The 113,869-nt window shown below is 64.6% G+C and carries 102 protein-coding genes, 3 pseudogenes and 1 riboswitch (2 of these 106 only partly in view); of the genes and pseudogenes, 59 read left to right on the forward strand and 46 right to left on the reverse strand.

The window, feature by feature from the left end:
- Positions 1 to 1,075, reverse strand: the 5' portion of a protein-coding gene (locus tag LDO54_RS21540) for an MFS transporter (RefSeq protein WP_224012687.1). It extends 278 nt beyond the left edge of the window; only the first 1,075 of its 1,353 coding nucleotides appear in the window; the start codon lies at positions 1,073 to 1,075; its stop codon lies beyond the left edge, outside the window.
- A gap of 288 nt (positions 1,076 to 1,363) precedes the next feature.
- Between LDO54_RS21540 and LDO54_RS21545 the strand changes: the two genes are divergently transcribed.
- The gene (locus LDO54_RS21545) at positions 1,364 to 1,801 is read left to right on the forward strand and encodes a PRC-barrel domain-containing protein (protein WP_436975652.1); all 438 of its coding nucleotides are present in this window, start codon (positions 1,364 to 1,366) and stop codon (positions 1,799 to 1,801) included.
- Positions 1,802 to 1,955: 154 nt separating this feature from the next.
- Here LDO54_RS21545 and LDO54_RS21550 read toward each other — a convergent pair whose 3' ends face one another.
- On the reverse strand, positions 1,956 to 2,900 hold the full coding sequence (locus LDO54_RS21550) for a LysR substrate-binding domain-containing protein (protein ID WP_224012689.1): 945 nt from the start codon (positions 2,898 to 2,900) through the stop codon (positions 1,956 to 1,958).
- A 153-nt stretch (positions 2,901 to 3,053) separates the two neighbouring features.
- On the opposite strand from LDO54_RS21550, the gene LDO54_RS21555 reads away from it, so the two are divergent.
- The 6 genes from LDO54_RS21555 to LDO54_RS21580 all read left to right on the forward strand — a co-directional run bounded on the left by LDO54_RS21555 (position 3,054) and on the right by LDO54_RS21580 (position 9,438).
- On the forward strand, positions 3,054 to 3,899 hold the full coding sequence (locus LDO54_RS21555; RefSeq protein ID WP_224012690.1) for an FAS1-like dehydratase domain-containing protein: 846 nt from the start codon (positions 3,054 to 3,056) through the stop codon (positions 3,897 to 3,899).
- Positions 3,900 to 3,950: 51 nt separating this feature from the next.
- Positions 3,951 to 5,114 carry an acyl-CoA dehydrogenase family protein gene (locus tag LDO54_RS21560; RefSeq protein WP_224012691.1) on the forward strand — a complete coding sequence of 388 codons (1,164 nt, stop codon included), beginning with the start codon at positions 3,951 to 3,953 and terminating at the stop codon, positions 5,112 to 5,114.
- A gap of 15 nt (positions 5,115 to 5,129) precedes the next feature.
- On the forward strand, positions 5,130 to 6,308 hold the full coding sequence (locus tag LDO54_RS21565) for a CaiB/BaiF CoA transferase family protein (RefSeq protein WP_224012692.1): 1,179 nt from the start codon (positions 5,130 to 5,132) through the stop codon (positions 6,306 to 6,308).
- A gap of 112 nt (positions 6,309 to 6,420) precedes the next feature.
- Positions 6,421 to 7,821 (forward strand): MFS transporter, encoded by a 1,401-nt coding sequence (locus LDO54_RS21570; protein ID WP_224012693.1) that lies wholly within the window; start codon positions 6,421 to 6,423, stop codon positions 7,819 to 7,821.
- 145 nt (positions 7,822 to 7,966) lie between these two features.
- Positions 7,967 to 8,131 carry a hypothetical protein gene (locus LDO54_RS21575; RefSeq protein ID WP_224012694.1) on the forward strand — a complete coding sequence of 55 codons (165 nt, stop codon included), beginning with the start codon at positions 7,967 to 7,969 and terminating at the stop codon, positions 8,129 to 8,131.
- Between the two features lie 341 nt (positions 8,132 to 8,472).
- Entirely contained in the window at positions 8,473 to 9,438 is a 966-nt protein-coding gene (locus LDO54_RS21580; RefSeq protein ID WP_224012695.1) for a LysR family transcriptional regulator, read from the forward strand.
- A gap of 193 nt (positions 9,439 to 9,631) precedes the next feature.
- On the opposite strand, the gene LDO54_RS21585 is transcribed toward LDO54_RS21580, so the two are convergent.
- Positions 9,632 to 10,924, reverse strand: a complete 1,293-nt coding sequence (locus LDO54_RS21585) for an NAD(P)/FAD-dependent oxidoreductase (protein WP_224012696.1) — start codon at positions 10,922 to 10,924, stop codon at positions 9,632 to 9,634.
- A 196-nt stretch (positions 10,925 to 11,120) separates the two neighbouring features.
- On the opposite strand from LDO54_RS21585, the gene LDO54_RS21590 reads away from it, so the two are divergent.
- Together LDO54_RS21590 and LDO54_RS21595 are read left to right on the forward strand one after the other, a co-directional pair.
- Positions 11,121 to 11,780, forward strand: a complete 660-nt coding sequence (locus LDO54_RS21590; protein WP_224012697.1) for a TetR/AcrR family transcriptional regulator — start codon at positions 11,121 to 11,123, stop codon at positions 11,778 to 11,780.
- A gap of 252 nt (positions 11,781 to 12,032) precedes the next feature.
- Positions 12,033 to 12,521, forward strand: a complete 489-nt coding sequence (locus tag LDO54_RS21595; protein ID WP_224012698.1) for a hypothetical protein — start codon at positions 12,033 to 12,035, stop codon at positions 12,519 to 12,521.
- 55 nt (positions 12,522 to 12,576) lie between these two features.
- On the opposite strand, the gene LDO54_RS21600 is transcribed toward LDO54_RS21595, so the two are convergent.
- The 5 genes from LDO54_RS21600 to LDO54_RS21620 form a co-directional block, all read right to left on the reverse strand.
- Positions 12,577 to 13,314: a GGDEF domain-containing protein gene (locus tag LDO54_RS21600; RefSeq protein WP_224012699.1), complete on the reverse strand. Its 738-nt coding sequence runs from the start codon at positions 13,312 to 13,314 to the stop codon at positions 12,577 to 12,579.
- A gap of 11 nt (positions 13,315 to 13,325) precedes the next feature.
- Positions 13,326 to 13,712 (reverse strand): DUF1987 domain-containing protein, encoded by a 387-nt coding sequence (locus LDO54_RS21605; RefSeq protein ID WP_224012700.1) that lies wholly within the window; start codon positions 13,710 to 13,712, stop codon positions 13,326 to 13,328.
- A gap of 17 nt (positions 13,713 to 13,729) precedes the next feature.
- The gene (locus tag LDO54_RS21610; RefSeq protein ID WP_224012701.1) at positions 13,730 to 14,293 is read right to left on the reverse strand and encodes a SiaB family protein kinase; all 564 of its coding nucleotides are present in this window, start codon (positions 14,291 to 14,293) and stop codon (positions 13,730 to 13,732) included.
- A gap of 14 nt (positions 14,294 to 14,307) precedes the next feature.
- Positions 14,308 to 15,423, reverse strand: a complete 1,116-nt coding sequence (locus LDO54_RS21615; protein ID WP_436975653.1) for a SpoIIE family protein phosphatase — start codon at positions 15,421 to 15,423, stop codon at positions 14,308 to 14,310.
- 512 nt (positions 15,424 to 15,935) lie between these two features.
- Positions 15,936 to 16,976, reverse strand: a complete 1,041-nt coding sequence (locus tag LDO54_RS21620; protein ID WP_224012703.1) for a GGDEF domain-containing protein — start codon at positions 16,974 to 16,976, stop codon at positions 15,936 to 15,938.
- Between the two features lie 297 nt (positions 16,977 to 17,273).
- On the opposite strand from LDO54_RS21620, the gene LDO54_RS21625 reads away from it, so the two are divergent.
- The gene (locus LDO54_RS21625) at positions 17,274 to 18,854 is read left to right on the forward strand and encodes a tetratricopeptide repeat protein (RefSeq protein WP_224012704.1); all 1,581 of its coding nucleotides are present in this window, start codon (positions 17,274 to 17,276) and stop codon (positions 18,852 to 18,854) included.
- A gap of 22 nt (positions 18,855 to 18,876) precedes the next feature.
- Here LDO54_RS21625 and LDO54_RS21630 read toward each other — a convergent pair whose 3' ends face one another.
- Together LDO54_RS21630 and LDO54_RS21635 are read right to left on the reverse strand one after the other, a co-directional pair.
- The gene (locus LDO54_RS21630) at positions 18,877 to 19,284 is read right to left on the reverse strand and encodes a DUF2000 domain-containing protein (RefSeq protein ID WP_224012705.1); all 408 of its coding nucleotides are present in this window, start codon (positions 19,282 to 19,284) and stop codon (positions 18,877 to 18,879) included.
- A 49-nt stretch (positions 19,285 to 19,333) separates the two neighbouring features.
- On the reverse strand, positions 19,334 to 20,212 hold the full coding sequence (locus tag LDO54_RS21635) for an AraC family transcriptional regulator (RefSeq protein WP_224012706.1): 879 nt from the start codon (positions 20,210 to 20,212) through the stop codon (positions 19,334 to 19,336).
- 199 nt (positions 20,213 to 20,411) lie between these two features.
- Here LDO54_RS21635 and zwf point away from each other — a divergent pair, with 199 nt between their 5' ends.
- Positions 20,412 to 22,067 (forward strand): glucose-6-phosphate dehydrogenase, encoded by a 1,656-nt coding sequence (gene zwf / locus LDO54_RS21640; RefSeq protein WP_224012707.1) that lies wholly within the window; start codon positions 20,412 to 20,414, stop codon positions 22,065 to 22,067.
- Positions 22,068 to 22,215: 148 nt separating this feature from the next.
- Positions 22,216 to 23,013 (forward strand): ROK family protein, encoded by a 798-nt coding sequence (locus tag LDO54_RS21645; RefSeq protein WP_224012708.1) that lies wholly within the window; start codon positions 22,216 to 22,218, stop codon positions 23,011 to 23,013.
- Positions 23,014 to 23,031: 18 nt separating this feature from the next.
- On the opposite strand, the gene LDO54_RS21650 is transcribed toward LDO54_RS21645, so the two are convergent.
- Together LDO54_RS21650 and LDO54_RS21655 are read right to left on the reverse strand one after the other, a co-directional pair.
- Positions 23,032 to 23,673 (reverse strand): DUF1109 domain-containing protein, encoded by a 642-nt coding sequence (locus tag LDO54_RS21650; protein WP_224012709.1) that lies wholly within the window; start codon positions 23,671 to 23,673, stop codon positions 23,032 to 23,034.
- Positions 23,670 to 24,215, reverse strand: coding sequence for a sigma-70 family RNA polymerase sigma factor (locus LDO54_RS21655; protein ID WP_224012993.1), 546 nt, complete (start codon positions 24,213 to 24,215; stop codon positions 23,670 to 23,672). Before LDO54_RS21655 ends, LDO54_RS21650 begins: the two co-directional genes overlap by 4 nt.
- Before the next feature lie 423 nt (positions 24,216 to 24,638).
- Between LDO54_RS21655 and LDO54_RS21660 the strand changes: the two genes are divergently transcribed.
- The 7 genes from LDO54_RS21660 to LDO54_RS21690 all read left to right on the forward strand — a co-directional run bounded on the left by LDO54_RS21660 (position 24,639) and on the right by LDO54_RS21690 (position 30,847).
- Positions 24,639 to 25,298, forward strand: coding sequence for a cytochrome b/b6 domain-containing protein (locus tag LDO54_RS21660; protein WP_224012710.1), 660 nt, complete (start codon positions 24,639 to 24,641; stop codon positions 25,296 to 25,298).
- A gap of 51 nt (positions 25,299 to 25,349) precedes the next feature.
- The gene (locus LDO54_RS21665) at positions 25,350 to 26,135 is read left to right on the forward strand and encodes a molybdopterin-dependent oxidoreductase (protein WP_224012711.1); all 786 of its coding nucleotides are present in this window, start codon (positions 25,350 to 25,352) and stop codon (positions 26,133 to 26,135) included.
- Between the two features lie 64 nt (positions 26,136 to 26,199).
- Positions 26,200 to 26,475: a pentapeptide MXKDX repeat protein gene (locus LDO54_RS21670; protein WP_224012712.1), complete on the forward strand. Its 276-nt coding sequence runs from the start codon at positions 26,200 to 26,202 to the stop codon at positions 26,473 to 26,475.
- 244 nt (positions 26,476 to 26,719) lie between these two features.
- A complete protein-coding gene (locus LDO54_RS21675; RefSeq protein ID WP_224012713.1) occupies positions 26,720 to 27,814 on the forward strand; it encodes an LLM class flavin-dependent oxidoreductase in 1,095 nt (364 codons plus the stop codon).
- Positions 27,815 to 27,834: 20 nt separating this feature from the next.
- Positions 27,835 to 28,647, forward strand: a complete 813-nt coding sequence (locus LDO54_RS21680) for a class II aldolase/adducin family protein (protein WP_224012714.1) — start codon at positions 27,835 to 27,837, stop codon at positions 28,645 to 28,647.
- The gene (locus LDO54_RS21685) at positions 28,647 to 29,243 is read left to right on the forward strand and encodes a cysteine dioxygenase (RefSeq protein ID WP_224012715.1); all 597 of its coding nucleotides are present in this window, start codon (positions 28,647 to 28,649) and stop codon (positions 29,241 to 29,243) included. Before LDO54_RS21680 ends, LDO54_RS21685 begins: the two co-directional genes overlap by 1 nt.
- Positions 29,240 to 30,847, forward strand: coding sequence for a rhodanese-related sulfurtransferase (locus LDO54_RS21690; RefSeq protein ID WP_224012716.1), 1,608 nt, complete (start codon positions 29,240 to 29,242; stop codon positions 30,845 to 30,847). Before LDO54_RS21685 ends, LDO54_RS21690 begins: the two co-directional genes overlap by 4 nt.
- 87 nt (positions 30,848 to 30,934) lie before the next feature.
- Here the strand turns inward: LDO54_RS21690 and LDO54_RS21695 are convergent, their stop codons facing one another.
- A complete protein-coding gene (locus LDO54_RS21695) occupies positions 30,935 to 31,846 on the reverse strand; it encodes a LysR family transcriptional regulator (protein WP_224012717.1) in 912 nt (303 codons plus the stop codon).
- A gap of 176 nt (positions 31,847 to 32,022) precedes the next feature.
- On the opposite strand from LDO54_RS21695, the gene LDO54_RS21700 reads away from it, so the two are divergent.
- Positions 32,023 to 32,994 carry an ABC transporter substrate-binding protein gene (locus LDO54_RS21700; protein ID WP_224012718.1) on the forward strand — a complete coding sequence of 324 codons (972 nt, stop codon included), beginning with the start codon at positions 32,023 to 32,025 and terminating at the stop codon, positions 32,992 to 32,994.
- A gap of 231 nt (positions 32,995 to 33,225) precedes the next feature.
- Positions 33,226 to 34,311, forward strand: coding sequence for a porin (locus LDO54_RS21705; protein WP_224012719.1), 1,086 nt, complete (start codon positions 33,226 to 33,228; stop codon positions 34,309 to 34,311).
- A 138-nt stretch (positions 34,312 to 34,449) separates the two neighbouring features.
- On the opposite strand, the gene LDO54_RS21710 is transcribed toward LDO54_RS21705, so the two are convergent.
- Both LDO54_RS21710 and LDO54_RS21715 read right to left on the reverse strand, forming a co-directional pair.
- On the reverse strand, positions 34,450 to 36,015 hold the full coding sequence (locus LDO54_RS21710; RefSeq protein ID WP_224012720.1) for an amino acid permease: 1,566 nt from the start codon (positions 36,013 to 36,015) through the stop codon (positions 34,450 to 34,452).
- Positions 36,016 to 36,602: 587 nt separating this feature from the next.
- The gene (locus LDO54_RS21715; protein ID WP_224012721.1) at positions 36,603 to 37,838 is read right to left on the reverse strand and encodes a hypothetical protein; all 1,236 of its coding nucleotides are present in this window, start codon (positions 37,836 to 37,838) and stop codon (positions 36,603 to 36,605) included.
- Positions 37,839 to 38,078: 240 nt separating this feature from the next.
- Here LDO54_RS21715 and LDO54_RS21720 point away from each other — a divergent pair, with 240 nt between their 5' ends.
- Both LDO54_RS21720 and LDO54_RS21725 read left to right on the forward strand, forming a co-directional pair.
- Entirely contained in the window at positions 38,079 to 38,567 is a 489-nt protein-coding gene (locus LDO54_RS21720) for a cupin domain-containing protein (RefSeq protein ID WP_224012722.1), read from the forward strand.
- Positions 38,568 to 38,703: 136 nt separating this feature from the next.
- Entirely contained in the window at positions 38,704 to 39,135 is a 432-nt protein-coding gene (locus tag LDO54_RS21725) for a MarR family winged helix-turn-helix transcriptional regulator (protein ID WP_224012723.1), read from the forward strand.
- Here the strand turns inward: LDO54_RS21725 and LDO54_RS21730 are convergent, their stop codons facing one another.
- Complete coding sequence (locus LDO54_RS21730) at positions 39,136 to 39,939, reverse strand: enoyl-CoA hydratase (RefSeq protein ID WP_224012724.1); 804 nt, start codon at positions 39,937 to 39,939, stop codon at positions 39,136 to 39,138. It abuts the gene before it with no gap.
- Positions 39,940 to 40,158: 219 nt separating this feature from the next.
- On the opposite strand from LDO54_RS21730, the pseudogene LDO54_RS39280 reads away from it, so the two are divergent.
- Positions 40,159 to 41,336, forward strand: a pseudogene (locus tag LDO54_RS39280) (GNAT family N-acetyltransferase).
- Positions 41,337 to 41,538: 202 nt separating this feature from the next.
- Positions 41,539 to 42,393, forward strand: a complete 855-nt coding sequence (locus tag LDO54_RS21745; RefSeq protein WP_224012727.1) for an alpha/beta fold hydrolase — start codon at positions 41,539 to 41,541, stop codon at positions 42,391 to 42,393.
- 51 nt (positions 42,394 to 42,444) lie between these two features.
- On the opposite strand, the gene LDO54_RS21750 is transcribed toward LDO54_RS21745, so the two are convergent.
- The 5 genes from LDO54_RS21750 to LDO54_RS21770 form a co-directional block, all read right to left on the reverse strand.
- Positions 42,445 to 43,500, reverse strand: a complete 1,056-nt coding sequence (locus LDO54_RS21750) for an ABC transporter substrate-binding protein (RefSeq protein WP_224012728.1) — start codon at positions 43,498 to 43,500, stop codon at positions 42,445 to 42,447.
- Between the two features lie 50 nt (positions 43,501 to 43,550).
- A complete protein-coding gene (locus LDO54_RS21755) occupies positions 43,551 to 44,414 on the reverse strand; it encodes an ABC transporter ATP-binding protein (protein ID WP_224012729.1) in 864 nt (287 codons plus the stop codon).
- Positions 44,408 to 45,436 carry an ABC transporter permease gene (locus LDO54_RS21760; RefSeq protein WP_224012730.1) on the reverse strand — a complete coding sequence of 343 codons (1,029 nt, stop codon included), beginning with the start codon at positions 45,434 to 45,436 and terminating at the stop codon, positions 44,408 to 44,410. Before LDO54_RS21760 ends, LDO54_RS21755 begins: the two co-directional genes overlap by 7 nt.
- 25 nt (positions 45,437 to 45,461) lie before the next feature.
- Positions 45,462 to 46,472 carry an ABC transporter substrate-binding protein gene (locus LDO54_RS21765; RefSeq protein WP_224012731.1) on the reverse strand — a complete coding sequence of 337 codons (1,011 nt, stop codon included), beginning with the start codon at positions 46,470 to 46,472 and terminating at the stop codon, positions 45,462 to 45,464.
- A 158-nt stretch (positions 46,473 to 46,630) separates the two neighbouring features.
- On the reverse strand, positions 46,631 to 47,056 hold the full coding sequence (locus tag LDO54_RS21770) for a VOC family protein (RefSeq protein ID WP_224012732.1): 426 nt from the start codon (positions 47,054 to 47,056) through the stop codon (positions 46,631 to 46,633).
- Positions 47,057 to 47,169: 113 nt separating this feature from the next.
- Between LDO54_RS21770 and LDO54_RS21775 the strand changes: the two genes are divergently transcribed.
- The gene (locus LDO54_RS21775; RefSeq protein WP_224012733.1) at positions 47,170 to 48,045 is read left to right on the forward strand and encodes a LysR family transcriptional regulator; all 876 of its coding nucleotides are present in this window, start codon (positions 47,170 to 47,172) and stop codon (positions 48,043 to 48,045) included.
- Between the two features lie 103 nt (positions 48,046 to 48,148).
- Here the strand turns inward: LDO54_RS21775 and LDO54_RS21780 are convergent, their stop codons facing one another.
- Both LDO54_RS21780 and LDO54_RS21785 read right to left on the reverse strand, forming a co-directional pair.
- The gene (locus tag LDO54_RS21780; protein ID WP_224012734.1) at positions 48,149 to 50,260 is read right to left on the reverse strand and encodes a phosphocholine-specific phospholipase C; all 2,112 of its coding nucleotides are present in this window, start codon (positions 50,258 to 50,260) and stop codon (positions 48,149 to 48,151) included.
- Positions 50,261 to 50,352: 92 nt separating this feature from the next.
- On the reverse strand, positions 50,353 to 50,835 hold the full coding sequence (locus tag LDO54_RS21785; protein WP_224012735.1) for a hypothetical protein: 483 nt from the start codon (positions 50,833 to 50,835) through the stop codon (positions 50,353 to 50,355).
- Positions 50,836 to 51,107: 272 nt separating this feature from the next.
- Between LDO54_RS21785 and LDO54_RS21790 the strand changes: the two genes are divergently transcribed.
- The 3 genes from LDO54_RS21790 (at position 51,108) to LDO54_RS21800 (ending at position 54,274) form a co-directional block, all read left to right on the forward strand.
- Positions 51,108 to 52,367: a DUF2252 family protein gene (locus LDO54_RS21790; RefSeq protein WP_436975640.1), complete on the forward strand. Its 1,260-nt coding sequence runs from the start codon at positions 51,108 to 51,110 to the stop codon at positions 52,365 to 52,367.
- A 145-nt stretch (positions 52,368 to 52,512) separates the two neighbouring features.
- Entirely contained in the window at positions 52,513 to 53,586 is a 1,074-nt protein-coding gene (gene zapE / locus LDO54_RS21795; protein ID WP_224012736.1) for a cell division protein ZapE, read from the forward strand.
- 97 nt (positions 53,587 to 53,683) lie between these two features.
- A complete protein-coding gene (locus LDO54_RS21800; RefSeq protein WP_224012737.1) occupies positions 53,684 to 54,274 on the forward strand; it encodes a flavin reductase family protein in 591 nt (196 codons plus the stop codon).
- 3,034 nt (positions 54,275 to 57,308) lie between these two features.
- On the opposite strand, the gene LDO54_RS21805 is transcribed toward LDO54_RS21800, so the two are convergent.
- Both LDO54_RS21805 and LDO54_RS21810 read right to left on the reverse strand, forming a co-directional pair.
- Positions 57,309 to 58,301 carry a ParB/RepB/Spo0J family partition protein gene (locus LDO54_RS21805; RefSeq protein ID WP_224012738.1) on the reverse strand — a complete coding sequence of 331 codons (993 nt, stop codon included), beginning with the start codon at positions 58,299 to 58,301 and terminating at the stop codon, positions 57,309 to 57,311.
- Positions 58,298 to 59,506, reverse strand: coding sequence for an AAA family ATPase (locus LDO54_RS21810; protein ID WP_065061489.1), 1,209 nt, complete (start codon positions 59,504 to 59,506; stop codon positions 58,298 to 58,300). Before LDO54_RS21810 ends, LDO54_RS21805 begins: the two co-directional genes overlap by 4 nt.
- 1,359 nt (positions 59,507 to 60,865) lie before the next feature.
- Here LDO54_RS21810 and LDO54_RS21815 point away from each other — a divergent pair.
- On the forward strand, positions 60,866 to 62,257 hold the full coding sequence (locus LDO54_RS21815; RefSeq protein ID WP_224012739.1) for a replication initiation protein: 1,392 nt from the start codon (positions 60,866 to 60,868) through the stop codon (positions 62,255 to 62,257).
- A 278-nt stretch (positions 62,258 to 62,535) separates the two neighbouring features.
- Here LDO54_RS21815 and LDO54_RS21820 read toward each other — a convergent pair whose 3' ends face one another.
- The 3 genes from LDO54_RS21820 to LDO54_RS21830 all read right to left on the reverse strand — a co-directional run bounded on the left by LDO54_RS21820 (position 62,536) and on the right by LDO54_RS21830 (position 64,500).
- Complete coding sequence (locus LDO54_RS21820; protein ID WP_224012740.1) at positions 62,536 to 63,018, reverse strand: SET domain-containing protein; 483 nt, start codon at positions 63,016 to 63,018, stop codon at positions 62,536 to 62,538.
- A gap of 191 nt (positions 63,019 to 63,209) precedes the next feature.
- On the reverse strand, positions 63,210 to 63,602 hold the full coding sequence (locus LDO54_RS21825) for a YybH family protein (protein WP_224012741.1): 393 nt from the start codon (positions 63,600 to 63,602) through the stop codon (positions 63,210 to 63,212).
- Between the two features lies 1 nt (position 63,603).
- On the reverse strand, positions 63,604 to 64,500 hold the full coding sequence (locus tag LDO54_RS21830) for a helix-turn-helix domain-containing protein (protein ID WP_224012742.1): 897 nt from the start codon (positions 64,498 to 64,500) through the stop codon (positions 63,604 to 63,606).
- 149 nt (positions 64,501 to 64,649) lie between these two features.
- Here LDO54_RS21830 and LDO54_RS21835 point away from each other — a divergent pair, with 149 nt between their 5' ends.
- The 7 genes and pseudogenes from LDO54_RS21835 (at position 64,650) to LDO54_RS21865 (ending at position 71,930) form a co-directional block, all read left to right on the forward strand.
- Positions 64,650 to 65,489, forward strand: coding sequence for an SDR family NAD(P)-dependent oxidoreductase (locus LDO54_RS21835; RefSeq protein ID WP_224012743.1), 840 nt, complete (start codon positions 64,650 to 64,652; stop codon positions 65,487 to 65,489).
- Between the two features lie 34 nt (positions 65,490 to 65,523).
- Positions 65,524 to 67,279: pseudogene (locus LDO54_RS21840) on the forward strand (FAD-dependent oxidoreductase).
- 23 nt (positions 67,280 to 67,302) lie between these two features.
- On the forward strand, positions 67,303 to 67,638 hold the full coding sequence (locus LDO54_RS21845; RefSeq protein WP_224012744.1) for an NIPSNAP family protein: 336 nt from the start codon (positions 67,303 to 67,305) through the stop codon (positions 67,636 to 67,638).
- 383 nt (positions 67,639 to 68,021) lie between these two features.
- The gene (locus tag LDO54_RS21850; RefSeq protein ID WP_224012745.1) at positions 68,022 to 68,570 is read left to right on the forward strand and encodes an acyloxyacyl hydrolase; all 549 of its coding nucleotides are present in this window, start codon (positions 68,022 to 68,024) and stop codon (positions 68,568 to 68,570) included.
- 419 nt (positions 68,571 to 68,989) lie between these two features.
- A complete protein-coding gene (locus tag LDO54_RS21855; protein ID WP_224012746.1) occupies positions 68,990 to 69,811 on the forward strand; it encodes an acetoacetate decarboxylase in 822 nt (273 codons plus the stop codon).
- A gap of 46 nt (positions 69,812 to 69,857) precedes the next feature.
- A complete protein-coding gene (locus tag LDO54_RS21860) occupies positions 69,858 to 70,640 on the forward strand; it encodes a 3-hydroxybutyrate dehydrogenase (protein WP_224012747.1) in 783 nt (260 codons plus the stop codon).
- Positions 70,641 to 70,658: 18 nt separating this feature from the next.
- Positions 70,659 to 71,930 (forward strand): DUF3734 domain-containing protein, encoded by a 1,272-nt coding sequence (locus LDO54_RS21865; protein WP_224012748.1) that lies wholly within the window; start codon positions 70,659 to 70,661, stop codon positions 71,928 to 71,930.
- Positions 71,931 to 71,958: 28 nt separating this feature from the next.
- On the opposite strand, the gene LDO54_RS21870 is transcribed toward LDO54_RS21865, so the two are convergent.
- The gene (locus LDO54_RS21870; protein ID WP_224012749.1) at positions 71,959 to 73,218 is read right to left on the reverse strand and encodes a mechanosensitive ion channel family protein; all 1,260 of its coding nucleotides are present in this window, start codon (positions 73,216 to 73,218) and stop codon (positions 71,959 to 71,961) included.
- Positions 73,219 to 73,390: 172 nt separating this feature from the next.
- Here LDO54_RS21870 and LDO54_RS21875 point away from each other — a divergent pair, with 172 nt between their 5' ends.
- Positions 73,391 to 73,573 (forward strand): hypothetical protein, encoded by a 183-nt coding sequence (locus LDO54_RS21875; RefSeq protein ID WP_224012750.1) that lies wholly within the window; start codon positions 73,391 to 73,393, stop codon positions 73,571 to 73,573.
- A 49-nt stretch (positions 73,574 to 73,622) separates the two neighbouring features.
- Here the strand turns inward: LDO54_RS21875 and LDO54_RS21880 are convergent, their stop codons facing one another.
- Positions 73,623 to 74,492, reverse strand: a complete 870-nt coding sequence (locus tag LDO54_RS21880; RefSeq protein WP_224012751.1) for a crotonase/enoyl-CoA hydratase family protein — start codon at positions 74,490 to 74,492, stop codon at positions 73,623 to 73,625.
- Positions 74,489 to 75,340 (reverse strand): crotonase/enoyl-CoA hydratase family protein, encoded by an 852-nt coding sequence (locus LDO54_RS21885; protein WP_224012752.1) that lies wholly within the window; start codon positions 75,338 to 75,340, stop codon positions 74,489 to 74,491. Before LDO54_RS21885 ends, LDO54_RS21880 begins: the two co-directional genes overlap by 4 nt.
- A 426-nt stretch (positions 75,341 to 75,766) precedes the next feature.
- Here LDO54_RS21885 and LDO54_RS21890 point away from each other — a divergent pair, with 426 nt between their 5' ends.
- The 5 genes from LDO54_RS21890 to LDO54_RS21910 all read left to right on the forward strand — a co-directional run bounded on the left by LDO54_RS21890 (position 75,767) and on the right by LDO54_RS21910 (position 81,259).
- The gene (locus tag LDO54_RS21890) at positions 75,767 to 76,729 is read left to right on the forward strand and encodes a cyclase family protein (RefSeq protein ID WP_224012753.1); all 963 of its coding nucleotides are present in this window, start codon (positions 75,767 to 75,769) and stop codon (positions 76,727 to 76,729) included.
- 122 nt (positions 76,730 to 76,851) lie between these two features.
- A complete protein-coding gene (locus tag LDO54_RS21895; RefSeq protein WP_224012754.1) occupies positions 76,852 to 78,555 on the forward strand; it encodes a class I adenylate-forming enzyme family protein in 1,704 nt (567 codons plus the stop codon).
- Positions 78,556 to 78,697: 142 nt separating this feature from the next.
- Positions 78,698 to 79,447, forward strand: a complete 750-nt coding sequence (locus tag LDO54_RS21900; protein WP_224012755.1) for an electron transfer flavoprotein subunit beta/FixA family protein — start codon at positions 78,698 to 78,700, stop codon at positions 79,445 to 79,447.
- Between the two features lie 14 nt (positions 79,448 to 79,461).
- On the forward strand, positions 79,462 to 80,394 hold the full coding sequence (locus tag LDO54_RS21905) for an electron transfer flavoprotein subunit alpha/FixB family protein (protein ID WP_224012756.1): 933 nt from the start codon (positions 79,462 to 79,464) through the stop codon (positions 80,392 to 80,394).
- Positions 80,384 to 81,259: an HpcH/HpaI aldolase/citrate lyase family protein gene (locus LDO54_RS21910; RefSeq protein WP_224012757.1), complete on the forward strand. Its 876-nt coding sequence runs from the start codon at positions 80,384 to 80,386 to the stop codon at positions 81,257 to 81,259. The genes LDO54_RS21905 and LDO54_RS21910 overlap by 11 nt, the downstream gene beginning before the upstream one ends.
- A 269-nt stretch (positions 81,260 to 81,528) precedes the next feature.
- Here LDO54_RS21910 and LDO54_RS21915 read toward each other — a convergent pair whose 3' ends face one another.
- Entirely contained in the window at positions 81,529 to 83,040 is a 1,512-nt protein-coding gene (locus LDO54_RS21915; RefSeq protein ID WP_224012758.1) for a CoA-acylating methylmalonate-semialdehyde dehydrogenase, read from the reverse strand.
- Between the two features lie 197 nt (positions 83,041 to 83,237).
- Between LDO54_RS21915 and LDO54_RS21920 the strand changes: the two genes are divergently transcribed.
- The 4 genes from LDO54_RS21920 (at position 83,238) to LDO54_RS21935 (ending at position 88,012) form a co-directional block, all read left to right on the forward strand.
- Positions 83,238 to 84,179, forward strand: coding sequence for a LysR family transcriptional regulator (locus tag LDO54_RS21920; protein ID WP_224012759.1), 942 nt, complete (start codon positions 83,238 to 83,240; stop codon positions 84,177 to 84,179).
- Between the two features lie 93 nt (positions 84,180 to 84,272).
- A riboswitch (cobalamin riboswitch) is annotated at positions 84,273 to 84,479 on the forward strand.
- 91 nt (positions 84,480 to 84,570) lie between these two features.
- On the forward strand, positions 84,571 to 86,532 hold the full coding sequence (locus tag LDO54_RS21925; RefSeq protein WP_224012760.1) for a TonB-dependent receptor domain-containing protein: 1,962 nt from the start codon (positions 84,571 to 84,573) through the stop codon (positions 86,530 to 86,532).
- A 191-nt stretch (positions 86,533 to 86,723) separates the two neighbouring features.
- On the forward strand, positions 86,724 to 87,128 hold the full coding sequence (locus LDO54_RS21930; RefSeq protein WP_224012761.1) for a DUF4148 domain-containing protein: 405 nt from the start codon (positions 86,724 to 86,726) through the stop codon (positions 87,126 to 87,128).
- An 86-nt stretch (positions 87,129 to 87,214) separates the two neighbouring features.
- Positions 87,215 to 88,012 carry an alpha/beta fold hydrolase gene (locus tag LDO54_RS21935; protein WP_224012762.1) on the forward strand — a complete coding sequence of 266 codons (798 nt, stop codon included), beginning with the start codon at positions 87,215 to 87,217 and terminating at the stop codon, positions 88,010 to 88,012.
- Positions 88,013 to 88,081: 69 nt separating this feature from the next.
- Here the strand turns inward: LDO54_RS21935 and LDO54_RS21940 are convergent, their stop codons facing one another.
- Positions 88,082 to 88,801, reverse strand: a complete 720-nt coding sequence (locus LDO54_RS21940) for a YceH family protein (RefSeq protein WP_224012763.1) — start codon at positions 88,799 to 88,801, stop codon at positions 88,082 to 88,084.
- Between the two features lie 131 nt (positions 88,802 to 88,932).
- Positions 88,933 to 89,985, reverse strand: coding sequence for a histone deacetylase family protein (locus LDO54_RS21945; RefSeq protein WP_224012764.1), 1,053 nt, complete (start codon positions 89,983 to 89,985; stop codon positions 88,933 to 88,935).
- 271 nt (positions 89,986 to 90,256) lie between these two features.
- Here LDO54_RS21945 and LDO54_RS21950 point away from each other — a divergent pair, with 271 nt between their 5' ends.
- Positions 90,257 to 91,666 carry a purine-cytosine permease family protein gene (locus LDO54_RS21950; RefSeq protein WP_224012765.1) on the forward strand — a complete coding sequence of 470 codons (1,410 nt, stop codon included), beginning with the start codon at positions 90,257 to 90,259 and terminating at the stop codon, positions 91,664 to 91,666.
- 48 nt (positions 91,667 to 91,714) lie between these two features.
- Entirely contained in the window at positions 91,715 to 93,127 is a 1,413-nt protein-coding gene (locus LDO54_RS21955; protein WP_224012766.1) for an aspartate aminotransferase family protein, read from the forward strand.
- Between the two features lie 54 nt (positions 93,128 to 93,181).
- On the opposite strand, the gene LDO54_RS21960 is transcribed toward LDO54_RS21955, so the two are convergent.
- Positions 93,182 to 94,105 carry a LysR family transcriptional regulator gene (locus LDO54_RS21960; protein ID WP_224012767.1) on the reverse strand — a complete coding sequence of 308 codons (924 nt, stop codon included), beginning with the start codon at positions 94,103 to 94,105 and terminating at the stop codon, positions 93,182 to 93,184.
- Positions 94,106 to 94,343: 238 nt separating this feature from the next.
- Here LDO54_RS21960 and LDO54_RS21965 point away from each other — a divergent pair, with 238 nt between their 5' ends.
- The 7 genes from LDO54_RS21965 to LDO54_RS21995 all read left to right on the forward strand — a co-directional run bounded on the left by LDO54_RS21965 (position 94,344) and on the right by LDO54_RS21995 (position 103,037).
- Positions 94,344 to 95,015, forward strand: coding sequence for a DUF1028 domain-containing protein (locus LDO54_RS21965; protein WP_224012768.1), 672 nt, complete (start codon positions 94,344 to 94,346; stop codon positions 95,013 to 95,015).
- A gap of 48 nt (positions 95,016 to 95,063) precedes the next feature.
- On the forward strand, positions 95,064 to 96,578 hold the full coding sequence (locus LDO54_RS21970; RefSeq protein ID WP_224012769.1) for an aldehyde dehydrogenase: 1,515 nt from the start codon (positions 95,064 to 95,066) through the stop codon (positions 96,576 to 96,578).
- 17 nt (positions 96,579 to 96,595) lie between these two features.
- Positions 96,596 to 98,245, forward strand: a complete 1,650-nt coding sequence (locus LDO54_RS21975; RefSeq protein WP_224012770.1) for a GMC family oxidoreductase — start codon at positions 96,596 to 96,598, stop codon at positions 98,243 to 98,245.
- 189 nt (positions 98,246 to 98,434) lie between these two features.
- Complete coding sequence (locus tag LDO54_RS21980; protein WP_224012771.1) at positions 98,435 to 98,857, forward strand: RidA family protein; 423 nt, start codon at positions 98,435 to 98,437, stop codon at positions 98,855 to 98,857.
- Positions 98,858 to 98,941: 84 nt separating this feature from the next.
- Complete coding sequence (gene argE, locus LDO54_RS21985) at positions 98,942 to 100,135, forward strand: acetylornithine deacetylase (RefSeq protein ID WP_224012772.1); 1,194 nt, start codon at positions 98,942 to 98,944, stop codon at positions 100,133 to 100,135.
- A gap of 119 nt (positions 100,136 to 100,254) precedes the next feature.
- Complete coding sequence (locus tag LDO54_RS21990; RefSeq protein WP_224012773.1) at positions 100,255 to 101,658, forward strand: purine-cytosine permease family protein; 1,404 nt, start codon at positions 100,255 to 100,257, stop codon at positions 101,656 to 101,658.
- 29 nt (positions 101,659 to 101,687) lie between these two features.
- Positions 101,688 to 103,037: a flavin-containing monooxygenase gene (locus LDO54_RS21995; RefSeq protein ID WP_224012774.1), complete on the forward strand. Its 1,350-nt coding sequence runs from the start codon at positions 101,688 to 101,690 to the stop codon at positions 103,035 to 103,037.
- A 66-nt stretch (positions 103,038 to 103,103) separates the two neighbouring features.
- Here the strand turns inward: LDO54_RS21995 and LDO54_RS22000 are convergent, their stop codons facing one another.
- The 5 genes from LDO54_RS22000 to frmR all read right to left on the reverse strand — a co-directional run bounded on the left by LDO54_RS22000 (position 103,104) and on the right by frmR (position 106,107).
- Positions 103,104 to 103,598: a lytic transglycosylase domain-containing protein gene (locus tag LDO54_RS22000; RefSeq protein ID WP_224012775.1), complete on the reverse strand. Its 495-nt coding sequence runs from the start codon at positions 103,596 to 103,598 to the stop codon at positions 103,104 to 103,106.
- A 22-nt stretch (positions 103,599 to 103,620) separates the two neighbouring features.
- Positions 103,621 to 103,965, reverse strand: a complete 345-nt coding sequence (locus LDO54_RS22005; protein WP_224012776.1) for a hypothetical protein — start codon at positions 103,963 to 103,965, stop codon at positions 103,621 to 103,623.
- Between the two features lie 4 nt (positions 103,966 to 103,969).
- A complete protein-coding gene (locus LDO54_RS22010; RefSeq protein ID WP_224012777.1) occupies positions 103,970 to 104,347 on the reverse strand; it encodes a hypothetical protein in 378 nt (125 codons plus the stop codon).
- 295 nt (positions 104,348 to 104,642) lie between these two features.
- The gene (locus LDO54_RS22015) at positions 104,643 to 105,752 is read right to left on the reverse strand and encodes an S-(hydroxymethyl)glutathione dehydrogenase/class III alcohol dehydrogenase (RefSeq protein WP_224012778.1); all 1,110 of its coding nucleotides are present in this window, start codon (positions 105,750 to 105,752) and stop codon (positions 104,643 to 104,645) included.
- Positions 105,753 to 105,831: 79 nt separating this feature from the next.
- Positions 105,832 to 106,107: a formaldehyde-responsive transcriptional repressor FrmR gene (gene frmR / locus LDO54_RS22020; RefSeq protein WP_065058649.1), complete on the reverse strand. Its 276-nt coding sequence runs from the start codon at positions 106,105 to 106,107 to the stop codon at positions 105,832 to 105,834.
- Positions 106,108 to 106,379: 272 nt separating this feature from the next.
- Here frmR and LDO54_RS22025 point away from each other — a divergent pair.
- Positions 106,380 to 106,541 (forward strand): annotated as a pseudogene (locus LDO54_RS22025) (type VI secretion system Vgr family protein); the annotation flags it as partial.
- Positions 106,542 to 106,682: 141 nt separating this feature from the next.
- Here LDO54_RS22025 and LDO54_RS22030 read toward each other — a convergent pair.
- Positions 106,683 to 107,276: a molybdopterin-dependent oxidoreductase gene (locus tag LDO54_RS22030; RefSeq protein ID WP_224012779.1), complete on the reverse strand. Its 594-nt coding sequence runs from the start codon at positions 107,274 to 107,276 to the stop codon at positions 106,683 to 106,685.
- 81 nt (positions 107,277 to 107,357) lie between these two features.
- Positions 107,358 to 107,801 (reverse strand): hypothetical protein, encoded by a 444-nt coding sequence (locus LDO54_RS22035; protein ID WP_224012780.1) that lies wholly within the window; start codon positions 107,799 to 107,801, stop codon positions 107,358 to 107,360.
- A 268-nt stretch (positions 107,802 to 108,069) separates the two neighbouring features.
- On the opposite strand from LDO54_RS22035, the gene LDO54_RS22040 reads away from it, so the two are divergent.
- A complete protein-coding gene (locus LDO54_RS22040) occupies positions 108,070 to 108,582 on the forward strand; it encodes a cytochrome P460 family protein (RefSeq protein ID WP_224012781.1) in 513 nt (170 codons plus the stop codon).
- A gap of 54 nt (positions 108,583 to 108,636) precedes the next feature.
- Here LDO54_RS22040 and LDO54_RS22045 read toward each other — a convergent pair whose 3' ends face one another.
- Positions 108,637 to 109,842 carry a cytochrome P450 gene (locus LDO54_RS22045; RefSeq protein WP_224012782.1) on the reverse strand — a complete coding sequence of 402 codons (1,206 nt, stop codon included), beginning with the start codon at positions 109,840 to 109,842 and terminating at the stop codon, positions 108,637 to 108,639.
- A gap of 133 nt (positions 109,843 to 109,975) precedes the next feature.
- A complete protein-coding gene (locus LDO54_RS22050; protein WP_224012783.1) occupies positions 109,976 to 110,893 on the reverse strand; it encodes a LysR family transcriptional regulator in 918 nt (305 codons plus the stop codon).
- A 224-nt stretch (positions 110,894 to 111,117) separates the two neighbouring features.
- Between LDO54_RS22050 and LDO54_RS22055 the strand changes: the two genes are divergently transcribed.
- The gene (locus LDO54_RS22055; protein ID WP_224012784.1) at positions 111,118 to 111,900 is read left to right on the forward strand and encodes a response regulator; all 783 of its coding nucleotides are present in this window, start codon (positions 111,118 to 111,120) and stop codon (positions 111,898 to 111,900) included.
- A gap of 49 nt (positions 111,901 to 111,949) precedes the next feature.
- Here the strand turns inward: LDO54_RS22055 and LDO54_RS22060 are convergent, their stop codons facing one another.
- Both LDO54_RS22060 and LDO54_RS22065 read right to left on the reverse strand, forming a co-directional pair.
- A complete protein-coding gene (locus LDO54_RS22060) occupies positions 111,950 to 112,918 on the reverse strand; it encodes a quinone oxidoreductase family protein (protein WP_224012785.1) in 969 nt (322 codons plus the stop codon).
- A gap of 203 nt (positions 112,919 to 113,121) precedes the next feature.
- On the reverse strand, positions 113,122 to 113,869 hold the 3' portion of the coding sequence (locus LDO54_RS22065) for a response regulator (RefSeq protein ID WP_224012786.1). Its footprint extends 68 nt past the window's final position; the window shows 748 of its 816 coding nt (coding positions 69-816); its start codon lies off the right edge, out of view — the gene reads right to left on this strand; the stop codon is at positions 113,122 to 113,124.

Below are 113,869 nucleotides of genomic sequence, written 5' to 3' on the forward strand. Positions count from 1 at the left end.
AGATCACCGGCAGACAGCCGAAGATGCCGAAGCCCGCGACCGAAAGGGCGAGCATCTTGAGCACCGGGTTGTCGAGTCCCGCCGCCGCCGCGATGCCGGCCGCCGCCACCGTGAGCGCGAACGCCACGTGCTTCTTGCGTTCCAGACGGCGGTCCGAATGACGGCCCCAGAACACCATCGAAATCACGCCGACGATATAGGGCAGCGAAGTCACGAAACCGGTTTGCACATTCGTGAGCCCGAACCCCTTGACGATCTGCGGCAGAAAGAAGCTCAGGCCGTAATTCGTGGCGTTCGCACCGAAATAAATCAGCGCCACCGCCAGCACGCGCGGATTGATCAGCGCCTCCATCACGCTGAACGTATGCACCGCTTCGCGATGCTTGCGCTCCTGCGCCTGACGCGCGACCAGCCATTCGCGCTCGTCGTCGGCGAGCCAGGTCGCTTGCGCGGGCTTGTCGGTGAGATAGAGCAGCACGACGAACGCGAGCACGAGCGCGGGCGCCGCCTCGATCAGATAGACCCATTGCCAGCCCGCGAGTCCGCCCATGCCGTCCATCGAGAGCAGCGAACCCGACACCGGGCCGCCGATCACCGTGGAAAGCGGTATCGCCGCCATGAAATAACCCACCACGCGCGCGCGGTATTTGGCGGGGAACCAGAGCGTCAGCAAGAAGATGATGCCGGGGAAAAAGCCCGCCTCGGCAATGCCTAACAGAATGCGCAGCGTATAGAACACGTGCGCGTTCGACATGCCGCTCCACTTCGCGATATGCGGAATGAACGCCATCGCGCCCGCCAGCAAGCCCCACGTAAACATGATGCGGGCAATCCAGCGCCGCGCGCCGAAGCGTTCGAGCAGCAAATTCGACGGCACTTCGAAAAAGAAATACGCAATAAAGAAAATGCCCGCGCCAAAGCCAAATGCGCTCGCCGATAAATCGAGCGCCTTGTTCATTTGCAGCGCAGCAAAACCCACATTCACGCGATCCAGATAGGCGATGAAATAGCAGACGATCAGGAAGGGCACGAGGCGTGCCGTCACGCGGGTCATCGTGCGCGTTTCGAGGTCCATCGGTTGTCTCCTTCGAGGCTGGCGTCTCGCTCCGCCGCACCTGCGCCGGCAACGGGCCAGTCCGTATCATGTGGTTACAGACTAGGCGCTCAACCGCCGATGCGAAAGGCGCGTTTCGATAAAACGCCGCATCGTCCGCTTGAGCAGCGATCGATTCAGCCTTTCTGCCGCATTGCAGCTTAAGCGCAGCCTTTTTTCATTCCAGCTAACATGGCCGTTCGATTTTTATATCGGGCGGCATCGCCGCGAACTCAACCAGATTCAGGAGCACCAGAAATGTCTTTCCGCATGACGATGTTGGCGGCCGCAGTCGTGGCCGCGAGTGTGGCCAGTGCAGGCGCGCAAGCCCAGGTCGCCGGCGCGCAGCCGCTGAGCGTGACGGTCGAGCAATCGCAGGCGCTGCTCGAAGGCTGGAGCGTGAAGAAAAGCGTGCTCGGCAAGGCCGTCTATAACGACGACAACGTCAAGGTGGGCACCGTGCGCGACCTGATCGTCGCGCCGGACGGTTCGGTGTCGGCGGCCATCGTGTCGGCGGGCGGCTTCCTCGGCGTGGCCGCGCACGACGTGGCCGTGCCCATCGCTTCGCTCGAAGTGCGCAAGGGCAATCTCTATCTGCCGGGCGCGACCAAGGAAGCGATCAAGGCCACGCCGGCGTTCCAGTACGCGAAGATCGAATCGCCGCCGAAGCCCAAGCGCATCGACAGCAAGCAGGAACAGCAGCAGTAAGCCGCACGGCGCGGGCGGCACAGTGCCGCTCGTGCGTCCACGCGTCAGCGCGCTTTGGCCGCTGGCGCGCGGTCGCGAAAACATACGCTTTACCTTTGGCTTACGGGCCGCGCGTGTTTTCCCGCGTATTCAGCCGCGTATTCAGCCGCGCGTTTTAGCCGCCCTGCGCGATCTCCCTCAGTTCGATCCCTTCCCACGTGCCGCGCGCGCACAATTCCTCGATCGTTTCGCAAATCGTGCGACGCACCGCCAGCGACGCCGAACTCACCGGCAAGGCATTCGGCCAGCAGATGCTCGCGGGCCGCCGGATCACCGGATCGACGATGCGGCGCATTCTGGGCCGGTCGGCGCTCGCCCGCAGCGCCAGCGCCGATGCAGGCAGGATCGTGCACGCCGCGCCCGACTGCGCGAGCGACAGCAGAATCGGCAGCGAATCCACATCGGCGATGATATTGAGCGGCACCTGCTCGCGCGCGAACGTGCGCTCCAGCAGCAGACGCAGGCCGTTCGCCACGCCAGGCGCGACCATCGGTACGTCGGCGAGCGAGGCGAGCGTGATGCTGCGCGTGCGCGCCGACACGCCGCGCGGCTCGCCTAGCAGATATAACTCCTCGTCGAGCACCGGCAGCGCGGAAATGCCGGGCGTGGCCGAGTCGCGAAACAGAATCGCGAGGTCGAGACGCCCGTTCGCGAGCAGTTCGTTCAGATAGCCGCTCATGCTCTCGAAGAATTGCAGGCGGATGCCGGGATAACGCTCGCGCACGCGCTCGAACACTGGCATCGCGAGCACCGAGGTCATGGTCGTCGGAAAGCCGATGGCGACCGTGCCCGATTCCGCGCCCACGCCGTCGCGCACTTCCTGGCGCAACTGCTCCATCTGATGCAGCACGAGCCGCGCGTGGCGGTAGAGCGCCTGGCCGGCGGCCGTGGGCTTGACGCCCTGCGGGCTGCGCACGAGCAGCGGCACGCCGAGATCGTCCTCGAGCTTCGCGATCTGCTGGCTCAGCGAAGGCTGCGCCACAAAGAGCTTTTCGGCGGCCTTGCCCAGACTGCCGTAATCGACGATGTGCACGAAATAGCGAAGCTGACGAACGTCCATGAGGTGCTGCCCTTCCTGCCGGTTCAAGCGAGGGTCATAGGATACCCTTATGACCGGCACATTCAATCGGTATTTCCGCCGCGCAAGACATTCGCCTACAGTCGCCTCATTCCTATTGAAAAAGCGCCGGACGCACCGGCGCTGGAGACGGCGATGCACGCATGCCAAACCGATCGGCTCGAACAGCCGACGCAGAACGTCACAGATTTCCTCTCCCCCGCTCCCGCCGCCGCGCTGGCCGCCACGCTCGATTGCCGCACCACGCCGCGTGCGGGCGACGCGCTGCCGCCCATCTGGCACTGGCTTTACTTCTGGTCCGCCGCGCCGCAAGCCGAACTGGGCAGCGACGGGCATCCGCAAAAAGGCGGCTTCCTGCCCGATCTCGGCCTGCCGCGCCGCATGGCTGCGGGCGGCCGCATGACCTTTCATGCGCCGCTCAAGATCGGCGTGCAGGCCGAACGTGTTTCGCGCGTGTTGAACGTCGAGCATAAGGAAGGCCGCAGCGGGCGTCTTGCGTTCGTGACCGTCGAGCATGCGATCGAAGTCGATGGCGTGACGGCGATTCGCGAAGAACAAGACATCGTCTATCGCGAACCGGCCGAGCCTGGCCAGCCGCAGCCGAAGCCCACCGCCGCGCCCGCGAACGCCGACTTCACCCGCGAGATCACGCCCAGCGAAACGCTGCTGTTCCGCTATTCGGCGCTGACCTTCAACGGCCATCGCATTCATTACGACCGCGATTACGCGCGCGGCGTCGAGGGCTATCCCGATCTGGTCGTGCACGGTCCGCTGATCGCCACGCTGCTGCTCGACCTCGTGGCGCGCAGCGTGCCCGGCGCCGTCGTGCGCGAATACGCATGGAAAGCGGTCAGGCCGACGTTCCTCGGCCATACGTTTCGCGTCTGCGGCCGCCGCGCCGAAGACGGCCAATCCATCGAGTTGTGGGCGCAGGACCACGAAGGCGCGCTAACAATGTCGGCGCGCGCCGTGCTCGCCTGATTCAGCCACGCAAACTCATCCCTTCCACCGAGATTCACCGAGATCCAAGACATGAACGACGCCACGCCCGATCAATTCCAGGACATTCGTGAAGCCGTCCGCGATCTGTGCAGCCAGTTTCCGAACGAGTACCACCGCAAGATCGACGAGGCGCGCGGCTATCCCGAAGCCTTCGTCGACGCGCTGACGAAAGCCGGCTGGCTCGCCGCGCTGATTCCGCAGGAGTACGGCGGCTCGGGCCTCGGCCTCACCGAAGCCTCGGTGATCATGGAAGAAATCAACCGCAGCGGCGGCAACTCGGGCGCGTGCCACGGCCAGATGTACAACATGGGCACGCTGCTGCGCCACGGCTCCGAAGAACAGAAGCGCAAGTATCTGCCGAAGATCGCCAATGGCGAACTGCGCCTGCAATCGATGGGCGTGACCGAGCCCACCACCGGCACCGACACCACGAAGATCAAGACCACGGCCGTGCGCAAGGGCGACCGCTACGTGATCAACGGCCAGAAGGTGTGGATCTCGCGCGTGCAGCACTCCGACCTGATGATCCTGCTCGCGCGCACCACGCCGCTTTCGGACGTGAAGAAGAAAAGCGAAGGCATGTCGATCTATATCGTCGATCTGCGCGAAGCCATCGGCAAGGGTTTGACCGTGCAGCCGATTCTCAACATGGTCAATCACGAGACCAACGAACTGTTCTTCGACAACCTCGAAATTCCGGCGGAAAACCTCATCGGCGAGGAAGGCCAAGGCTTCAAGTACATTCTCGACGGCCTGAACGCCGAGCGCACGCTGATCGCAGCCGAATGTATCGGCGACGGCTACTGGTTCATCGACAAGGTGTCGCAATACGTTAAGGATCGCCAGGTATTCGGCCGTCCGATCGGACAGAACCAGGGCGTGCAGTTCCCGATCGCGCGCGCGTTCATCAACGTGGAAGCCGCGAACCTGATGCGCTTCGAGGCCGCCCGCCGCTTCGACGCTCACCAACCCTGCGGCGCGCAGGCCAACATGGCGAAGCTGCTGGCCGCCGACGCCTCGTGGGAAGCCGCCAACGCCTGCCTGCAATTCCACGGCGGCTTCGGTTTCGCGTGCGAATACGACGTCGAGCGCAAGTTCCGCGAAACGCGTCTGTATCAGGTCGCGCCGATTTCGACGAACCTGATTCTCTCCTACGTCGCCGAACATATTCTCGGCCTGCCGCGTTCGTTCTAACCGGAGAGCCGAATCATGCGCCCTCTCGAAGGCATCAAGGTCGTCACGTTCGAGCACGCGATCGCCGCGCCGTTCTGCACGCGCCAGCTCGCGGATCTGGGCGCGCGCGTCATCAAGGTGGAGCGTCCCGGCGTGGGCGACTTCGCGCGCGGCTACGACGAGCGCGTACACGGTCTCGCCTCGCATTTCGTCTGGACCAACCGCTCGAAGGAAAGCCTCACGCTCGACGTGAAGCGCGACGAAGCGCTGGAGATCGTGCACACGCTGCTCGTCGACGCCGACGTGTTCGTGCAGAACCTCGCGCCCGGCGCGACGCAGCGGCTCGGTCTCGGTTACGAGGCGCTGCGCGAGCGCTATCCGCGCCTGATCGTCTGCGATATCTCGGGTTATGGCGGCGACGGTCCGTATCGCGACAAGAAGGCTTACGACCTGCTGATCCAGAGCGAGTCGGGCTTTCTGTCGATCACCGGCACGCCCGACGAACCCGCGAAAGCGGGCTGCTCGATCGCCGATATCGCTGCGGGCATGTACGCGTATTCGAATATCCTCGCGGCGCTGATCGAGCGGGGCAAGACCGGACGCGGACGCCATATCGACGTGTCGATGCTCGAAAGCATGGTCGAGTGGATGGGCTATCCGCTCTACTACGCGATCGACGGCCAGACGCCGCCGCAACGCAACGGCGCGGCACACGCGACGATCTATCCGTATGGTCCGTTCAAGGCCGGCGACGGCAAGTCGGTGATGCTCGGTCTGCAAAACGAGCGCGAATGGAAGGCGTTTTGCGACGTCGTGCTCCAGCAGCCCGAACTCGCCACCGATGAGCGCTTCGTCTCGAACAGCCGCCGCGTCGAGCATCGCGCGGCGCTCGGCGCGCTGATCGAAGCGGCCTTCGCGAGCCTCAGCGCGCGCGACGTGGTCGAGCGCCTCGAAGCCGCGAAGATCGCCAACGCGCACATCAACGACATGCAGGCCGTGTGGGAGCACGCGCAACTCGCCGCGCGCGAGCGCTGGACGCAGGTGCAGACGCCCGGCGGCACAGTGCCCGCGCTGCTGCCGCCCGGCGTCACGCTCGCGGACGCGCCGCGCATGGACGCCGTGCCCGCGCTCGGCGAGCACACCGACGCGATCCTGAACGAACTCGGCTACGACGCGACGCAGATTCGCGCGCTGCACGACACCGGCGCGGTCTGACGAACACAGACGACCCGCGCCAACCATTGAACGCCGCAGCAATAAGCGGCGCATGGCAGCAAGCCCCCGTGGCCCTTCGGCCCGGGGGCCGCATCACAATCGGAGACATCACATGCACCACGCGGTCAATGCCGCCGGACGCCTCGACCGGCTACCCGTTTCACGCTTTCACTGGAAGATACTCGGCCTCATCGCGGGCGGCGCGTTCCTCGACGCCTTCGACATCTATCTCGCCAACGGCGCGATGGCGTCGATGGTCAAGGACGGCTTCACCGACATGCGTCACGGCGCGCTGTTCGTCTCGTCGACGTTCATGGGCATGATGGTCGGCGCGTTCATCGCGGGCTGGCTCGGCGACCGGCTCGGGCGGCGCTATTCGTATCAGGTCAATCTCGCGGTGTTCGGGCTCGCTTCGATTGCCGCGTGCTTCGCGCCCAATATCGAATGGCTGATCGTGCTGCGCTTCATCATGGGCCTCGGCCTCGGCGCGGAGCTCGTGGTGGCCGCGGGCACGCTCGCGGAATTCGTGCCGCCCGCCACGCGCGGCAAGTGGGTCTCGCTGCTCGCGGTCATCACCAATAGCGGGTTGTTCGCGGCGCTCGCGGCGGGCTACTGGGTGATTCCGCATCTCGGCTGGCGCTATATGTTCGCGCTCGCGGGCGTGGGCGCGCTGGTCGTGTGGTTCCTGCGCCATCGCATGCCGGAGTCGCCGCGCTGGCTCGAATCGGTCGGCCGCTTCGAGGAAGCCGAAGCCACGCTCGCCGAAATCGAACAGGAAGTGCGCGCGCAAGTGGGCGAGCTGCCGCCCGTGCAACGCGCCGTCGATCTGCACAAGGGCAGCGTGCCGCTCAGCGCGCTGTTCGCCAAGGGCATGCGCGGCCGCATGCTGGTGGCGGCGCTCACGGCCATCGGCGTGAACGTGGGGCTGTACGGTTTCATCGCGTGGCTGCCGACGTTCTTCGTCGCGCAAGGTTTGTCGATCGTGAAGTCGCTCGGCTTCGTGTTCGTCATGTCGATCGGCTCGCCGGTCGGCGGACTGATCGGTTATTTCATCGCCGACCGGGTCGGACGCGCGCGCGGCATCGTGATCTCGTCGATCGTGAGCGTCGCGCTCGGCTGGCTCTACGTGACGCTGCGCGATCCCACCGTCATCATGCTCGTGGGCTTCTGCCTCGTGAGCGCGATCTACACCATCTGCACGCTCGGCCTGTTCGGCTACATTCCCGAACTCTTCCCGACCGAAATGCGCCTGCGCGGCACCGGCGTGGCGGGCACCTGCGGACGCGCCTCGTCGATCGCCACGCCGTGGCTCGCGCTGATGCTCTACGAGCGCTTCGGCGTCTCGGGCGTGATCGCGATGGTGACGGCGATACTCGCCGTGCTCTGCGTGGCGATTCTCGCGCTGCGCGTGGAAACGAGCCGCGCCGCGCTGGAGGATATCGCGGGCGATATGAGCAACGCGGATGAAAACCGCAGCGATACACCGGCCGTTTTCGCGCCGGAAAGCCGCTGATTCAAGGGCTTTTTGCGTCGCGCCGCGAAAGTGCTTTCCGTTCGTAAGGGACGGTAAGCGCTTTCGCAATCTCCCGCTTTCTGTCACAAAGGAAATGTCCCCGGACTGGGTACCATCCGCGCATTGCTTACAAACGGATCGCACCATGTCCGCATTTCGACGAACCCTTGCGCTGCTCACGATGTGCGTCGCGCTCGCCGGCCTGAATGGCTGCGCCACCGCCATCGGCAATATCGGTCTCGGTGTCGGGCTGGGCGTCGCGGGCACGGTCAGCGCAATCTATTGCGCGCTGGCTTGCTATCACTATTGATCCACGCAATCCCCGCTTGAGCGCAGGCTTTCGCAGCCTGCCCCGCCCGATCCAGGCGGACGCGCCGTGCAACGCGGGCGCGCCGCACTACCTCGAAGCCTGACCCTTCCCGCCATCCGCATTCGGCGTTCGGTTTTGCTCCGGCAAACGATCGCCGGCAGTCCCGCGCGTTTCTCCTCTTCCTGTGTCGCCGCGCCCGCGCGAATCTCCTGAAACGCCCACACCGAAGGCTTTTCGTAAGCCACGCGCGCTTTGACACACGCCTGCCTCACACAGTAAAATTATTTCATCACACGTTGAATATTGGCGCGGGTGCCCGCCACTCTCCCATACCGAATCCGATGGACAAGCTGGGCAGCATGAAGATGTTCGTTGGCGTCGCCGAAGCCGGCGGTTTCGCCAAGGCCGCAACGCGCGCCGCGCTCAGCACCGCGGCGGTGTCGCGCGCGATCATGGAACTGGAGGCGAGCCTGCAAACGCGCCTCTTCAATCGCACCACGCGCCAGATCTCGCTGACCGAAGCGGGCCGCCGCTATCTGGAACATTGCGAGCGCATTCTCAACGAGGTCGCGCTCGCCGACGCCGAAGCCATGGGCGCCGCCGCGCAACCGAATGGTCGCCTGCGCGTGCACGCCACCGCGAGCTTCGGCCAGCACTACCTCACGCCGCTGCTCGCGCGCTATACCCAGCAATTCGAAGACGTCTCCGTCGATCTCGTGCTCGCGCAGCGCACGCCCGATCTGCTTGAGGAGCGCTTCGACGTCGCCATCGTGGTCGCGCAGACGCTCAAGGATTCGTCGCTCGTTTCGCAGCGGCTCGGTACCTCGCGCTCGGTGCTGTGCGCCGCGCCGCAGTATCTCGCGCGGCGCGGCACGCCGCTCGAAATCGCCGATCTGGAACGGCATACATGCGTGCAGCTCACGCGCCAGGATCTGCCCGTGCTCGCATGGGAATTCGAAGGCGAGCGCGCGCAGCCGTTCCGTCCCACGCAGCAGGCGCCGCTCACTGTGAATATCGCGGAGGCGCTCGGCGAGGCCATCCGCGCGGGCATGGGCATCGGCATGTTGCCGATTCCCACGGCGCTGCAGGGCATGCGCGACGGCTCGCTCGTGCAGGTGCTGCCCAACGCGCGGCTCAAGCCGTTCAACGTGTTCGCGCTCTATGCGTCGCGCCAGTACCTCGATGCGAAGATCAGGACGCTCGTGGAATTTCTGCGCGACGCCGTGCCCCGCCGCGTGGCCGAGCACGAGCAGGAGCTTCAGGTGCTGGACGCGCGCTACGATCACGACGTGTTGTACGAGACGTAACGGCAATCACGCGTTTTCATCTGCGAGAAGCGTAGAAGGTGCTTTTCCTTCGCGCTTAATTGATAGCACTACGATACAAATCAGCGCGAGCGCCGATGCGCTCGGCTACATGCCCTGTCGCGATGCGCGTGGCGCTTCGTGAGCCGCGCGCTCACGCACAGCCGCCGCATGGACTTCATCGACTTCACCGATTTCACGCGAGCCGGATCTTCGGCTGCACCCAGCCGTTGATCCGCTCGGCGGTCCACAACAGCGTGGCCTTGCGCAAGCCGTGCAAGGACTGCTGATGGCGTCGATAGAGCATCGCGTGGCTCAGTTGCGCCACGCGTCCGCGAATGAAGCCGCCACGGAAAAAGCCGAAGCGCCCGAGCGTGCCGAACGCGTCGTAGTCGCTCAGCGAGACCAGCGCGCCGAAATCGCGGAAGGCGAAATCGGGCAGCGCTTTGCCCGCCAGCCAGCCCGGCAAATGACGCGCGAGATATTCCGCCTGCTGCGTCGCGACCTGCGCCGTGGGCGCGAGCGCGCGTTCGGCGCCGGCGGGCGTGTGGCTCGAACAATCGCCGAGCGCGAAGATGTGCTCGTCGCGGGTCGATTGCAGCGTCGGGCCGACCACGATCTGGTTCGCGCGATTGGTTTCCAGCCCGCCGATGCCGCTGAGCAATTCCGCCGCCTTCACGCCCGCCGCCCACACCATCAGATCGGCCTGCGCAAGCGCGCCGTCATCGTGGACGAAGCCGCCGGGACACGCCTCGGTCACGCGCGTGCCCGTCTTGACCGTGAAGCCGATCATCTCCAGTTGCTGCTGGCTCGACGCCGAAATGGCCGGCGGAAACGCGCCGAGAATGCGCGGCCCGCTTTCGAGCAACGTGAGTTGCAAACGTTCGCGCACCGAGGCGTCGCCGTATGCGCTCGCCACTTCGAGCAGGCGGCTCAGCTCGGCCGCCAGCTCCACGCCGGTCGCGCCGCCGCCGACGATCGCCACGCGCAGCGCCTCGTCGCGCGCCACGCTGCGAAACGCCCGCGCGCGCAGCGCTTCGTTGAAGATCTCGGCCTGCTTCTGGCTGTCGATGAAGTGACAGTGCTTCGCCACGCCCGGCACGCCGAAGTCGTTCGCGCGGCTGCCGAGCGCGAGCACCAGCATGTCGTACGCCACTTCGCGCGGCTCCAGCACGGTCGTGCCGTCCGGCATGGTGATCGCGCCCAGCTGCACGCGGCGGCGCTCGCGGTCGAGGCCGAGCATCTCGCCGGGCTCGTAGGCGTAACCGTGCTCGCTTGCATGGGCGAGGAAGATGACCTGCTGCTGCTGCACGTCGCGCGTACCGGCGGCGATGGTGTGCAGCATCGGCTTCCAGATATGCGTGGGGCTGCGGTCGATCAGCGTGACCTGCGCCTTGCCCGCACGCGCGAGCGTGTCGCCGAGCTTCGTTGCCAACACGATGCCGGCGATGCCGCCGCCCACGATCACAATACGAACCGGTTTCGACATTTTCAATTCAACGCGTGATGAATAAAGACCGATGGTAAACCCGCCCCGCGCCGTGTGTCAAACAGACGCGGACGCACAAGCCAACCAGAACGCAGACCCGAAGGCCGCGGCAACGCGCCCGTCGTGGGCTCTCGCGGCGACGCCGCCGCGCTCGGGTACACTCACGTCCATCGAAAATCATGGAATGCAGATCCGCATGAAAGAGAAGGCCACCGCATCGCAGACGCCCACGCCGATGAAGCGCGGCCGCGGGCGGCCGGCGCAGGACGCCTCGGTCGGCCCGGACGTCCTGCTGCGCAACGCGCGCAAGACCTTCGGCACGCGCGGCTACGAGGCCACCAGCGTGCGCGAGATCGCGCGCGAATCGGGCGTCGACCCGGCGCTGCTCGCGCATCACTTCGGCTCGAAAGAAGCCCTGTGGACGGCCGTGGTCGAGCAGATCGCCGAACACGCCGCGCCCATGATCGCGGCCACGGCGGCGTTGCGCGACTCGGACCTCGGCCCGAAGGCGCGCGTGGACCGCGCGCTGGAAATCTATATCGACAAGGTGTTCGATCAGCCCGACATCGGCCTGTTCTTCGCCACGGCCGCGACCGAGGAAGGCGCGCGTCTCGACCGTCTGGTCGAGCGTCTCGTGCGCCCGTTCCACGACGTCTTCGTGCCGCTGCTCGCCGAAGCCGCCCAGGCGGGCGTGCTCAAGGTGCAGGACGCCGAGATGCTGTTCTTCGTGCTGATGAACGGCATCAGCAAAACGGTGAGCTACGGGCATCTGCTGGCCGCGTTCTCGACGCTGCCCAATCATCCGAAGAAATTCAAACGCAGCGTGCTGGAGACGGCGCTCGCGCTGCTGTCGTAGGCGCGCGCGATACGCACAGACGCGCATCGACATGTGTGCGATGCCCAACGCACACATTCAGCTAGCGAGTCGCTCCAGACTGACTACAATGCTTGGGTGTCCTTCGCGCTTGCATCGCTCGCGCGACGCGGCGCAGGCAGTCCGCCCGGTATTTACCCCAGGCGCATCTCAGGTCGTGTGACGTTTCAATTCCTTCATTGGAGGCATGTCATGACGTGCCTGAACGAAAGGATTGTCGGCGCAATCATTTTTATGCTGAGCGGATATGCACTCGCGGACGGCATCGAGACCGATGCGCCCGTGGCCATGACGCTGGCGAACATCGCGCCCACCATGCCCATGGAAGTCGGTTCCTCGATTCCCGAACCGCAGCGCTACATTTATCGATACGAGATGGCGTATCAGAAGGCGCAAGGCGCGCCGCCCGATACGCAATTCGATAACTTCTATAGCGCGCAGATCGAGCACGAGTACCACTTCGCCGATGCCGCCGCCGCAGCGGGCGCAACGCCTGCGAACGCGCCAGGGCAACCCGCGCGGGCGTATCTGCACATGGGGCCGTCCACGGCGCCGCAACTCTCGATCATCCAGATACCCAACTCCACGCTCACGCTCGGCGCGCAGCCGCAGCGCCGTCTTTCGCTGATCGTCAACGACTGGGTGTTCTCCGGCACGGCGCGCATCGCCGTGCTGCGCTCGCACGATACCGGCGCGACGTTGACCGTGCGTCACGGGTTCTAGCGCAGCGCCACAGCAACGCCGCGCAACGCCGCGCCACGACCGAGCAACAACGGCGTTACGCCGAAGCCAGCGGCCCGTCGAACGACACGCGGTCGCGGCCGCCGCGCTTCGCCGCATAGAGCGCGGCATCGGCGAGACCGTAGGCCGTGTCGAAGTCGGTGCCCGCCGCGTTGTCGCTCACGCCGAAACTCGCGGTGATGCTGCGGCTCACCGGCTCCGGGAACGCGTGCGCCGCGATCGCCGCGCGCATGCGCTCGGCCAGATCGAGCGCATCGGCGATCTCGAAGCCCGGCAGCACCACCGTGAACTCCTCGCCGCCCACGCGGCCGATGATGCCGTGCTCGCCCATGATGCCGCGCAGGCAGTTGACGATGCCGAGAATCACCGCGTCGCCCGCCGGATGGCCGAAGTCGTCGTTGACCTTCTTGAAGTCGTCGATGTCGAGCAGGATCATCACCGCGCGATCGACGCGCAGCGCCTTGACGGTGCGCTCGATCACCGCGCTGCGATTGAACACGCCCGTGAGCGCGTCGTGCGTCGCGCGATAGTGCAACTGCTGCGTGAGCGCCTGCATCTCGCGCTCGGCGCGGTCGCTGCGCCCGATCAGGCGGCGCGTCTCGCGCATCAGACGCTCGTAGTGGCGGATCAGTTCGTCGAGCGCCTGGTGGTATGCCTGCGCGTCCGCATGCGGGTCCGCGCCGATCGCGCGCGCGCGTTCGAGCGCCTCGCTCTCGTTGCGGAACAGGTCCGGGGCCAGGCCGTGCGAAGCGTCGCGGCGATAGGTGGTGTCCACGCCCGCGGCCCTCAAGTCGCAACCGGACAATCGTTGAACTTGATCGCCGTGAAGTCGGTCTGCAACTCCTCGCCGAATTCGAGGATCGTCTCGTCTTCCTCGTCGCGATACCAGTTCACCTGCACCTGATTGCCCGCCGACGCGGCGCGGTCGAGCGCGTCGAACACGCTAAACAGCATCTTCGTGCTGGAGCTGTTGAAATACGTGAGCGTGACGTCGACCGTGATGGCGGCGTCCGTGCTCGCATCGAGCCACGCATTGAGCTGCTCGATGACAGGCGCGTAAAACGCGGCGGCATTCTCGGGATACGACTCGCCACGAAGCGAAAGCCATTGCTGATCGAAGCGGAAATCGATTTCCGGCGAAGTCGCCGTAGCGGCGATAAAGAGGTTTTCCATTCTGTAACCGGCCCTGGTCAGATGATGGTCTTGAGGCAAAACAGCGTGGTTTCCGGGTCGTCCTCGCGCGGATAGAACGCGAATTCGAGCGGCGCGCTCGCATCGCGCGCCATCGTCAGGAAACCCAGCCCCGCCCCCTTGCTCTCAGTCGGGGTGTCGGCTCGCAGCGACATCTTGTAGGCCTGCTTGATTTCCTCGATCGACATCGAGCGCAGCGGCTCCAGCTTCTCGCGCAGATCGTCGACGGCAACGGTCGCGATCGGATTCATGCACACCATCAGATGGCGCTCGCCTTCTGCGGAAATGCACATCGCGCCTTCGCGCACGGCGCCGCCCTGCTGCCAGTTTTCGGCGAGCGCATCGGACGAGTAATGCACGATGTTCTGCGAGAGTTCGATGAACGACGAGAAGATCTTGCGGCGCGTCGGCCCGCTCAGTCCGGCCACTTCCAGTTGCAGCTTCACGACCTCGCTCATGGCGGCCACGATGCTGTGGGAGAAATAGCCTTTGTGATAAAAAATCAGATTGCGCTGCCGCGCAACTTCAAAGAAGCAATGGTTCTGATCCAGAATTCCAGACATATTCGTGGATTGCCTTAAACACGTGCAAAGAAAAGTGTGACGTCGTCGCGGCGCGCCTGCGCGCCTTGCCATTTGCCGAGCGCGTCGAGCAACTGCGCCGATATCGCGGCGGGTGCATTCGCGCGCTCCGCGAGAATCAGTTCGAGCGTGCGGCGTTTGCCGAAGGCGATCTTGCGCGGGCCGCCGATCTGATCGGTCAGACCGTCGGTCGAAACGAACAGCAGACTGCCGCGCGGCACGTCCACCGTATGCAGTCCCCACGCGTAATCGGCGAGGCTGTCGACATAGCCCACGCCCATGCGGTCGCCCGCGATGCTTTCGAACGCCTCGGCGTCCGGCCGCAAAACATGCAGCGCCACGCGCGCGCCCGCAAACTGCAATTGCGCGCGGCTGGCGTCGTACCAGAAGAACGCGGCGTCGAGGCCGTCGTTCGATTGCGGCGCGTCGCCCACGCCGTTGATCTGCCCGAGCAGCGCCTTCACGTTGCGATTGACCGCCGCCAGCAGCGCCGACGGATCGCGCGGACCCAGTTGCTCCAGCGCCTGCGACAGCGACGCCGACGCGAGCAAGGTCATGAACGCGCCCGGCACGCCGTGGCCCGTGCAGTCGGCCACCGCGCCGAACCAGCCGTCGGCGAACGCGGCGAAGTGATAGAAGTCGCCGCCCACCACGTCGCGCGGTTCCCAGACCAGCGCCGCGTCGGGCAGCGTGCTGGAAAGCGTGTCGCGCGAAGCGCGCAACATGGCTTGCTGGATCACGCTCGCATACTCGATGCTCTGCATGATCTGGCGATTCTTCTCCGCCTGCATTTCCGCGACGATGCTCAACAGGCGCAGGCCGTTGCCCACGCCCAGGAAGCGGCCCTCGCGCGTGACGATGAAACCGTCCACGAGCGCCTTCTCGCCGACTTCGACGGTCTTGAACGTGAGCTCCTCGATGCTCATCTCCGCTTCGACGATCAAGGGCTCTTTGTCCATGAACGCGATGCAGCTTTTTTTATCGTATAGCTCGCGATGAAACGGCTTGCTCATTTGCGACAGGAAAATATCGCGATTGATCAGGCCGATGGGACGATCGTTTTCGATCACCGCGAGACTGGCCATGTCGCGCCTCGAATAGAAAATCTCCATCACAAGAGAATTCGAATCCGAAGCGTCGATGGCCGGTACGTCCTGTGCCAATTCCCCGGCGCTACGCGGACCTGCTGAAAGTCCCGGACGACGAAACTGCGCAAGCGCGGGATGCATGGCTATCCTTTTCGCTGAATAAGGAAAACCAGCACGCTAATGACTCTTTATGTCAGTTTCGTTACATTCGTCTGAGAAATAGCTCCAATCGACGCAATGATTCCGCGTTTGCATTCGACGGAATGCACGCTAACGTTTGCGCGTTTTTTCGTTGACCGAAGCGGGTAATTTTGACTGCATCGCGTACGCGGAGCCTTTTTCTCAGGGCTGAGATGCGGCGACGCTCGTCTGGCTGCTACGCGATGCGCGTCAATCCGACATGGCGCAGCCTGACTGGATTATTTCTGGAAATTGAATAAATCGCGCCGATTGGCAATGACGTTTCGCAGCGCGATCTATTCTAAAAATGCCAATGCGGCATCTGAATTCTTTATCGACGCCTTTTTATCGATGAATTAACAACTCATTTCCAGCATCGACACGCGATTGCGGCCTTCGAGCTTGGCCTGGTACATCGCGCGGTCGGCGGCGTCGAGCAAGATTTGCGCGGCGCTGCCCGCGTCGTCCGCGCGGGTTTCGGCGGCATCGGCACTCAGCGCGGAAACGCCGATCGACACACTCAGTTCGATGCGTGCGCCGTCTTCGCTCTGAACGACGATCGATCGCACCGCGCGGCGAATGCGTTCGGCCACCGTCAGCGCATCGGGAATATCGCATTGCAGCAGCGCGACGAACTCTTCTCCGCCGTAGCGCGAAATCGTGTCGCCGACACGCACGTGCTGGCGCAGCGCCGCGCCGATCGCCGCAAGCGCGTGATCGCCCACGGTGTGGCCGTGCACGTCGTTGATCTGCTTGAAGTGGTCGATGTCGATGAACAGGCACGAGATCGGCTCGGCGTGATGCGCCGCGCGATGCACGTCGTGATGCAGGCGCTCGTCGAAATAGTGCCGGTTCGACAGACCGGTCAGACGGTCGGTGATGCCGATCAGGCGCAGATGCTCGCGGTGCGCGACGTTGTCGAGACTCAGCGCCGCCACGTTCGCGAAGCGTTCGAGCAGATCGGTCGCCATGCTGGCCTCGTAGCGAAGCGGATCGCCGCTCGCGAGGCACAGATAGCCGAGCACGACATCGTGCGCGCGCAGCGGCAGCACGATCGCGCTGCCCTCATGTACGCGCGCGTCGATGAAGGTGTCGCGAATCGCGGCGTCGAGTTCGCTCGCCGGGCCGAGCCAGCAACGCGCGAACGCGGCCTGCGCGCCGCACAGACGCGCGAGCGCCGAGCCGTTGTCAGCGCCGGTTTTCAGGCACGATTGAGCCGCTTCGTGCGGCGCGTCGATCTCCAGCAATTCGCGCAGCAGCGGCTCGCGTTCGTCGATCCACAGACGCACCGACGCGAGCGCGAACACCGTCCGCAGCCGCACGAGCACGCCGTCGAGAAAGGTGGTCCAGTCTCGTGCGCCGATCAGTTGCAGTTCGACAGTTTGAAAACTTCGCAACGCGCGTTCGTTGCGCTGCACGGTTTCGATCAGCGTAGCCAGATCGCTTGTGGCGGGGGGCGCGGAGTCGGTCACAATGCACGCAGGAAAAGCCAAATATTTCTTATTACGGCAAGTTACGCCATAGCTTGAGCGATTCGCTCACGCGATTCTCGTTACGCCGCGTTTTTCGCGTCATGCGGCGGCGCAGGCGATCCCTTACAATGAGCCGCTTTCGGGCCGCTGCGCCGGGTCCGCCCGACGTTTTCCTGCCGTTTGCCCGACGTTTGCCGCTCGCTGCCTTTCTCCCGCCTCGCCATGAATCGTGATCTCGAACACGCGCTCGACGCCGCGCAACACCACGCCGCCGCCGGGCAAGTCGACGAAGCCGTGCGCCTCCTGCAAGACGTGCTGAACCAGGCGCCCGATCACGGCGAAGCGCTCGAAGGCCTCGGCTATCTTGCCGCGCGTCAGGGCGATCACGCACGCGCGGCCGACTATCTCATGCGTGCGTCGGCGAATATGACGATGTCGACGGAGCAATTGCATTTCGCCGCGCAGGTCTGCCAGCTCGCGCAACGTCACGCCGACGCGCTTGCGCTCTACGAACGTGCGCTCGAGCGCTCGCCGCATCACGCGGAATCGGTGCTCGGCGTGGCGATGGCGCTGATCCGTCTGGAGCAGCCGCAGCGCGCGCTCGCCACGATGGAGCAGCTCTGCAAATTGCAGCCGCGTTCGCCCGAAGCGCACTACAACCGCGGCACGCTGCTCGGCACGATGACGCGCTATGAAGAAGAACTCGACGCGTACCGGCACGCCATCGCGCTCAATCCGCGCTTCGTGCTCGCGCATGTGAACCTCGGCGTCGCGCTGCGCGATCTGGGCCGTTTCGACGAAGCGATGCAGCAGTTCAAGAAGGCGCTCAGCATCGATCCGAACGATGCGGGCGCGCGCACGAATCGCGCGCAGACCAATCTGCTGCGCGGCGAATTCGAACACGGCTGGCGCGAATACGAATGGCGCTGGCGCGACGGCAGCCAGGATCACGGCTTTCCGGCGCAAACGCTCTGGAGCGGCGCGCAGCCCATCGCGGGCAAGACGCTGTTCGTGCATCACGAACAGGGTTACGGCGACACGCTGCAATTCGTGCGTTTCGTCGATCGCCTGAGCGCGGCGGGCGCGCGTGTCGTGCTGCGCGTGCAGGACGCGCTGTTGCCGCTGCTGCGCGGCTATCGCGGCGCGGCCGAGGTGATCGGCGAACAGGACGCGGTGCCGCCATTCGATTATCACGTGCCGCTGTTGAGCTTGCCGTTCGTGCTGAAGCTGCGCGCCGCCGATCTCGCCGTGGCCACGCCGTATCTGGACGCGGACGCCACGCGCGCCGCGCAATGGGACGATGTGCTCGCGGCTGGCGATGGAAACCGCGATAACACGCCGCGTATCGGCATCGTCTGGTCGGGCAGCCGCACGCATCTGAACGACCGCAATCGTTCGATGACGCTCGAACAGCTTCTACCGCTCTTTAACGCCGACGCACGCTTTTTCGCGCTGCAACCGGATATCCGCGAAGGCGACCGCGACGCGCTCGCGCAACTGGAACAGCGCGGCGTGCTGCGCGATGTGTCGGCGCGGCTCACGAACTTCGCCGACACCGCCGCGTTCGTCACGAAGCTCGATCTCGTGATCAGCGTCGATACCGCCGTCGCGCATCTCGCGGGCGCGCTCGGCAAACCGGTGTGGGTGGCGCTGCCGTTCATGCCGGACTGGCGCTGGCAACTCGGGCGCAGCGATACGCCGTGGTACGCGAACGCGCGTCTGTTCCGCCAGGCGCGCCGCGACGACTGGTCGAACGTGGTCAGCGAGTTGCGCGCCGCGCTCGACGCCTGGCCGCGCGCCTGACATCACGTGAAGAAGCTCGCGCTCACGCGTGCAGCTTGAGGCCCTTCACGGCCTTGTCCACCGCCTTCTTCGGCCCGTGCAACGCGATGCCGACGAGATTCAGATTCTCCGCATCCTCGGCGCGAAACACCTCGCGATTCGCGGCGTCGTGGCCCGTCGAAAACATCGCGTGAACATAAGGCACGATCCGCACCTCGCGCGAGATCGCCTGACGATGCGCGGCCTGCAGGCCCGGCAGATCGGCGGCGAACACCATCATCGGCTGGCCGAGCATGCGGCCGTATTGACGCCCGGCGGCGTCTTCATAGGGCTCGCCCAGCGCGTCGGGCGCGGCGGCGGCCACACCGGTCGCGAGAAACGCGACCACATTGAGCTTTTGCCAGACGGCGAGATCGTCGCGCACGATCAGGGCGACTTTCGTATCGAACATGATTGCATCCAGAATGAACAAGCCGCCCATGATCGGCGACTCGCGCGCTTCAGTCTGGAACGTTTGTGCACATGTGCCGGTAGGCGGCGGGCGTCATGCGGTAGGCGCGGCGAAACCAGCGCCCGAGATGGCTCTGATCGGCGAAACCGACTTCCGCCGCGACCTGCGCGGGCGTGCGCCCCGCCGCCAGCAGACGGCGCGCGGCGCGCAGCCGCAAGCGCACCAGATACGCGTGCGGCGAGGTGCCGAACGCGCGCTGAAACAGCCGCGTGAGCCGGAAGCGGTCGATGCCCGCGATCTGCGCGAGGTCGTCGAGGCCGAGGTTGCCGTCCATGTGCGCGTGCAGCGCGTCGCGCACGCGCGCGATCGCGGGCGGCGCCGCGAGGCTCTCGGCTGAAGCCAGTGTCTCGCGCAGCTGGCCGCCCAGCAGCATCAGCAGGCGGTCGAGCGACTGGTCGCGCGCGAGGCGGCCCTCTTCGCCGTAGATCGCGAGAAAGGCCTGGCGGATCGATTCGACGAGCGCGCGGTCGTCCACGAGCGTCTGGCCGAACGCCGCTTCCACGCTGCCGAGGCCCGGCAGATCGAGACGCTGCGCCGCGTGCGCGACCCACGCCTGCGGCAGATAGAGCATCGCGTAGGTGAAGCCTTCGGTCTCGGGCGCGTGGCCGTCGTGCAGCGCGCCCGGTTCGATCAGGATCGCGCGGCCCGGCACGCTCGTGTGCAGCGCACGATGGCACTGGAAACGCTGCACGCCCTGCTCGGTGTAGCCGATCAACATGTCGTCGTGATCGTGCGGATCGTAGGCGTGGCCGCTGAAATGCGCGCGCAGGCCTTCGATGCCCGTCTCCGCGTCGCGGCGCGCGACGAGCCAGTTGCCGGGGCCGCGAGCCGGCGCGTTGCTGCTCGCGTTCGCGGTCGCGTCCTTCATGATCGTGCGTTGCTCCTCGTGTTGGCCGCGGGATGAGGCGACCAGTGTACGTCAGCCGCGCGCGGCGCTTCGGGCGCGCTTTCGTGTTACAGATCGCTTTCAGCGCGCCATGAGGCGGGAACTCCGCGCGCGGCGGGCCGGTCCGTCAAGGTATCGCATTTGCTCACTGAGAACGTTCACGTTCAACCGAAGCGAAATCATGCCGACGAATGCCTCCGATCACGACGCCGCCAACGCGCGGCCCAGCGCCAAGCTGCCCGCCCATCCGCACGACGCGCAAAACCCGCAAGCCGCACCGCGCGCGCCCGCTTCACCCGCCGGCGAGCATCCCGCGCCGCCCTGCACGCTCGTGATCTTCGGCGCGGGCGGCGACCTGACGAAACGCCTGCTGATGCCCGCGATCTACAACCTCGCCGTCGATGGCCTGCTCGACGGCGGCATGCAGATCATCGGCGTCAATCACGGCGAGCGCGCGACCGAAGCGTGGCGCGACGATCTGCACGACGCGCTCGCGCAATTCGCCGCCGACAAGGCCAGCACTTTTCACGCGGGCAAGCTCGACGACCGCGCGTGGGACTGGGTCGCGCAGCGCCTGCACTACATGGCGGGCGACTTCGAGGACGACGCGCCTTATCAACGCCTGGCTCAGCAGCTCGAAGGCCAGGCTTCCGGCAAACAACGCGGCAACGTGGTGTTCTATCTCGCCGTCGGCGCGCGCTTTTTCAAGCCGATCGTCGAGCGACTCGGCAAGGCGGGCCTGCTCAAGCAGGACGGCGGGCACGATAAGGGCAACGAGGGCAACGGCCCGTTCCGCCGCATCGTCATCGAAAAACCCTTTGGCAGCGACCTCGCCAGCGCGCGCGATCTGAACCGGCATCTGCTGCGTTTCGCGCGGGAATCGCAGATCTATCGCATCGATCATTTTCTCGGCAAGGACACCGTGCAGAGCATTCTCGCGGTGCGCTTCGCGAATGCGATGTTCGAGCCCATCTGGCGGCGCGAATATATCGACAGCGTGCAGATCACGGCGTCGGAAGTGATCGGCGTGGAAGGGCGCGGCAGTTTCTACGAGCCGACCGGCGCGTTCCGCGACATGGTGCCGAACCATCTGTTCCAGTTGCTCGGCATGATCGCGATGGAGCCGCCCAATTCGTTCGACGCGGAGTCGGTGCGCAACCGCAAGGCGGAAATTTTCGACGCGCTGCTGCCGCTCAAGCGCGGCGACGTGGTGTTCGGGCAATACGCGAAAGGTCCGGCGGGCGTGGCCTATCGCGACGAACCGAACGTGGCGAAGGACAGTACGACGCCCACGTATGCGGCCGCGCGCGTGCACATCGACAACTGGCGCTGGGCGGGCGTGCCGTTCTATCTGCGCACGGGCAAGCGGCTCGCGGCACGCCGCACGGAGATCTCGGTGCAGCTCAGGCAGGTGCCGTTCCGGCTGTTCCGCGACACGCCCGTCGATGCGCTCACGCCCAACGTGCTGACGCTGCGCATCGACCCGACGCACGGCACGCGCTTCGATTTCAACGTGAAAGTGCCGGGGCCGGTCATGCGCGTGGGCGCGGCGTATTCGTCGTTCGACTACAAGCAGTTTTTCGCGGAGCACGCCAACGTGGGCTACGAAACGCTGCTCTACGACTGCATGCTCGGCGACCAGACGCTGTTCCAGCGCGCCGACAGCATCGAATCGGCGTGGGCCGCCGTGGATGGCGTGCTGCATCCGCACGGCGCGCCGATTCCGGTGCACGACTATCCCGCAGGCAGCGCCGGTCCCGCCGAAGCCGACGCGCTGCTCGCGCGCGATGGCCGCGCCTGGCGCACGCTCGCGGCGGGCGATCCCATCAGCCCATAAACTCGACATATCGCACGCACGAACAACGGAGGCACGAGTGGCAACAGCACGAAAAACAACCACGAAGCAGGCGGCAAAGAAAGTCACAACGAAGGCGACAACGAAGCGCCCGGCGGCGAGCCGGAAGGCCGCCGTTAAAAAGACGGCGGTGAAGAAGGCTCCGGCAACGCGCGCACGCCAGCCCGAGAACATCCTCGCCATCGACATCGGCGGGACCGGCCTGAAGGCGGCCATCATCGACGCGAACGGCGCCATGCGCACCGAGCGCGTGCGCGTGGAAACGCCGCATCCGTGTCCGCCGGACCTGCTCGTCGAGACGCTGCACACGCTCGTGCAGCCCTTGATCGCGCAGTATCCGCCGCAGCATGTGTCGATCGGCTTTCCCGGTTTCGTGCGCGACAACCGCGTGCTCACCGCGCCGCATCTCGGCGTGGAAGGCTGGCACGACGTGCCGCTCGCGCGGCTGCTCGGCGAGCGGCTGGGCATCGCGTCGGTGCGCATGATCAACGACGCGGAAATGCAGGGCTTCGCCGCCATCGAAGGACGCGGCCTCGAATTCGTGCTGACGCTCGGCACGGGTGCGGGCACCGCGCTGTTCCGCGACGGCGAGCTGATGCCGCATCTCGAACTCGCGCATCATCCGGTCAGCAAGAAGCACGCGTATGACGAATATATCGGCGACGCGGCGCGCAAGAAGGCAGGCAACAAGCGCTGGAACCGGCGTGTCGAGAAGGTGATCGGCATTCTCGATTCGCTCGTGCATTACGACAAGCTCTGGATCGGCGGCGGCAATGCCGAACGTCTGACGTTTGCGTTGCCGCCGAACGTGGCGACCGTGCCGAACGATCGCGGCATCGAGGGCGGCGCGCGTCTGTGGCATCCGCGCTCGGTGCGCGAGACGCGGCAGTTGCCCGCCGCGACGCTGCGCACCGGCGAATTCGAATAGATCGCGGCGTAACCGCGCTTACCAGCGCAGCAGGCGCGGCCCGAGCCACGCGCCGATGGCGGCGGGCAGCAACATGCCGATGGCGTACCAGACGCTCCAGAACGCCGGGCTCATTTCCGGGCAATGCGCGCAATAGGCGATGGTCGCCAACGCGCTCGCGAACAGTCCGGCGGCGGCGCCCGCCACGCGCGGGCGCGTGGGCGCGAGGCCGCGCGCGGCCCAGAACACCGCCGCGAACGTGGGCACCGAGAGCAGCACGATATTGAACGGGCAGGTGCGCCACGACAGGCCGAGCACGAGCGTCGCGCGCTGCGCGGGCTCCGCTTCGCCGAGCGTGAGCCAGCCGCCCGCCCACACGACCACGAACGGCACCGCCAGCAGCGCCCACGCGTAGCCGCCGCGCACGCCCGGACGGCCGAGGCGGCTCACCGCGAGCGCCGCCGCCAGCGCCACGCCGATCGGGAACGCGAGCTTGGCCCAGAAGATCGGCGTCTGCGCGACCGCGAGCAGATCGTGTCGCACACCGAACACGATGCTCATCAGCGCGAGCGAGCCCGCGAAACCCAGCGGCAGCGCGCGCGCGAAGCGGCGCAGCACGGCCTTGCGGTCCACCTTGGCGACGCCCGTGGAAAGCAGGCTGATCAGGTCGTCGGTTTTCATTGCGCCCCCCGGATGCGCGCGGCGAGCGCCTTGAGGCCGCGGTGGATGCCCACTTTCACCGCCGACTCCGAGAGCCCCGTGAGCTTCGCCGTCTCCACCACCGACAGGCCTTCGAGCTTCACATGCACGATGGGCAGGCGCTGCTTGTCGGGCAGCTGGTCGAGCAGCTTGCCGATGTCGCGGCGCGCCTGCGCGGGTTCGTCATCGGGCGTGGCGAACAGGTCGGTATGGTCGTCGAGCGGATCGTTGAGCGATTCGCGGCGCGCGCGCGAGCGGAAAAAGTCCATCAGTTTGTAGCGAGCGATCGCGTGGACCCAGGCCGTGAGCGGTTCGTCGGGACGCCACGTGTGACGCGCGTTGTGCACCGCGAGCAGGATTTCCTGCACGAGATCTTCCACGTCGTCGTGCATCTGCGGAATGCGGCGGCGCAGATAGCCGCGCAAATGGCGCGTGAGCTCCTGCAGGAAGCTGCGGTAGGCGTCGGCGTCACCTTCCAGTCCGCTGACGAACAGCGCTTTGAGACGGATTTCCGCGGGATACACAGGGCGTCCTGGGCTGGCGCGACGATCGGTTGGCGTGACGGGAGCGCCCGCCTCGTGAAAGCTCGCGGCGGGCTGGCGCGGTTCCGAGCCCGCGTGGAATCCGGGATCGATGGTTCGAGCGTAGCCGAACGCATTGCGCATCGCAATAGCGCCCGCGCCGCCGCCGTGGGCGTCGGGTTCCCGCATCCGCCATCGTCTTGCCGCCGCTTTTGCCCAGCTCACCTTGTTGATCCTCCGTGTTCGTTCATCGCGTGCGCGCCGTATCGACGTTATTCGTCGCGTGCGCCGCGCCGGTTACACGCTGCGCGGATTTATTTGCGCAGCGCACCGTTCGCGAAAAATTTTCATGCGTGCTGTAACCGCCGAAGCGCGCGCAGCGAATTCACTCGTAACCGTCACGCACTTGCCCCACGAGGATTCGCCATGGGACCGACCGCCGGAACACCGAATGCCGCCCAGCGCGCCGTTGAGCCAGCGGCACCCGCTGCGCGCCGCGAGCGCCCGATTCATCCGCTCTGGCTGCGCGTCACGCACTGGCTCAACGCGCTCGCGGCACTCGTCATGATGTTCTCGGGCTGGCGCATCTACGACGCCTCGCCGGTGTTTCGCGGCATCGTCATTCCGCCGTCGATCACGCTGGGCGGCTGGCTCGGCGGCGCGCTGCAATGGCATTTCGCGGCGATGTGGCTGCTGGTCTTCAACGGCCTCGTGTATCTCGGCCTGAATCTCGCGAGCGGCCGCCTGTTTGCGAAGTTCTTTCCGCTGAGTCCGCGCGACGTCGTGCACGATCTGCGTGCCGCGCTCACGGGCAAGCTCTCGCACGCCGATCTGCGCCAGTACAACGCCGTGCAGAAGCTCGCGTATCTGGTGGCCATCGCCGATCTGATCGTGCTCGTGCTCTCCGGCCTCGCGATCTGGAAGTCGGTGCAGTTTCCCGTGCTGCGCGAACTGATGGGCGGCTATGACCGCGCCCGCGTGGTGCACTTCTGCGCGATGGCGCTGCTCGCGGCGTTCGTCGTGCTTCACGTGACGATGGTCGCGCTCGTGCCGCGCTCGCTGCTCACGATGCTGCGCGGGCGCTGATCGCCACGCCCATTCGCGAAACCGGCATCGCGCATTCCATAAGGATTCCCAATGAACACGAACGACAAGCGGATCGTCACGGTGGACCGCGCGGCGATACTCACCGACGCGCGCCGCGAGATCGACAAGCTCGACATGCCCGCGCGGCGTCTGTTCGGCAAGCGCCTGCTCACGCTCGGCGGCCTCGCGATGCTGACCGGCTGCTCGATCACCGACGACGCCTCGGTCAACACGCTGCTTTCCGCCGTGTCGCGCTTGAACGACCGCGTGCAGGCCTTCATCTTCAATCCGCACCAGCTCGCGCCGACCTACAGCGAGGCGCAAATCACGCGGCCGTTTCCGTTCAACGCGTTCTATAGCGAGGATCAGGCACCCGTGGTCGATGGCGGCAGCTATCGGCTCAAGCTCGGCGGGCTCGTGACCGGCCAGCGCGTCTGGACGCTGCCCGAACTCTACGCGCTGCCGCGCGCCGACCAGATCACGCGGCATATCTGCGTGGAAGGCTGGAGCGCGATCGGGCGCTGGGGCGGCACGCCGTTCGGCGACTTTCTGCGACGCGTGGGCGCGGACACGAGCGCGCATTACGTGGCCTTCCGCTGCGCCGACGATTACTACGAAAGCATCGACATGGCCACCGCGCTGCATCCGCAGACCTTGCTCGCGTTCGACTACGACGGTCAGCGTCTGCCCGCGAAATACGGCTATCCGATGAAGCTGCGCATGCCGACCAAGCTCGGCTACAAGAACCCCAAGCACATCGTCGAGATTGTCGTCACGAACACTTACCCGGGCGGTTACTGGGTCGATCAGGGCTACAACTGGTTCGGCGGTTCGTGACGCACCGAGACCCATCTTTCACCCTGCTTTTTTGCAGAACGTTTCACTCACCAGGAGCATGACCATGAAGAAGATCACGATCGCCGCACTCGCCGCTGTGTCCCTCGCCGCCACGTTGGGCCTGAGCGCGGGCAGCGCCTTTGCGCAAGGCAGTGGCGCCATGTCCAACGACGCGATGTCGAAGGACAGCATGCACAAGGACACGATGGGCAAGGACGCCATGTCGAAGAACGACATGGGCAAAGGCGGCGCGATGTCCCACGACAAGATGAGCAAGCCGATGAAAAAGGACAACGCCATGGGCATGGACCACGGCGCGTCGGGCGCGATGTCGAAGTAAGCCCACTACACGCCGGCCGCGCCGCCAGCCGCGCTTCCCGCTCACGCGGGAGCGCGGCTTTTTCTTTGCGCGCGCGGGCCGCCTTAACATGCACATCTGAAATCTTTATATGAAATCACTATTTAATTTGCGCATGACGCGGTGATAGGCTGATTGCGATCGGCGCGGCGTCCGCGCGCGCCGCGCCCCCTACACGAACCCATGCGCCGGCGGCTGCTCGCCGTCCGCGAGCCGAGGAGCCACGATGAGCGTCGAATTCATAGGCATGATCCAGCAGCGCAAGGTGTCGGAAACGCATCTCGCGCAAGGCCCCGCAATCGATGTCGACTATGTGCGCAGCTTCGCGCAGGCGCACGAAAACGCGGGCTTCGACCGCATTCTCGTGCCGCATAGCTCCGTGAGCCCGGACGCCACGCTCACCATCGCCTACGCCGCGAGCGTGACCTCGCGCGTGCATTTCATGCTCGCGCATCGGCCCGGTTTCGTCGCGCCCACGCTCGCCGCGCGCCAGCTCGCCACGCTCGATCACTTCTCGGGCGGCCGTCTCGCGGTCCACTTCATTTCGGGCGGCAGCGACACCGATCAGCGCCGCGACGGCGACTTCCTCACGCACGACGAACGCTACGCGCGCACCGACGAATATCTGCAGATTCTCAAGCGCGTCTGGACCGAGGAAAAGCCGTTCGATCACACGGGCCGCTTTTATCGCTTCGAGCAGGCGCATTCGGAAATCAAGCCGCGTCAGCAGCCGCATGTGCCGATTTATTTCGGCGGCGCGTCGGCGGCCGCGCTCGAAGTGGCGGGCAAGCACGCCGACGTCTACGCGCTGTGGGGCGAATCGCAGCAGCAAGTGAAGGAACTGATCGAGCGCGTGCGCGCCGAAGCCGCGAAGCATGGCCGCAGCGTGCGCTTCTCGGTGTCGTTCCGCCCGATTCTCGCCGATACGGAAAAGGCCGCGTGGGAGCGCGCCGAGCACATCCTCGAAGCCACGCGCCGTCTGCGCGCCGAACAGGGCGTCGCAGCCGGTGGCCCGCTGCAGAGCGAAGGCGCGCGGCGTCTGCTCGCGGCGGGCGGCGACGGCGTGCGCGCCGACGAACGGCTGTGGACCGCCGTGGCGAAGGAGATCGGCGGACGCTCGAATTCCACCGCGCTCGTCGGTACGCCCGAACAGGTCGCGCAGACGCTCGCGGAGTATCACGCGCTCGGCGTCACGACCTTCCTGATCCGCGGCTTCGATCCGCTCGAAGACGCCATCGACTATGGCCGCGTGCTGATTCCGGCCACGCGCGAACTCACATCGCGCGCGGCCGCCTCACAACCCGCTTCGAAAGCCGCTTGATCGACGAACAGGAACGCATCATGACCACGGCTCTCGACATCGCGCACGACTTCCGCCAGCCGCCCGTGCGCCGCTTCTGGTTCGACGACGACAACGCCGCCAGCGCACGCAGCGTCGCCGAAGAACGACGCCATCGCCAGGAGCGGCTCGCGGGCGCGTTTCGCCTGTTCGCGCGCTACGGCTTCGACCAGGGGCTCGCAGGCCACATCACCGCACGCGATCCCGAATGGCCCGACCACTTCTGGGTCAATCCGCTCGGCCTGCATTTCGCGCGCGTGCGCGTCTCCGATCTGCTGCTCGTGAATCGCGACGGCGAAATCGTGGTGGGCCACGGCCCCGTGAATCAGGCCGCGTTCGCCATTCACGCCGCCATCCACGAAGCGCGCCCCGACGTGGTGGCCGCCGCGCACACGCATTCGCTCTACGGCAAGGCGTGGTCGACGCTCGGCCGCACGCTCGATCCGCTGACGCAGGACGCCTGCTCGTTCTACGAAGATCACGCGCTGTTCGACGACTTCCAGGGCGTCGTGCTCGACACGAGCGAAGGCGCGCGCATTGCCGCCGCGCTCGGGCCGCACAAGGCCGCGATCCTCAAGAACCACGGCATCCTGACCGCCGGTCCGAGCGTGGAAGCGGCCGCGTGGTGGTACATCGCGCTCGACAACGCCTGCCACGCGCAACTGCTCGCCGAAGCGGCGGGCACACCGCAGCGCATCCCGCACGACGTGGCGGCGCTCACGCATCAGCAGGTAGGCCGCCCCGGCGGCGCGCAGCACGCGTTCGAGAGCCTTTACGCGGGCCTCGTCGCCGCTGAACCGGAGTTGCTCGACTGATGGCGATACACAAACTGCGTGACTTCGTCGGCGAGATCGCGCGCCTTGTCGACGAGGCGCCCGAGGAACCCGCGCTGATCGAGCGCGGCCTCGCCGCCTTGCGCGAACTCGTGCGCGACGACGACTGGTTGCCCGACGCATTCGCACAACCCTCGCCCGAGCGCTATTGCCAATATCTGCTGCACGCCGACGCGCGCGAGCGCTTTTCCGTGGTCAGCTTCGTCTGGGGCCCGGGGCAGCAAACGCCCGTGCACGACCACACGGTGTGGGGACTCATCGGCGTGCTGCGCGGCGCGGAATATGCGCAGGGCTACCGGCGCGATGCCGAAGGCGCGCTGCACGAACACGGCGCGGAAGTGCGTCTCGCGCGCGGCGACGTGGAAGCGGTCTCGCCCGCCATCGGCGACATTCATCGCGTGCGCAACGCCTTCGACGACCGCGTCTCGATCAGCATCCACGTGTATGGCGCGAACATCGGCGCGGTGCGCCGCGCGACCTATCCCGCCGACGCGCCGCCCAAGCCCTTCATCTCCGGCTATTCGAACGATCTTCTCCCGAATCTCTGGGACCTCAGCAAGGAACATCCCGTCACATGAAGTCTTTTCCCACGCGCAGCCTTCACGACGTGCGCGCCGCCCTGCTCGCGAAACGCGAAATCGCCCTGCTCGACGTGCGCGAGGAAGATCCGCACGCGCAATGCCATCCGCTGTTTGCAGCGAACCTGCCGCTCGCGAAACTCGAACTCGATGCGTGGACCAAGCTGCCGCGCCGCAACGTGCCGATCGTGCTGCTCGACGACGGCGAAGGCTTCGCCGAACGCGCGGCGCAGCGGCTCGATGCACTCGGCTATACCGATGTCGCGCTGCTCGAAGGCGGGCTGCGCGGCTGGATCGACGCGGGCGGCGAGGTGTTTCGCGACGTCAACGTGCCGAGCAAGGCGTTCGGCGAGTTTGTCGAAGCGCAGCGTCATACGCCCTCGCTGTCCGCTGAATCGGTCGATGCGCTGTTACGCAGCGGCGCCGATGTCGTGGTGCTCGACGCGCGCCGCTTCGACGAATACCGCACGATGAATATTCCCGGCAGCATCAGCGTGCCGGGCGCGGAACTCGCGCTGCGCGCCCGCGCGCTCGCGCCCAATCCGGCCACGCGCGTGATCGTCAATTGCGCGGGGCGCACGCGCAGCATCATCGGCACGCAGTCGCTCGTGAATGCGGGGCTGCCGAATCCGGTGGCCGCGCTGCGCAACGGCACGATCGGCTGGACGCTCGCGGGGCAGACGCTGGAGCACGGCAGCACGCGCCAGTTCGACCCCGAAGCGGGCCGCGACGACGCCACGCTCGAAGCATCGCAACGCGCGGCGCGCACGCTGGCCGAGCGCGCGGGCGTGGGCCGCACGACGATTGCCGAGGCCGCGCGCTGGACGGCTGAAACCCAGCGCACGACCTATCGCTTCGACGTGCGCACGCCCGAGGAATACGAGCAGGCGCACGCGAGCGGTTTCGTCGACGCGCCCGGCGGTCAACTCGTTCAGGAAACCGAAATGTTCGCGCCGGTTCGCGGCGCGCGCGTGGTGCTGTTCGACGACGACGGCGTGCGCGCGAACATGACGGCCTCGTGGCTCGCACAGATGAACATCGACGTCTATGTGATCGACGATGCGTCGCCCGCCGATCTCGATGCACGCGGCGCGTGGCAAGCACAAAAACCGTTACCCTCGCCCGTGGCGTCGATCACGCCCGAAGCGCTCGCGGCGCGGCTCGCCGAACCCGGCGACGGCACCGTGGTGCTCGATTTCACGTCGAGTGCGAATCACGTGAAGGCGCACATTCCGGGCGCGTACTGGACGCTGCGCTCGCATCTCGCGCCCGGGTTCGCCGATCTGCGCACGTTGCCCGACGCGAAGCGCTACGTGGCCGTGTGCATGACGAATGCGCTCGCGCCGTTTGCCGCGCCGGACATCGCCGCGCTCACGGGCAAGCCCGTCGAGGTGCTCGAAGGCGGCACGTCGGCGTGGATTCGCGCGGGATTGCCGGTAGAAGAAGGCGAGGCGACGCTGGCCTCGCCGCGCATCGACCGCTACCGGCGTCCGTATGAAGGCACCGGCAACGCGCGCGAAGCGATGAACGCCTACCTCGAATGGGAATACGGTCTCGTCGAGCAACTCGGCCGCGATGGCACGCATGGCTTCTTCGTGATCTGAGACGCGTGAGTTGAGACACGTGATTCGGCCGCGTGATTCGAGCCCTGAAAACAAGGCTCGAAACGAGCCTTGCCCTTTACGCTGCCTTCACGCCGCCTTTGCGATGCGCGCCGCCTTGAAGCGGCGCGCGATGCTTTGCGCAAGCACCGCGAGCGCCGATTCCATGCGCCCGATCGCACGCGAGCGCACGATCCACACTGCGATTTCCGGCTTGAAATCGGCGATCTGCACGACGTCGAGCCGTTCCGCATGCGCGCTCGCAGTCACGAGCGGCTGCGGCACGAGGCCGAGACCGACGCCGTCCGCGACGAGCCCGAGCTGCAATTCCGCGCCCAGCGTTTCGAGGTTCAGCCGCAGCGTGTGACCTTGCGCGGCCAGCGCGTGCTGCAAGCCCGCGCGGAAGCCGCAGCCGTCGGGATTGAGCACCCAGCCGAACGACTGGCATTCCGCCAGCGTATGCGCGCGCCGCTTGAGTAACCCTTTTTGTGCAACCACCGCGAGCTTGAGCGCGCCGAGCATTTCGCCCGCCAGCGCTTCGGGCAGCGCGCGATTCGCGGGCAACAGCACCACGGCGGCGTCGAGTTCGCCGTCTTCCACTTTTTGCAGCAGCGGCGCGCCCCAGCCGGTAGAGACGCGCGCCTGCAGTTCGGGATGCGCCGCGCGCAGCGCCTGCAAGGCGTCGAGCATGGCGATGTCGGCGACCGTTTGCGCCACGCCCAGACGCAGCACGCCCGCGAGCGGCGCGCCGTCGTTCACGAGCTGGCGCAGCGCGTCGACTTCGCGCTGGATCGCGCGGCATTGTTCGTAGACCGTGCGGCCCATCGGCGTGGCGCGCAGCGGCTTGGTGTTGCGGTCGAGCAGCGCGACGCCCAGCGCTTCCTCGAAGTTCTGGATACGCCGCGTGACGGCGGGTTGCGTCAATTCAAGCGCTTCGGCGGCCTGGCTCAGCGATTCGCTGCGCACGACCGCCACGAAGGCTTCGATCTCGTCGAGTTTCATGAATGGAGTTCCTGCGTGATGCACCTGGCGGCTAAGCCTACGTGAATGACCGCTCGGGTTCAAGATGCGCCTACTGCTTCTTGCATATTTAGATAGAAGAACAATGCGTTTGCGTTATGACGATGCGCTGCTTATCGTGGGCCATTCACGCCAGTTCCGCTATCGAGGATCGATCCATGCGCCGTTCCGCTTCACGCTTTCGTTTCATTCACCGCCGTTTCGCCGCGCTCGCGGCATCATTTGCGGCGTCGTTCGCCTTCTTCGCGAACGCGGCGCACGCCGACACCACGCTCAAGGTCGGCGACCAGCAATTGCAGACGCGCGGCATCCTCGAAGCATCGGGTCAACTGAAGGACGTGCCGTACAAGATCGAGTGGTTCAACTTTCCGGCCGCGCAGCCGCTTGGCGAAGCGCTCAACGCGGGCGCGATCGACGTGGGCGGACTCGGCGACGCGCCGCTCATCTTCGCCTACGCCGCCGGCGCGAGAATTCGCGCGGTGTCGGCCACGCGCTCGGTGCCCGTCGATCTCGCGATCCTCGTGAGCGCGTCGTCGCCGATTCGCACGGCCGCCGATCTCAAGGGCAAGCGCATCGCCACCACGCGCGGCTCGATCGGCCATTACCTCGCCGTGGCCACGCTGGAGCGCGCGCATCTGAAGCTCAGCGACGTGACGTGGGCCTTCATGCAGCCCGCCGACGCGAAGGCCGCGCTCGCTTCGGGCACCGTCGATGCGTGGTCCACGTGGGACCCGTATGTCGCGCTGGCCGAGTCGCGCGATCACGACCGCAGCATCGCGGACGGCGTGGGCGTCTCGTCGGGCCTGAGCTTCGAGGCCGCCACCGATGAAGCGATCCGCACGAAACACGCTGAAATTGCGGACTTTCTGCGCCGCGTGGCCGCGGGCCAGCGCTGGGCGCTCGCGCACCCGGACGACGTCGCGGCCATTCAATCGCGCGTGACGGGCCTGCCCGCCGACGTGCTGAAGACGGTTTATCAGCGTGCGCAATTGCAGCCGGTCGCCATCGACGATGGCCTGATCGCCGAGCAGCAGCGCACCGCCGACCTCTATCACCGCGCCGACGTCATCAAGGCGCGGCTCGACGTCACGCCCAGTTTCAATCAGCAATTCCCCTTAAATTCGCGTTAAAGCGACATCAAGCGTGGACCTGACGGTGGGCCAAAAACCGTCAACCCCACGGCGGAGCCTTGTTGCAGAAGGGCGACAGCGCATCGATTTCATTACAGGAATTTAAATTGTTCGAAATATCATTGCGCCACTTTCAGCGCGCTGGACTCCGCCGGCGCGCACGGAATATCCAGATCCGACCGCTAGCGCGCCTGCCGCGCGGCGATCCAGACGAATAGAAACGGGGAACACATGAAGAAGACCACCGCGGCGCTCGGCGTCGCACTGCTGGCCGCATCGGCCCAATCGGCATTCGCACAAAGCTCGGTGACGCTGTATGGCCTCGTCGATACGGCGCTGCGCTATCAAACCAACGCGAACTCGAATAACGACGGCCTGATCTCGATGCGCGAAGGCGTCGTGACGCCGAGCCGTTGGGGCCTGAAGGGCACGGAAGATCTGGGCGGCGGCACGTCGGCTGTCTTCAAGCTGGAAAACCAGTTCAATCTGTGGAACGGCAAGCTCGCGAACACGAGCAACCAGTTGTTCCAGCGTAACGCGTATGTCGGTCTGTCGAACACGAAGTACGGCACGCTGACCTTCGGTCGCCAGCAAACGCCGTTCTTCGACGAAATGGGCAACACGTTCGATCCGCTGACCGTCGCCGACTACTGGCAGGACAGCTGGGCGTACAACCCGGTCGGCCCGTTCCTCTTCACGAACAGCTCGGCGAAGTACACGAACACGATCGGCGGCCTGCATGTTGAAGCGATGTACGGCTTCGGCGGCGTCGCGGGCAGCACGGGCCAGAACTCGATGTACGGCTTCACGGCTTCGTACGCGTTCGGTCCGGTGCAAGGCCTCGTGGGCTTCCAGCAGAACGACGTCTCGGGCAAGAAGTTCAACATCGCCAACGTCGGCCTCGTCTACACGGTCGTGCCGACGGTGCGCCTGCTGGCAGGCTGGCTGCACTCGCAGGACAACTCGGGCACGGTCGACCAGGCGCAGCAGCAGGTCAGCGGCGCACCGGCCCTGATCTCGAGCCTGAACCGTATCGACGACAACTTCTACGTCGGTTCGACGTGGCAAGCCACGACGCCGCTGGCGATCACGCTGGCCGGCTACTACGGCCATGCACGCAACGCTGCGCTGGCTGATGGCGGTTACGGCGTCGGTATCAACTACTCGGCCACGCTGCTCGCCGAGTACTCGCTCTCGAAGCGCACGGAAGTCTACGGCACGGTCGACTTCACGCGCGGCACGGGCGCTTACCTCGCGGACTACCCGGGCCGCAACAACCAGACCGGCGTCGCAATCGGTCTGCGCAACATCTTCTGATGACGCGGCGCCCGCTTCGGGCGCTGGGTTCGAAGGCGTAAAAAAACCGCCCGCGTTGCAAAACGCGGGCGGTTTTTCTTTGGGTCTTTCGATCGACAGTGCTGATTGTGTCGACTGCGCTTATTGCGCTAATTACGCTTATTGCAGCGCGCCTTCGCGCTGCGTTTGCGCTGCATCGCGCGACGGCGTCATGCGATCGGCGCGAGCGGCGCGATCGGCGAACGCCTGGATATCCATCTCGTCGTAGCGAATGAAGCGGCTTTTCTTCACGAGGCGATAGCCGAGCCACATCAGCGCAAACAGCGGAATGCCGATATAGGTGGCCAGCACGCTCGCCCAGTCGATCTTGTCGGCGACGAAGGCCTGATAGTCCTGGCCAAGCATGATGATCAGACAGACCGCGAAAGCGAAAATCGGCCCGATGGGAAACCACTTCGACGTATAAGGCAGTTGCTTGAGCGAATAGCCCTGCGCGACGAAGCCCTTGCGGAAGCGGTAATGGCTCACCGCAATGCCGAGCCACGCGATAAAGCCCGTCATGCCCGAGGTGTTGAGCAGCCACATATAGACGGTCTTGTCGCCGTACATCGACGAGAGAAAACACAGCGCGCCCACCGCCGTGGTGGCATACAGCGCGTTGCGCGGCACGCCGCTTTGCGAGAGCTTCGCGAAGATCTTCGGCGCGCGCTTTTCGATCGCGAGGTTGTAGAGCATCCGCGTGGACGCGTACATGCCCGAGTTACCCGCCGACAGCACGGCCGTCAAAATCACCGCGTTCATCACGCCGGCCGACATGGCCAGACCCGCGCGGCGGAACACGAGCGTAAACGGGCTCACGCCGATATCGGTGACGTCGGATTTCAGCAGGTTCGGATCGGTGTGCGGAATCAGCAGGCCGATGACGAAAATCGCCAGCACGTAGAACAGCAGAATGCGCCAGAACACCTGACGCACCGCGCGCGGAATGGTTTGACCCGGATTCTCCGATTCGCCCGCGGCCACGCCGATCAGCTCGGTGCCCTGGAACGAGAAGCCCGCGATCATCGTCACGCCGAGCAAGGCCGGCAGGCCGCCCGTGAACGGACCGCCGTCGAGCGCGAAATTGCCCCAGACATGATCGGCGCCGCCCTTCAGGATGCCGACGATCATCAGCAGGCCCACGCCGATAAACGCGATCACCGTAATCACCTTGATCAGCGAGAACCAGTATTCGGCTTCACCGAAGCCGCGCACCGAAAGCGCATTGAGCAGGAACATCACGCAGAGAAACGCGGCGCTCCACCAGCCGCCGGGCACGTGCGGGAACCAATAGCTCATCACCAGCTGCGAGGCCACCAGTTCGACGGCGATGGTCACCGCCCAGTTGTACCAGTAGTTCCAGCCGAGCGCGAAGCCGAAGCCCTCGTCGACGAACTTCGCGCCGTAGGTCGCGAACGAGCCGGAGACCGGCATGAACGCGGCCATTTCGCCGAGGCTCGTCATCAGGAAGTAGACCATCAGGCCGATCACGAGGTACGCGGCCATTGCGCCGCCGGGGCCGGCCTGCGAAATGGACGCGCCCGATGCGACGAACAGGCCCGTGCCGATCGAGCCGCCGATGGCGATCATGGTCAGGTGTCGGGCTTTGAGACTGCGATGCAAGGCGGGCTTGTTGTCGCCGGCGCCGGAAGCATTTTCCGAAACGCGATGCGGATCCGAATCCATATAAATCTGTGTGTGTGTTCTATGTGTTGCTGGGTAAGGCTTCGAGGCTCCCGGAAAGCCCGATGACCCATGCGATTGCGCAAGAAGCTAACCGCCGTCGATAGGCGGTAAGCGGCGCCGAAGTCGCCGCGAATAGCAGAGCACTTGACACAACACCTTGACGCAACGCCCGGACAGGCGTGCCGATTGATCGAGCGGATCGAGCGCTGACGCCGCTCGTCTCGAAGACTGGAGCCGCGATTTTATAGCAGTGGCCGCCGCACGTCGCGCATGCGGCTGAAGTTTGCACTGGGTTGGCGGCGGGATTGCGGCGGTTTAGGCGCGTACGTGGGCGCGGATGCGCCGTGGCGCTTGATGGAATATCGGGGCGCGAATGGGGATCGGCGTGATTGCCGACTTGATTGCCGAGTTGATTGCCGACTTGATTGCCGACTCAATTGCCGACTCAATTGCCGACCGATGGGGACATAACGCGCGGCCTTCTGTTCGCTGGCCGCGCGTGGTGAGGTGACGTCTGGTATGGCGCGCGCAGCTTTGGCTGTTAGTTGCGATAACGCCGATCATCCCCATGACGCCGACAACGCCCATCAGCCGCCCGACGGAAGCTTTTCGTAGCTCGCCAGCATTTCCTCGAATTCCGCCTCGTCGGGAAAGCCCACGACTTCGTGGCGCACCGGCACATACGACGTCGGCTTCAGGTGCGCCGCGAAACGCTCCATGACCACGGCGCGCGGCACGAAGGCCGTCTGTTTCGTGGCGGCGCGCACCAGCACGAAAAAGTCCGTATCGGGCAGCAGCGCGTGCACGCCCTCGCTCCACGCGCAGACGCTGCGCTGCGCGCCATCGGCGCTTTGCAGGACCGTGTGCTTCGCCACGAACACATCGCGGCCTTCGCGCACGTGCAGTTCGTCGAGCAGACCCTTCTGGTCCTGATAATCGGCATCCTGTTCGCGCAGCCGCATGCGATGCAGCCTCGCCGCCAGCGCGGGCGGCACGAAGCGCTCCCACGCGTCGCCGTTCCAGCGCAGCATGAGCGGCGGCAGCGGACGCGACTGCGTGTACGCCTGCTCGGCCAGCTCGACGAGCGTCTGCAAGCCCGCCTCGCTGCGGTCGCCGGTGAGCAGCAGCACGGTGCGGTTCGGCGCCATCACGACGGGCGCGCCGGAAATCGCCTGGCGATACAGCAGGTCGGTCAGCAACAGGCGCGAGGCGTCGTAAAAGTCGCCGAACTGCGAGAGAAACACGCCGTTCTGCAAGGCCAGCCACGGTTGCGACGACGCCTCGCGCAGATTGTCGATGGCGATCGCGAGCGCTTCGTCGAAGCTCACGCCCCACTTCGCGAGTTGCGCGTCGCCGAGCCGCATCACGTTGAATTCGCTATCGCAGGCGATGCCGATTTCGAGGTTGCCGCACAACGCGCGAAACGCGATGTCCGGGCGCTTCGCGTTGCCGTGGGTCTGGAGATCGAGAACGCCGCGTTCGGTCGCGCTGCGGATCACGGGCCTGAGCTTCGCCCTCGCCTCGGCGAGCGTGGCGGGCAGGTCTTGATGCAGCATGCCCGCCGCCATCCGGCGCAGCGACGCCTCGCGCTCTTGCGGCGCGGCGTTGCTGTAGTCCCGGTACATGTTCGACAGATTGATGATGCCCGGCTGCACGCCGTCGGCGAGTTCCGTCTGCACGAGACGATCGTGCTCCAGTTCGACGCACCACGTGCGCGTGTCGCCCGCCGCGCGCAAGGCGGACAGGAACAGCTCCGTGAATTCCGCCACGGAAGGCGGCGCAGGCGGCGCGGGCGCTTTGCGGAAACGGTCGAAGAAACCCATGGTCTTTGAATATTGTTGTCGAGGAAACGAGTGCCGGCACGACGGCCAGGCGATGCGCGAAACCGCGTCGATCCAACGGCTAACGGCGCGATTCGCGCATTCTGAAGGCCCGCGTCGAGAGGAATGCTTCAGGGCCCGCGCGCAATCGTTTGCCGTTCATGACCGCATCGGCCGAATTCGATGGACACCGCGGCGAGCCGATGGTGTCATACGCAAATTGTCTTCTCTGGGAGCCGCATCATGCAACGCCCTGCTTTTATCCGGCACTGGACCGAGCTTGAAGGACCGGACGACAGCCATTACACCGGCGACACCGAACTCATGGGCATCGGCGCGCCGCTGGCTCGCACGTTCGGGCTCACGCGCATCGGCATTCATCATGTGCGGCTGCTGCCCGGACGGCGCACGTCGTATCCGCACGCGGAAAGCGCCGAGGAAGAATTCGTGCACGTGCTCGAAGGCACGCCCGATGTCTGGATCGACGGCCATCTGCATCGGCTCCAACCGGGCGATTCGGTGGGGTTTCCGGCGGGCACGGGCATTTGCCACACCTTTCTGAACAACACGCGCGACGAAGTGCGGCTGATGGTCGTCGGCGAGGTGACGAAGCCCGAAAACCGCATTCACTATCCGCTGAACGCGGCGCATCAGGCCACCCGCGACGATGGCTGGACCGACTGGCCCGAGCGGCCCATCGGCCCGCACGACGGCAAAGCGCGCAACGAGTAAGCCACGCCCCGCGCGCCGGAAAGCCCGCCTGACGCGCATGTTAATATTCGCACGCGAACTATTTACTCAAGCTATTCACTCAAGCCATTCACGCGCGTCGATGCGCGGCGGCGGCATGCAATTCGAGGTGCGGGGCATGGATCATCGGCTCGTCTATCTGCTCAATGTGGGCCAGCGGCGTCTGCATCGCTGGTCGCAGGCGCGCGCGGCGTCGGGCGGCGCGACGGCGGCGCAAGTCGGCCTGCTGTTCTATCTGGCGAAAAACGACGGCGCGCTGACGAGCGAGGCGGCCGCCGCGCTCGACCTCAAGGCGCCGGGCATGAGCGGCCTCGTGGATCGTGCGGAACGCGCCGGTCTCGTCGAGCGCCACGCCGACGAAAACGACCGCCGCGCTTCGCGGCTCTGGCTCACGAAAGACGGACGCGCGGCCGTCAAGCGCTCGAAAGCCGGTCTCGCCGATCTGAACGCGCGTCTGACCGAAGGCTTTAGCGATGCCGAAATCGACGTCGTGGCGCGCTGGCTCGGCAGCTTGCAGGACAAGTTTCCCGCCCTCGACGACGACGCCTGATCACTGCCGCGCGAGCTTCGTGAAATCCGGCGCGCGCTTCTGCGCGAACGCCGTGAACGCTTCTTTCGCTTCCGCGCTCGCGAGACGCTCGACGAAAATCGCGCTTTCGCTGTCCATCTGCGTGACCAGCTTTTCCGCGTCGCGCATCAGGCGCTTCATGGCCGTGAGCGAGCCCGTGGGCCGCGCGGCGAGTTTCCCGGCGATACGGCGAGCTTCCGTGCGTAATTCGGCGAGCGGTACGGTCCGGTTTGCGATGCCCCACGCGACGGCGGAATCGGCGGGAACGGGATCGCCCAGCGCGAACATTTCGAACGCGCGCGTGTGCCCGATGCACAGCGGCAGCAGATAACTCGACGCCGCTTCCGGCACCAGCGCGAGGTTCACGAACGGCGTGATCAGTTGCGCGTCGTCGGCGAGCAGCACGTAATCGCAGTGGAGCAGCATCGTGGTGCCGACGCCCACGGCCTTGCCCTGCACAGCGGCGACGATCGGCACCGTGGCCGTGGCGAGCGCGCGCAGAAAGCGCAGCACGTGGCGCTCCTCCGCGCCCTTGTCCCCGTTACCGCCATTACCCCGATTACCCATCGCCTGCGCGGCGAATTCCGATACGTCGTTGCCCGCCGTGAAAAGATCGCCGTCGGCCTGAATCAGCAGCACGCGGATCGCGTCGTCGTCGTTCGCGCGCGCGACCGCGTCGGCCAGCGCGCCGTACATCGCATTCGTCAGCGCGTTCTTCTTGTCGGGCCGCGACATCGTCGCGATCAATACACCGTCTGCCAGTTCCACCTGAATTTCCGGGGTCATCGTCTCGTCTCCAGAGATGCGCGTTAAAGTTCGCATGCGAAGTATAATTTTATTCGCATGCGAAGTAAACGCGAGAGCGGCGTGAAGTCGGTGCGAACCGCACATGACCGTGGCCCCAACGAACCCCATTTCCGTGGATCTTTGCAAGGAACCACCGCTGCGTTACCTTATTCGTCCTATCGCGCGAACACGCGCGCCACGGACCTCAGGAACGCACTCATGGCCTCCCGCATCAACGAATTCGAGCAGCCCATCGGCCCCGCCGTCGACCACTGGACGCCGCGCGAGCGCCCCGCGCGCGTGACGCTCGAAGGCGAGCGCTGCCGCATCGAACCGGTCGACGTCGAGCGTCACGCCGCCGACCTCTTCGAAGCCTATCGCCAGGCCGCCGACGGCCGCGACTGGACCTATCTCTTCACCGGCCCGTTCACCGACTTCGCCGCGTTCCGCGAGTATCTGACCAAGGCCGCCGCGTCCACCGACCCGCTGCACTACGCAATCATCGACCGCGCGACCGGCAAGGCCGTCGGCACCTTCGCGCTGATGCGCATCGATCCCGCACACGGCGTGATCGAAGTGGGCAGCGTGACGTTCTCGCCGCTGCTCAAGCGCAGCGCGCTGTCGACCGAAGCGCAATTTTTGCTGATGCGCTATGTGTTCGACGACCTCGGTTATCGGCGCTACGAGTGGAAATGCGACAGCCTCAACGCGCCCTCGCGTCAGACCGCGCTGCGGCTCGGCTTTCAGTTCGAAGGCATCTTCCGGCAAGCGGTCGTCTATAAGGGGCGCAGCCGCGATACCGCGTGGTTCGCGATCATCGACGAGGACTGGCCGCAGGTGCGCACGGGTTTCGAGCGGTGGCTCGCAAGCAGCAACTTCGACGCCGACGGTCAGCAGCGCGCATCGCTGGCGAGCCTGCGCGAAGGGAGTGCACGCGCATGACGCCGATTCAAACCGAAGCACTCGTGATCCGCGACGTCACGCCCGCCGACCGCGAAGACTGGCTGCGCCTCTGGGCGGGCTACACCGCGTTCTACGAAACCGAGGTCGCACCGCGTGTGAGCGCGCACACGTGGGCGCGCCTGCTCGATCCGGCCGTTCCGATGCTCGGCCGCGTCGCGCAATCGGGTACGCGCGTGGTGGGTTTCAGCATCGCCGTGCTGCACGAAGGCACGTGGGTCGAGGCGCCGATCGGCTATCTGGAAGACCTGTTCGTCGATCCGGCGCATCGCGGCCTGGGTATCGGCAAGCGGCTGATCGAGGATCTCGTCGCGCTCGGACGGGCACGCGGCTGGTCGCGCCTCTACTGGCACACGCGCCAGGACAATCCCGCGCGCAAGCTCTACGACACCTTCGTTCAGGCCGACGACTTCGTCCGCTACCAGCTCGCGCTGTAAGCCGCGTCCATGACGGCATGGCGATGCGGCGGCGCATCGCCCGCCCGCCGGTCGTTTAAGCCTTCGCTGAAATCGGTTCCAAACCCAGCCGCAAACGAAGCGCAATCAATCAGAAAACCTTATCGCAACGTTCAATTAATTTCGTTTCCCTTAAGCGTTGACCTGCGGCAAAGTGTCATCTCCGCGACTGGAGTACATCTCCGTGAACCAACGCATCGATCCGTCCCTTCTTGCCCCGCCCGACCTGTCGTTCGCCACGCTGAACTCGGGTGTCGTCCTGCCGTATCTCGAACGCGGGGCCGGCGAACCGCTCCTGTTCGTGCACGGCTCGCTGTGCGACTACCGCTACTGGGCGCCCCAACTGGACGGACTCGCGGACGATTTCCGCTGCATCGCGCCGAGCCTGAGCCATTACTGGCCGGCCGCCGACGCCTGCATCCAGGGCGAATTCGGCTGGGAAAGCCATCTGCATGAACTGGCTGATTTCATCGAGGCGATGGGGCTCGAATCGGTTCACGTCGTCGGCCATTCGCGCGGCGGCTCGATCGCTTATCACCTCGCGCGCCGTTATCCGCGTCTCGTGCGCACGCTCGTGCTCGCCGATCCGGGCGGCCCGCTGCGCCGTCTCGAAGAAGACGAAGACGTGCTGCCGCCCGCGACCAACGCGCTGCGCACGCGCGCCGCGAACATGATCGAAGACGGTCTGCTTGAAGAAGGTCTCGAACTGTTCGTCGACTCCGTGAGCATGCCCGGCGCGTGGCGCAAGAGCCCGCACGCGTTCCGCGAAATGGCGATCGCCAACGCCACGACGCTGCCCAAGCAGCTCGACGATCCGCTGCCCGCCTACACGCGCCGCCCCGCCGCCGACATCAAGTGCCGCACGCTGCTGATCGACGGCCAGCGCAGCCCGCTGATGTTCCGCAACAACGTGGAAGCGCTCGAAGAGTGGATCGAGTTCGCGCAGCGCGTGACCATGAAGGGCGCGACGCACGGCATGAACGGCACGCATCCCGACCTGTTCAACACCTACGTGCGCAACTTCATCGCGCAAGTCTGATGCAGGCGTTCGGCGCGCGCCGAACGCTTCGCTTTTCTTCCTCCGCTTTCGTTACGCCAGCACGTCCGCGAACACGCGCGACGCGAACTGATTCGAGTCCGTGCTCGCGTTCACCACGCCCACGGTCTTGAGATCGTCGGCGTAGAGCGCGATTTCCTTTTTGAACGCCGCGCCCACCGGATGATGACCGTCCGTGTGGCTCTTGAGCATGGCCGTGAGCTGGTTCACATCGGCGTTCGGCGCGTAAGCCGAAAACACCTTCGCCGCTTCCGCCGGATGATCGGCGGTCCATTGCGTGGCTTCCAGCAGCGCCGCCGTGAGCGCCTGCGCCGTCGCGCGGTCGCGGCGCACGAGCGTGCCGCGCACGCCCAGCACGCAGCAGACGCGATTCGCGTACTCGCCGCACAGATTGTTCGACACCTCGACCAGATGATCCGATTCGCGCAGCGTCCAGATGGTCGGGTCGCCGTCCGCGATCGCCTGCACTTCGCCCTTCTTCAGCGCCTCGCCGAGCAGGTTGGCCGGATACTGACGCCAGCGCACCTCGCTATCGGGATCGATGCCGATCTTCTTGAGCGTGATCGCGAAGAAGTTCTTCGCCGGACTCGCCATGTCGCTCACGCCCACCGCGCGGTCCTTGAGTCCCGCGAGATCGACGATGCCCGACTGCTTCGTCGCGAGCAGACGCATGCAGCCGCCGTGGATGCCCGCCGTGAGCTTTACGTCGAAACCCTGTTCGAGCGGCTTGATCCAGCGTAGCGCCATGCCGACGCCCGCATCCGACTTGCCGGTCGCGATCGCTTCGAGCAGCTGATCGGTCGAGCCCGCGAAGTTCACGAGTTCGACGTCGAGGCCGTGCTTGCGGAAGAAGCCTTGCGTCGCGGCCACCGGCACGGGCGCCGTACAGATCGCGCCTGCGTTCCAGGAGAGTTTGAGGTGCTTCGCGTTTTCGTCGGCACGTGCGCGCGTGGCGGGCAAGCCGAACGCCAGTCCGCCCAGTGCCGCCGCGCCGGTCGCGAACGCGGTGTTGCGCAGCCACGTTCGGCGGGCGGGTTGAATGGGCTGATCGGGCTGTTCTGGCCTGCCGTATTTGTCGGTCGGGTTCATGATATCGGAGTGGTCTTTTATTTAGGCATTCTTATCAAATCGTGATGCACTCATGCATCGAGGCCGAGTTGCGCGAGCACGTCGCGGCGCAATTCGACGAGCTTCGGATCGTCGCGATGACGCGGATACGGCGCGTCGTTGCGCACCTCAGCCACGATGCGCGCGGGCCGCGCGCTGAACACCACGACGCGGTTCGCCATCACGAGCGCTTCTTCCACGTCGTGCGTGACGAGCAGCACGGAAACGCGCGTGCGCTGCCACAGCGCGACGAGTTCCGACTGCATGCGCATGCGCGTGAGCGAATCGAGCTTGCCGAACGGCTCGTCGAGCGCGAGCAGCGCGGGGTCGTTGACGAGCGCGCGCGCCAGCGCCGCACGCTGTGCCATGCCGCCCGAGAGCTGATGCGGGTACGCCTGCTCGAAGCCCTTGAGGCCGACGAGTTCGAGCGCGGCATCGATGCGCGAATCGGCATCGCCCTGCGCGGACGTCCCTCGACGCGCGAACCAGCCGCGCCGCGCACGCTGCGCCTGCGGACCGAGCCCGACGTTCTCGCGCACCGTGCGCCACGGAAACAGCGTCGGGTCCTGAAACACCAGCACGCGCGACGGATCGGGGCCGGCGATGGCTGCGCCATTCGCGTGCAGCGTGCCGCTCAGCGGCGCATCGAGGCCCGCGACCAGACGCAGCAAGGTCGACTTTCCGCAGCCGCTCGGCCCGAGCAGCGCGACGAACTCGCCGGGCTCGACTGTGAGACTGACGTCTTCGAGCACCGGCAGCGTTTCGCCGCGCAGCGCGAAACCTTGCGTGACGTGGCGCACGTCGATGCGCGCGCCGACGGGTGGTTCGTCCGGCTCGCCCAGCGTGCCGTATGGCGCGAGGTCTTCGGGTTGCAAAGCCAGTGTCGCGGCTACCATTTGAGCAGTCCTTTTTGCCAGCCGAGCAAGCGGTCGCGCACGCGGAACAGCAGCGTGATGAGGCCCGAGCACATCAGCGCCATCACGAGCAGACCCGCGTACATGTTCGAATAGGCGGCCCAGCCCTGGGCCCATTGCAGATACCAGCCGAGCCCCGCTTTCACGCCCATCATCTCGGCGACGATAAGCACGGAAAACGACGCGCCCAGCCCCATGAACAAGCCGACGAACACCGACGGCAGCGCCGCCGGAATCGCGACGCGCACGATCAGGAACGCGGGCCGCGCGCCGAGCGTGCGCGCAACGTCGTAGAACGCGGCGTTCACGCCCGCGACGCCCGACCACGTGAGCACCGCGACCGGAAACGCCGTGGCGAGCGCGATCAGGAACACGCTCGCGCTGAAGCTCGACGGAAAGAAGAAGAACGCAAGCGGCAGCCACGCGGTCGCGGGCAGCGGGCCGATGAGCCGCAGCACCGGATGCAGCCAGTAGCCGACCGCGCGCGACCAGCCGATGCTCACACCAACGACGAAGCCCGTCGCTGCGCCGATCAGATAGCCAATCGATAGCAATCCGAACGAATGTGCGACGCTGGAGAGCAGGCGCGCGTAATCGTCGAAGAACACCGCGATCAACGCTTGCGGCGGCGCGAAAAACGGACGCGGCAGAATTTCGAGCTTCGCCGTGATGATCTCCCACGCGCTCACGCCGAACGCGAGCGCCAAGAGCCACGGCGCGATTGTGGGCGCGACGCCCGCGCGGCGGCCTCGCAAGGCAAGCAGAAACGCCACGGCGGCCAATGCGAGTTCGAGTGCTAGCAGTGCGTCGGTGTGCGGCCAGTCGTCGAGACTCGGCCATGCGCGTGTAACGGCCGCCGCACCGAGCCATGCGAGCGACGCGCCCCACGCGGTCAATCCCGCCCAGCCGCCGCGCGCGGCGTGTGGGGTCTGTGAAGGCGCGCGCTCCGTCGCGGCCTGCTGCGTGGGTGGCAGCGTCAACGTTCGTGCTGCGCGAGAAGTCATGATCGATCGTCCTCCATTGCGAAAATCAGGCCGCGCCGATCTGCGTATCGGACACGGCGCGCACATCGATGCGGCGCGGCAGGATGCCGTCGTCCACGGCTTTGTCGGCGACACGCTGCAAGGCCGCGACATCGTCGCCGGTCACGAAACGCAGTCGCAGCGCGGAACGCTGCGTGATGGTGAGCGCCGCCGCGTCGGGCGTGCGCGTGAGCGTGCCGTAGACGCGCGCGTAGGCTTGCGGATTCGCGAGCGCCCACTGCCCCGCGTGCTGGATGCGCACGAGCACGTCGGCGATGGCGGCGCGCTTGAGCGGATCGGCGTGCGCCGCGCCCGAGGCGGTAATGAAGTTCAGACCGGTGTTGATGCCCGTGCCGTCGCGCAGCACGCGCGCGCCACGCGAGACGGCGATGCCGTAGTACGGATCGAAGGTCGCCCAGACTTCGAGCGCGCCCGAGGCGAAGGCCGCGAAGGCGTCGACGGGCAGGATGTAGCGCACATTCACATCGTGGCGCGAGAGGCCCGCTTCGGCGAGCGCGCCGTAGAGCTGGAATTCGGAAATGCTGCCGCGCGCCGACGAGACCGCAATCGTGCGGCCCTTCAGTTCCGCGACGCTGCGGATCGGCGAATCCTGCGGCACGAGCAGGCCGAGTTGCGTGGGCGAACCGACGCGCGTGGCGACGATGCGCAGTGACGGATCGCCCGTCGCTGCCGCGAGCACCGGCAGGTCGCCGGCGGGCGCGATATCGACGGCATTGGCGCGCTGCGCCTCGAACAGCGGCGCGGCACCCTGGAAGTTCGCCCAGCGATAACGGTAGGGCGCGCCGTCGAGCACCTTCGCGGCTTCGGTGAGCGCGCGCATTCCGCCGGCCTGATCGCCGAGCACGAGCGTGACCGACGCGAGATCGGCGGCCAGCGCACTGCGCGGCGCTGTGGCAAAGCCGAGCGCCGCGAGCGATGCAAGCGGCGCGGCGGCGCACGCGCCGAGCAGACGCCGGCGCAGCAGGAACGACGTGGAAGCGGAGACAGAAGCGGTCATAGGCCCTCGCGTGCAATATGGCTGCAAGCGTAGCGACGATATGTACCGCTGAGAATTATTCTATTTCGATATGTTTATATCGAAACACTATTTATGTTTTGCATGCACGGCGCACCGCTTCCGTGCATGCGCAGTTCGCGGACTGCGTTTCGCGAACCTCACTTGGCGAACAGCTGGCCGATATCCTTGAACGCCTTGAATTCGAGCGCGTTGCCGCACGGATCGAACAGGAACATGGTGGCCTGTTCGCCCACCTGGCCCTGGAAGCGGATATACGGCTCGATCACGAAGGCCGTGCCGAACGCGCGCAGACGCTCCGCGAGCGCTTCCCACTGGGTCCATTCGAGCACCACGCCGAAATGCGGCACCGGCACATCGTGGCCGTCGACCGGATTCGTGTGCGCGCTTTCCTGCGACGCCGTTTTCGGATGCTCGTGAATCACCAGCTGATGGCCGAAGAAATCGAAGTCGACCCAGGCGTCGCTCGAACGTCCTTCCGCGAGACCGAACACGCGGCCGTAGAAGTCGCGCGCGGCAGGCAGATCGTAGACGGGAATCGCCAGATGAAACGGGGAAAGACTCATGATGCGCTCCGGTATGCGGGGGTGTTGTCGTAGGGAATTCGCATCATCATACGCACGGGCGTCGTTCAATAAAATCAATATATAATTTTCTAAAACATAAAGGAAATTTGTGAATGATCCGTGAGCTAAAAACGCTGATCGCCGTTGCGCGCGAGGGAACGTTTGCCGCGGCGGGCAAGCGCATCGGCCTCACGCAAGCGGCCGTCAGCGCGCAAATGCAGCGGCTCGAAAACGAACTGGGTTTCGCGCTATTCGAGCGCGAAGGACGCAATGCGCGCCTCAACGCGCGCGGCGAGCAACTGCTCGTGCAGGCGCAGGAAGTGATCCGCCTCTATGGCAATCTGAGCGCCGTCACGGTCGATCCGGCCATCGAGATGCGCGTGACGATCGGCGCGATCGCTTCGGTGCAGCGCGCGTTGCTGCCCAACGCCCTCGCCGCGTTCTACCGCCAATGTCCGGGCGCGCGCACGCGTGTGATCCCCGGGCTGTCGATGGAACTCATCAATCTCGTCGATGCGGGCGAAGCCGATCTTGCGGCCATCATCCGGCCACCCTTCGCGCTTCAGAGCGATTTGCGCTGGACCTCGCTGGTGCGCGAGCCGTTCATGCTGATCGCGCCGCGCGCGGTCAAAGGCGACGATTGGATGGAGCTGATCGCCACGCAGCCGTATATCCGCTATGACCGCGCGTCGTTCGGCGGCCGTCAGGTCGACCGCTTTTTGCGGCGCATGCAGTTGAACGTGCGCGAGATCTGCGAACTCGACGAACTCGAAGCCATCGTCAAGCTCGTCGAGAACGGCGTGGGCGTGGCGCTCGTGCCGCAGACCGCTACGTGGCGAAAGTGGCCCGCCAAAGTACGCGCGCTCGATCTCGGCCATCACGTGTTTCATCGCGACATCGGCATCGTGCATCGCGGCGCGAGGCAGATGAGCGAGTCGGCGAAACTGCTGCTCGGCTTGCTGGAGCAACAGGCTCGGGACGTCCGCTGAGCCAAGAAAAAGCCACGGCACGCCGCGTGGGCGACACCGTGGCTACATGCATTCGAACGCGCAGTGAGCGCTCAAATAAGCGCTCAAACGCCGTCGAACGTCATCATGCGCCGAGCGCCGGATCGCTATAGCTCGGACGGCCCGTTTCCACGTGGCCCGCGATGCGGCGCACGAAGGTCGCGTCGCTATCGACGGTGATGGTCAGGTCGTACCAGCCATGCGCGTTGCGCAGGTCGAGATAGAGTTGCTCGGTGTCGCCGCCGCGCACCGTGCGCTGGATCTTCGTGTTCGAATCGTAAGCGTTGACGATCGTGAACTGGCAGCGCGCATGGCCCGTGTTTTCCAGACGCAATTGCAGATTGCCGTTCGCCACGTCATAGCCCTCCGCCACTTCCGGCCGCGCCACGTCGCCGCCGAACCAGCCCGTCTGCACCTGCTTGCCCGCGAAGCGACGCAGGAACCCGTTCGGGCCGTGCACCGTGAAATCGTAGGCGCCGGTCAGGCCAATCGAGAGCTTGTCTTCGAGGCGCTTGCCCGCTTCCACCGTATAGGTGCGCGGCGCATCCGCACTGCCCGCCGTGTAGACGAGAAACACCGCGCCCGCGCGCCCCGTGTTGATGAAATGCGCGCCCGCCGTGCCCGTCGACACATTCGCGTTGAAGCGCACGAACAGCTCATACGGCAGCGCACGCGCGAGGCGCACGCCGGATTCCTGCTTCGGCACCGCGCCGACGGCGGGCGGCAGCGGCACATAGTCGGGATGACGGCTCTTGTCGGGCGGCGCATAGCCGGTGGTCGACGGCAGCGAGGGCAGCGCGGCATTCGGCGTAGCGAAGTCGAACGCGGCGGTCAGGTCGCCGCACACAGCGCGACGCCACGGCGTGATATTCGCCTCGCGCAGATCGTGATGGACTCCGAATCGTTTTTCGATGAAGCGGATCACCGAGGTGTGATCGAAGGTTTCCGAGCACACCCAGCCGCCACGCGACCACGGCGACACCACCAGCATCGGCACGCGCGTTCCGAGGCCATACGGTCCCGACGCGTACTTGCTGCTGCCAGGAAAAATCTCGTTCGTAGTATCGACCGTCGACAGACCATTCGCGCTCGACGTGGGCGGGAACGGCGGCGCAAGGTGATCGAAGAAGCCGTCGTTCTCGTCGTAATTCACGAGCAGCACGGTCTTGCTCCAGAGATCGGGATTCGAGGTGAGGATCTGCAGCACCTGATCCACGTACCACGCGCCGTAGTTCGCGGGCCAGTTCGGATGCTCCGAATAGGCTTCGGGCGCGACGATCCACGAAACCTGCGGCAGCGTGTTGTTCGCCACGTCCTGCTTGAGCACGTCGAAATAGCCGCCGCCCGCGAGCACGTTCGTGCCCGTGCGCGCGCGGTCGTAGAGCGGGTTGCCCGGCTGCGCGTTCTGATATTGCGTGAAGTAGAGCAGCGAGTTGTCGCCGTAATTGCCGATATACGGATTGTCGCCGGTCCAGCCCCACGAGCCCTTCGCGTCGAGCCCCTCGCCCACGTCCTGATAGATCTTCCACGAGATGCCCGCGTTTTGCAGCACTTCGGGATACGTGGACCAGCCATAGCCCGCTTCTGCGTTGTCGACCACGGGGCCGCCGCCGCTGCCATCGTTGCCCACCCAGCCGGTCCACATGTAGTAGCGGTTCGGGTCCGTCGAGGTCATCGTCGAGCAGTGGTAGGCGTCGCAGATCGTGAAGGCGTCGGCGAGCTGATAGTGGAACGGGATGTCGTCGCGCGTGAGGTAGGCCATCGTCGTCGTGCCCTTCTGCGGCACCCACTGATCGTAGCGACCGCCGTTCCAGGCGGCGTGCGTCGTGGGCCAGTCGTGCGGCAGATCCTGAATGAACTGCAGGCCGAGATTGGCCGCGGTCGGATGAAACGGCAGCACTTCGCCGAGTCCCGCTGCGAGCGGCTGATTCCACACCGGCTTGCCGTTGGGCAGCGTGATCGTGCGCGTGTCGCCGAATCCGCGCACGCCGCGCAGCGTGCCGAAGTAATGGTCGAACGAGCGGTTTTCCTGCATGAGGATCACGATGTGCTCGACGTCCTGGATGCTGCCCGTGCGATTGTTCGCGGGAATCGCGAGCGCGTTGCGGATGCCTTGCGGCAGCATCGTCAGGGCGGTGGCCGAACCGGCGCTCATCGCGGCGGTGCGGAGAAAGTCACGGCGGCTTCTCGAAGTCATGTTCTGGTTTCCATCTTCAGGTTGAGAAAGCACGCGCGACGCGCCGACGCCGATTCATTCGGCAAGCGGCAAAGGTCGCGCGGCCGGGGGCGTTAATCGGCGGTGTGAATCTCGGGTGGTGCGAGCGGTGCGTTCTGCGCGCTTTGCGTGCCGTCGTTCGCGGCGGGCTGTGCGGGCGAGCGCACGGCGGCTGCGGTCAACGCGTCGGCGCTGTCCGTGTTCCCGGCGGCATTCGATGATAGGGAATCCGAATTAGTCGCGAACGCGGCAGCAGAAGGTGCTGGCGTTTTCCCTTGTGTCGCAGCAGGCTGCACATCGGCCAGTTCGCGCGCGGCGCTCGATGTGAGCGAGACGCGCGCGTCTTCGGCGCGATCGCCGCACGCGCTCAACGCGCTGACCGTCATGGCGCAGACGAACGTCACGGCGCACGCGCGCCGACTCGTTCGCGTCACGCGTGTCATGTGTGCGATATGCACGATATGCGCGACGTGCGCCATCAGCGCCTCGGGCAAGCTCAAACATTTGCGCGGCGCGCTCCGCCATAGCGGACGCACCGGCGCGAAATCGACCGTCATCGAAGTCTCCAACCAGAGAGAGGCACAACAACGGCTCGAGGAGCGGCCCGAGCGATGCGCTAACCGCGCGTAAGCAGCGGTAAGGCAACGCTGAAGCATAGCGAAGCTGCTTTTAATTTTTGTGACGAAACAGGCAATCCGCGCATTCACATCAGGCGCGTATACACGGCGCAAAACTTCGTCAGCAAGATGAAGGCTTGTTCGATGCAGTCTTTCATTTCGTAATCGTGCGGCACGCCGTTTGCTCGCCCATGCGCGAACAAGGACTCGCCATGGCCCATGACATGAAGTCGAACAAGCAGACGAAGCCTGCGAGGCGCGCGAAACAAGCTGTGCGTTTTCCGAAGCCGTCCGAACGCCAGGCAATCCTGATTGAACAGCGCCGCCTGAAAATGGCTCGCTCGCCGCACGCGTATGTGCGCGGCAATACTGCCCAGTATTACGAGTGGATTCTTGAAACCAATGGCAGCGCATTGCCCCACGGTCCGGCGATCTGGATCTGCGGCGATTGCCATACCGGCAATCTCGGGCCGGTCGCGAATCAGGACGGCAAGGTCGAAGTGCATATCCGCGATCTCGATCAGACCGTCATCGGCAATCCGGCGCACGACCTGATTCGACTCGGTCTCTCACTCGCGACGGCCGCGCGCGGTTCGTCGCTTTCCGGTCTGACGATCGTGCACATGATGGAAGCGCTCGCGGCCGGTTACGAAGCGGAGTTCGCGACAAAGCACAGGAATCCGAAACTTCCAGAACGACCTGAGCCGGTTCACCTTGCGATGAAGCTCGCTGTGCGCCGTTCGTGGAAACATCTCGCACAGGAACGCATTGAGGATCTCAAGCCGACGATTCCGCTCGGCAAGCGTTTCTGGCCGCTCACACGCGAGGAAAACAAGGCGATCGCCGAGATCTTCCGCGACGAAGCCATCGCGAGCCTGCCGACCGGACTGCGCGGGCGCAATGACGCGGGCGAAGTGGAAGTGCTCGACGCGGCATATTGGGTCAAGGGATGCAGTTCGCTCGGACGCCTGCGCTACGCCGTGCTGCTCGACGTCGATGGCGGCGTGATCGAGGGCGACGATCTCTGTCTCATGGATATCAAGGAAGGCGTGAAGGCGGCGGCGCCGCGCTATGAAGACGCGTCGATGCCGCGCGACAACGCCGAACGCGTCGTCGAAGGCGCGCGTCATCTTTCGCCGTTTCTCGGCGAGCGCATGCGTGCGGCGCGCATGCTCGATCGTGCGGTGGTGATTCGTGAATTGCTGCCGCAAGATCTCAAGCTCGAAATCGACGAACTCGACGAGAACGACGCGCGCGCGGTCGCGTTCTATCTCGCGACGGTCGTGGGCAAAGCGCACGCGCGGCAGATGGATCCGCCCTCGCGCCGCGCGTGGCTCGCGGAGCTGCGGCGCAATCGATCGAAAACGATCGACGCGCCGCTGTGGCTCTGGAACAGCGTCGTGCAACTCGCGAGCAGTCACGAAGCGGGCTATCTGGAGCATTGCCGCCGCTATGCGACGGGCGTGAGCTGAGGCGTGAGCGGCTGCCCGCGAGCCGGCGAAGCAATCGGCCAGGCTGTTAAACTGGCGCGGTTGTGTCGTTGGCGCCGCGCATCGTCGCTTGTCTTCGTGTGTCGCGCGCCGCGCACGTTTTCCGAAGCCCTTCCCGTTTTTTCGCATGCTCGATCCGTCCGCCGTCGTCCGCGCACTCGCTGCCAAAGGTATTGCCGCGGACGCCAGTCAGCGCCTCGCGATCGACGCATTGCAGGCCATGCTCAACCGCGACGGCGCGCGCGCCACGCAAGGTGTGTATTGTCACGGGCTGCCGGGACGCGGCAAAAGCCTCGTCGTCGATACGGTGTTCGCGCTCGCGAACTGCCCGAAGCGGCGCATCCATTTTCACGAGTTCACGCGCGAGGTGAATCGCCGGCTCGTGCAGGCGCCGCGTAGCGACGACCGTCTCGGCGACGTCTCGCGCGCGTGGCTTGAGGGCGTCGATTTGCTCTACTTCGACGAATTCCATGTTCACGATATCGCCGATGCCTTCCTGATCGGGCGCTTTCTCGAAACGGCGCTCGACCGCGGCACGCGCATCGTGCTGACCTCGAATTACAGCCCGGACAATCTGCTGCCCGATCCCGAGTTTCACGCGCGCTTCGAACCGACCATCGCGTTGATCGCGCGGCATTTCAAGGTGATCGCGTTCGACGGTGCGCGCGACTATCGTGAACTCGGCGCGGAGTCGGCGGAACCGCGCTACTTCGCGCCGCTCGACGGCACGCGCGAGACGTTGTGGTCGATCTATCGCGAATACGAGGCGCAAGGCGCCGTGCATCCGGCGACGATCGAAGTTGCCGGGCGGCCGCTTGCCGTCACCGCCGCCGGCAAGCAAATGGTGTGGGCCGATTTCGATGCGCTGTGCGGCACGCACCGTTCGCATCTCGACTACCTGGCCATCGCGGAGCGCTGGCAGGGCCTGATACTCGATGGCGTCGACACGGCGCAACTCAAGCGCGGCGACGTGCTGCAGCGTTTCGTCTGGCTCGTCGATATTCTTTACGATCGCAAGCACGCGCTGTTCATCGCATCCGACCGGCCGATTCGCGCTGCGCTCGACGGCCTCGACGGCGCACACGACGTGTCGCGCACGACGAGCCGTCTCGCCGAGATGCAATCGCGCGGCTATGTGAACAGTCTCGTGCATCGGCATATCGCTGCTTCGTCGTCGGCGGATCGGGAAACGATCGGCTGACGTCTCACGGATGCGCTGCGACTCTGCGCGCGCCGCAAGGATTTTTCATCTGTTGTACAGTCCGTCGAATCTCGACTCGATGTGGACAGACAGCACGATGACTTCCCCCTCCTCTTTTCACCCCGTTGCGCTCGAACACGCGAGCCGCCTGATCAATCACGGTCCGACGGTGCTCGTCACGAGTTCCGACGGCCAGCGTCGCAACATCATGGCCGCGGCGTGGTCGATGCCGGTCGAATTCACGCCGCCGCGTCTCGCCGTCGTCATCGACAAGAAGACGTTCACGCGCGAGCTCATTCACACGAGCGGCACCTTCGGTGTTTGCGTGCCGGGCTTTGCGGCGATGGATCTGACTTTTGCAGTCGGCAGCATCAGCGGACGCGACGCGGATAAGTTCGAGCACTTCGGCATCGACGCGGTGACTGGGCCGGTGCTCGGGTTGCCGTTGCTCGAGAAAGGCTGCGCGGCGTGGATGGAGTGCAGGCTGATTCCCGAGAAGCACACCGAGGATGCCTATGACACGTGCTTCTGCGAAGTGGTGTCGGCGGCGGCCGATCCGCGCGTGTTCAATAAGGGGCACTGGGTGTTCGACGATAGCAACACCGATCTGCATACGCTGCATCATCTGGGTGCCGGGAATTTTGCGCGCGCGAGCGGGATGGTTAAGGCGCGGGGGATTGAGGGTTAAAGGAAGGTTTTTAGTGGTGGGCGCGGGGTTTTCGACGGTTTGGGACCTCGCGCGGGATGTTTTTGATTTTGATAATTACCGAATACGTAGTGATTGATACGTATGGGCGTTTGCGTTGCTTTTGTGGGCTCAAACTGGAGCGAATGAGGGAGTTTTAGGGTCCGAAAGTCAGGCCATCCGTGGAACATTGGGGTTTGAGCCCTTGATTGATCGGCCGAATCGCTTGCTGGGCGGGGATTTTAGCGGTTTGTGCGATTTTTTTGGATTGTTTCACGGGGTGGGAGTTTGGAGGTGATTTGAGGGTGAGTTAGGCGGGTTTTTGCGCGCGTTGGGAGGGTTTGGTGGGTGTGGGTTGGCTTGGTTTTTGGGGATGATCTTGGCGTTATTTGACTGTTAGTTGCGTAAATGATGATTTGGCTGAAGAATGGGCTGGGGTGAGGTGTGTCTGTGTGCTGGGGGCTGAATGCAAGTCGTGGCTGGTTCAGGGGATGAGTCTCTTCGTGAGCGGCTGACTCGTATCATCGCGCCGGGCTGCCTCCTATTTCTTTTTCGATGTGCTGAAGGTCAGCGAACCCGCGCGAGCTACTGTGCAGCATATGCGCGGCACTTCATTGGCCGATCGACGAGCTCTGTGTCGAGTCGCGCGAACGGATTCACCTCTTGTGGATGGGCTGTGTTCGGGGGCGCTGGATCTGCAGGCCGGTGTGTTGGCGCTCCGGTATTCATCGGTTGGAGGATGCGAAGCCGCATCTTCTTCAATAGGCGGATAGACGTCTGACGCGGAGGTGCCCCACTCCGTACTGCTTGACTCGTGGTGCCGGTCACAGCCTTCAGCGTTCTGATGCAATGTCACCAGGCCGAAACCAAGCGAAAGCCGCCTCCTTACTGAGCACGCGGCCAGCCCCGAATTGAAGTCGTCCAGAGCCGACACAGGTGTGTCGAGTCGACACACCTGTGTGGGTTGCCGGTCGGGCATCGCTATACCTTAAATCTTGCAGTCACCGAGATCCCCATCACGGCGCAACTCCCCCGCTTGGACGGCAGGATTGCCTGTGTCGACTCGACACACAACGGTCCGCCGCACATGCTCGTCGGCTGCAGAATGCGTACTGCGGGTCGATCCTTGCCTACGACTGAGCGACTGAGCGACTGAGCGACTGAGCGACTGAGCGACTGAGCGACTGAGCGACTGAGCGACTGAGCGACTGTGACGACGCGTGGCGCGTTGGCCGAAGAGGCTTTGGCGGTCAGGGAACATTGTCAGTGTGTCGAGTCGACACAGAACGTGGGACCGGAGGAAATTGCAGCGCCGATCAAACGAATGGCCGTTGAGTGACGCATAGGTCCCCGCGTCGGGCTGTCCGAGGTATGGCCGCGTAACGCGCTCGATATGTGTGTGTCGACTCGACACACATCATCGTCGCAAAATGATGGGGAGCTACCGCTCACTGACTTGGGATCAGGTCACGAGATTTTCGGCCCTCATCTGCTTTAATCGCAGGGCTCAATCCGGCCAACTTCTAGCCGTGCAGCGATCTGTGTCGAGTCGACACACTCCGAGTCTTAGCTCATCCGCCGTCGCCAATTTGTGATTGCTGAGCCACCGAGTGTCGACTCGACACAGATTTGGCTGCCGCTCCAGTCAGAGCAACCTTCAGTCGGCACCAGCTACTCCCCAGTCAACGAGCAGCCGATTCAGTCGCCGGATCGCCGCGCTCGAGCTTGAGCGTCGAAGTTCTTGGCGAACATCCTGTGTCGACTTGACACACAATCAGCCGAGATCAATTGCATCAGAGTTTGACCCAGTTCTCGTCGCGGCCCCCCCGAAAATACATCAGCAGGACGCAGCGCACATTGCAATGGCGATGGCGTTCGAAGTCATCGCGCTGTGTCGAGTCGACACAGCCGCGGAGCGTCGTCGACAGCAGCGCAGCCTCACCATCACCACACTCATATGATCAACGTAGCGCCAGGCCCTTGCGCTCCCCGACGTGTGTCGAGTCGACACAAGTCACCGCAGCGCGGCTGCAGATAGCCGCTCCCGACGTTCAGTGCGCGGTGATGTGCCGACTGCTCATCATGTGTCGACTCGACACATAGTCAAATGGCAAAGCCGTACTGCAAACGTCACGCGCAAGTACCTGAACAACACACTCCGTATCGTCAAGAATGCATGCGCTAATCGTGTGTCGACTCGACACACTAAAGAACATCACCGACCCCGCGTCATCAATCGTCGGCCATTGGCACGAGTAAGCCTGTTCCAGACAACTCCGCGATCCGCCAAATCCCGCCACTCTCCCACTCTGTGTCGAGTCGACACAGCCCCACCCCGAAAAACTAACTCAGCCACATCGCCCCACGTCCTCAGCAAAACATTCGGCGCAGGCCTACCCGTGCGTCGACTCGACACACACTTCGCTCCACAGATTCAACCCGGGCACGCCCGTCAACATCCATCACCACTCTCCAGTACACGTCTACCCTGCTGTGTCGACTCGACACACGCCCCGCCCCGCCCCGAAAACTAACCCAGTCATATCCGCCTACGTCCTCAGCAAAACATTCGCCCTCGGCCTAACTGTGTGTCGACTCGACACACAGTTCGCTCCGAAGATTTCCCCCCCGGCACGCCCTTCGACATCCATCACCTATTCCCGGCACACGTCTACCCTGCTGTGCGGACCCGACACATGCGCGGTCCCGAAAACCAATCCGATCACGCTTACCGCACCTCATCGCTAACCTCGCGGAGCACACGTCCCTCGCTGTGTCGACTCGACACACACTCCGGTCCGAACGACCAACCCCACGAAATCAATCAACACCTCAATAGACCTCTCCTTATGCGCCGAACCTCTTGTGTCGACTCGACACACAAGTGGCTCCGAAAAATCTCCACTTCTCGCCCCCCCATCCCTCCCACGACACACAACGTGTCGACTCGACACACCTCAACACTCCCCACGACACCAATAAAAAAAGCCCGCATCAGCGGGCTTTAAATCTCAGCAAACGTCCTACAAACCGGTCATCACCCTGGCTTCACGTTGAACAGTTGGCTAATGAGTTCTCGAATCTGGGTCTCCTGCGCGTCGGAAAGCACGCCGGTTTTCAGCTTCACGGTGAAGCTATTCGTATCCTTCGTGATGCTGCCCGCGTGACTCTTCCCCGAGAAAATCTTCTCGATGCTGCGTTCCGACACGCTGCGCTCATCCACGGTCCGGTTCGACTGCGCGCCGATCGCCGCCGCGAGTTTGCCCTGATCCAGCGTCCCCGCTACCACCGCCGGCCACAACTCACGTGCCGACGCGAGCCCCGCCGCGCCATGCTTCTTGATCGCCGACACGATTTCATCCGCGGCCGAACCACCCAGCAAACGCGGGTTCAAATCGAGATCGAGTCGCACAAAATCCGGCAGGCTTTCGAACGCGAGGAATCGATACAGGCCCTTGCGCGACATACCCAGCGCCTCGGCCATGCGCGTGCGCGTCGGAAATTCGTGTTCAGCGCGACGCAGCGACTGCGCAATCTCATAGTCCGTCAGATCTTCGCGGCCGACGTTTTCCACCAGCGCGAGCACCGCCATGTCCTGATCCGAGCAATCGATCACCGATGCGCGGATCTCTTCCTCGTGCAGCAACACGTGCGCGCGCAGACGTCGCTCGCCCGCGATCAGCTGATAGCCGCTATCCGCGCGACGCACGACAACCGGCTCGATCAGCCCGACTTCGCGAATCGATTCGGCCAGCGAAGCCAGCCCTTCGTCGCTGAAAATCTTGCGCGGCTGCCACGGGTTCGGCTGGATCGCATTCACCGGCAGCATGAGCTTGTCGCTCTTGGTTTCGAGTTCCTGAATGCGCTGCTGCGCGACCGCGAGCGCGCCCAGCATGCCGGGGCCGGTCTTGAATGCGCTGCTACGGCGCGGCTCGGGCGGCGGTGCCGCGGGACGCTCGGTCGTCTGACGTTCTGCGGTCGAGCCGAGCTCGGCAGTCTTCGCCGCCATCTTGTCGCGGAATGAACTCACTTGCCGGCCCTCCATTGTTCAACGTAAAGATCGTCGATCCATCGCACGTAATCGGTGAGCGGCTGGCGCACGCGCGCCACCGTCTTGTCGGCCAGATCGCCTTTGCTGATGTCGAAAACCGTTGCCATGGCCAACGCGCCGTTGCTCATCGCCGAACTCGCCGGCACTTCGATCGCGCTCAGCCAATCCTTATAGGTGCGCTGCACCCACGAGCGCACGACCGGCGCCGACGACGTCTTGCCGTAATCCACCTTCGACAGCAGCACCGAGACAAAGTCGTAAGTCTTTTCGTCGCCGCGCTCCATGATCGTGTGCGCGAGATCGGAGAAGAGACTCCAGAACGACACCGAGCTAATGAAGTCGAGGCTTTCGGGGACCAGCGGCATGACCATCGCGTCGGCGGCCATCAGCGCGTTGATCGTCAGATATGACAGCGACGGCGCCGTATCGAGAATGATGTAGTCGTAATGCTGACGGAGCGTCTCCACGCCCTGACGCAGCAAGTCCCAGAACTTGAAGCCGGGGTTCTTGATCACGGTGCCCGGAATATGAAATTCCGCCGAGAACAGCGTCGGGTGTGCCGGAATGACATCGAGGCCATCCCAATAAGTCGGCTGCACGAAGTTGAGCAGACCGCCTTCCATGTGCGGATCGTAGATGTACGGCAGCACCGTGCTGTCTTCCGTGACTTCCTTTTCCGCGTAAAGTCCGCACAGTTCCGTGAGCGACGCTTGCGGGTCGAGGTCGATCAGCAGCACGCGACGGCCGCGCAACGTCAGACCTTGCGCGAGGCACATCGTCGTCGTGGTCTTGGTCGAGCCGCCCTTGAAGTTGGCGACGAGCAGCACCTTGCCGTCCGCGTCGCGCACGCCGGTGTGCAGCGGCGTCTGATAAATATCCGAAACCTGCTGGACCCAGGTGCGCGCGTCGGGCAAAGTAAACACGCGGCTGCGGCCCGAACCTTGCGCCTCACCCTGCGGCAATCCCTCACGCGTGGCCAACAGGTTATTCAGTTTGATCCGGTCGATGCCGCACATCTCGGCAACCTGCGCCGACGTGAATGTGGGCGCGGCCTTGCGCGGCTTCGGCGCCAGCATCATTTCTCGAAGCTCTTCTGACAGGTGACCGGCTTCCTCCGCGAATTGCGTAACCGTCGACAGGTCGACGCGCCGATCAATTGATGGGAATTCGATAGTCTTTGCCATTAATACGCTTTTTATCGGAATTTGGATAAAGCGTAGAATACAGGAAAAGCGTTTCAGAACACACTGATTGAGCCCAGTATTTTAAAAAATCGACCTTTTTATTCGTCTTTTAACGGCTTCCTGGGCTTAGGTTAAGGCTCAGACCTTCACGGAGCGGCCAAGCCCGCCAAGGGGCGTTTAAAGCGGTTTGCGCCTGCCTGCTTAAAAATTAAGCAAATCATCAGTTGAATGTCAGGTCATGGGGCACTCTGCCATTCAATGCTGTCCTATTTTCTCGTGTTTATCTGACATACCTTTCGCGTCCGCGCGCAGAGGTCACGATTTTTGTGCGCTTTTCTTGAATCGCAGATTCAAGATGCCGCACCGCGATTCCGCGGTAACGGATTTTGTGTCGCCCATCCGATCAGGCCATCCCAGACTGCGGATCTCGCACAAATTCCGTTACCTTCGATCCTCATAGCTTCAGCGGCATAGCGCCTCGCCGCCCCTCCGCGGCCGCAGCGCACAAAAAACGTGACCTCCCGCGTGCGATTCCGCCGAAACGCATTTCTGCAGAGTCGCAAACACGGATCTCTACCATGGGGGATCTACGCGCCGCCGAACAAGTGCACAAAAACCGTTACCGGGACACCCTTCGACTGGACTTCACGGTTACGCGAAACGCCAATCCATCCATCCAGAAGCGCTGCACATTAAACGTTACCCTCCGGGCACCTCGCCTCCCGCGGCTGTTCGCACAAAAAACGTGACCTTCGCGGTCATCTCACTCGTACGCACAAAAATCGTTACCTGGCACCCCGTCTGATGACGGCTTCCCAGTGCCCGACATGCCAAAAAATCGTCTCGCACAAAAAACGTCACCTCGCAACAACGAGATCGCACACAAAACGTTGCCTCTTAGCTCCTCTTGATCCGCGAGCTTTCGCCTTTGGTTCGCCGATTCATCGCACAGAGCGCCCGTCTCTCCTTCCAAACGCCCGAAAAATCTGCCCATTACCCAGAAATTCGCCTCCGTATTGCAAGGCAATCGGCGTCGAATTTCGCGCGAAGCGTCTTTTGCAATACGGGGTTGGTTTGTTTACTTAAAAAAAGAAAACCCACAAACCCACTAACAGCGCCCATCGAATCCTTGGCAATCAAGTACTTGCTCTCGAAAAGCACCGGTCTCTGTGCAAGAGGCAGCGATTTATGTGCAATGGGTTGCCGTTTTTTGTGCTGGCGATGTCGCGTTCTATGTGCAGTAAGGTACGGTTTTTGTGCCGGACCCCAATCAGCACCCCGCATCGGGTAACGTTTATTGTGTTGACTTGTATTTGAGGAGTGATAGAGTCGCGCCCAATATCGACGGAGAGCACACGAATGTCGGAGGACATCGGTCGAAGGACGACGACCCAGCAGATGTCGCTGGGGCTGTTTGAGGAAATGTCCGGGCAGCCCATCAGCGAGAGCACGAGGGAAATCGGCTTTCAGCGCAATAACGTTTTTGTGGCGATCAACGGGCTAGGCCTGTCGTCGCGGCGTTTCATCGACGCCGCGTATTTCATCGCGGCCCAGGAACCGATCGCGCACGAGACCTACGACGTCGACCTGAACTACTTCAAGTGGCTCATGCGTTACGAGAGCCGCAACGTGCGCCACCTGCAGAGCGTGATCAAGGAGGCGCAGCGCGTGCTGATCGAGGTGACCGACACGCCGCCCGACCGCGCCCCCACCGAGGACGATCAGTGGGTGTCCGAGCAGCTCATGGGCAGCGTCAAGATCGGCAAGGGGCGCATCCAGTTCCGCATTCCGCCGCTGATGCTGCGTCACATCACCGGGCCGGAGAAGCATCACTGGCTGAACCTGTGCATCACGGCGGCGTTTTCGCAGACTTTCGCGCGCGCGATCTACGACTACATCCAGCCCTTCGTGAGCGCGGGCCTCACCGACTGGATCGAACTCGACGTCATGCGGCGCTGGCCGGGCAAGCTCGGCACGAGCGCGTCGGAGTTCAAGCACTTCCGGCCGAAGTACCTCGATCCCGCCGTCAAGCAGATCAACGAGCTTTCCGACCTCGACATCAGCTACGAAACGCGCGCGGACGGCGAGAGCTCGCGCAAGATCAACAAGATCCGCTTCCGCCTGAAGCGCAAGGACACCGTCGCCGCGATGCTCACGCGGCAGCCGAATGCGCACGATCTGTTGCTTACGCTCAAGGAGGAGTTCGGGCTGAGCAACAAGCAGTTCGATGTGATCGCCGAGCATCGCATGAGCTGGACCGACGAGCGCATTCAGCAGGCGATCGAGTACACGCGTTTCCGTCTGAACCAGGGCAAGGTCACCAAGAGTCCGGCCGGTTATCTGATGAAGGCGCTCAGCCACAACTGGCAGGTGTCCGAGGCCGAACGCAAGATGGTCGCGATCCAGACCGAGCTTGCCACCGCCGAAACGGTCAAGGAGGCGGCGAAGGAAGCCGCGAAGGCCGAGGCGGGCGCCGCCGTGAAACAGAGCATCGCCACGCGCGACGAAGAGGCGCGCACGCGCCGCAACGACGAGGTGCAGCGCGGCCGCGAGCACTTCGAATCGGCCGACGAGAAGACCCGCAAGGAGCTCGTGCGCCTCTATATCGCTTCGCAGGCGGGCAAGCTGATGCTGCGTCGTCTGAAGCTCGAGGCTGGCGCGCTGTCCGACGCGAACATCCTCAATCACTCGGATTTGTCGTGGTATTTCGGCCAGTTCGTGTACGGCAAGCTCAAGCAGAGCGCGGCGTAAAGGTGTGAACGCACACGTTGCGACGGCCCGAAATCGTCGATTTCGGGCTGAATTGCCTATTGCGTGCACGCGCCGGGACGGACTGTCTCGCTAGACGTGAATTAGTTGCAAAATCAGGCGTTTAGTCGAATTGTCCCAACGCGTGTTCACAGAGTTTTCAACAAAATCTGTGGATAAGTTAGACATGATCCTGCGCGGTCATTCACATCGTCGTCGAAACTGTCAAGCGCAATTCCATCGCCCGCGATTCAATCGGATTCCTGATTAATTGCGCTGCCTCACACCGCTGCCGCGACGGGCATTGCGGTCGTCATCGCCGCGTTCGCGAGCACACCCAGCATCGTTCCCCGGCATAGCGAGGTCCCGCATCGGCATGCGTATTGGCGCTGCGCCTCGTCGGCCTCGCATTGCTCGATCACCAGCGCATAGTCGATGAACAGCTCCTCGCCGGGCGCGATGTCGCGGACAGCTTCGATAAAGACGCGTCCATCGTCCTCGATCGCCTCGCAATTCGCGGCGCACGCGTGATTGAGCCAGCGTGCGCCGTTGCCGCCGCGGCCGCCGTCGATCACGCGTCCATCGGAGAGCCCGAACAGAAACGTGTGGCCCGTATCGTCGCGGCGCGCGTTCCAGCGCGTGGCCTCGCGCCACGTCGTCACCTTGCCCTTGTATTCGAAGATGCGCTCGCCGGCCCGCAGCGGACGCAGCGCGAAGACGCCTTTGCCATGCACCGGCGATTGCCGGACGGTCATACGTTTCATAGTCGCCGCCGTGAGGATGAGGGGATGGGCGTGTCGAGTATAAGTCGAGAAAATGACGGCGAATCAATGATGCGCGTGGCGCGAGAAAATGGCGGACCGAGAGGGCGCGAGGTCACCCTTCTGGTGCAGCGCGTGGGCGTAAAACGGCCGATGCAGCGGACGCAGCCGATGCGTTGAATGCGGCATGCGGCCTATGCGCCCGTCTTCAGCGTGAGCAGGTTGGCGTCGCGCGCGAGCACCCAGCCGCCCGCCTCGCGCCGATAGATCGACAGCACGTTGCCTGTGCGGCGCATGGCGTCGCCGCCGGCGCGCGGGATCACGCGCACATCGAGTTCGCTCCAGCAGTACGCGAGGTCGCCCGATATCGCGAGTTCCCGCACCTCGCCCGACGACTCGATGCGATGCGTGACGAGCAGGGCCGCGAGCGCATCGGCGAAGGCCTGACGCCCGCGCATGGGCGGCTGCCCGGCCACGAGGAACACGACGTCCCCGGCGATCAGCCCGAGCAGCGTGTCGATGTCGCCAGCGGCCGTTGCGGCGTGCCAGCGCGCGATCAGATCGCGAATCAGCGTGTCGTCGTTCATCTCAACTCTCCTGGGTCCATTGACGGTGCGCGGCGGCGCGGAACGCGACCGGCGTGAGGCCCGTCTGCTTGCGGAAATAGCGGCTGAAATAGGCGCTGTCCTCGAAGCCCATCGCGTGCGCGATCTGCTTGACGCTCAGCGCCGAATAGACGAGGTCGCGCTGCGCCTCGCGAATCAGGTGCTCGTTGACCACCTCAGTGGGCGACTGCGCGAGCGCCTCGCGGCAGATGCGCGCGAGCTGCGCGGGCGCGACGCCCAGACGCTGCGCGTAGAACGCCACGGGCCGATGCTCGCGCCCATGCGCCGCCACGAGCTCGCGAAAGCGCCGCAGCAGCTCCGCGCGCCGGTCGCCCGCTGCGGCGGCGGGCGACGCAGCGAGGTCGCTCAAACGCGCGACATGGACGAATAGCGCCGCCATCAGCGCCATGCCCGCGGCGGCGTGGCCGCGGCCGCCGCTGCGGTATTCCTGTTCGAGCAAGGCGAACAGCGGCGTGAGCATGCCGACGCTCGGATCGGTCCCGCGCACCGGAATCACGGCGGCCCGCGCGAAGATCGCGGCGATGCCAGGCGCGGTGACGTCCATGAGCGCTTCGAGCGGACGCTGCGCCGCCGTGATCACGAGTCCGTCGATCTGCGGCGTGAACGCGAACGCATGCACCGTTTGCGCGGGCAGCACGACTAGGCAGGGCGGTTCGAACGCGTGCCTGATGCCGTCGATGACGACGTGGCCGCCGCCGCCGCGTATGTACAGCAATTGCAGCAGCGCGTCGTGCCGATGCGCCGCGATCTGCCAGTCGTTCGGGCGGCTGCGCTCGGGAATCCATTCGAAGTTGAACGCGCCATAGCCCGGCGGTCGCGCCGACTCGCCGTACAGGTCGTAGTTAGGGATTCTCCGCATGCCGTCTTGCCTCCTGTGTACAAATTGTCCTGCTCATCGACACGTTTGTCCACTTCGCGCGTGAACCTCGCCTCTATACTTTTTCGCACATCCAGGCCGCAAGACGAAGGCCTCGGCAAGCAAACTCGTCAATTCGATAAGGATTCCAGATGAATGATGAAGGGCGGAAAAACACGCAGACGGATTGGCTGCAACTCGATGATCAGGTCTGCGTGATAACGGGCGCAGCGGGCGGCATCGGCGCAGCGATTGCGCAGACTTTCGCGGCCTCGGGCGCGCGTGTCGTCCTGCTCGATCGCGACATCGACAAGGCGCAGATTCTGGCGGCGCAATTGCAGGAACAGACGAAAAAACAGGCCATCGCCATCGGCTGCGATATCGGCGACGCGGCGAGCGTCGCGGACGCCGCCGCGCGCGTGGAGCGCGAATTCGGCGCGGCGCACGTGCTGGTCAACAACGCGGGACTGCTGCGCCCGGGCGGCATCGAATCGCTGTCGCTCGACGACTGGAACGCGATGCTGCGCGTGAATCTCACGGGCTACCTGCTGTGTTCGCAGGCGTTCGGCAAGCCGATGCTCGCGCGCGGCTCGGGCGCGCTCGTGCATGTCGCGTCGATCGCGGCGCGTTATCCGCAAACGCATAGCGGCGCGTACAGCGCGAGCAAGGCCGCCGTCGCGATGCTCGCGCGCCAGCTCGCGGCCGAGTGGGGTCCGCGTGGCGTGCGCAGCAATACCGTGTGTCCCGGCATGATCCGCACGCCGCTTTCCGCGTCCTTTTACATGCAGGGCGACATCGAGGCGCGGCGCAGCGCGATGACCGCGAGCCGGCGTATCGGCGAGCCGCAGGACATCGCCGACGTGGTGGCGTTCCTCGCGAGCGCGCGCGCCGCGTACGTGAACGGCGCGGAACTCGTGGTGGACGGCGGTCTCGACGCGATGCTGATGGATCTCGTGCCGCGCCCCGGCTACGAAGGCGCGGCGACACGCTAACGCGCGCATGGCGATCGACATGAAGGAGACAAGCATGAAGCAGCGACACCATTCAAACCCGCCGCCGATTCCCGCGACCTGCGATGTGCTCGTGATCGGCGCGGGCGCAGGCGGACTCTCGACGGCCATCACCGCGCGCAAGGCGGGACTCGACGTCGTGGTCGTGGAAAAGGCCGACGTCTTCGGCGGCACGACGGCCTATTCCGGCGGCGTGTTGTGGATTCCGGGCAACCGTCACGGCATGCAGCAGGACGCGCATGAAAAGCCCGACACACGCGATGCCGCGCGTACCTATCTGCGTGGCGAACTCGGCGCGTTCTACGACGAAGAAGCGATCGACGCCTTCCTCGAACACGGTCCGCGCATGCTCGATTTTTTCGAGCGCGAAACCGACGTGCAGTTCGTGCCGACGCTCTATCCCGACTATCACCCGCATGTGCCGGGCGGCGTCGATGTCGGCCGTTCGGTGGTCGCCGCGCCGTTCGACGCGAGCCGGCTCGGCGCCGATCTCGCGCGTCTGCGGCCGCCGCTCCAGAGCATCACCTTCATCGGCATGATGTTCAATTCGTCCAATGCCGACCTCAAGCATTTCTTCAACGCCACGCGTTCGCTGGCATCGGCGTGGTACGTGGCGAAGCGTCTGGCCTCGCATCTGAAGGAGCTTGCGATTCACGGACGCGGCGTGCAGGTGACGAGCGGCAATGCGCTGGCCGCGCGCCTCGCGAAGTCGGCGCTCGATCTGCACATTCCGATTCTCACGGGTACGGCGGCGCGCGATTTGATCGTCGATGCGGGCCGCGTGACGGGCGCGGTGGTCGAGCGTGCAGGCGTGCGCGAGCGCATCGCGGCACGCCGCGCCGTGGTGCTCGCGGGCGGCGGCTTCTCGCACGACGCCGTGCGCACCGCGCAGTCCTACGCGCATTTGCAACGCGGCGGCACGCACGCCTCGCCGGTCCCGGACGACAACACGGGCGACGGCGCGCGGCTGGCCGAGCGCGTGGGCGCACGGGTGACCGCGCGCTATCCGCAGCCCGCGGCCTGGATGCCGGTCTCGCGCGTGCCGCGCGGCAAAGGCCGCTTCGCCGTGTTCCCGCATCTGCTGGACCGCTACAAGCCGGGCATCATCGGCGTGACGCGTCGCGGCGCGCGCTTCACCAACGAGTCGAATTCGTATCACGACGTCGGCGCCGCCATGATCGAGGCATGCCGCGACGACGCGGACACCGCGATGTGGCTGATCTGCGATCACGCGACGATCCGCAAGTACGGCCTCGGCTACGCGAAGCCCGCGCCGGTGCCGCTCGGGCCGATGCTGCGCAACGGCTATCTCGCGAAGGGGCGCACGCTCGCCGAACTCGCGCGGCGCGCGGGCATCGACGCGCAAGGACTCGAAGCGACCGTGCGCCGCTACAACGAGCATGCCGCGCGCGGCGAAGATCCCGCGTTCGGGCGCGGCTCGACCTCGTTCAACCGCTATCTGGGCGATCCCGCGCAGCGCCCGAATCCGTGCGTCGCGCCCATCGGCGACGGCCCGTACTACGCGCTGAAGATCGTGATGGGCGACCTCGGCACCTTCGACGGCCTGCGCACGAGCGTGGAAGGCGCCGTGCTTGCCGACGACGGTCAGGCCATCGCGGGCCTCTACGCCGTGGGCAACGACCGCGCGAGCATCATGGGCGGCAACTATCCCGGCGCGGGCATCACGCTCGGCCCGATCATGACCTTCGGCTAACCTCACGGGCCGCCATCTCGCGGGACTCGACCACGCCGTCGAGACCGCAGCCGCATGAATCACCATCAGGCAGGAACCCTCATGAGCAAGCCGTTTATCGATCACCGCATCTACACGATCCGTCCGCGCGGCATGGCGGAATTCATCGACGTATTCGACCGCCTCGCCATGCCGATCCAGTTGAAGTATCTGGGCGCGCCCGCGGGTTTTTATATGAGCGACATTGGCGCGCTGAATCAGGTCGTGCATCTGTGGGCTTACGAGAGCATTGCCGATTACGATGCGCGCCGCACCGCGCGCGATGCCGATCCGCATTGGCCCGCGTATTTGCAGGCATCCGCGCATTTGATCGTCGCGCAGGAAAGCCGCATCATCCGGCGCGTGGAATTCAAAAGCCTCGCGAACGCAATGCGCTGATCCACGCGACGTGACCGGCATCGCATATGCATTGGTGCTGCATTCGAAAAGGTTTGATGCGCACTACCGCGTTTATCGCAAGCGCTTCGCGCATTAAGATTTGCCCGCGTCGTTCAGGCGATGAACGATGCTGGTCTCCAAACCGACTTGACCTCCGCTTGCGCAAAGCGGAGGTCTTTTTTTATCCAATTTATTTCGTGCCGCGCAATAACGCATTGCGATTTGCGTTTGAAAGAATTGAGCGAGTTTTGGTAATAATTCATTGCGTTCATGCAACGTTAACAAAGCTGATTCCGCTCTTATAATCCGCGGGCATTCGATTCGGCGCTTTCCCGATTCAAGGATTGCGTGGATGGGCAATCGAATAACGAAAGAGAGAAGAAATGCGAAAACGAAAGCTGCCGGCGGCGGTTCTCTTCGCAGGACTGCTCGCGGGCTCGACGGCGGCGCACGCCGATCAATGGGGCATTCAGTTCGCGGGCGGCGTTGCGGATCATGACGTGAAGAAAGCGGATCTCGGCATCGTGTGGGATCCGGGCTGGCATTGGTGGGAGATCGGCGGCTATCACTTTACCGTGGTGGGCGAAGGCCACGTGGCGTACTGGGACATGCAGGAAAGCCCGGCCTCGCACGCGAACATCTGGGAGTTCGGCTTTACGCCGGTCTTCCGTTTCGTGAAGAATTCCGGCTTTATCCGCCCGTTTATCGAAGCGGGCGTGGGCGTGCGGCTGCTTTCGCACGTCGACGAAACGCCGGACCGTAGCTTCTCGTCGTCGTTTCAGTTCGCGGATATGGTAGGCGTGGGCGCGATCTTCGGCGAGCACCAGAACTATCAGGCGGGCTTGCGCTTCCAGCATCTGTCGAACGCCGGGCTCAAGCATCCGAATCCCGGCATCAACTTCAGCCAGATCTACGTGCAGTACAACTTCTGACCGGCTCAGCCCAGTCCGCTATCTCACAGGCGCTTCGCCGCACGGTCGTTCGAACCGTTGCGCGATGCGCCTGTTTCATTTTTCCCTTCAGTTTGCGCGCCGGTTTCATGCACCGATTCAATGCGAGCACTGGACGCGCCGCTTCATTGCAACGTTTGGCATCAATCTATTGCGTAATTCGTTCTGTAAGCCGATTGTGTGGTTTGCCGCTTACAGCCATGCCGTGAAAAGCCGATGAAGAAAGGCCTTCGGAATCGCCACTGCGTCTCATAAAAAATCGAACTGTTAATTAATGCTTTCAGATAGCTTGTTAATTAACGGAATCGCAACGGTGTTTATTCTCCAAAAATGCGAACGCGTCACCGTTTGCCTCTATCATGAGTCGCGACGTTTTACCGCAGCCCAGCCATGAGGACAGAATGGATCTAGCCAAAATCCGCCGCGAAGCCTTCGCGATGCCCGTGCACAATCCCGCGTACCCGCGTCCGCCGTTCCGCTTCGTGAACCGCGAGTACTTCATCATTTCCTACGAGACCGACCCCGACGCGCTGCGTGCGATCGTGCCGGAGCCGCTCAAGCCGGAAAACAATCTCGTCCATTACGAATTCATCCGCATGCCCGATTCCTCGGGTTTCGGCGATTACACCGAAAGCGGCCAGGTCGTCTCGGTGCGCGACCCGCAAGGGCGTCTCGGCAACTACACGCATTCGATGTATCTCGACGACGAAGGTCCGATCGCGGGCGGCCGTGAAATCTGGGGCTTCCCGAAGAAACTCGCGCGCCCGGTGCTCGGCGTGGACGGCAACGACACGCTGCTCGGCACGCTCGACTACGGCACGCAGCGCATCGCGACCGGCACGATGGGCTACAAGCATCACGTGCTCAACAACGAAGACGAGCGCCGCAAGCTCGCCGACACGCCCAACTATCTGCTCAAGGTGATTCCGCACGTCGACGGCAGCGCGCGCATCTGCGAACTCGTGCGCTTCTATCTGCGCGACGTGACGGTGCATGGCGCATGGAGCGGCCCGGCCGCCATCGAACTGCATCCGCACGCGCTCGCGCCGGTCGCCGATCTGCCGGTGCGCCGCGTGGTGGGCGCGCGTCACGTGATCGCCGACCTCACGCTCGATATCGGCGAAGTGGCGTACGACTATCTCGCTGAGCCGGCCAGTCACGCCGATTCCGCCGCACCCACGCGCCAGACCGGCCTCGACGAACGCGAAGCCGAAGTGGCCTGATGCGCGACGCATCTTTTACATTTGTCTAAACAATTAAGGATTACTTATGTCGTTGAAGAACAAGGTTGCAGTCATCACGGGGGCCGCGAGCGGCATCGGCGAACATTGCGCGCGCACCTTCGCGAGCCAGGGCGCGGCGGTCGTGATTGCCGACCTCAACCTCGCGGCAGCGGGCAAGGTCGCCGACAGCATCGTGTCGGCCGGCGGCAAGGCGCTCGCCGTGGCGATGGACGTGACCAACGAAGAAGCGGTGAACGCGGGCATCGAGGAAGCCGTGAAGGTGTTCGGCGGCATCGACGTGCTGGTGTCGAACGCGGGCATCCAGATCATCAGCCCGGTCGAGGACTTCCCGTTCGCCGACTGGAAGAAGATGCTCGCGATCCATCTGGACGGCGCGTTTCTGACCACCAAGGCCGTGCTCAAGCACATGTACGGCAGCGGCAAGGGCGGCTCGATCGTCTATATGGGTTCGGTGCATTCGCACGAGGCGTCGAAGCTCAAGTCGGCCTACGTGACCGCGAAGCACGGCCTGCTCGGCCTCGCGCGCGTGGTGGCGAAGGAAGGCGGCCCGCGCGGCGTGCGCGCGAACGTGGTGTGCCCCGGCTTCGTGCGCACGCCGCTCGTCGACAAGCAGATTCCCGAGCAGGCGAAGGCGCTGGGCATCTCCGAAGATGAAGTGGTCAAGAACGTCATGCTCAAGGACACCGTCGACGGCGAATTCACCACGCTCGACGACGTGGCGAACACGGTGGCGTTCCTCGCCGGTTTCGAGTCGGCGGCGTTGACGGGGCAGTCGGTGCTCGTCACGCACGGCTGGTCGATGCACTAATTCACGCGAGGAGAACGTATGCGCAGCAGCACGAAAAACGACGCCATCGCACGCAAGGAGCGCAAGCCGATCGAGCTGCCGCGCTACGACGAAATCGCCCTTGTTTTACAGGGCGGCGGCGCGCTCGGCTCGTATCAGGCCGGGGTGTTCGAAGGGCTCGCCCAGGCGGGCGTGGAGCCGCACCGGATCGCGGGCGTGTCGATCGGCGCGCTCAACACGGCGATCATCGCGGGCAACGAACCGGCGAAACGCGTCGAAGCGTTGCGCGGATTCTGGGCGTCGATCTGCCATCCGCTCGACTGGTTCGGCAATCTCGGCGCGCTGGCGCTGCCGATGTTCGGCCATCAGGCGCTGTCGCGCCGCTGGGCCAGCATGTGGGCCGCGAGCCGCGCGCTCACCGAAGGCCAGCCGGGCTTCTTCGCGCCGCGCCTGCCGCTGCCGGTGGCGGGCTGGCACAAGGCGCCGCCCACGGCCGTGAGCTATTACGACACGGCCGCGCTCAAGGCCACGCTGCAACGTTTCGCCGATTTCGACCGCATCAACGACGGGCCGATCCGCGTCTCGGTCGGCGCGGTGAACGTGCGCAGCGGCAATCTCGTCTATTTCGACAACGCGAAGATGCGGCTCGAACCCGAGCATTTCATGGCGTCGGGCGCGCTGCCGCCGGGTTTTCCGGCCGTGGAGATCGACGGCGAATTCTACTGGGACGGCGGCCTCGTCTCGAACACGCCGCTGACCGAAGTGCTGCGCGAGGCCGATCACAAGGACACGCTGGTGTTTCAGGTCGATCTATGGAGCGCGAACGGCAACGTGCCCGCCGACTTTCTCGACGTGGCCGAACGCGCGAAGGACATTCAGTATTCGAGCCGCACGCGCGCGATCACGAACATGCTCGCCGACCGCCAGAAGCACGCACGCTTCATCAAGGAACTGCTCGAACACGTGCCGCCCGAAACGCGCCGCAGCGATCCGCTGTTCCGTCTCGCCGAACGCGTGGCCGACGGTTCGTCGATCAACGTGGTGCATCTGATCTACAAGAACAAACCGTATGAAGGCCACTACAAGGATTACGAGTTCAGCGTCGATACGATGGAGGAGCACTGGGCGAGCGGACTCGAGGATATCCGCGCGTCGTTCGCGCATCCAGACTGGTTCGCGGTGCCTAGCCGCGAACAGGGTTTTGTCACGCACGATATTCATCGCCGCGCGGGCGAGGTGCCGGAGTCGGATCGCGACGAACTGACGACCGGCGCGACCGGTCAGACCGAAACGCCGCGCGTGCCGGCCTGATCGCCAGGTCCTTCGATCGCCACGTGAATTACGCGGCGATCGATTCCGCGGATTTCACGGATTCCACGGATGCTGCGCGCGCGACGCGCAAACCCTGCTGCATATCGAAGCCCGACGGCTGCTGATAAACCCGCAAGCCGAACTCGGGCAGCACGGCGATCAGGTGATCGAACAGGTCGGCCTGAATCGCCTCGTAATCGCTCCACGTCGTGGTGTTGGTGAAGCAATAGAGTTCGAGCGGAATGCCGTCGGCGCCGCTCGCCAGTTGCCGCACCATGCAGGTCATCTCGTGGTGAATCTGCGGGTGGCGTTCGAGATACTGCTGCACGTAGGCGCGAAACGTGCCGAGATTGGTGAGCTGACGCCGGTTCGCCGAGCAGTCGCCCGCGCTGCCGAGCGCGCCGTTGAACTGCGTCAGCGCGTGGCGCTTGTCGTGCAGATAATCCGTGAGCAGCGTGAGACGTTCGAGCCGCGCGATTTCATCGGCGCCGAGAAAACGCACGCTGGTCGCGTCGAGCGCGAGCGCGCGCTTGATGCGCCGCCCGCCCGACTCCGTCATGCCGCGCCAGTTCTGGTAGCTCTCGGTGATGAGCTTCCAGGTGGGAATCGTGATGATGGTGTTGTCGAAGTTCGCGACCTTCACCGTGTTCAGCGTGATGTCGATGACGGTGCCGTCCGCGCCCGCGCTCGGCAGCGTGATCCAGTCGCCGATGCGCAGCATGTCGTTCGACGACAGCTGCACGCCCGCGACGAGCCCGAGCAGCGTGTCCTTGAAAATCAGCATGAGTACCGCCGACATCGCGCCGATACCCGAGAGCAGCAGGCCGATCTGCTTGCCGGTGGCGTCGCCGATCACGACCAGCGCCGCGGTGATGAACATCACGAGCTTGACGAGCTGCATCGCGCCCTTGAGCGAGAGGCGCGGCTGATCCTGGCGCGCCGTGCGATGGCTGAATTCGAGCGCGGAGAGCGTGGCGCTGATCGTCATCGTGACGAGGAAGACGATGAGCGCGAAGACGATCTTGTCGGCGAGTTGCAGCGCGTTGTCGGGCAGGCCCGGCACCATGCCGATCCCCAGCTTGATGACGACGAAGGGCGCCACGCGGCTGAGCCATTTGAAGGCGCCGAATTCGAACAGGGCGTCGTCGATGCGGGTGGTGGAGCGCCGCGCGAGACGCGCGACCACGCGAAACAGCAGGAAGTGAACGATGGCGGCCACAGTGAACGCGGCGGCCAGCAAGACGAGCGCGCCAACCAGCGGCGCAAACCAGATTTCATGCACGGTCATGGGGTAATGCAGGTTCCTTTTCAAGCGTTGAAACGAGCGCCGCGCGCGGCGCGTGCCCTGCGGGCAGGTCGTAGGGTACTTGAAAGGGACCGCGTGCGCGAGTCAGGGTTCCGCGCGCGTTTTCAGGGTCTGTACGAAAATAGCGCCCAACGAAACGCTCGATGAGGCACGCGTGCTGCGATTCATCCTTCTTCATGGTGTGCTGGGCTGGGGATTGACCTCCGCGCTGTTGTTTATCGGCGTGCAGTGGCTCACACGCAAGCCGTACGGCGCGCGGCAGTCGCTGACGACCGTCGCCAACTTCATGGCGGCGGGCGTCCTGGTGGGTTCGCTGATGTGGTGGTGGCGCGCGTGAAGTAGAGCGTGAGGGCGCAGCGCGGCTGTGCACCAAGCGCGCGCGACGCTCAGATAAACGGCGGCTCGCTCTGCCAGTCGAAGAAGTCCGGCATGTCGGTGGAGACGCGATTGGGAAACGCAGCGGGGCGCTTTTCGAGGAACGCGCTCACGCCTTCGGCCGCATCCGCCGAGCGCCCGCGCGACTGAATCGCGCGGCTGTCGAGCCGATGCGCTTCCATCGGATGCTGCGCGCCCGCCATCCGCCAGATCATCTGCCGGGCGATGGCAGCGGAGACCGGCGCAACGTTGTCGGCGATTTCGCGTGCGAGCGCGTAGGCTGCGGGCAGCAAGTCGTCGGCGGCATGCACGGAACGCACGAGCCCGCGCTCCAGCGCTTCCTGCGCGCTGAACACGCGCCCCGTGAAGCACCATTCGAGCGCCGACGAGATCCCCACCACGCGCGACAGAAACCACGACGAAGCCGCTTCGGGCGTGATGCCGCGCCGCCCGAACACGAAGCCGAATTTCGCGTCGGCGGACGCGAGGCGGATATCCATCGGCAACTGCATGGTCACGCCGATGCCGACCGCCGCGCCGTTGATCGCGCCGATCACCGGCTTGAGGCTGCGGAAGATGCGCAGCGCGACGCGGCCGCCACCGTCGCGATGCACGGTGTCCACGCTCGTGCCGAGGCGCTTCGCATAGTCGAAGGTTTCGCCGCCCGACGAGAGGTCCGCGCCCGCGCAGAACGCGCGCCCCGAACCGGTGACGATCACGCAGCGCACCGCGTCGTCGGCGTCGGTGGCGTCGAAGGCGGCGATCAGTTCCTGCATCATCGTCGCCGTGAACGCGTTGAGCTTCTCGGGCCGATGCAGCGTGATGGTGGCGATGCCGTGCTCAACTTCGTAGCGCAGCGTTTCGAATTGCGGGGCGTTCATGACGGTTCTCCCACACGATGCTGCGTGGCCGCGGCGAAGCGCGGCGCGCGTTGTTCGACGTTCGCGAGCACGGCTTCGCGCTGATTCGCGCCGCCGATCAGCGCATCCTGCTCGACCGATTCGGCGATCAGCGTGGTGGCCGCGTCGCCGCGCGACGCGACGTGCAGCAGACGCTTCGCGGCGCGGATCGCATCGGGACTTCTCTGCGCGATTTCACGCGCCGTTTGCAGCGCAAGCGCGAGCGGATCGTCGGTTACGCGCGTGGCGAGGCCGATCTCGACCGCCTCCGGTCCCGCGACGATGCGCGCGGTGTAGATCAGTTCGCGCAGACGGTCGTCGCGCACGAGGTCGCGTGTGAGGACCATGCCGCCCATGTCGGGCACGAGGCCCCACTTCATCTCCATCACGGAGAGCCGCGCGTCGGGCGTCACGTAGCGCATGTCCGCGCCCAGCGCGAGTTGCAGGCCGCCGCCGAACGCCACGCCGTGCACCGCCGCGATCACCGGCACCGGCAGCTCGCGCCATAGCGTGCAGATGTACTGGAAGTCGTTGCTCAGGCCGCGCGTGCGCACGGCGATGGGCGTCGTGCGCGTGGTCTGCGCGAGCGCGGCCATGCTCTGCATGTCGAGGCCCGCGCAGAACGCCTTGCCGTTGCCCGAGAGCACGACGGCGCGCAGATCGGCTTCGTTCGCGAGCCGCTCGCCCGCCGCGATCAGCGCCGCGAACATGCCGGGGCTCAGCGCGTTCATCTTTTCCGCGCGATTGAGCCGCACGTCGGCGACGCCGTCGGCGATCGCGATCTGGACGAGGCCTTCGCCCTCGGCGCTCTCTTTGCTGCCTGGATTCATTGCCATTGCTCCTTGAGTGAATGTTCGCGCGTCACCACGTATCGACGAAACGCCGCTGAACGTGCGGGCGTGCGAATGCCGCGCGGGACGTTGCGCGCGCCCACTTTCGATGCAGATCGTCCAGATACTCGCGTTCGTTCATGGGAGGCCTCGCGGCACGCACCGACGTGCGCCGGTTCGCAATGCGCGTTGAATCGCGGCGTGGAGACAACGAATCCATGCATCGAGGATTCAGCGCGCCGCGTATGAGTGAGATGTCGCCGACCATCCATGATGTGCAGGAACGCGCTTTTCTGCGCCTGCTGTTTTTCCCGGTTGACTTTGCAGCACGGTCGTGCGATTTATTTCGGCACCCCGAACGCGAGCCGCGTTCGCGTCGTTCCATCTGCATCACCCATCAACGTGTGAGAAGAAAGGAGACAACGCATGGAGTCGAAGAACGTTCCCGAAGTGGCCGAGCTGCTGCAGGATTCGCCGAAGAATTGGGGCAAGTGGGGCAGCGACGACGAAGTGGGCTCGCTCAACTATCTGACGCAGGCCGAGGTGTTGCGCGGCGTGGCGTCGGTGCGATCGGGCAAGACCTTCACGCTGCAGATCCAGATGGGGCATCCGAAGGGCGATCCGGTCTGGCCGGGGCGTTCGCAGGCGCGCCGCATGAACGTGATGGACAAGGGCCATTACATGTGCGGGAAAGGCCCGCTGTTTCCGGGGCTCGCCGAATACGCCGACGACATGATGATCATGTATCTGCAAGGCTCGACGCAGTACGACGCGCTCGGGCACGTCTGGTACGACGATCAGCTCTGGAACGGCTACGACGCGAAGTCGACCATCGGCGGTCTGGAGAAGGCGAGCGTGCTGCCCATCGCCGAGCGCGGCGTGGTGGGGCGTGGCGTGCTGATCGACATGGCGCGCCATCGCGGCAAGGCCGTGCTCGATCCGGGCGAAACCTTCACGCACGAAGACCTGCTCGCGGCCGCGAAGGCGCAGGGCGTGCAGATCGAGAAGCGCGACATTCTCGTCGTGCGCACGGGCTGGATCGGCTCCTTCTACGAACGCGATCAGGCCGAGTTCTATCAGAACTTCGTCGAGCCGGGGCTCACGTATAGCCGCGAACTCGTCGAGTGGTTCCAGCGCATGGAGATTCCGAATCTCGTCACCGACACGATTGCAAACGAAGTGACCGTCGATCCGGTGTCGGGCGTGGCGCTGCCGCTGCATAACGCGCTGATGCGCAATCTGGGCGTGACGCTCACCGAGATCGCTCAGCTCGATCCGCTCGCCGCCGATTGCGCCGAGGACGGCCAGTGGAATTTCCTCTACACCGCCGCGCCGCTGAAAGTGGTGAACGGCAGCGGCGCGCCGGTGAATCCGGTGGTGGTGAAGTAGGCGTAGCATCGCCTGCATCGCGAACGCTGCTTCGTCCTTCGTCGATTCATTGAGAGCCGGTCCGCTCGCGCGGCGCAATCGCCGCGCGGCGGCCGCTTTTTGCTGGATGTGCTGGAGCGCCCATGACGCCCTATGAAAGCAAACCGTGGCTCGCGCATTATGCGGCGGGTCACACGGCCACCATCGACCAGCAATACGGCGATGCCTTGAGTCTCTTTCGCGCCGCCGTGGCGCGCGCGCCCGAGCGGCCCGCGCTGCTGTATTTCGACGGCGCGCTCACTTATGCCGAACTCGATGCGCAATCGGACGCGCTCGCCTGTGCGTGGCGCGAGCGCGGCATCGCGCGCGGCGAACGCGTGGCGATCTATCTGCAAAACGTGCCTGCATTCGTGATCGCGCTGGTGGCCGCGTGGAAGCTCGGTGCGATTGCAGTGCCCGTCAATCCGATGAATCGCGCGCGCGAATTGCGCGTGCTGCTCGCGGATTCGGGCGCGCGTCTGCTCGTCTGTCATGGCGTGCTGCACGATGAAGTGGTGCGTCCGCTATTGGCCGAGGAAGACGCGCGCGTGGCGCGCGGCGAAATCGAAGAGCGCGCACGCGTGAACCCACGCGTGATGACGACATCGGCGCTCGATTATCAGCAGCGCAACGACGAGCGTTTGTTTGCGGGCATGAGCCGCGCGCACGAAGCGCAAACGCGAGACGACGCCGAAGACCTCCGCACCGTGATCGAAGCGTATCGCGGACAAACACCGCCCGCGATCGAACTGCATAGCGACGACATCGCGATGCTCGTCTACACCTCGGGCACCACGGGCGTGCCGAAGGGCGCGATGAACACGCACGGCAACGTGGCCTTCAACGCGCAGGTGTATCGCGACTGGGTCGGCTTGCGCGAAGGCGCGCCGCTGCTCGGCGTGGCGCCACTCTTTCATATCACGGGCCTCGTCGGCCACGTGGGCGCGGCCTTCATCTGCGCGGCGCCGCTCGTGCTGGCGTTCCGCTTCGAGCCGGGTGTGATGCTCGACGCCATCGCCGAGCACAAGCCGGAATTCACCATCGGCGCGATCACGGTGTTTATCGCGCTGATGAATCATCCGCGTGCGACGCGCGAGCATTTCGCCTCGCTGCGCCGCATTTACTCGGGCGGCGCGCCGATTCCGCCGAGCGTGATTGAGGCGTTCCGCTCGCGCTTCGGCCACTACATCCACAACGGCTACGGTCTCACCGAAACGAATTCGCCCACGCACGTGGTGCCGGTCGGCAGCGAAGCGCCCGTCGATACCGCGTCGGGCACGCTGGCGATCGGCGTGCCCGCGTTCAACGTGGAGTCGTATATCGGCGACGACACGGGCCAGCCGCTTCCTGCGGGCGAAGTGGGCGAGATCATTTCGCGCGGGCCGATGATCGTGCCGGGCTACTGGAACAAGCCGCAGGAAAGCGCGAAGGCGATTGTCGACGGTTACTTCCGCACCGGCGACGTGGGCTTCATGGACGCGCAGGGCTGGTTCTATCTCGTCGACCGCAAGAAGGACATGATCAACGCGGGCGGCTACAAGGTCTGGCCGCGCGAGGTGGAGGACGTGCTGTACACACATCCGGCCGTGCGCGAGGCGGCCGTGGTGGGCGTGCCGGACAGTTATCGCGGCGAGACCGTGAAGGCCGTGGTGAGCCTCAAGCCCGGCGCGAGCGTCACGCCCGACGAACTCGCGGCGTACTGCAAGGAGCGGATGGCGGCGTATAAATACCCGCGCATCGTGACGATCATCGACGAGTTGCCGAAGACCGTGACGGGCAAGATTCTGCGTCGTGAATTGCGGGGTTGAAACCGGGTTGACGCCTTGCGTAGACCTCGCCAATAGGTCTGGGCTATGACCGGTAGAGTTAATCGATAGTGGCCGATTTCGCCGATCCCACGTGTAATGCGTCAATCGTGCAATTCGAATGATGCAACGGAGGAGATCGAAAGTGAAAATCGTGGTGCCGGTCAAACGCGTGGTCGATTACAACGTGAAGGTTCGTGTGAAGTCGGACGGCACGGGCGTGGATATCGCGAACGTGAAAATGTCGATGAATCCGTTCGATGAAATTGCGGTTGAGGAAGCGGTGCGCTTGAAGGAAGCGGGGATCGCGACGGAAGTGATCGCGGTTTCCGCTGGCGTTTCGCAGGCGCAGGAAACGCTGCGCACCGCGTTGGCGATTGGCGCGGATCGTGCCGTGCTGATCGAATCGAATGAGGATTTGCAGCCGCTGGCCGTGGCGAAATTGCTAAAAGCGCTCGTCGATAAAGAACAGCCTTCGCTGGTGATTCTCGGCAAGCAGGCCATCGACGACGATTCGAATCAGACCGGCCAGATGCTTGCGGCTTTGGCGGATCTGCCGCAAGCGACGTTCGCTTCGAAGATCACGATGGCGGATGGTAAAGCCACGGTCGCGCGTGAAGTCGATGGCGGCGCGGAAACTTTGTCGCTGACGTTGCCAGCAGTGGTCACCACCGATCTGCGTCTGAACGAGCCGCGCTACGTCACGCTGCCGAATATCATGAAGGCGAAGAAGAAGCCGCTCGAAACGATCACGCCCGCCGATCTCGGTGTCGATGTCGCTCCGCGTTTGAAAACGCTGAAGGTTTCGGAACCGCCCAAGCGCAGCGCAGGCGTGAAGGTGCCTGACGTGAAGACGCTGGTCGAGAAGCTGAAGACCGAAGCCAAGGTGCTGTGAGGAGCGAATCGAAAATGACGAATCTGGTAATTGCAGAACACGACAATCAGTCGATCAAATCCGCAACGCTGAATACGGTTGCAGCGGCGCAGAAAATTGGCGGCGATGTGCATGTGCTGATCGCGGGCCATAACGCGCAAGCGGCGGCGGATGCGGCGGCGAAAATCGTCGGCGTTGGCAAAGTCTTTCTCGCCGATGCGCCGCAACTCGAACAAGGTCTTGCGGAAAACATCGAAGCGACGGTTCTTTCCATCGCGAAGCAGTATTCGCATATTCTCGCGCCCGCTACGGCGAGCGGGAAAAACGTGACGCCGCGTATCGCCGCGAAACTCGACGTCGCGCAGATCAGCGATATCACCGCGGTCGAGAATGCCGATACATTCGAGCGTCCGATTTACGCCGGTAACGCAATCGCGACCGTGCAATCGCAAGACGCGATCAAGGTGATCACGGTTCGCACCACGGCATTCGATGCAGTCGCGGCGGAAGGCGGCAGCGCTTCAATCGAAAAAATCGAAGCAGCAGCCGACAACGGCAAAGCGCGATTCATCAATCGCGAAGTCACGAAACTCGACCGCCCCGAACTCACGAGCGCGAAGATCATCGTCTCGGGTGGTCGCGGTCTGGGCAGCGGCGAGAACTACACGAAGGTGCTCGAACCGCTCGCCGATAAACTCAACGCCGCGCTCGGCGCATCGCGCGCTGCCGTCGACGCAGGCTATGTGCCGAACGATTATCAGGTTGGACAAACCGGCAAGATCGTCGCGCCGCAGCTTTATGTGGCCGTTGGTATTTCCGGCGCGATTCAACATCTGGCAGGCATGAAAGACTCGAAGGTGATCGTCGCGATCAACAAGGACGAAGAAGCGCCGATCTTCACCGTCGCCGATTACGGTCTCGTCGGCGATCTGTTCACGGCTGTGCCGGAGCTTGCCGATGCACTTTGAGCCCAACACCGCGCCGCCCGTTCGCGACGACGCCGCCCGCGCCGCGTTCTCGCCGCAATCGTTCCTGTTCGTGCCGGGCAGCCGGCCGGAGCGTTTCGAGCGCGCGCTCGCGAGCGGCGCGGACGCCGTCATCATCGACCTCGAAGATGCGGTCGAGCCCGCCGCGAAGGACGCCGCGCGCGAGAACATCGCGAACTGGGTCTCGCGTCGGCATCCCGTGCTGGTGCGCATCAACGGCCGCGCCACGCCGTGGTTCGAAGCCGACGCGAAACTCGGCGCGCTCGACGGCGTCGCGGGCATCGTGCTGCCGAAGGCCGAACAGGCCGCCGACGTGAGCGCGGCCATCGCGCTCGCGCGCCGCCGCGTGCCGGTGTTTCCGCTGATCGAAAGTGCGCTCGGCATGTGGAACGCGATGGAGATCGCGCGCGCGCCGTTCGTGAAGCGCCTGATGTTCGGCACGCTCGATTTCATCGCCGAAATGGGCATGCCCGACGACGGCGAACCGCTCAATCACTATCGCTCGCAACTCGCGCTGATCTCGCGCGTCGCGGGTATCGAAGCGCCCGTCGACGGCGTGACGCCCGACATTCAGGATCTCGCGCGCATCGAGCGCGATGCGCTCAACGGCAAGCGGCTCGGTTTCGGCGCAAAGCTCTGCATCCATCCGAAGCAGATCGAGGCCGTGCATCGCTGCTATCGGCCGAGCGAAGCAGAACTCGCCTGGGCCGCACGCGTGGCGCAAGCCGCGCGCGAGGCCCAGGCGGGCGCGATTACCGTCGACGGCAAGATGGTCGATCGCCCCGTGATCCTGCGCGCGCAGCAATTGCTCGCGCTGGCCGCCGCCGTGGCGCAGAAGGGCGCGTGAAGCGGACGCGTGTGGCGTAGCGCGCTTAACCGGCCACGAGATTCGACGGGCGGCGACTCACCGGTGAGCGCCGCGTCATCCACGCGTTGTGGAATTGCCGCACGCGGCGCGGCGGCGAGCAGCGCTAAAGCCCAAAGCGCCCGAAAAGCCCGCCCCATGCGCGCAAAAAAACCGCGCCGCCGTCCGCAAGAAGCGGAACGGCGGCGCGGTTGGCTAATTGATTCGATATCCGAACGATATAAGGACGATATCGCTATCGAATCAATGCGTCACTTCGCGACCGGCATGGTGAACTCCGCACCCTTTTCGGTGCTTTCCGGCCAGCGCTGCATGATCGACTTCTGCTTCGTGTAGAAGCGCACGCCTTCCTCGCCATACGCGTGCATGTCGCCGAACAGGCTGCGCTTCCAGCCGCCGAAGCCGTGCCACGCCATCGGCACCGGAATCGGCACGTTGATGCCGACCATGCCCACTTCGATCTGGCGGCCGAACTCGCGGGCCACGTTGCCGTCACGCGTGAAGCAGGCCACGCCGTTGCCGAACTCGTGATCGTTGATCAGTTGCACCGCTTCCGAGAAGTCCTTCACGCGCACGCAGGCGAGCACCGGGCCGAAGATTTCTTCCTTGTAGATACGCATTTCGGGCGTGACGTCGTCGAACAGCGTGCCGCCCGTGAAGAAGCCGTCTTCGTGGCCCGGCACCTTGAGGCCGCGTCCGTCCACGACGAGCTTCGCGCCTTCTTCGATACCGGTGGCGATATAGCCTTCGATGCGCTCCAGCGCCTGCTTCGTGACGATCGGGCCCATCTCGGCGTCGGCTTCCATGCCGTTTTTCACCTTGAGCGTGCGCGCGCGCTCGGCCAGACGCGGCACGATCTTGTCGGCCACGTCGCCGACCAGCACCGCCACCGAGATCGCCATGCAGCGCTCGCCCGCCGAACCGTAGGCCGCGCCGATCAGCGCGTCGACGGCCTGGTCGAGATCGGCGTCGGGCATCACGACCATGTGATTCTTCGCGCCGCCGAGCGCCTGCACGCGCTTGCCGTGCTTTGCGCCCGTTTCGTAGATGTAGTTCGCGATCGGCGTGCTGCCGACGAAGCTCACGGCCTTCACGTCGCGATGCGCGATCAGCGCGTCGACCACGACCTTGTCGCCCTGCACGACGTTGAACACGCCGTCCGGCAGGCCCGCTTCGGTCAGCAGGCGCGCCATGAACAGCGCGGCCGACGGATCGCGCTCGCTCGGCTTGAGCACGAACGTGCAGCCCGCCGCGAGCGCGACCGGGAACATCCAGCACGGCACCATGCACGGGAAGTTGAACGGCGTGATGCCCGCGACCACGCCCAGCGGCTGGCGCACGGTCCAGTTGTCCATGCCCGTGGAGACCTGCTCGGTGTAGTCGCCCTTGAGCAGTTGCGGAATGCCGCAGGCGAATTCGATCACGTCGATGCCGCGCGCGACTTCGCCTTGCGCGTCGGCGAACACCTTGCCGTGCTCGGCCGTGATGATGGCGGCGAGTTCGTCCTTGTGGCGGTTCATCAGTTCGAGGAAGCGCAGCATGACGCGCGCGCGGCGGATCGGCGGCGTGTCGCGCCAGGCCGGGAACGCGGCTTTCGCGCTCGTGACGGCGGCGTCGACATCGGCGACTTCGCCCAGCACGAGACGGCGCGCGGCCGCACCCGTCGCCGGATTGAAGACGGGCTGCGTGCGGTCGCCCGCGCCGCGCTCGCGCTTGCCGCCAATGTAGTTGACTACGTCCGCGGAATCGGTGAAGGCCTGCATGTCATCTCCTCGCTATTGAGTGTCGGTTGAGCATCACTGTGACGGCCAGTGTACGGAGCCGCCCGGCGTCTGCAAAGACACGGCGGCTGAATTGATTGTTTTCCAGTGTGAACAATCGCCATGCGCAACGCTGAAAGATGCGCGGGCGCGGTGCTATCATCGGCGCATCGTTGAGTATTCGGGGCAGGAGTCTTTTCGTGGATACACAGAACGTCGAAGCACTCTGGACCCATTTGCACTGGCTGAACGTGCTGGCGGCGCAGGGCAGTTATACGGCGGCCGCCGCGCGCCTCGGCGTGAGCAAGGCCGCGATGAGCCAGCGCATCGCCGAACTCGAACGCGTGGCGGGCGTCGCGCTGGTGCAGCGCACCACGCGCAGCGTGCGCTTCACGGAGGCGGGATTGCGGCTGGTGGAGGACACGCGCGCGGAGTTCGAGCGCATCGCCACGAGTTTCGCGAGCGTGCGCGAAATGGCCGATATCGCGCGCGGCACGGTGCGCGTGACCGCGCCCGTGGCCTTCGCGCGGCAGCAGCTGGTGCCGCGCCTCGCGCAGTTCGCGCGCGCGAATCCCGAAGTGCGCGTGCAGCTTGAACTGTCCGACCGGCTCACGTCGATTGCGAGCGAAGGTTTCGATCTCGCGATCCGCCACAGCGCGCAGGTGCCGGAAACGCACGTGGCGTTCAAGCTCTGCGATACGCGCTCGGTGATCGTCGCCACGCGCGCCTATCTGAAGCTGCGCGGCACGCCGCAAACGCCCGCCGATCTCGCGCAGCACGATTGTCTCTACTATCCGCGCACGCTCGGGTCGGGCGCGTGGTCGTTCGAGAAAGCGGGACGGCGCGCCGAGCAGTCGCGCGTGAACGTGACCGTGAACGGGCCGGTGTCGGCCAATAACAGCGAGGCGCTGCGCGACGCCGCGCTCGAACATCTGGGCATCGCGCTGTTGCCCGATTTCAGCGCGCAGGCCGCGTTGCAGGCGGGCAAGCTCGTCGTGCTGCTGCCTGCGTGGCGGCCCGTGGGGGCGTTCGCGTCGCAGTTGCACGTGGTGCGGCCCTATGGCGCGCACGTGCCGCGCGCCGTGACCTTGTTCGCCGATTTCCTGCGTCAGACCTTCAAACAGGGTTTCCCGCTCGAATGAGCCGATGAATACGGGGATGAAAGCCGCGACGCGCATTTGACGTTTTTTCGCATCGCCCGGCACACCGGAGGTTGACGCGCCGAACGCGCCGCCTTTACGCTCGCGCGCTGATGGTTCCCGGCGACGGGATCAAAAGGGAACGCAGTAACGGCGCGCGAACGGCGCACGCCGGAAGTCTGCGGCTGTCCCCGCAACTGTGAGCGGCGAGTCCATGCCAGCGAAGGCCACTGGGAAACCGGGAAGGCCGGCATCGGGCGGCGACCCGCGAGCCAGGAGACCTGCCATCGACCGAGGTCCAAGCAGCCGCAAAGGGCGGGGTGTCCCGATGCGCGCGCGCCGCCCGCGCGGCCGCCCGTTGCAAGGACAGTTCGACCTCTGGATCTGTCTACTCATGAAGTATCGTCAATTCGTTCTCGCGACCGCCATGGCCGCCTGCGCCTGGCAGGGCGCTGTTGCGCAAACGTCCACGCAAAGCGCGGAACAAGGCGCTGAAGTCAGCGCTGAACCCGGCACCTCACCAACCCAGGCCGACGCAACGTTGCCGAACATTCTCGTCGTCGGCGACACGCAGCATCTGCCGCAATCGTTCGATCAGCGCTACGCCAGCACCCAGGTGCTCACGCGCACCGATCTCGACCGGCTCGACCCCATCGACCCGAGCATCACGCAGGCGCTCGCCACATTGCCCGGCGTGAGCGTGTCGCAGAGCGGCGGTCCCGGCGCGACCGCTTCGGTCAGCATTCGCGGCTCGGCGGCCAATCAGGTGGCCGTGTTCATCGACGGCATCCGCGTGGGGTCGGCGACCACGGGCACGGCCGCGTGGGCCGATCTGCCGACCTCGGCGTTCGACCGCGTGGAAGTGATTTCGGGCCCGGCTGCCGCCTCGTTTGGCGCGGATGCCGTGGGCGGCGTCGTGCAACTATTCACGCGCCACGCCTCGAATCAGCCGAACCAGACCACGGTGTCGTTCGGCGGCGGCTCGAACAAGACCTTCGACACGCAATTGCGCACCTCGGGCACCGTGCCGTCGAGCGGGCCGCTCGCGGCGCTCGGCGGGCTCACGTATTCGCTCGGCCTGCACGACTACAACACGGCGGGCATCGACGCGACCAAGCCGTGGGCCTACGGCCACGAGGACGGCCGCAATCCGTATCACGCGCAGGATCTGGACGCGCGCCTCGGCTATGCGCACGACAACTGGTCGATCTCGACCTTCGCGCTCTATCACCAGTCGGATCTCTCGTACGACAACGCGGGTTACGCCGATCGCCAGCGCGATCATCAGCTCACGACGGGCGTGGCGTTCCATCTCGACATCACGCCGACCACGCAGTTCGACCAGTCGTTCGGTTACGCGTATGACCGCCAGTTCATCTACGCGAACGATCCGGGCATTCCGACCGACGAGTTCGATTCGACGCGCCTGAGCAGCTCGACTTCGATCACGCATCAGGAAACCGGCCACACGCTGTTCGGGCAGGCGCTCTCGGGCGAGACCAAGCTCGCCTACGACTTCACGCGCGAGCAGGCGTATCTGCCCGTCGAAGTGCCAAGCGGGCTGCCTGCGCGCAACGACTCCGCCGTGTCGATGCATCAGTCGCTCATGCTCGGCGACTGGACGCTGTTCCTTGCGGGCCGCCACGAGGTCGTGCAAGGGCAGAGCGTGAACACGGGCAACGCGGCGCTCGCGTGGGCGATCACGCCGGTCTATACGGCGCGCGTTTCGTACGGCAACGCGTTCCGTCTGCCGACGTTCAACGACCTCTACTATCCGGGCTACGCGAATCCGAATCTGCAGCCCGAGCGCAGCGATACGGTCGAAGTCGCGCTCGACGCGACGACCTCGATCGGCACCTTCACGGCGGCGCTCTACGACACGCGCGTGCACGACCTCATCACTTACGATTCGCAGACTTTCCTGCCCGTGAACGTGGGCCGCGCGCATATTCAGGGCCTCGATCTCTCGTACAAGGGCACGCTCGGGGCGAACACGCCGGTCAGTCTCGCGGTGGGCATCCTCAATCCGCAGGACGTGAGCGATCAGACTTGGCTGAACCGGCGCCCGCGTCAGACCGTGAACCTGAGCATCGATCACACGTGGGACGAGTTTCATCTGCACGCGCTGAGCACGGGCGTTTCGCTGCTCTACGGTGGCTCGACCTTCGACGATCAGTTCAACACCACGTATCTGCCGTCGTACACCACGGTGAATCTGCGCGCCTCGTACAAGGTGAACGCGCATCTCGCGATCTCGGCCACGCTCTCGAACCTGTTCAATCGCGACTATTCGACCGCTTACGGCTACAACTCGCTGGGCCGCACGGCCTTCGGCAAGATCACGTACACGTTCTGAAACGTCTCGCGGCGGCGCGCGGTTTTGTACCGCAATGTATCTGCGCCGCCGCGGGAAAAACTCGCTTGCAATAAAGGGGGACGACGGAAACAAGCCAGATACGTCCAGCGGTTCAAATATCTCCAACGCAAGGTTGAACACAGACAACAGTGCGCCGACCGACTCACTCACTCATCGACTGGAGATTGATCATGAACCTCGTTCGTACCCTCGTTGCTGCCGCCGTCGTTGCCGTTCCCGCGCTCTCGTTCGCCGCCCAGCCGGCCCAGCAAGGCCTCACCCGCGCCCAGGTGCGCGCGGAACTGGTCCAGCTTCAGCAAGCCGGCTATCGCCAGTCGAGCGACAACAACCAGTATCCGGTTCACCTTCAGGCGGCGCTGGCGCGCATCGCCGCGAGCCAGGACGTTGCCTCGGCCAACGCGCCGACGCATGAAGCCAATGCCAACGCCAACGCCGTGCAGACCTCGTTCGGCGGCGTGACGAGCGGCAGCTCGGCCTCGGGCTCGCGCGTCAAGGCCGCGCACGCCACGCTGCACGACTTCTCGGGCGCGCAAGCCGATCAGGTCGGCCTCGAACCGATCTACGCCCACTCGTAATGCCCACGCCGCCGCGAGGCGCGCTGCGTTCGCGCGCGCCTCCGGCCTCCTTCTTTTCTTCCACACTCATTCCACGGAGTTCGACGATGCTTCGTCTCCTTCGCAATTCCCTCGCGTTCGCTGGCCTGTTGGGCGGACTCTTTGCGCTGCCCGCCGCGCACGCGGCTCAGCCCGCGCAGCCCGCGATCTCGCCCGATCTGCAAGGCAAGAACGTCGTGCTCGTGCACGGCGCGTTCGCCGACGGCTCAAGCTGGGACAAGGTGATTCCGCTGCTCGAAGCGCGCGGTTTGCATGTGGTGGCGGTGCAGAATCCGCTGAGTTCGCTCGCCGACGACGCCGCCGCGACGAAGCGCGTGATCGAGCAGCAGAAGGGCCCGGTCGTGCTGGTCGGCCATTCGTGGGCGGGCATGGTGATCAGCGAAGCGGGCAACGACGACAAGGTGAAGGCGCTCGTCTACGTGGCGGCATTCGCGCCCGACGAAGGCCAGTCGATCAGCGACATCACGAAGGGGCTGCCGCCGCCCGTGTGGGCCAACGCGCTGCGCAAGGATTCGGCGGGTTATCTGACGCTCTCGACCGAGGCCGTGCTCGACGACTTCGCGCAGGATCTGCCGGTCGCCCAGCGCCGCCTGATCGCGGCCACACAGGCGCCGTGGTTCTCGGGCTGTATCGACCAGAAGGTGGATCAGGCCGCGTGGCGCGACCGTCCGTCGTACTTTGTGATTCCGTCGCACGACCGCATGATCGATCCGCAATTGCAGGCGAAGATGGCCGAGCATATCGGCGCGAAGGTCACGCACGTGAACGCGAGCCACGTGGCGATGGTGGGCCAGCCGCAGCAGGTGGCCGACGTGATTATCGAAGCGGCGCGCAAGGCGCAGTAAGCGCCGCTTCTTCAAGCGCGCACGATTGGTTCGGATGTCGAATCAATCGTGCGTGCTTTGGTTGATGCCTTATTCCGACGGCTCCAGCTTGTCGATCGCGATGCCGAGTTCACCGGCCATGCGTTCGACGAGCTGCTGCAGGCGCGCGACTTCATCGGCGAGACGCTGATGATCGGCGCGCAAATCCTCGAAATCCTCCGACGAAACGCTGCCATCCGGCACGCTTTCGCGCTCGCCCGCATAGGCGGCGGGCGCGCTCAGGCTGACTTCGCCGCAGAGCAGATGCATCCAGCGGCTCTCGCGTTCGCCCGGCGCGCGCGGCAGCTTGACGACGAGCGGCGGCTCGCGTTCGGCGAGTTCGCTGAGAAACGCTTCCACCGATGACACATCGGCGAAACCATGCAGACGCGCCGAATTCAGGCGCAGTTCGGCGGCCGTCTGCGCGCCGCGCAGCAGCAGCACCGTGAGCAGCGCGACGGCCTGCGTGGGCACGCCGAGCACGCGGTTCAGGTTGTGCTCGAAGCGCGGCACGCGGCTGCTGCTGCCTTCGAACACGAGGCTCAGATGCTTGAGATCTTCGATGGCGCTGAGCACTTCGGCTTCGCTGACGTTCATCACGGGCGCGCGCGCGGTCTTCTGGTTGCAGCCCGAGGTGAGCGAGTTCAGCGAGAGCGGATAGGTGTCGGGCACCGTATGCTGCTTCTCGATCAGCACGCCGACGATGCGCGCTTCGAGCGGCGTGAGCGCGCGCAGCGCGCGCGGCGAGGAACCTTCGGCGGGAGAATTCATAAGCGGATCAGGCAAGAGTTTTGCACGGGATTCGATCATACCCGCCCTGGGCCGCTTGCCGGAACCCTGCCGATGCTTCGCGTGGCCGCTGCGCCCGCTGGCCGCCCGCTAGCCATCCGCCGGCCGCCCGCTCAGCGCTCCGTGCGCGCCACCGCGTGCTCCTCGAATCCGGCCAGCACGTTGACCACGTTCACGCCGATTTCCTCGACCGCATAGCCGCCTTCCATCACAAATAGCGTCGGCAGGCCGAGCGCCGCGATGCGCGCGCCGATACGCGAAAAGTCTGCCGATTGGAGCTTGAAGCGCGAGATCGGATCGCCTTCGAAGGTATCGACGCCCAGCGAGACCACGAGCGCGTCGGGGCCGAAGCCCGCGATGCGCGCCCCCGCGTGGTCGAGCGCCTGCGCGTAGACGGCCCAGTCCGTCCCCCACGGCAGCGGATAGTTCAGATTGAAGCCTTCGCCCGCGCCGCGCCCGGTTTCGTCCGCGTGACCGAGCAGATAGGGATAGTCGAGCAGCGGATCGGCGTGCAGCGAGGCGAACAGCACGTCGTCGCGGTCGTAGAAGATCGACTGCGTGCCGTTGCCGTGGTGATAGTCGATGTCGAGAATCGCCACGCGCCGCGCGCCCTGCGCGAGCCAATGCGCGGCGGCGAGCGCCGCGTTGTTGAGGTAGCAGTAGCCGCCCATCACGTCGCGGCCCGCGTGGTGGCCGGGTGGGCGGCACAGCGCGAACGCGGCGTGCGCGCCGTCGTGCACGCGCTGCGCACCCGTGAGCGCGAGATTGGCCGACTCCTCGACCGCGTCCCACGTGCCCGCCGTGATCGGCGCGCCCGCATCCATCGCGTAGAAACCGAGCTTGCCGTCGATGGTGTGCGGCGCGCGATCGCGGCGCAGACCGCGCGCGGGCCAGATGGTCGGCAGCGCGTCGTGCGTGCGGCCGAGCGCGGTCCACTCCGTCCACGCGCCATGCAGGAAGTCGAGATACGCATCGCTGTGCACGCGGCGCAGCGCGTCCACGCCGAACGCCTCGGGCGCGATGGTCTCGTCGAAACCGGCTTCGGCCAGACGCGCGCGCACGATATCGACGCGCCGGGGCATTTCGAAACACGGCTTGAGTTCGCCGTCGATCAGTTCGCTACGGCCGTGATGCAGGCGATGGCGCTCGCCGAGGATGGTCAGCATGCAGGTCTCCATTCGTGAATTTGAAACGCACGCGTTCGGTGCATTCGGTGCATGCAGCGACTATGGCCGCATGCCGATTTTCTTTCCAAGAAGAAATATCCAATTCACAAGCAAGCCAGCGGCTATGCACGCGCCCGAACTGCATAAGAAAAAACTATTCACTAGCAAAGAATTTCGTTCTTTTCTGCGCAATATTGGCGGTCAAAAGTGCGTCAATGCCACGCACTTCCGTGCGTCACCGTTACGCATCTTTCCTACGCAGGAGCCGCCGATGAGCCAATCCGATACCGTTGCCCGCCTCGAGCAGAGCACGATCCAGCCAATACCCGACGCCGAGCGCCACGGCCGCGCGAGCGACCTGTTCACGATCTGGTTCGGGTCGAACATCATGTTGCTGACCATCGTCACGGGCGCGCTGGCCGTGACCGTGTTCAAGCAGCCGTTCTGGTGGGGCGTGCTCGGCATCGTGATCGGCACGCTCGTGGGCGCCGTGTTCATGGCGCTGCATTCGGCGCAAGGCCCGCAGCTCGGCGTGCCGCAGATGGTGCAGACGCGCGGTCAGTTCGGCTCGCTCGGCTCGCTGCTGGTGGTCGGCCTCGTCGTGGTGATGTATCTGGGCTTCTTCGCCTCGAATCTCGTGCTGGGCGGCCAGGCGCTGCATAGCCTCACGACGCACGTCAGCGTGAACGACGGCGTGCTCGTGGTGGGCGCGCTGAGTCTCGTCGCGACCATCTTCGGCTACAACCTGATTCACGCCTACACGCGGGTGATGACGTGGTGCTCGGGCGCGGTGCTGCTGCTCGCGTTCATCTGGATCGTGGGCGTGCACGGCCTGCCCGCCGACTTCTTCGCGCGCAACACGGCGAACGCCACGGGCTTCCTCGGCACGATCTCGATCGCCGCGCTCTGGCAGATCGCCTACGCGCCGTATGTGTCCGACTACTCGCGCTACATGCCGCGCGCAACCGGTGCACGCGTGGCGTTCTGGTCGAGCTACTGGGGCTGCTCGCTGGGCTCGATCTTCCCGATGGTGCTGGGCGCGATGGTCGGCCTGATGGTCGCTGACGGCGACGTGGTCAACGGCCTCACCACGCTCACGCACGGCATCAGCGGTCTGGTGGTGATCGTGCTCTCGGTGGGCATCGCCGCCACCAACGCGATGAACCTCTATTGCGGCGCGCTCTCGTCGATGACGATCGTGCAGACGCTGTTTCCCTCGTGGTCGGGCCAGGCGCGCGCACGCGCCGTGACGGCGGTGATCCTGTTCGCGATCTCGCTCGCCATCGCGCTGTTCGGCCAGAGCAACTTCCTCGCCGAATATACGAACTTCATTCTGCTGCTGCTCTACGTGCTGGTGCCGTGGACGGCGGTGAACCTGATCGATTACTACCTCGTCTGCCACGGCGACTATCACATCGACTCGTTCTTCCGCCAGGACGGCGGCATCTACGGACGCTTCAACGGCGTGGCGATCTTCGCCTACCTGTTCGGCATCGCCGTGCAACTGCCCTTCGTGGCGACCGATCTTTACACCGGGCCGATGGCGAAACGCCTGGGCGGCGCCGACATTTCGTGGGTCGTCGGGCTGATTCTCACCTCGGTCGTGTATTACGTGGGCTGCAAGCGTTTCTCGCGCGCCGGTTCGGCGCAGAACCCGAACGATATCGCCGTGGGCATCTGAATCTCACGCATCGAAGAAAACGCATTCCGTACAGAGGAGACACCGCGCATGAACGCACCTGAATTCGCAGTCGGTACTACGCCCGGCACCCAGGCACGCAGTACGGCAGACTGGCAGCGCAGCGACGCCGCCCATCACCTTCACGCCTTCGTCGATCAGAAGGCACTGAACGCCGAAGGCCCGCGCGTGATGGTGCGCGGCGAGGGCGTGTATCTGTGGGACAACGACGGCAAGCGCTATATCGACGGCATGTCGGGGCTCTGGTGCACCAACGTGGGCTATGGCCGCGCCGAACTCGTCGATGCCGCCGCGCGCCAGATGAGCACGCTGTCCTACTACAACATGTTCTTTCACACCACGCATCCGGCGGTGATCGAATTGTCGGAGCGGCTGTTCGCGCTGCTCGGCGATCGTTTCAGTCACGTGGTGTATACCAATTCGGGCTCCGAATCGAATGAAGTGCTGATCCGCACGGTGCGCCGCTTCTGGGACGTGATGGGCCAGCCGCAAAAGAAGATCATGATCGGCCGCGTGAACGGCTATCACGGTTCGACCGTCGGCAGCGCATCGCTTGGCGGCATGGCGTTCATGCACGAAATGGGCGACCTGCCGATTCCGAATATCACGCACGTCGACGAGCCGTACTGGTACGCGAATGGCGGCGACCTCACGCCCGAGGCCTTCGGCTTGCAGGCCGCGCAATCGCTCGAACGCAAGATTCTCGAACTCGGCGCGGAGAACGTGGCCGCGTTCGTGGCCGAACCGTTCCAGGGCGCGGGCGGCATGATCTTTCCGCCTGAAGGCTACTGGCCGGAGATCGAACGCATCTGCCGGAAATACGACGTGCTGCTGTGCGCCGACGAAGTGATCGGCGGCTTCGGCCGCACGGGCGAATGGTTCGCGCATCGGCATTTCGGCTTCGAACCGGATCTCGTTTCGATCGCCAAGGGGCTCACATCCGGTTATGTGCCGATGGGCGGTCTCGTCATGAGCCGGCGCATCGGCGAGGCGCTGGTGGAGCGCGGCGGCGTGTATGCGCACGGGCTCACGTATTCGGGCCATCCGGTGGCGGCGGCCGTCGCGCTCGCGAATCTCGACGTGCTCGAACGCGAGCAACTGGTCGCGCGCACGAAGGAAGACACGGGGCCGTATTTGCAGCGCGCATTGCGCGACGCGTTCGCCGATCATCCGTTGATCGGCGAGATTCAGGGCGTGGGTGCCGTGGGCGCGATTCAGTTCGCGAAAGACAAAACCACGCGCGAGCGCTACGCCAACGAAGCCGATCTCACGTGGCACAGCCGTACCGAAGGTTTCGAGCGCGGCGCGATCGTGCGCTCGACCAATGGCCGTTTGATCGTTGCGCCGCCGCTTGTGATCGACTCGGCGCAGATCGATGAATTGATCGGCACGATGCGCGATGCCGTCGATGCCACGTGGCGGCATATTCAGGCGAGCCAATAAAACGAGGCACTAGACGCTGCACGCTTTCTAAAGGCGCGCAGCGTTTTTATTCATTTATTTGGTCCACGCGCGCGAGACTTCGTCGTAGCAAAACGCAGTGAAATCGCGAATCAACTGACGCGGATGCGAGCGCGTCGAACGCGCGACGCCCAGCACGGTCGGCTTCACTTTCTCCTTGATGGGCCGTGAAACGAAGCGGCCGCCGTCCACCGTCTGCGCGTTGCGTAGCGGGAAATTGTGAATGCTGTAGCCGAGTCCGTTCGCGACCATGCCGCGCACGACTTCAGGCTGCGAAGAACTGAACGCGGCCACCGGCCGATTGCCGTAGCGATCGAACAGCGAAGCGAAATACTCCTTGCTGTGCGCGAGATCGAGCATCACGTAAGGCTCGTCGAGCAGATCCTTGAGACTCACCTGCTCGCTGGCGGCAAGGCGATGCTTCGCGGGCAGCAGCACGTAAGGCGGAAATTCGACGATGGGCGTGAAGTCGATCGTGTCGTCGATATCGATGTCGTAGGTGAGCGCCACATCGAGCGTGCCGTCGCGCAGACCCACGAACAGCGTTTCCTGATCGCCTTCGCGCGTCTGGAATTCCACACCCGTGCGCGAATTCAGAAAGCGGCTCATGAGCCAGGGCATCAGCGGCGGCGCGACCGAAGTCAGGCAGCCGAGCGAGATTGTGCCCGCGATGCCGGTATCGGAATGGCGCGCGGCGATCTGCAATTCTTCCGCGCTTTTCAGCAGGTCGCGCGCGCGGCCGAGCAGATCGCGGCCCGCCTGGGTCAGCGAGAGTCCGTGCGCGTGATGGCGGATGAACAGTTGCAGCCCGAAGGCGTTTTCGAGTTCCGATAACGCCGATGAAATCGACGGCTGCGAGACGTGCAGCCGCTTGGCCGCCGCCGTGAACGACAGCGCTTCCGCCGTGGCGACGAAGTATCTCAACTGGCGCAGCGAATAGTGAAGGGGCGTGTTTTCCATGGGCCAATCGAAGGGTCGGAAGCGAGAGCCGGATGTCGCGAGGCGGGAGCGAAGGCGCAAGCGCCAGCCGTGGCGACGCGCATCGCTTGCATAGTCTAAGCCTTTTCAAGACATAGACAAACAATGTTTTTCGAATGAATTTTGGCTCGATAGATTCTAGGCTCGACGCGCTGGCGGCCCATATTCGGCGCGCGGCGCGAGCATCAAAACAAGCATTGAATCTACCTGGAGTCCGTTCATGACCTTTTCGATTGCAGGCCGTTGCGCGCGTACCGGTGCCGTGGGCGGCATCGTGACGAGTTCGAGCATCGCCGTGCCGAGCCGCTGCCTCTGGGCGAGCCGCGACGGCGTGGTGCTGAGCCAGAACGTCACCGATCCGCGCCTCGGGCAGATCGGTCTGGGCGAACTCGCGCAAGGCTATGGCGCGCACGCGGTGCTCGAACGCATCGCGGGCGCGCGCCCGTATGCGGAGTGGCGTCAGCTCGCGGTGCTCGACGCGGCGGGCTTTTCCGCCTGGCGCACGGGCGAGCGCGGGCTCGGCCTGCATGCGGGCGCGAGCGGCGCGGACTGCGTGGCGGTCGGCAATCTGCTGGCGAACGACAGCGTGCCCGCCGCGATGATCGAAGCCTTCGCGGAGCACGCCTCGCGCGCGCTGCCGGACCGCTTGCTGCGCGCGCTCGAAGCGGGCCTCGCGGCGGGCGGCGAAGCGGGACCGGTGCATTCGGCGGGCCTGTGCGTGTTCGACGGCGCGAGCTGGCCGGTGGCCGAGCTGCGCGTGGACTGGAGCGATCAGCCGATCGCCGATCTGCGCGCGCTGTGGGACCGCTACGCGCCGCAAATGAACGACTACGTGCTGCGCGCGACCGATCCCACGCGCGCGCCGTCGTATGGCGTGCCCGGCGACGAGTAACGCGCGCGCCTTCATCGACACCGATCCCATCGAATCCAGGAGTCCACCTTGAGCGCCACCGACGCTACCCCCGCGCAGCAACCCGACTACTCGCAATGGCGCGATCTGGCCGCGCGCGTGACGCCGCGTGCACAGGCATTTATCGACGGCCGTTTCGTGCCCGCGCGCAGCGGCAAGACCTTCACGGCGATCAATCCCGCGACGGAAGCCACGATTGCCGAAGTCGCGGCCTGCGATGCCGAAGACGTGGACCTCGCCGTGCGCGCCGCGCGCGCGGCGTTCGAAGCGGGGACGTGGTCGCGCTGCGCGCCCGCTGAACGCAAGAAAGTGCTGCGACGTCTCGGCGCGCTGATCGCCGCGCATCGCGAGGAGTTCGCGCTGCTCGATTCGCTGAACATGGGCAAGCGCGTGGCCGACGCGTGGCAGTTCGACGTGCCGGCATCGGCGGAACTGTTCGCGTGGTACGGCGAGGCCATCGACAAGCTCTATGGCGAAGTCGCGCCCACGGGACCGGGCAACCTCTCGTTCGTGACGCGCGAGGCGCTGGGCGTGGTGGGCGCGGTCGTGCCGTGGAATTTCCCGCTCGACATGGTCGCGTGGAAAGTGGCGCCCGCGCTCGCGGCGGGCAATAGCGTCGTGCTCAAACCCGCCGAGCAATCGCCGCTTTCGGCGCTGCGCCTCGCCGAACTCGCGCGCGAAGCGGGCGTGCCCGATGGCGTGTTCAACGTGGTGCCGGGCTACGGCGAAACGGCGGGCGCGGCGCTCGGTTTGCATGGCGACGTGGACGTGCTCGCCTTCACCGGCTCGACGGCGATCGGCAAGCGCTTCATGGAATACGCGGCGCGCTCGAACATGAAGCAGGTGTGGCTCGAATGCGGCGGCAAAAGCCCGAACCTCGTCTTCGACGACGCCGACGATCTCGATCTGGCCGCGCAAAAAGCCTGCTTCGGCATCTTCTTCAACCAGGGCGAAGTGTGCTCGGCGAATTCGCGCCTGCTCGTGCAGCGCTCGATTTACGACACCTTCGTCGCCAAGCTCGCGGAACAGGCGCGCGCCTGGTATCCCGGCGATCCGCTCGATCCCGCGAGCGGCATGGGCGCGATGGTCGATGGCGCGCAGCACGAGCGCGTGATGGCCTTCATCGAGCGCAGCCGCCGCAGTGCGTCGCTCGTCAGCGGCGGCAACGCGGCGCGCGTGAACGGCAAAGGCTGGTTCATCGAGCCGACGATCTTCGCGGGCGTGCGTCCCGATGCGGAACTGGCGCGCGACGAAGTGTTCGGCCCGGTGCTGGCGGTGATGCCGTTCGATAGTGAAGACGAAGCCGTTCGGATTGCCAACGATTCGATTTACGGTCTCGCGGCCTCGGTGTGGAGCGGCAGCCTCAAGCGCGCGCATCGCGTGGCGGCGAATCTGCGCGCGGGCACGGTCTCGGTGAATACGGTGGACGCGCTGAGCATGCAGACGCCGTTCGGCGGCTTCCGTCAATCGGGCTTTGGCCGCGATCTGTCGCTGCACGCGCTCGACAAATTCACGGGCCTGAAAACCACCTGGATTCAATACTAAGGCGCGGGGATACGAATATGCCGACTGCAACACAGGTGCTGGATTTCGATTATGTGATTGTCGGGGCGGGCTCGGCGGGCTGTGTGATGGCGAATCGCCTGAGCGCGGACCCGGCCGTGCGCGTCTGCCTCGTCGAAGGCGGCGGCGACGACCGCTCGGCGCGCATTCAGGTGCCCGCCGGTACGATCACGCTCTATAAGAGCCCTAAATACAGCTATAACTTCGAGTCGGCGCCGCAAAAGCGCCTGAACGGACGCCGCCTGCATTGTCCGCGCGGCAAGATGCTCGGCGGTTCCAGTTCGATGAACAGCATGATCTATATTCGCGGCATGCCCGCGGATTACGACCGCTGGGCCGAACTGGGCTGCGAAGGCTGGTCGTATGCCGACGTGCTGCCGTTCTTCCGACGCTCCGAACGCAATCTGCTCGGCCACGACGCGCGCGTGCATGGCGACTCGGGCGAGTTGTGCGTGGATCAGCCGCGCGATCCGAATCCGCTTTCGCATCGTTTCATCGACGCGGCGAAGCGCATCGGCTTGCCGCACAACACCGACTTCAATAGCGGCGATGCCTTCGGCGCGGGCATTTACGATGTCACGCAGAAAGACGCGCATCGCCTGTCGAGTTATCGCGCGTTCGTGCATCCGGTGCTGTCGCGGCCGAATCTCACGCTGCTGACCGGCACGCGCGCGCTGTCGCTCGATATCGCCGATCAAACGGCGCGCGGCGTATTCGTCGAGCGCGATGGCGAAGTCGTGCTGCTGCGCGCGCATCGCGAAGTGGTGCTGAGTGCGGGCGCGATCGGCTCGCCGCATCTGCTGATGGTCTCCGGTATCGGCGACGAAGCGCAGTTGCGCGCGGCGGGCATCGCGTTGCGTCATCACTTGCCGGGCGTCGGACGCAATTTGCAGGACCATCTCGACGGACTCGTGACGGTGCGTTCGCCGAGCCCGCAAACATTGGGTTTTTCGCTGGGCTCGCTGCCCAGCGTGCTCGGCGCGCCTGGCGCGTACTGGCTGAGAAAGAAGGGCTGGCTCACGACGAATTACGTGGAAGCGGGCGGCTTCGCGCGCACGCGTTACGCGGGCGACGGCGACCCCGACGTGCAGTTCCATTTCGTGCCCGGTTATCGCAGCCATCGCGGCCGCCTGTTCGAATTCGGCCATGGTTATGCGATTCACACCTGCGTGCTGCGGCCCAAAAGCATCGGCCGCATTCTGCTGACCGACGACGGCCAGCGCGCGCCGCTCATCGACTACAACTTCCTCGAACGCGAAGAAGACGCGCACGTGCTGATCGAAGGCATCAAACTCGCGCGCGCGATTCTCGCGGGACCGGAATTCGCGCCGATTCGCGGCAAGGAAATGCTGCCGGGCGCGAGCGTGCAATCGGACGAGGCGCTGCTCGATTACGTGCGCGACTACGCGGCGACGGTGTTCCATCCGTCCGGCACCTGCAAGATGGGCGTGGACGAGGCGAGCGTGGTGGACCCGCGTTTGCGCGTGCGCGGCGTGCGCGGATTGCGCGTGGCCGACGCCTCGATCATGCCGCTGCTCGTGAGCGGCAACACCAACGCGCCCTCGATCATGATCGGCGAAAAAGCGGCGCAGATGATGCTCGAAGACGCCGCGAATCTTCATTCGAATCGCGAAACGATGGCCGCCTGAAAGCACATCGAAGGCCGTGCGTTCGTGCCGCCCAGCGCATAAGAAAAAGCTATGCAATGAATATGAAAACGATGTTTCGTAAATAATTCGAGCACAGGTACATTCGATTCCAGGCGATGCGTTTCAGCTTTTCGCATCGATTCGAACCGCACCCATTCAGACATCACGCTCACGCAATCAGAGGCAGACATGAGCCACAAACGCATCCGCAAATTCAACACTCGCGAAACGTATCCCGAACAGAAACTCGACAACGATCTGTGCCAGGCCGTGGTCGCCAACGACACGGTCTATGTGCGCGGCCAGATCGGCCAGGACCTCGATACGCGCGAATCGGTCGGTATCGGCGACGTGACGGCGCAAGCCGAAAAAGCGATGTCGAACATCGCGATGCTGCTCGAAGAGTCGGGCAGCCGTCTCGAAGACATCTGCAAGATCACGATTTTCCTCGTGGACGTGCGCTATCGCGAAGCCGTCTACAACGTGGTCGGCAAGTGGCTCAAGGGTGTGTACCCGGTTTCGACGGGCCTCGTGGTTTCCGCGCTCGCGCGTCCCGAATGGCTCGTGGAAATCGACGTGATCGCGGTGATTCCGCGCGATCGTCAGCAATAAGCCTCAGCCACGAATCAGAGCAACAAGCCGCCACGCGCGGCGCGCAAGCAACGCACGCGCCGCGCCGCTTCACAAGGAGACGCCATGTCCCACACACGACTCGAATCGACGCTGTCGCTGCTGCAAACGCTGGTCGAATTCGACACGCGCAGCGCACGCTCGAATCTGGAATTGATCACGTTCGTGCGCGAGTATCTCGCGGGCTTCGGCGTCGAGGCATCGTTGAACTACAACGAAACCGGCGACAAGGCGAATCTCTACGCGACCATCGGGCCGCGTGACCGTGCGGGCCTGTGTCTGTCCGGTCACACCGATGTCGTGCCCGCCGACGGCCAGCCGTGGACCGTGCCGCCGTTCGCGCTGACCCGCGAAAGCGGCCGCGTGCTCGGACGCGGCACCGCCGACATGAAGGGCTTCCTCGCCTGCGTGCTCGCGAGCGTGCCGTACTTCGTCGAACATTGCCGCACGCTGCCGATTCATCTCGCGTTCAGCTACGACGAGGAAGTCGGTTGCCGCGGCGTGCGTGGTCTGCTCGACGAACTCGCGCGCGCGCCGTTCAAGCCGCTCGCGTGCATCATCGGCGAACCGACCAGCATGCAGGTGGCGATCGCGCATAAGGGCAAGCGCGCGTATCGCTGCTGTTTCAAGGGGCTTGCGGGGCATTCGGCGCTCACGCATCTCGGCGTGAATGCCGTGGATTTCGCGGCCGAATTCGCGGTACATCTGCGCCGCGCGAGCCGCGCGCTGCGCGAATCGGGTCAGCACGACGCGCGATTCGAGCCGCCTTATACGACCGTGCACACGGGCAAGCTCAACGGCGGCATTGCGCTCAACGTCATTCCCGATCACGCCGAACTCGAATTCGAAGTGCGCAATCTGCCCGGCGATTCGATCGATACGATCGTGCAGGCGGCGCGCCGTTTCGCCGAAGACGAACTCGAAGGCGAGATGCGCGCGACGCACGCCGACACCGGTATCGAATGGCAGGAACTCGTCGATTATCCGGCGCTGTCCGCCGATCCCGACGCCAACTGGCTGCGCGACATGGCCTGCGAACTGACCGGCGACGAAACGCTGCGCACGCTCTCGTTCGGCACCGAAGGCGGCCTGTTTCAAGGCATCGGCATTCCGACCGTGGTGTGCGGTCCGGGCTCGATCGAGCAAGGCCACAAGGCCGACGAATACGTGGAGATCGCGCAGCTCGAACGCTGCCTCGGTTTCCTCGACAAGCTCGCGGTGAATCTTCCCGCGAGCGTGCCCGGTTACGCGAACGCGTAACGCTGCACGTCAGACGCGACGCGCACAACACACACACGCATCTTCACAACAGACGGACGCCGCAATCGCGAGCGCCCACGCACGATACGCGCGCACGCGCGCGGGATGGGAGAGTTGTCATGTCAGCAGAGCGCGGGGCCGTCCCGCTTATCGAAAAGCACACGATCGGCTATGTGCCGCCCGAGGATCGTCACGGCAAGGTGCGCGATCTGTTCACGCTGTGGTTCGGCGGCAATATTGCGCCGCTGCCTATCGTCACGGGCGCGCTGGGCGTGCAGATTTATCACCTCAATCTGTTCTGGGGCATCGTGGCCATCGTGATCGGCCAGGCGGTGGGCGGCGTGCTGATGGCGCTGCATTCCGCGCAAGGTCCGCAGATGGGCATTCCGCAAATGATCCAGAGCCGCGCGCAGTTCGGCTCGTGGGGCGCGTTGCTCGTGACCGTGATCGCGGGCGTGATGTACGTGGGCTTCTTCGCGTCGAATATCGTGCTCGCGGGCAAGTCGCTGCACGGCATCGCGCCGACGGTGCCGGTGCCGGTCGGCATCGTGGTGGGCGCGGTGGGCTCGGGCTGTATCGGCATCATCGGATACCGCTTCATACACGTGCTCAATCGCATCGGCACGTGGGTGCTCGGCATCGGCATCGTGGTCGGTTTCTGGATGATTCTCTCGCACGTGCAAAGCGCCGATTTCCTCACGCGCGGCGGCTTCAATCTCGCGGGCTGGCTCGCGACGGTGTCGCTCTCGGCGTTGTGGCAAATCGCGTTTGCGCCGTACGTGTCCGACTATTCGCGCTATCTGCCCGAGAACGTGGGCGTGGCCTCGACGTTCTGGGCCACCTATCTCGGCTGCGCGCTCGGCTCGACGCTCGCCTTCGTGTTCGGCGCGGTCGCGGCGCTCGCCGTGCCCCCGGGCGTGGACACGATGGACGCCGTGAAGCTCGCCACCGGCGCGCTCGGCCCCGTGATGCTCGTGCTGTTCCTGCTCAGCGTGATCAGCCATAACGCGCTCAATCTCTACGGCGCGGTGCTCTCGGTGATTACCTCGCTGCAAACCTTCGCGTATCGCTGGATTCCCACCTCGAAGGCGCGCGCCGTGTTGTCCGTCGTGATTCTCGTGGCGTGCTGTTTCGCGGCGATTGGCGCATCGAGCGACTTCGTCGGCCATTTCGTCGATCTCGTGCTCGCGCTGCTCGTGGTGCTGGTGCCGTGGACCGCGATCAACCTGATCGACTTCTACGTGATTCACGCGGGCCGTTACGACATCGATTCGATCTTCCGCGTGGATGGCGGGATTTACGGCCGCTTCAATCCGCAGGCGCTGATCGCCTACGCGGTGGGTATCGCCGTGCAGATTCCGTTCATGAATACGCCGATGTATGCGGGCCCGGTCGCGGCGCATATCGACGGCGCGGATCTGTCCTGGCTCGTCGGCCTCGTGGTGACGTCGCCGCTCTATTACTGGCTGGCTTCGCGCGACAGCGCGTACCGGCGTCGCCAGCACGCAGGCGTGCCGGTGTGAATGCAAACTTTTCGCAGAAGGAAACCGCAATGACTCTCGAAACGACAACCATCGATACGCTCGTGGTGGGCGCGGGCCAGGCCGGCGTGGCCATGAGCGAACATCTCGGCAAGCTCGGCGTGCCGCATCTTGTGCTGGAGCGCGACCGCATCGCCGAACGCTGGCGCACGGGCCGCTGGGACTCGCTGGTCGCGAACGGTCCCGTCTGGCACGATCGTTTTCCGGGCATGGCATTCGACGATCTCGATCCCGATGCCTTCGCTTCGAAAGAACGCGTTGCCGATTATTTCGTCGATTACGCGAAGCAGATTAACGCGCCCATTCGCACCGGCGTGGAAGTGAAAAGCGTCGAGCGCAAAAGCGGCGAGGCGGGCTTCGTGATCGAGACGAGCGAAGGCACGATCGAAGCGCGCCGCGTGGTGGTGGCGACGGGGCCGTTCCAGCGTCCGGTGATTCCGCCGATCGCGCCGCAAACGCAGGGTTTGCATCAGATCCATTCTGCCGATTACAAGAATCCGCAGCAGCTTCCCGCAGGCGCGGTGCTGGTGGTAGGCGCGGGTTCGTCGGGCGTGCAGATCGCCGATGAACTGCAACGCTCGGGCCGCCAGGTGTATCTCTCGGTGGGCGCGCACGATCGCCCGCCGCGCGCGTACCGCAACCGCGATTTCTGCTGGTGGCTCGGCGTGCTCGGCGAATGGGACGCGGAAGTGGCGCGCCCGGGCCGCGAACACGTGACGATCGCGGTCAGCGGCGCGCGCGGCGGCCAGACGGTGGACTTCCGTTTGCTCGCACAGCAGGGCGTGACGCTGGTTGGTTTGACGAAGGCGTTTGAAAACGGCGTGGCGACGTTCCAGCCGGATCTCGCAGACAACATCGCGCGCGGCGATGAAAACTATCTCTCGCTGCTCAATGCCGCCGACGCGTATATCGAGCGCAATGGTCTCGATCTGCCGGAAGAACCGGAAGCGCGCCGCGTCTATCCCGATCCCGAGTGCGTGACGCATCCGATTCTCGAACTCGATCTCGCGCAGGCCGGTGTGACGTCGATTATCTGGGCGACGGGTTATGCGGTCGATTACAACTGGCTGCACGTGAACGCCTTCGACGACAAGGGCAAGCCGAAGCATCAGCGTGGCGTGTCGAGCGAGCCGGGTATTTATTTCCTGGGCTTGCCGTGGCTTTCGCGACGCGGATCGAGTTTCATCTGGGGCGTGTGGCACGACGCGAAACACGTCGCCGATCACATCGTTACGCAGCGCAAGTATCTGGCGTATCAAGACGCCACGCAGCGCGAAGCGCAAGCCTTGCGCGATGAAGCGCAGCTACGTGAAGCGACGCAACGCGAAGCGCGCGCGCTGAGCGGCGTGGGTGTGAGCTGATTGCGTGCAGTGTAAAAACGCCGGCGTTCGCTTATCAGGCGAACGCCGGCGAATTGCATGGCGCGTTCAATGGGCGGGCTGCAATTGGCCCCAGCTAATCAGAATCGCCTGAATGCTGCGCGCGTAAGCATCGCGTTCGCGCGGCGATTCCGAGTGATAGGCGCCAATCGCGCGCCACGTATTGCCGTAGCGCACCATCTTCTGTTTGAGCAGCCACGCGGCCACGAAGATATTCACGCACGGATCGGTCAGCGCGCGATGCGGAATGCCCTGGCGCGCCAATTCCGAAAAGTGAATCGAATTGATCTGCAATTGCCCGACGTCGATTGAGCCATTGCTGTTGTGATTGATCGCGGTGGCGTCACCTTTCGATTCGCGCCAGGCCACGGCGCGCAGCACGAGCGGATTCACGCCTTGATACGCGCCGGCCTTTTCGAAGCATTCGTCGGCGGTTTCGGCCGCGCGCGCGACGCCCGAATTGCCGAGCGCGGCGCCGAGCGCGAACGCGCAGGCCAGCAGGAATCGCACAGAGCGGATCAACGAAGCGGGTAGCGTCGGCATCGCGGGGTCTCCGGTGCGGCGCTCAATGCGCGAGGGCGGCATCGAGTTGCCGCTCGACATCTTTCAGATACGCGCGCGACGTGTCCGAGACCACGAGACGCGCCGTGGGCATCGCGCAATGGCAGTCGCGCACGCGCGCCGCTTTCTTCTTGCGCGCGCTGCTGTGCGTGGCGGCGGGCGGATCGTCGTCGTCGCCGCTCGAAGGCGGCAGCATCGTGAGCGAAGGCAGCGGCGGATACACAGCGGCCGGCGAAGCGGAAGGCGCAGCCGAGGCGAGCACGGTCGCGGGCGCCGAGTCGGCCCACGCATTGGACGCGCATTGCGCGCCGAGCGCGAGCGTGGCCGCCGCGAAAATCATCGTACGCATGCGCTCAGCTCCCCGTCTTCAGCGGCTCGATCGCCACGCTGTACGTCTGGTTCGCGCCTGCCGTGAGATTCTCCAGCGCGGGCTTTTGCGCCTGGCGCGCGGGCACGCCCTTCCAGATCGCTTCGTTGATATAGCGAAGATCCTGACCGAGCGCGGTCACGCGGATCACCGTCGGCTGCTTTTGCGCGGCGGCGAGCGCGCCCGCTTTCGCGAGCACGGCGCTCAATTGCGGATCGCGCGCGCCGAGCGCATCGGCGGGAATGTCGAAGCGCAGAATCGCGGCCGATGCGGACGCCTTACCGGCATCGGCGGTGTTGGCCTGGGGCAGTTGCGCGCAGCCTGTCACGGCAAGTACGGCGAGGAGGAAAGCAATGCGCGGCACGTCCAGGCTCCAAAGTTTCGTGGCGATGTGCACGTTGTCGGCCATTCGTGAGCCAACTTGAGAGTCGGGAGGCAAACGTTTGCGAAAAAGAAAGAGTTTGCTCGCGAGGGGCGGCTTGACGGAATGTCGCTGCGAAGTCGCGCACGTTCGCGCATGGAATTGCTCTGTCAATTTCGAGGTGAATTAGTCTGATGAATAAATAGAATCTCGCGATTCAGATGAGGTGTGCGCGGGTTCAAATGCAAATGGCCGCGCGCCGGGTTCGGCGCGCGGCCATTCACGTCATCGCATTACATCAATAGTGAACGACGGTGCGGATCGACTTGCCTTCGTGCATCAGATCGAAAGCCTCGTTGATGCCATCGAGATCCTTCGTGTGCGTGACGAACGGTGCGAGCTGGATCTTGCCGGCCATCGCGTCCTGCACCATGCCCGGCAGTTCCGAACGGCCCTTGACGCCGCCGAACGCGGTGCCGAGCCAGCGGCGGCCCGTGACGAGCTGGAACGGACGCGTGGAGATCTCCTGGCCCGAACCCGCCACGCCGATCACCACCGACTGACCCCAGCCGCGATGCGCGCATTCGAGCGCCGCGCGCATGACGTTCACGTTGCCGATGCACTCGAAGCTGTGGTCGACGCCCCAGCCCGTCATCTCGACGATCACTTGCTGGATGGGCTTTTCATGATCCTTGGGATTCACGCAGTCGGTCGCGCCGAAAGCCTTCGCGAGTTCGAACTTGCCCGGATTCGTGTCGATGGCGATGATGCGGCCCGCCTTCGCGAGCTTCGCGCCTTGAATGACCGCGAGGCCGATGCCGCCGAGACCGAACACCGCGACCGTATCGCCTTCCTGCACCTTGGCCGTGTTCTTCACCGCGCCGAGGCCGGTGGTCACGCCGCAACCGAGCAGGCAGACCTGCTCCGGGTTCGCCTGCGGGTCGATCTTCGCGAGCGAGACTTCGGCCACGACCGTGTATTCGCTGAACGTCGAGCAGCCCATGTAGTGATAGACCGGCTGGCCGTTGTAGCTGAAGCGCGTGGTGCCGTCGGGCATCACACCCTTGCCTTGCGTGGCGCGCACGGCGACGCACAGATTGGTCTTGCCGCTCTTGCAGAACAGACATTCGCCGCATTCGGCGGTGTAAAGCGGAATGACGTGATCGCCGGGCTTCACGCTCGTCACGCCTTCGCCCACTTCCACGACGATGCCCGCGCCTTCATGGCCGAGCACGGCGGGGAACAGGCCTTCGGGGTCGTCGCCGGAGAGCGTGAAGGCGTCGGTATGGCAGACGCCCGTGTGGGTGATCTTCACCAGCACTTCGCCCTTGCGGGGCGGTTCGACGTCGATCTCGACGATTTCCAGGGGCTTGCCCGGGCCGAATGCAACAGCAGCACGTGATTTCATAGCAATCTCGGTATCGGTAAGGAAAGGAGTCGACCAGTCGACCATGAGGCCGCGCGGGCGGCCGGTGTTTGAAACGGGATTAACGCAAATACGAACGCACCAGCGAAACCACTTCTTCGATGGGTTTGTCGGGTGTGCCGTTCGCCGCCGCGAGATGGGAAAACTCCTCGCGCAAATGGCTCTCCAGGACCCCGGCCATCAGCCCGTTGATCGCGCCGCGCACCGCCGCGATCTGCTGAAGGACCGGACCGCAATCCGCCCCTTCCTCGAGGGCGCGCTCAAGCGCGTCGATCTGCCCGCGCACGCGGCGTACGCGCGCGAGAACGCGCTTTTTCTCTTCGGGACTATGGGGCATGTTCGATCCTGGTGGGATACTGCACGGGAGTATCCTAGCATACTCGGTGGGAGTATGTTGGAGAATCCGCCGTTCGGGCATCCGCACGCTCCGCGCTTACGCACAGCATAGTCAATGCGCCTGCGATGCGGATTGGTTATTCGATACTTCTGCTTACATTTAAGGGCGCGATAACTCGCGCATTATTCATAACAAAGCGTGACCGGATATCAACATAACAGTAAGATTACGCAGTCAAGAAATAACGAATAACAGATCGGGTTACGCAGAGCGCGAATTCGCGCGGCGTGTATCTGGGTGGCGGATTCGATTTGAAATCGGATGCGTTCGGTGCCATCAACGCAGGCCAGGGCCTGTATGTGAGTACGTACGCGAAAAGCGCGACGAGTCAGCAACTCGATGTCACTGAAGCGCAGTCGCAACTGATGAGCGGACTTGCTGCTTTACGTCGTTCGTAACGACGCAGCTGCACAAGGCAAAACCCCCGTCACCGCCGACGAAATCGAAAAAATCGGCGAAGAAGTGGCAGCCTCGATCAAACGTCGTTAACCGATCGCGCCAAAAGGACCGATGCGTTATCCGGCCTTAACCTGCACGTGATAAACCGCCCACGGGCAGGTCACAAACCGCTCTTTCAGCGGCTTGCTTGCCTGCTCGGGCACGCGGTCGGCGTCATACACCACCCAAAGCGGCCCCAACCCGCCCAACGGCATGGGCTTGCCATCGAGATGCGTGGCAACGATATATCGCCACGCACGCAGATTCTCCAGCGACACCATGACCGCATAACCATCGATAGCGCGCAGCATGACTTGCGCCGACGCGGACGAGGACGCACCCGCAACGCGCAGCACATCGCCAAGCAGCGGCCCAGAAAGCGTATGCGGCTTCGCGTCATACTCCAGAGTGGGCCGTATCGTCACCGCAGGCAAACGCATCAGCGACGGAAAATCGAACGCATAAGCGTTAGCAAATTCCACAAGCTGCTTCTCGAACAAACGATCGAGCACATCGACGCCGCCGCGATTATGCCGATCGATATCGCCGGAGATCGTCAGCACAGCGGGCGCATCCGCGTGGCCTGCGTTGTTCGTCTCGTGTTTCCCCGCGAAGGCCGACGACGCCACGCCGAACGCCGCCGCGCCACTCAAGAATTGCCGCTTGTTCATGTCGGTTTGCCTCTTTGTTGGCCCGAACGGCGGCGTAACCGCGCGCAAGCCGATATCGTGCGATGTTCGCCGGAGTGAGTGTTAGCGCCCTTTGCCCGCGCGTTCCGACTTCGTCGAATCGAGCGCCGAAATCGCCGCGGCAAGACGCTTCTTCGACGCGCCATCGAGCATCAGCAGTCCGGCGCGCAGCAGATCGCGCTTCTTCACTGTCACGCCCGCATGGCCGCACTTGCGTTTGAGGCGCGAGATGCGCTTCTGGTCCGCCTTGGCGATGGCGATGCGATGACGCGCGGCCTTGTCTTTCTTCGCACGCTTCGTCGTGTGCTTGCTTGCGCGCTTGTTCGCGCCCTTCGCCGCGCGCGCGCTTTCCGGTGCGGGTGCGGGGGGCGTCACGACCTCAGCCACGACCTCGACCGGCGCGACGCCCGCCTTCTTCGCCTTTTTCACGGCTTTCTGGAAGTCGGCCGTGGTCGGGAAATAGAACGCCTTGCGCGTAGCCTTACGCGCGATTACTTCAATCATCATGATCTCGTCAACTGAAAAACCGCAGCAGTATATACCGGCGCGAGACCGCGTTCAGCGCGCCAGCGACCGTAACAATGAACGGTCACAATCTAATTCGGATTCCAGAATAAAGTTAATGAACGAACACCGCGAATATACATCGGTATAACTCCGTTAAACCGATTGCCATATCGTCCAAAAAACGCTCCGATGCTAGCCTTTTCACCAGTATAGGTCGCAATTCCCGCGCGGCCACGAATCAAGCAGCCGATTTAACGGAGTGTACGGAATGAGATTTCTTCGCGTGAAGGCCTTGCTGTGCGGCGCTACTGTGGCGCTGACCGCGTCGGCGAGTCAGGGCGTGCTGGCGGCGCAGCCCTCGGCGGATGCATCGCCCATCTACGGCGTGACGATCCCGCCCGGCTATCGCGAGTGGCAGATGATCGCGCCCGCCGCCGAAGCCGCGCCGCTGGACGAATTGCGCGTGGTGCTCGGCAATCCCGCTGCGATCAAGGCGATCAAGAACGCCACGCTGCCGTTCCCGGACGGCGCGGTGCTCGTCAAGCTCGCTTACAAGAAAAAGCAGTCCGACGACTTCGCGCCGGCCACGGTGCCGGGCCAGCCCACCACGGTGCAGGTCATGGTGAAGGATTCGAAGCGTTACGCGTCGACGGGCGGCTGGGGTTTCGGACGGTTTATCGACGGCAAGCCCGCCGATCTGAAGCAGCATCAGACCTGCTTCGCGTGCCACGCCGAGCGCGTGAAAGATCGCGATTACGTCTTTACGCGCTTCGCACCCTGAGCGACACGCGCGAATCTACGGCGCGGCGAACTCGCCGCGCCACTTTCAATCAATTCAATATCCGGTCCGCACGCGCAACGCCGTCACGCCGCGCAGATTATTGCGGTGCTGCCAGACCAGCGCATCGAGATTCTCGGCGTCCAGCGCGGGAAAGCGGTCGAGCAATTGTCCGATCGCCACTTCCATTTCGAGCATCGCGAGCCGCGCGCCCAGGCAGTAGTGAATGCCCGCGCCGAATGACAGTGAAGTCGCCGCATCATCGCGCGCGAAATCGAGTCGGTCCGGTTGCGCGAACGCCTGCGGATCGCGATTGGCCGCGCCGATCAACATAAAGACCACCGTGCCGCGCGCGAGCCGTGCATCGCCAATCTCGATGTCGTCGAAGGCCGTGCGCACGACCATTTGCACAGCACCGTCGTAGCGCAGACATTCGGCGATGGCGCGCGGCAGCAGCGAACGGTCGTTCTGAAGCGCCTGATACTGATCGCGATGGCGAAACAGCGCGAGCATCGTATTGCCGATCATGTTCGACGTCGTCTCGTGTCCCGCGATAAACAGCAACACCGCGTTCGAGACCACTTCTTCATCGCTGAGCCGGACGCCGTCGACTTCGACTTGCAATAGCGCGCTGATCAAATCGTCGCCGTCGTGCGCGCGCCGTTGTTCGATCACACCGTGGAAATAGCGTTCGAGGGTGAGCGCGGCTTCGTCGGCGGCGCTCAGTGCCTGCGCGTCGAGCGGCGCGAGATCGAACGCGGCGACCAGTTTGCTTGCCGCGCCCGCGAGCGCGTGTGCGTCGTCGAGCGGCACGTCGAGCAACTGGCAAATGATGCGCACCGGCAAGGGCAGCGCGAAATCGCTCATCAGGTCGAAAGCGGCATTCGTACCGATTGCATCGAGCAGCGCGCGCGTCGTGGCCTCCACCGTATCGCGCAGCTTCTCCATCTGCCGCGCGTTGAAGGTTTTCATCAGCAGCCCGCGCAGCCGCGTGTGGGTCGGCGGATTCATCATCAGCAAGGTGCGATTCAGCGACTGGAACACGGGCCGCGCCGTCGCTTCCTCGCCATAGCGTGCGGCCACGCTCTGCAGATAGGTCTTGCCCATGCGCGGATCGCGCAGCAAGGCGTCGATCACCTCGAAGCGTCCGGTGACGAAAACCTGCGGTGCGATCGGCAGCAGCGCGCCGGCGGCGCGAATTTTTTCATACGCGGGATAAGGATTCGCGAAGAAGGCGGGCGAGGTGAAGTCGGAGAATTGCATGGCGGTGCGTGATGAGTGTGGGCGGATCGTAGCGGATCGAACCGCTTAATACAATGCGGACGTTCCGGCGCGTCGAGCACGGAGAACACTTGCGTCGCGCGTTTTATTCCGCGCCTCTTTAAAAATTCACACGTTAATGCACGGGCGCGAAAACCGGCAGCCGCTCGCGAATCCATTCGAGCAGCGCCGCCGGTCCGGGCGTGAGCGCGCGATTCGACTTCACGAGCAAACGCGCGCGCGTGCTCTGGAAAATGCTGTGCTCGATGGGCCGCGTCGTCATTTCGCCGCTCGCGACTTCGCGCTGCGCGGCGAATTCACCGATCAGCGTGACGAAATTCTCGACCGCCACCATGCGTTTGAGCACGGCCACGGAATTGCTGGTCATGGCCGCTGGAATGTCGATTCCCTCGGCCAGTTCGACCATCCGCACCGCGTAGCCAATGCCGAACGATTCGGGCATCAGCGCGAGCGGATATGCGCGCAAATCGTCCACGCGCGCGGTGGCTTTTGCTTTCGCCAGCGGATGTTCATGGCGCAATAACAGCACGACCGGTTGATTCGAACTCGCGAGGCAGCGAATCAGCGGATGCGGCGGCGGATTGTAGGCGAGCCCGATATCGGCGCGGCTCGACGCCACTTCGTCGATCACGCCGTCGCGGCCCAGCACGCTCAGCTCGATCGTCAGCGCCGGATAGCGTGCGCAGAACGGGCCGAGCACGGCGTCGGTGAGCGTATCGACGAAGCCCTCGCTGACGGCAAGCCGAATGCGCCCGTGTTGCAGGCCGCGCAGCGCGCCGAGTTCCGCTTCGAGCTTCTCCTGCTGCGCGCGGCAGCTTTCGACAAAGTCGAGCAGATGCGTCGCCGCGTCGGTTGGGCGCACGCCTTTCGCGGAACGATCGAACAGCGTCGCGCCGAGTTCGTCTTCGAGTATGCGGATCTGGCGCGTGATCACCGAAGGCGACGTGTTGAGACTGTCGGCGGCGCCACGGATCGAACCGTGATCGAGCACCGCTTGAAAGTAGCGCAGGCGTTGATGATTGAGTTGACGCATGGTGAGCACCTGTTCGAATGTCGTGCGTTGCCCGCGAGGCAACAGGGGTTGGGCGCAATTGCTGTTGTCCAGATCGCGCCTTCCTGACACCATCGCGAAACCGGGATTTCCTCGGTAATTAGTCAGCGATCCGAATCAATATGCGGAAGGAAGCGCTCGCTGACCGCACGTTCGTTTAACCGCGATGGCGCGATTTCCGCAGTTGAATCAAGAAGTCCTTTGTCATGGTTGAAGATGCCCCTCAAAAGCCGGACCACATCCTGATCGTCGACGACGATCGGGCGCTGCGCGAACGCATCGCCGCGTATTTGCAGGCCAATGGCATGCGCGTCACGCACGCTGCTCGCGCGCGCGATCTGCGTGCGCTGCTCAACAGAGTCGAACCCGATCTCGTCGTGCTCGATACGCATCTGCCCGACGCGGACGGCCTCGCGTTATGCGGCGAATTACGCGCAAACCGCCGCTTTCATGCGCTGCCGATTCTGCTGCTGTCCACGCGGCAGGGCGTGGAAGATCGCATCGTCGGCCTCGAAATGGGCGCCGACGATTACCTCGCCAAACCGCTCGCGATCCGCGAACTCTTCATGCGCATTCGCGCGATTCTGCGCCGCGCGCGCTTGCCGCCGCCGGGCCTGCGCGTCGCGCCGACGCCGCGCGTGCTGCGCTTCGGCGACTGGCGGCTCGACACGCTGGCGCGGCACCTCGTCGATGCGGGCGGCGAAACCGTCGCGCTGAGCAGCGCCGAATATCGTTTGCTGCGCGTGCTGCTCGATTATCCGAATCGCGTGCTCTCGCGCGATCAACTGCTCGATCTCACGCAGGGCCGCGAAGCCGATCTGCTCGACCGCTCGATCGATCTGCTCGTGAGCCGCGTGCGCCAGCGTTTGCGCGACGGCGTGCGCGAGGGCCGCTACATCAAGACGATCCGCAACGAGGGCTACCTGTTTTCGGCCACGGTGACGCAAGCAGGCGGCCCGCGCGAGACTGTGTGTTGCGACGTCGCTTGAAGTCGAGCCGCGCTTAACCACATCGAGCGACGTCGCGTAACTACGCGCATTACGGAATTAGCAGCAGCTTGCCGGTGGAGCGTCGGCTTTCCATATCGTCGTGCGCCTGGGCGGCCTGTTCGAGCGGATACACGCCGCCGATGCGCACGTCGATCGCGCCGGCCACGATCCAGTCGAACAACTGCTTCGCACGCGCGCGCAACAAGGCGGGCGTGGCGATGTGATCGGCGAACACCGCATAGCCGATCTTGATGCTGCGCGGCAGGCTCATGATGTGCAGCGGTCCCGCGTCGCCGAGCACCGGGCCGTACCAGCAGAACGTCCCGCAGCGGCGCAGCGAGGCCATCGACGCGTGAAAGGTCGTCGGGCCGGAGCCGTCGTAGACCACGTGCACGCCTTCGCCGCCGGAGAGCCGCACGGCTTCCTCGGCGAAGTTGCCGTCCGTGTCGACGATCACGTGGTCCGCGCCCGCCTCGCGTGCGATCTCTGCTTTGGCCGCGCTCGACACGCGGCCGATCACCGTGCCGCCGCGCAGCTTGATGATCTGCGTGAGCAGCAAGCCGAGGCCGCCTGCAGCTGCGTGCACGAGCGCGATGTCGCCGCGCTGCACCGGATAGAAGTCGGTCGCGAAGTGGCTGGCCGTGAGGCCCTGCATCATCAGCGCAGCGGCGGTGCGATGGTCGATTTCGTCGGGCACCGGCACGAGCGCGGTGACCGGAATGACGACGCGCTGCGCGTAGCTGCCCGGCGCGTAGACCCATGCCACGCGCTGTCCGGGGCGCACGTCCACGACGTTCTCGCCGACCGCGAGCACGCGGCCCGCGCCTTCGACGCCCAGCGGTTTCGGGTCCGGCATCGACTCCCAGAACGCGCCGCGACGCACGCCGATGTCCATGAAGTTGACGCCCGCAGCGTCGACTTCGACGAGCGCTTCGCCCGGACCCGCGACGGGCTCGTTGACATCGACGAGACGCAGTGTGTCCGTGCCGCCGGGTCTTTCCATCACGATCTGCTTCATGCTCGCGCGCTCCTTGTATAGGGTGTTTTGCGTGGCGTTTTCATGGTGCATTCCTTGAGTTGACGTACGACGTCATTGGAACGCCCGCACGTATCCCGGTTGTTTCCGCCAACGCGTGAAAATGTAAGCGCGTGTGTCCGTGTGCGCGGCCGATACACTGCGCTACAGACGCGTAGCGCATCGATCGGCTTCGTGCGACGCAGTCAGACGGCGCTGCTTTGAAGACAGAGAGACCGCGCGTGAGGCGCGGGTGCGCGACGCGCATGGCTGCGTTCGCTTGCGCGACGCTCGTCGAGCGCGGTGACGGCCGCCGAAAACACATAACCTTCGTTGCGCAGCGTCTTGATGTAACGCGCTTTGCGGGCGGTGTCGTTGAGGCGTTGCCGCAAGCGGCTCACGAGCAGATCGATCGAGCGGTCGAACGGATCGGCGCTGCGCCGCTGCGTGAGGTTGAGCAACTGATCGCGCGTGAGCACGCGTTGGGGATGATCGAGAAACACACGCAGCAGGCGATATTCGGCGCCGCTGAGCGCGACCGGCGTATCGTGCGGATCGAGCAATTGGCGCGCGGCGGTGTCGAGCCGCCAGTTGCCGAAGCCGAGCGTCGCCGCGCCGTCCTCGGCGTGCAGATCGGGCGGCAGCATGCGCGTGCGCCGCAGCACGGCGCGAATGCGCGCGAGCAGTTCGCGCGGCGGAAATGGCTTGGTCAGATAATCGTCGGCGCCCATTTCGAGGCCCACGATGCGGTCCATGACGTCGTTGCGACCGCTGATCATCATCACCGGCACGAGGCGATGCCGGCTCTCGCGCAGCACGCGATAGAGCGCGAGCCCATCCTCGCCGGGCAGGATCAGATCGAGCACGATCAGGTCGGGCAGGCTCTTGTCGAGCGCCGCGTGCATCTCGCGTCCGTTGGCGGCGCGCGTCACGCGCATGCCGTTCTTTTCGAGG

This window comes from Paraburkholderia tropica (assembly GCF_914484835.1).
GTDB classification, from domain to species: domain Bacteria; phylum Pseudomonadota; class Gammaproteobacteria; order Burkholderiales; family Burkholderiaceae; genus Paraburkholderia; species Paraburkholderia tropica_A.

Bases quoted from the DNA above. Each gene is read 5' to 3' on its own strand.
- LDO54_RS21545 (WP_436975652.1), top strand. From the start codon at position 1,364: ATGACGATGTTGGCGGCCGCAGTCGTGGCCGCGAGTGTGGCCAGTGCA.
- LDO54_RS21550 (WP_224012689.1), bottom strand. From the start codon at position 2,900: ATGGACGTTCGTCAGCTTCGCTATTTCGTGCACATCGTCGATTACGGC.
- LDO54_RS21555 (WP_224012690.1), top strand. From the start codon at position 3,054: ATGCACGCATGCCAAACCGATCGGCTCGAACAGCCGACGCAGAACGTC.
- LDO54_RS21560 (WP_224012691.1), top strand. From the start codon at position 3,951: ATGAACGACGCCACGCCCGATCAATTCCAGGACATTCGTGAAGCCGTC.
- LDO54_RS21565 (WP_224012692.1), top strand. From the start codon at position 5,130: ATGCGCCCTCTCGAAGGCATCAAGGTCGTCACGTTCGAGCACGCGATC.
- LDO54_RS21570 (WP_224012693.1), top strand. From the start codon at position 6,421: ATGCACCACGCGGTCAATGCCGCCGGACGCCTCGACCGGCTACCCGTT.
- LDO54_RS21575 (WP_224012694.1), top strand. From the start codon at position 7,967: ATGTCCGCATTTCGACGAACCCTTGCGCTGCTCACGATGTGCGTCGCG.
- LDO54_RS21580 (WP_224012695.1), top strand. From the start codon at position 8,473: ATGGACAAGCTGGGCAGCATGAAGATGTTCGTTGGCGTCGCCGAAGCC.
- LDO54_RS21585 (WP_224012696.1), bottom strand. From the start codon at position 10,924: ATGTCGAAACCGGTTCGTATTGTGATCGTGGGCGGCGGCATCGCCGGC.
- LDO54_RS21590 (WP_224012697.1), top strand. From the start codon at position 11,121: ATGAAAGAGAAGGCCACCGCATCGCAGACGCCCACGCCGATGAAGCGC.
- LDO54_RS21595 (WP_224012698.1), top strand. From the start codon at position 12,033: ATGCTGAGCGGATATGCACTCGCGGACGGCATCGAGACCGATGCGCCC.
- LDO54_RS21605 (WP_224012700.1), bottom strand. From the start codon at position 13,712: ATGGAAAACCTCTTTATCGCCGCTACGGCGACTTCGCCGGAAATCGAT.
- LDO54_RS21610 (WP_224012701.1), bottom strand. From the start codon at position 14,293: ATGTCTGGAATTCTGGATCAGAACCATTGCTTCTTTGAAGTTGCGCGG.
- LDO54_RS21615 (WP_436975653.1), bottom strand. From the start codon at position 15,423: ATGGAGATTTTCTATTCGAGGCGCGACATGGCCAGTCTCGCGGTGATC.
- LDO54_RS21625 (WP_224012704.1), top strand. From the start codon at position 17,274: ATGAATCGTGATCTCGAACACGCGCTCGACGCCGCGCAACACCACGCC.
- LDO54_RS21630 (WP_224012705.1), bottom strand. From the start codon at position 19,284: ATGTTCGATACGAAAGTCGCCCTGATCGTGCGCGACGATCTCGCCGTC.
- LDO54_RS21635 (WP_224012706.1), bottom strand. From the start codon at position 20,212: ATGAAGGACGCGACCGCGAACGCGAGCAGCAACGCGCCGGCTCGCGGC.
- zwf (WP_224012707.1), top strand. From the start codon at position 20,412: ATGCCGACGAATGCCTCCGATCACGACGCCGCCAACGCGCGGCCCAGC.
- LDO54_RS21650 (WP_224012709.1), bottom strand. From the start codon at position 23,673: ATGAAAACCGACGACCTGATCAGCCTGCTTTCCACGGGCGTCGCCAAG.
- LDO54_RS21660 (WP_224012710.1), top strand. From the start codon at position 24,639: ATGGGACCGACCGCCGGAACACCGAATGCCGCCCAGCGCGCCGTTGAG.
- LDO54_RS21665 (WP_224012711.1), top strand. From the start codon at position 25,350: ATGAACACGAACGACAAGCGGATCGTCACGGTGGACCGCGCGGCGATA.
- LDO54_RS21670 (WP_224012712.1), top strand. From the start codon at position 26,200: ATGAAGAAGATCACGATCGCCGCACTCGCCGCTGTGTCCCTCGCCGCC.
- LDO54_RS21675 (WP_224012713.1), top strand. From the start codon at position 26,720: ATGAGCGTCGAATTCATAGGCATGATCCAGCAGCGCAAGGTGTCGGAA.
- LDO54_RS21680 (WP_224012714.1), top strand. From the start codon at position 27,835: ATGACCACGGCTCTCGACATCGCGCACGACTTCCGCCAGCCGCCCGTG.
- LDO54_RS21685 (WP_224012715.1), top strand. From the start codon at position 28,647: ATGGCGATACACAAACTGCGTGACTTCGTCGGCGAGATCGCGCGCCTT.
- LDO54_RS21690 (WP_224012716.1), top strand. From the start codon at position 29,240: ATGAAGTCTTTTCCCACGCGCAGCCTTCACGACGTGCGCGCCGCCCTG.
- LDO54_RS21695 (WP_224012717.1), bottom strand. From the start codon at position 31,846: ATGAAACTCGACGAGATCGAAGCCTTCGTGGCGGTCGTGCGCAGCGAA.
- LDO54_RS21700 (WP_224012718.1), top strand. From the start codon at position 32,023: ATGCGCCGTTCCGCTTCACGCTTTCGTTTCATTCACCGCCGTTTCGCC.
- LDO54_RS21705 (WP_224012719.1), top strand. From the start codon at position 33,226: ATGAAGAAGACCACCGCGGCGCTCGGCGTCGCACTGCTGGCCGCATCG.
- LDO54_RS21710 (WP_224012720.1), bottom strand. From the start codon at position 36,015: ATGGATTCGGATCCGCATCGCGTTTCGGAAAATGCTTCCGGCGCCGGC.
- LDO54_RS21715 (WP_224012721.1), bottom strand. From the start codon at position 37,838: ATGGGTTTCTTCGACCGTTTCCGCAAAGCGCCCGCGCCGCCTGCGCCG.
- LDO54_RS21720 (WP_224012722.1), top strand. From the start codon at position 38,079: ATGCAACGCCCTGCTTTTATCCGGCACTGGACCGAGCTTGAAGGACCG.
- LDO54_RS21725 (WP_224012723.1), top strand. From the start codon at position 38,704: ATGGATCATCGGCTCGTCTATCTGCTCAATGTGGGCCAGCGGCGTCTG.
- LDO54_RS21730 (WP_224012724.1), bottom strand. From the start codon at position 39,939: ATGACCCCGGAAATTCAGGTGGAACTGGCAGACGGTGTATTGATCGCG.
- LDO54_RS21750 (WP_224012728.1), bottom strand. From the start codon at position 43,500: ATGAACCCGACCGACAAATACGGCAGGCCAGAACAGCCCGATCAGCCC.
- LDO54_RS21755 (WP_224012729.1), bottom strand. From the start codon at position 44,414: ATGGTAGCCGCGACACTGGCTTTGCAACCCGAAGACCTCGCGCCATAC.
- LDO54_RS21760 (WP_224012730.1), bottom strand. From the start codon at position 45,436: ATGACTTCTCGCGCAGCACGAACGTTGACGCTGCCACCCACGCAGCAG.
- LDO54_RS21765 (WP_224012731.1), bottom strand. From the start codon at position 46,472: ATGACCGCTTCTGTCTCCGCTTCCACGTCGTTCCTGCTGCGCCGGCGT.
- LDO54_RS21770 (WP_224012732.1), bottom strand. From the start codon at position 47,056: ATGAGTCTTTCCCCGTTTCATCTGGCGATTCCCGTCTACGATCTGCCT.
- LDO54_RS21775 (WP_224012733.1), top strand. From the start codon at position 47,170: ATGATCCGTGAGCTAAAAACGCTGATCGCCGTTGCGCGCGAGGGAACG.
- LDO54_RS21780 (WP_224012734.1), bottom strand. From the start codon at position 50,260: ATGACTTCGAGAAGCCGCCGTGACTTTCTCCGCACCGCCGCGATGAGC.
- LDO54_RS21785 (WP_224012735.1), bottom strand. From the start codon at position 50,835: ATGACGGTCGATTTCGCGCCGGTGCGTCCGCTATGGCGGAGCGCGCCG.
- LDO54_RS21790 (WP_436975640.1), top strand. From the start codon at position 51,108: ATGGCCCATGACATGAAGTCGAACAAGCAGACGAAGCCTGCGAGGCGC.
- zapE (WP_224012736.1), top strand. From the start codon at position 52,513: ATGCTCGATCCGTCCGCCGTCGTCCGCGCACTCGCTGCCAAAGGTATT.
- LDO54_RS21800 (WP_224012737.1), top strand. From the start codon at position 53,684: ATGACTTCCCCCTCCTCTTTTCACCCCGTTGCGCTCGAACACGCGAGC.
- LDO54_RS21810 (WP_065061489.1), bottom strand. From the start codon at position 59,506: ATGGCAAAGACTATCGAATTCCCATCAATTGATCGGCGCGTCGACCTG.
- LDO54_RS21815 (WP_224012739.1), top strand. From the start codon at position 60,866: ATGTCGGAGGACATCGGTCGAAGGACGACGACCCAGCAGATGTCGCTG.
- LDO54_RS21820 (WP_224012740.1), bottom strand. From the start codon at position 63,018: ATGAAACGTATGACCGTCCGGCAATCGCCGGTGCATGGCAAAGGCGTC.
- LDO54_RS21825 (WP_224012741.1), bottom strand. From the start codon at position 63,602: ATGAACGACGACACGCTGATTCGCGATCTGATCGCGCGCTGGCACGCC.
- LDO54_RS21830 (WP_224012742.1), bottom strand. From the start codon at position 64,500: ATGCGGAGAATCCCTAACTACGACCTGTACGGCGAGTCGGCGCGACCG.
- LDO54_RS21835 (WP_224012743.1), top strand. From the start codon at position 64,650: ATGAATGATGAAGGGCGGAAAAACACGCAGACGGATTGGCTGCAACTC.
- LDO54_RS21845 (WP_224012744.1), top strand. From the start codon at position 67,303: ATGAGCAAGCCGTTTATCGATCACCGCATCTACACGATCCGTCCGCGC.
- LDO54_RS21850 (WP_224012745.1), top strand. From the start codon at position 68,022: ATGCGAAAACGAAAGCTGCCGGCGGCGGTTCTCTTCGCAGGACTGCTC.
- LDO54_RS21855 (WP_224012746.1), top strand. From the start codon at position 68,990: ATGGATCTAGCCAAAATCCGCCGCGAAGCCTTCGCGATGCCCGTGCAC.
- LDO54_RS21860 (WP_224012747.1), top strand. From the start codon at position 69,858: ATGTCGTTGAAGAACAAGGTTGCAGTCATCACGGGGGCCGCGAGCGGC.
- LDO54_RS21865 (WP_224012748.1), top strand. From the start codon at position 70,659: ATGCGCAGCAGCACGAAAAACGACGCCATCGCACGCAAGGAGCGCAAG.
- LDO54_RS21870 (WP_224012749.1), bottom strand. From the start codon at position 73,218: ATGACCGTGCATGAAATCTGGTTTGCGCCGCTGGTTGGCGCGCTCGTC.
- LDO54_RS21880 (WP_224012751.1), bottom strand. From the start codon at position 74,492: ATGAACGCCCCGCAATTCGAAACGCTGCGCTACGAAGTTGAGCACGGC.
- LDO54_RS21885 (WP_224012752.1), bottom strand. From the start codon at position 75,340: ATGAATCCAGGCAGCAAAGAGAGCGCCGAGGGCGAAGGCCTCGTCCAG.
- LDO54_RS21890 (WP_224012753.1), top strand. From the start codon at position 75,767: ATGGAGTCGAAGAACGTTCCCGAAGTGGCCGAGCTGCTGCAGGATTCG.
- LDO54_RS21895 (WP_224012754.1), top strand. From the start codon at position 76,852: ATGACGCCCTATGAAAGCAAACCGTGGCTCGCGCATTATGCGGCGGGT.
- LDO54_RS21905 (WP_224012756.1), top strand. From the start codon at position 79,462: ATGACGAATCTGGTAATTGCAGAACACGACAATCAGTCGATCAAATCC.
- LDO54_RS21910 (WP_224012757.1), top strand. From the start codon at position 80,384: ATGCACTTTGAGCCCAACACCGCGCCGCCCGTTCGCGACGACGCCGCC.
- LDO54_RS21915 (WP_224012758.1), bottom strand. From the start codon at position 83,040: ATGCAGGCCTTCACCGATTCCGCGGACGTAGTCAACTACATTGGCGGC.
- LDO54_RS21925 (WP_224012760.1), top strand. From the start codon at position 84,571: ATGAAGTATCGTCAATTCGTTCTCGCGACCGCCATGGCCGCCTGCGCC.
- LDO54_RS21930 (WP_224012761.1), top strand. From the start codon at position 86,724: ATGAACCTCGTTCGTACCCTCGTTGCTGCCGCCGTCGTTGCCGTTCCC.
- LDO54_RS21935 (WP_224012762.1), top strand. From the start codon at position 87,215: ATGCTTCGTCTCCTTCGCAATTCCCTCGCGTTCGCTGGCCTGTTGGGC.
- LDO54_RS21940 (WP_224012763.1), bottom strand. From the start codon at position 88,801: ATGAATTCTCCCGCCGAAGGTTCCTCGCCGCGCGCGCTGCGCGCGCTC.
- LDO54_RS21945 (WP_224012764.1), bottom strand. From the start codon at position 89,985: ATGCTGACCATCCTCGGCGAGCGCCATCGCCTGCATCACGGCCGTAGC.
- LDO54_RS21950 (WP_224012765.1), top strand. From the start codon at position 90,257: ATGAGCCAATCCGATACCGTTGCCCGCCTCGAGCAGAGCACGATCCAG.
- LDO54_RS21955 (WP_224012766.1), top strand. From the start codon at position 91,715: ATGAACGCACCTGAATTCGCAGTCGGTACTACGCCCGGCACCCAGGCA.
- LDO54_RS21960 (WP_224012767.1), bottom strand. From the start codon at position 94,105: ATGGAAAACACGCCCCTTCACTATTCGCTGCGCCAGTTGAGATACTTC.
- LDO54_RS21965 (WP_224012768.1), top strand. From the start codon at position 94,344: ATGACCTTTTCGATTGCAGGCCGTTGCGCGCGTACCGGTGCCGTGGGC.
- LDO54_RS21975 (WP_224012770.1), top strand. From the start codon at position 96,596: ATGCCGACTGCAACACAGGTGCTGGATTTCGATTATGTGATTGTCGGG.
- LDO54_RS21980 (WP_224012771.1), top strand. From the start codon at position 98,435: ATGAGCCACAAACGCATCCGCAAATTCAACACTCGCGAAACGTATCCC.
- argE (WP_224012772.1), top strand. From the start codon at position 98,942: ATGTCCCACACACGACTCGAATCGACGCTGTCGCTGCTGCAAACGCTG.
- LDO54_RS21990 (WP_224012773.1), top strand. From the start codon at position 100,255: ATGTCAGCAGAGCGCGGGGCCGTCCCGCTTATCGAAAAGCACACGATC.
- LDO54_RS21995 (WP_224012774.1), top strand. From the start codon at position 101,688: ATGACTCTCGAAACGACAACCATCGATACGCTCGTGGTGGGCGCGGGC.
- LDO54_RS22000 (WP_224012775.1), bottom strand. From the start codon at position 103,598: ATGCCGACGCTACCCGCTTCGTTGATCCGCTCTGTGCGATTCCTGCTG.
- LDO54_RS22005 (WP_224012776.1), bottom strand. From the start codon at position 103,965: ATGCGTACGATGATTTTCGCGGCGGCCACGCTCGCGCTCGGCGCGCAA.
- LDO54_RS22015 (WP_224012778.1), bottom strand. From the start codon at position 105,752: ATGAAATCACGTGCTGCTGTTGCATTCGGCCCGGGCAAGCCCCTGGAA.
- frmR (WP_065058649.1), bottom strand. From the start codon at position 106,107: ATGCCCCATAGTCCCGAAGAGAAAAAGCGCGTTCTCGCGCGCGTACGC.
- LDO54_RS22030 (WP_224012779.1), bottom strand. From the start codon at position 107,276: ATGAACAAGCGGCAATTCTTGAGTGGCGCGGCGGCGTTCGGCGTGGCG.
- LDO54_RS22035 (WP_224012780.1), bottom strand. From the start codon at position 107,801: ATGATGATTGAAGTAATCGCGCGTAAGGCTACGCGCAAGGCGTTCTAT.
- LDO54_RS22040 (WP_224012781.1), top strand. From the start codon at position 108,070: ATGAGATTTCTTCGCGTGAAGGCCTTGCTGTGCGGCGCTACTGTGGCG.
- LDO54_RS22045 (WP_224012782.1), bottom strand. From the start codon at position 109,842: ATGCAATTCTCCGACTTCACCTCGCCCGCCTTCTTCGCGAATCCTTAT.
- LDO54_RS22050 (WP_224012783.1), bottom strand. From the start codon at position 110,893: ATGCGTCAACTCAATCATCAACGCCTGCGCTACTTTCAAGCGGTGCTC.
- LDO54_RS22055 (WP_224012784.1), top strand. From the start codon at position 111,118: ATGGTTGAAGATGCCCCTCAAAAGCCGGACCACATCCTGATCGTCGAC.
- LDO54_RS22060 (WP_224012785.1), bottom strand. From the start codon at position 112,918: ATGAAGCAGATCGTGATGGAAAGACCCGGCGGCACGGACACACTGCGT.